Genomic DNA, 111437 nt, shown 5'->3' with positions numbered 1-111437 from the left:
GGACGCGTGGACAAGGCGTGTGCGATCTTAAAGCCTCCATGGTTGTCATCCCGGAAGCCTCGCAGAGGCTGTCCGGGACCCAGGGGACTGGGCTGATGCGGTGCGGTTCACCTGGGTCCCGGACAAGCGCTGCGCGCTTTCCGGGATGACAACGGGTGAGGCGTCAGAACAGCTCCGCCTCCGGATCCCGCGTCTGGTCCCGTTTCCACCAGCCACCCAGCTGCGCGCCGCCGCACGGGCCTTTCTGGGTCACGGTCACCTCGTCGACGCTGAAGGACGCGTCCAGCCGGCAGGCGTCGGGGCCGGTTCCGGCCAGCGGGAAGGCGACGATGGTCTGGCCGGGGACGACCTTCACCTTGGCGCCCTCGTCGGTGAAGCCCTGGGAGGTGTTGGCGTCGGCCAGCTGGTAGGCGAGCTCCAGCCCCGTCGGCGTCGCCTTGACGCTCAGGAAATCCTGGCCCCGCGTATAGATCCCGCTCAGCCGGAAGCCCGGATTCCTCAGCACGGCGATGCGGTCGGCATGGATGGCGCGCAGGCAGGACAGGGCGGTCGCGTCGTCGATGCACAGGATCCCGCCCTGGCCCATGTCGGGCGGCAGCAGGGCGCGCGAACCCACCCAGCCGCGCTGGCTCATCCGCACATAGGCGGCGATCTTGCCGTCCCAGAGCTTCAGCGCCTCGCCATAGGCCTTGGCCAGGTCCTCGTCCTGGCGCGACAGCTGCGGGTCCTTGCAGATCAGTTTCTCGACCTTGGTGCGGGCCTTGGCGCAGTCGAAGCTGGCGGCGGCGGCCGGCGCGACCCCAGCGACGGAAACGGGTGCGATCAGCAGCAGGGCCGCGAGGGCGGCGGCGAGACGAGTCATGGCCTACTCCGACAGATAGGGCGACTTGGCCGGATCGCGGCGGAACACCTTCAGGTCGGTCCCCATCGCGCAGCGCTCGGTCTTGGGCGCCGACAGGGTCGCCGTGTCCTGGGTGAAGGTCAGCACGCGCGGACAGCCGGCGTCCTCGAAGCTCAGCCTGCCCGAGGCGTCGACGTCGCCCCTGGCCTGCAGCAGCATGTTCCCCTTCGGGTCGGGGCAGACGTAGAGATCGGCCCCGATGCCGGCGTCGGGATAGCTGGGCGTCACGTCCAGATAGACGCCGTCGTCAGGGCAGCGCCCGGCGACGTAGCGGCCCATCCATTTCAGGCTGGGATGGGTCAGGAAGGTCAGGCGGCGCTCGTAGTCCTCCTTCAGGCAGGCGACGTCGGCCTTGCAGACGCCATTGCGGTCCTTGAGCCACTCCCGCTGTTCGTTGCGGATGAAGACCGGCCAGTTCCCCGCCGGCCACAGGCCCTGGGCCGCCTTGAACGCCGCGGCCACCTGGTCATCCAGCTTGGAGACCGCCGCGTCCTTGCAGATCGCCTTCTCGGTAGGCGTACCAGCCTTGGCGCAGTCGAAACTGGCGGCCCAGGTCGCCGTCGGCGCGGCGAGCCAGACCAGGGCGGCGACGCCGGCCCAACACGCGACACGAACCATTCGGAACCCTCCCGGACCGATGTCCGGCCAGGGTAACCGAGAACGACGTTATCCGATAGGCTTGGCCTTGGCGGCTTGCTGCGTCGCGTAGTCCTGGGCCTGGCGGACGACGCGCAGCACGTTGCCGCCCCAGATCGCCGCCACGTCGGCGTCGGTGTAGCCGGCCGCCTTCAGCCGGGCGGTGACCTTGGGCAGGTCGGCGACGTCCTCGAAGCCGATCACCCCGCCGCCGCCGTCCCAGTCGGCGCCGATGCCCACATGCTGCGGCCCGACCAGCTTCAGGGTGTGGGTCAGGCTGGCCACGAAGTCCTCGAAGCTGGCGCGGACGGGCGGGAATTTCGCATCGACCTCGGCGCGCTTCTTCAGATAGGCGACCATTTCGGCCTCGGTCGCCGTCTCGCTGTCCGGCGCGGTCCCCAGGGCCTTCAGGGCGGCCAGGCGTTCGGGGCTGGCGGCGGTGTTCTTCAGATAGACCGAGTTGATGCAGATCACCCCGCCGGCGTCGGCGATCTTCTTCAGCCGGCCGTCGTCCAGATTGCGCGGGTGGTCGTAGATCGCCCGGGCGCCCGAGTGCGAGGCGATGATCGGGACCTTCGACAGCTGCACGGCCTGGTCGACCACGTCGTCGGAGGCGTGGCTGACGTCGATCAATATGCCCAGCCGGTTGGCCTCGGCCAGCCAGCGCAGGCCCAGGGGCGAGAAGCCATGCCAGATCGGCTTGTCGGTCGAGCTGTCGGCGAACTGGTTGTTCTTGAAGTGCACCGGCCCGGCCATCCGCACGCCGGTCTTGTAGAAGGTGTCCATCAGGGTGAGGTCCTCACCCATCGGCCAGCTGTTCTCGATGCTTTGGAAGACGAACTTCTTGCCGGCCTTGTTGATCCGCTCGGCGTCGTCGGCGGTGTAGGCCAGCTGGAACCTGTCCGAATGAGCCGCGACCATCTCGCGAATCTCGGTGGCGCGTTCCAGGGCGAAGTCGCGGGCCTGGCGATAGCCCTCGGCGGTCAGCTCGCCCTGGGCCGTGTAGATCACGAAGAACCCGCCATCCAGACCGCCGGTGTCCATGCGCGGCAGGTCCACCTGGGTGCCGTCGGCCTTGACCGCGTGCCGCTCGGCCATGCTCCAGCCCTGGCGGGCGAAGTGCTCGGGCGTGTCGAGGTGGGTGTCGAGGGTCAGGACCTGCTCGTGCAGGGCGCGGTCGGCCTTGGAGACCTCGCCGGCCTTGGGGGCGTCGGCCGCCCGGCTTGAGAGAGGGGCCGCGGTTGAGGCGAACAGGGCGGCGGAGCCGAGGAGAACGGTCAGCAGGCGGGTCATCTGGGCTCCGGCGCGGTGTTGAGGCGGCCACGCTCGGGGATCGCGGGCGGACGGTCAAGGTGGCGCAGCGAACACTTGCCCCCACCTGACCGCTTCGCGGTCGGTCCGCCCCCACAGGGGGCGGAGCCTGCCCACGCGGGCTCTTCCCCCTCTGGGGGAGGAGGGCCGAAGGCCCGGAGGGGGCAGGTGTTCGCCGCACGGACCACGAACACCCGCCCCACCCCCGTTCCTAGTAGAACGCCCCGTAGATCGCGTCGTCGATCCGTCCGGTGCGGGTGTCGACCAGCAGCAGGTCGGGCCCGTAGCGCACCCAGCGGTAGCCCCACGGCGGACCTTCCAGCCCCATGCGCCAGTAGTCCTCGTAATAGTAGCCGGGCGCCAGGAACAGCGGCGGCAGCACCAGGCCGATGGTCCAGCGCCGGTAGCGATAGCCGCGCGGATAGCGCCAGCGCGGCCCGCGGATCGGCCGGAAGCCGGGCGGGCGGCCCGTGCCGGGGCGGTGTGGTCCCAGGGGCGGCGGCCGGCCGGGACGCGGCGGTGGCGGGCGATGGCCACCCGGCGGACGGGGCTTCGGCTTCGGCATGGGCCGGGGCGGCGGGCCACCGGGGTTGGGCCTGGGCGGCGGGCCCGATCCCGAGGGCGGGCGTCCGCCACCTGGGCCGCCGGGGCCGGGTGGGCGTCCTCCGCCTTGACCGCCTCCGGGCCTGTCGCGCTGTTCGTTCGATTGAGCCAGGCCGATCCCGGGGATCAGCAGGCCTAGAGCCGAGGCGAGGAGAAAACGTCGATTCATCGCAGTCCTCCGAAAAGCCCCCCGGCTGAAGGTTGACTATAACCGGTGACCCGAAATGCAAAAGCCGGTTGTATCGGCGCGCGCTGCACGCTCAGAACAGGCCCAGCGCCTTGAAGCTGGCCACGCCGTCGCGGCCGACCACCAGGTGGTCGTGGACGCCGATCTTCAGCGCCTTGCCGGCCTCGACGATCTGCTTGGTCATCTCGATGTCCGGGCGCGAGGGAGTAGGATCCCCGCTGGGGTGGTTGTGCAGCAGGATCAGGTTGCTGCTCGACAGCTCCAGCGCCCGGCGCATCACCTCGCGCGGATAGACCGGGGCGTGGTCGACCGTGCCGTGGTTCATCACCTCGTCGGCGATCAGCTGGTTCTTATTGTCGAGGAACAGGACGCGGAACTGCTCGCGCGGCTCGTTGGCCAGGGCGACGCGGACATAGCCCAACAGCGCCGTCCAGGACGAGATCACCGTCCGCTTGGCCAGCTTGTCGCGGCCGGCCCGCAGGGTCGCCTCGTGCAGCAGTTTCAGGTCGATGGCGGCGGTCTCGCCGACCCCCGGCACGGTCTTCAGCTCCTCGATCGAGGCCGAGAGCGTCGCCCCGAACGAGCCGAACCGGGCCAGCAGCGCCTTGGCCATCGGCTTGACGTCGCCGCGCGCGAAGGTGCGGAACAGGTACAGCTCCAGCAGCTCGTAGTCGGGCAGGGCCGACAGGCCGCCGGCCTTGGCCCGTTCGCGCAGGCGCTCGCGATGGCCCATCTGATGAGCGGGCGAGCTCCTGGCCGGCGGGCTGGCCGGGGCGGCGTCGGCCACGCCGGGCGGGGTCGCCTTCAGTGATCTGCCGCTGACCATCGCACCCCCGCCTTGCGAGAGCGAATTAGGTCAGATCAATTGAGGGTTGTCGAGGCCCCCTCGGCCGCTTCGCGACAGCTCCCCAAAGGGGGAGCGCTCAGCCGCCCAGGATCGCCGGCTGGAACAGGCCGGCCGGCGAGGCGGTGAACACCTCGTAGCCGTCCTCGGTCACGCCGATCGAGTGCTCGCACTGGGCCGACAGCGACTTGTCGCGGGTCACGGCCGTCCAGCCGTCGCCCAGCACCTTCACCGCGCTTTTGCCCAGGTTCACCATCGGCTCGACGGTGAAGAACATGCCCGGCTTCAGCACCGCGCCCTGGCCGGGGCGGCCGAAGTGCAGGATGTTCGGGGCGTCGTGGAACACCTTGCCCAGGCCGTGGCCGCAGAAGTCGCGCACCACGCTGCAGCGCTGGGCCTCGACATAGGACTGGATGGCGTAGCCGATGTCGCCCAGGGTCGCGCCCGGCTTGACCGCGTCCAGGCCGCGCTTCATGCCCTCGTAGGTGATCTCGACCAGGCGGCGGGCGCGGGGGCCCACCTCGCCGACGCCGTACATCCGCGAGGTGTCGCCGTGCCAGCCGTCGACGATCACGGTGACGTCGATATTGACGATGTCGCCCTCGCGCAGCGCCCACTCGCCCGGGATGCCGTGGCAGACGACATGGTTGCGCGAAATGCAGACCGTCTTGGGATAGCCGCGATAGAACAGGCAGGCGGGCAGGGCGCCATGGTCGAGGATGAACTCGCGGGCCAGGGTGTCCAGGTGATCGGACGACACGCCGGGCACGACGTGCGGGATCAGCATGTCCAGACACTCGGCCGCCAGCTTGCCGGCGCGGCGCATGCCCTCGAAGTCGGCGGGCTTGTGGATCTTGATCGCGCCGGTGCGGGTCTCGGCTTCGATCTCGGTCACGTCTTCAAGGGTCATGGCGGTCTGGTCTCAAACTGACGGCGCGTCCCGCCAGGGAATGCGCCGAGAAATACGGATTTCGTCAGGGCTTATGTCGCAACGATAGCACAGAACTTCAACGCCCGCTGCCGCAGCGTTGTCCGCGCAGGCGGCGAAGCTTCGAGCCAAGTCCCTGTTAGGTCGCGGTCTCAGCAGGCCCTCGCTGTCGGAGGCTAGTCGGGCAAGATTAAATCTGCCAGGGCGTCATAGAAAGCGGTGTTGGCGTGTAGGGATCCCGCCTCCGCGTTCAGTTCTTTGGTGATTTTGTTCAGGCGCTCGGTGGGAAAATCGCTCCTGCGCTCCCGGTTGGACAGCAGCGTATATTCACCTCCAAATGGGTCTTGCTCAAAATGCCCATGGGCAACGATGTTGCGGAGATTGTTGAGCCGCCGCAGGTTCGCAATGTCCATTCCATTGAGGTTCAATTGAACCGGAAGGGCCTGGAGGATTTCGAGGCTCTCCAGTCGCTTAGCGAACATGCCGTGAGCAAGACGCTCCAGAGCAGGTGGATTGCCGAGCCGTCTCAAGCAACAGGCAATCAGCTCCGTCAAATGCACATCCACATCGTTGTGTGCCAGGATGAGTCGCCCGAGAGCAGCCTCGTAGTCCTGCCTGATTGCAGGATCAGCCCACTGCATGGGCCAATCGTCATTATCATCATCGTCGTCATAGTCATCGGGCGCGGACAAGGGCTTGCTCCCTTAGGCGTTATCGGAATCTAGGGACACATACCTTTTCCAGGCTGCCTAACCTCGCACCCAGTCAATGCGCTCCGTCAGGCGGATCAGCTCGTGGGTCATTGCGCAGCGATAGACTAGCACCTCGACCCCCGCCCGCGCCGCCGCGTCCAGGCCCTGCGCGAAGGTCGGGTCCAGATCGGCACAAGCACTGAACGCGTCGCAGTCGTCGCGCTGCACGACGAACAGCGCCACGGCCCGATCGCCCTGCGCCACCATCGCAGCCAGGTCGCCCAGGTGCCGCGTCGAGCGCGCCGCCACGCAGTCGGGGAACTCGGCCAGGGGCGGGGTGCGCGACAGGTGGCAATTCTTGACCTCCAGCCAGCAGGCCGGCCGGTCGGGGTGGGTCAGCAGGAAGTCGACCCGGCTGGCCTCCGCGTACTTCACCTCCGGCCGCACGGTCGCATAGCCGGCCAGTTCGGGAATCGCGCCGGCCGCCAGGGCTTCGGCCACCAGCTTGTTGGGCAGCATGGTGTTGACGCCGACCAGCCCGCCTCCCCCCTGCCCATTGGGCGCCTCCACCAGTTGCAGCGTCCACGGCAGCTTGCGCTTGGGATCGTCCGACCGCGACACCCACGCCCCCTGGCCCGGCAGGTTGACGCCCAGCATCGCCCCGGGATTCGGGCAATGGGCGGTGATCTCGCGCCCGTCGTCCAGCACCATGTCGACGAAGAAGCGCTTGTAGCGCTGGACGATGACGCCGCGCGCCATGGGTTGCGGGAGAAGCATGTCAGCCGCCTGGGCCGGGTCGCATCGGATTGAAGCACTCCACCACGCCGGCGAAGTGGCGTTCGTTGTCGGTGACCACGACACAGGCGTTGGCCTGGCCAATGGCGCCGATGATCATGTCGAGCGCGCTTGGCGGCGCGCCCTGGCGATGACCTTCGGCCATGAGGTGCGCCCAGGCCTCGGCCGCCGCCTCGTCGAACCCCAGCACCCGGGTTCGGAACAGGGCCGGGGGGCCAAGTTCGCCGGCGTACCAGGCTTCAAGCTCCCTACGTTTGCGGCCTTCCGGCTTCCGCAGGATGCCGCGCCGGATTTCGGCCAGGGAGAGCGTGGAGATGTAGAGATCGGTGTCGCGCTGGCCGGCCATCCAGTCCAGCAGGGCCGGCGAAGGCTCGGGCTTGACGACGTTGCTGATGACGTTGGTGTCGAGAAGATAGCGCGTCATAGGTCGACGTCGCGCCCGGCCGTGGTCTCACGATCCAGCTCCAGGTCCGCCCCGACCAGCGGCGATTGGCGAAAGGCTCGCAGGATGCCGCCCCGCTGATCCGGCGAAGGCGACACCCGCGCCTCGATGTCAGCCCGCAATCGAGCCCCGGCCTCGTCGTTGCGCGCCAGGCGCTTGGCGACCGCGCGGAGCAGGGCCTTGTCGGATTCCAGGCCGCGCACCTCGAAGCGGTCCAGCCCCTGTTCGCGCAGCCGGCGCCTGTTGTTCTCGACCGCTCGCCGCTGTGCGTCCGCCATGTTCGCTCCTTCTAACCGGTAACATAGCCGGTCACCGGCCGACCGCAAGCGGCGCGCCATCGGTTGCGGCGTGAACGCGGCGGGCTTAAGTCGAATGGCGAACGGGCGCGGATGTAGGGAATCGAGACGATGACGGCCACCCAAGCCAGATCGGGCGAGCGCGTGACGGCCGCCGTCCTGATCATCGGCGACGAGATCCTGTCGGGCCGCACCCAGGACGTGAACCTCAACGCCATCGCCAAGTACCTGGCCACCTACGGCGTCGACCTGTGCGAGGCGCGGGTCGTGCCCGATGTCGAGCAGGAGATCGTCGACGCGGTCAACGCCCTGCGGACCCGGTACGACTATGTCGTCACCACCGGCGGCATCGGGCCCACCCACGACGACATCACCGCCGATTCGGTGGCCAAGGCCTTCGGGGTGACGGCGCCCGAGCATCCCGAGATCATGGCCATGCTGCGCGAGCGCTGGGGCGAGCCCAACGCCGCGCGCCGCCGCATGGCCCACGTGCCCGAGGGCGGCACGCTGGTGAAGAACCCCGTGCAGGGGCCGCCCGGCTTCCAGATCGGCAATGTCTTCGTGCTGGCCGGGGTGCCGGCGATCATGCGCGGCATGCTCGACGACGTCGGCCCGCGCCTGCGCACCGGGGCGGTGGTGATCAGCCGGACCGTCCGCGTCACCGGCACCGGCGAGGGCACGATCGCCGCGCCGCTGGAGGCGGTGGCCAAGGCCTATCCGGACCTGTCGATCGGCAGCTATCCGTTCTTCGCCCCGCCGGACGTCTATGGCGCCAACCTGGTGATCCGCGGCCGCGATCCGGCCGAGGTCGAGGCGGCGGCCGAAGCGCTGGTGGCGGCGCTTGTCGAGGTGGGGGCCAACGGGATCGAGCGGCTTGAGGCGGGCGCCGCCTAGCGAGGCCCCCGTCCTCCCCCGTTGTCATCCCGGAAGCGCGCAGCGCTGTCCGGGATGACAACGATAGGTGGCTGGCTCTACGCCACGTCGGCCGTGTCGTCCGGCTCGACCAGGGCCTTGGCGACGTTGAGGACGGCCTTGCGAGCCTTGGGCGTGGCCTGGCCGTAGGCGCGCAGCAGGTCGATGGCGCCCGGCGTCGAGAGCGCCGTCAGCATGGCCACGTCCTGCTCGGCCACCACGTCCTCGCCCACCAGGCTGCCGACCGTGGTCTGCAGCTTGGCGGCGATGCGCACCAGCATCGAGGCCGAGACCCGGTTGGTCCCGCGCTCGTACTTCTGGACCTGTTGGAAGGTCAGGCCCAGCACCTGGGCCAACTCATCCTGGCTGATCTTCATATGGCGCCGCTGCACGCGGATGCGGGTGCCCACCGCGACGTCGATAGGATCTGGACCAGTCGGCGTGATCAAAGGCCGCCCTCCCCGCTGAAATGGCGATTTCGGAACTATCGGCTTGGCCTTGGCCGGCCGCAATGCATTCTTGCATCGTACACGGCGCGTCGGGCGCCGCCGACGATCCTTTCGAGCGTGATGGACAGGCCTTCGATCCCCCCGGCGCCCAGCGTCGAACTGCTCACCCAGCGGGAGCGGGAGGCTTTGCGCTGGGTCGCCGAGCACAGGCTTTCCAAGGAAATCGGCCCGTTGATGGGGGTTTCCAAGTCGCGCGCCGACGCCCTGGTCGAAAGCGCCTGTCGCAAGCTGGGGGTCAGCGGCCGGCGCGCCGCGGCCCGGGTGCTGACCGCCCACGACCAGGTCGCGGCCCCCGCCGCCCGCGCCGTCCCTCGGGACGATACCCCCGGCTATGGGACTGAATCCCACAGCGACTCAATGGGACTGTCGCGAGTCCCGCCTTCGCCGTCCGATGCCGTCTCGACCTTCCAAGAGACGGACCAAGACAGTGAACATCAGCGTGGTGAACGACAACGAGGCGACCAGCCTGGCGGGAACCCGCCTGAGCCTGCTGGTGCGCAAGGCGCTGCAGATCCGCGAGGCGGCGGCCCAGTTCGAGCACGACTGGCCGCCGTTGGCGCGCCGGCCGCCGATGCCGGCCTTCGCTTGGACGGAGCTGGAGCGCCAGCTGCTGAGCCTGGCGCCGGAGGCCCTGGCGCCGATGGTCCGCGACCTGGTCTCGGCGGTGCGCAAGGAGGCTGGCCCCAAGCCGCCGGAGATGGTGCTGCGCGAGATCCTGATCGTCACGGCCACGGTGCTGGACGAGACCTTTCACGCCAAGTGGCGCGAGGCCTGGGCGGAGGATACGACCATGTCCTGAGCCCCGCCGCCCGTCTGCTGATCGTCCTCGCCATCGCCGCCGCCTGCAGCCTGCTGGTCGGCGGCCTCCTGGGGACCCGGCAAGTCGCCCACGTCTTCCAAGTCCTGCGTCACGGCTGACCCTCGGGGCTGAACCCCGCGACGGGCGCCGGGGCGTCCGTCATCAGCAACGCGCCTTCGGGCGCAGGGGGAGCATCGTCACATGAAACGCCGCATCGTCGCCGAACGCCTGGCCAGCCACCTGTTCACCACCGAGGAGGCCGTCGACACCACCCTGGCCCTGATGGGCGACCTGATCGCCGCCATGCCGCGCGCCCGGCTCGAGGCCGGCCTTGCCGCCGGCGTCGGCCAGCAGGCCGTCGACCGCGTGCTGGAAGCCGCCTCGGGCATGGCCAGCGCCCGCCGGTCGCTGATCGCCGCCCACGAGGCCCTGGCCGACGCCAAGGACCAGATCGGGCTGCGTCGGGTCACCCTGGTGGGCGGCGGCGACAAGACCGGCGCCGACGTTCCGCGCACGGGTCACTTGCGGGAGATCAAGAGCGCGTAAGGCGCCGCCGTGGACCCTTGGCGGGACCTCGATTCATGAGACACATGTCGCTCCTGCCGCGGGGGCGACATGTTTCACGTCTCGAACGTCTTCTCCGACCTGTTCTCGATCCTGCCGACCCAGGTCGCAGCCATGGCCATGCTGGCGGTGTGCGCCCTGGCCTTGCTGGTCGGCCGGCGGCTGGAGCGCGGGCTGGCCGTGGTCACCGTCGCCGCCTGGTTCCTGTCGGCCGCCGTCCAGACCCCCGATCCCGCCGGAATGCAGTGGGGGATCTTCACGGTCGACATCGTCTACCTGCTGGTCCTGGTCGCCCTGTGCGCCTTCGAGCGCCGCGTCTGGATCCTGTTCATGACCGCCTTCCAGCTGCTGGTGGTGCTGACCCACGTGGCCTTCCTCATCGACCGCACCCTGATGCAGTGGGGGTTCTTCTCCGCCTACTACCTGTGGAGCGACGCCCAGCTGGCGGCCTTCGCGGTCGGCGTGGCGCAGGCGGGGTGGGAGCGGTGGAAGGCCAGGAAGGCCTGATCAAGTGGCTCTGGCCAAGGTCCGGGCGCGCTGGCTCGGGGAGGGGGGGATGACGGCCCAATCCATCGCGCTTGGAATTGAGATGGCTCCAAGGCTGGCGTTCTTCTTCCACCCGCGCTAGCAGACCGCCCCATGATCCGCCTCGACAATATCTCCAAGCAGAACGGCCACCAGATCCTGTTCATCGAAGCCTCGATGGGGATTCAGAAGGGTGAAAAGGTCGGGCTCGTCGGCCCGAACGGCGCCGGCAAGACGACGCTGTTCCGCATGATCACCGGCCAGGAGGAACCCGACGACGGGCTGGTCGCGATCGATGCCGGCATGACGATCGGCTATTTCAGCCAGGACGTCGGCGAAATGTCGGGCCAGAGCGCGGTCGCCGCGGTGATGGACGGCGTCGGCCCCGTCAGCGCGCTGGCCGCCGAAATGGCCACGCTCGAAGCGGCCATGGTCGATCCCGACCGGGCCGACGAGATGGACGCCATCCTCGAACGCTACGGCGAGGTGCTGGAGCGTTTCCAGGAACTGGACGGCTATGCGCTGGAGGCGCGGGCCCGCGAGGTGCTGGCCGGCCTGAGCTTCAGCCAGGAACGGATGGACGGTGATGTCGGCCTGCTGTCCGGCGGCTGGAAGATGCGCGTGGCCCTGGCCCGCATCCTGCTGATGCGGCCCGACGGCATGCTGCTGGACGAACCTTCCAACCACCTGGACCTGGAAAGCCTGATCTGGCTCGAGGCCTTCCTGAAGGCCTACGACGGCGCCCTGCTGATGACCTCGCACGACCGGGCGTTCATGAACCGGATCATCGGCAAGGTGGTGGAGATCGACGGCGGCTCGCTGATCACCTATTCGGGCGATCTGGACTTCTACGAACAGCAGCGCGCGCTCGGCGAGGCGCAACGCCAGGCGCAATACGAGCGCCAGCAGGCCATGCTGGCCAAGGAAATCAAGTTCATCGAGCGGTTCAAGGCGCGCGCCTCGCACGCCGCCCAGGTCCAGAGCCGGGTCAAGAAGCTCGACAAGATCGAACGCGTCGAGGCGCCGCGTCGCCGCCAGGCGGTCCAGTTCGACTTCCAGAGCCCGCCACGGTCGGGCGACGACGTGATCAACCTGCGCGACGTCCACAAGGGCTACGGCGCCCAGCCGATCTATGAGGGCCTGGACTTCCTGGTGCGCCGCAAGGAACGCTGGTGCGTCCTGGGCGCCAACGGCGCCGGCAAGTCGACGCTATTGAAGCTCGTGGCCGGCGACACCAAGCCCGACCAGGGCACGGTCAATGTCGGCGCCAGCGTCAAGATGGGCTATTTCGCCCAGCACTCCATGGACCTGCTGGACGGCGAAGAGACGATCTTCGAGTCCCTGGAGCGCTCGTTTCCGCAGGCGGGTCAGGGCGCGCTGCGGACCCTGGCGGGGTGCTTCGGTTTCTCCGGCGACGATGTCGAAAAACCCTGCCGCGTCCTGTCCGGCGGCGAGAAGGCGCGGCTGGTCATGGCCAAGATGCTGTTCGACCCGCCGAACCTGCTGGTGCTCGACGAGCCGACCAACCACCTCGACATGGCGACCAAGGAGATGCTGGTCGCGGCCCTGGCGGACTTTGAGGGCACCATGCTCTTCGTCTCGCACGACCGCCATTTCCTGGCGGCCCTGTCGAACCGCGTGCTGGAGCTGACGCCCGACGGCGTCCATCAGTACGGCGGCGGTTATACGGAATACGTCACCCGTACCGGCCAGGAAGCGCCGGGGCTGCACCCGGGCGCGTAGCGGCGTCGTCTCATCAAAGCGGCTAGACCCTTTTTTCACCGGGACCGGCTGGCGGGCAGGAGCGCGGCCTCGCTCGGGTGCGGTCGGTCGGCCATACTCGCCCAGGCCCCCCGATGACACGATGACACGATGACATAACCATAGAGGGCAATCTTTATATATACGTCCTTGTGTTGTAGGCTGTGGAGAACTGATCAAGACGCCTTGTCGCCGTGAGGGGGACCGATGACCAAGACGGTCTATGTCCGGGGTGCGGACGACATTGACGAAGCCCATTTCGCCGCCAACGTCGCTGCGGCTCGGAAATACGGCGCCGTGGTCGTGGGGCTTATCACCGACGAGGCCTTCTGGCGCTCCGGCCGGGCGCCCCGGCTGGACTTCGAGGCGCGACGACGGATCGTCGATCGGATCGAGGGGGTGGCCCAGATCCTGTCGCAGAACGACTATGACGGCTTGGCGACCTTGCGGCGACTCCAGCCGGACTACTGCCTCTGCGACCTGAACGCCGACGCCGGTGCGGACGCCGGGCGTCTGCTGGCCCTGGCTGGCGAATGGGCGGGGCAGCTCATCACCCTGGAAGGCGTTCGCGGCGACCCCGAACCGCGCCAGGTCCTCGACTTCGAGTTCGGTGTGACGCCGTCGATGCGCCTGAGGCAGTTGCGTCGCCTTCTGGCCCATTCCGGCTTTGTCCGAGCCTTGGAGGTCCACAGCCCGCTATGCGGCGCCATCGTCGAGAAGGCGGAGGTCCAGCGCCAAGGCCGCAGCGTGGGGTTCGACGCCATGTGGTCCTCGAGCCTTACGGACTCGACGGTGCGCGGAAAGCCGGACATCGAGGTGGTCGACCACAGCGCGCGCCTGGCCGGGCTCAACGAACTGTTCGACGTCACCAGCAAACCGCTGCTCTACGACGCCGACACCGGCGGGCTGGCGGAGCACTTCGGCTACACCGTGCGATCCCTTGAGCGGCTAGGCGTTTCCGCGGTCGTGATCGAGGACAAGGCCGGGCTCAAGCGCAATTCGCTGCTGGGGGGCGACAGCCGGCAGACGCGCGAGTCGATCGACGACTTCAGCTACAAGATCGCCGCGGGCAAGGCCGCTCAGACCACCCGGGATTTCGCGGTGATCGCGCGGATCGAGAGCTTTATCCTCAACGCGGGTCTGGAAGACGCCCTGGAGCGCGCCAACGCCTATGTCGAGGCCGGCGCGGACGGCGTCCTCATTCATAGCCGCGCGAGCGACCCCGACGAGATCTTCGCCTTCTGCGACCGGTTCCGGAAGGTCGACGCTTCGAGCGCGCTCGTGGTCGTGCCGACCAGCTATGGCGACGTCTACGAAAGCGAGTTGCGGGCGCGCGGCGTCAATGTGGTCATCTACGCCAACCATCTGCTCCGGGCGTCCTATCCGGCGATGTTGCGGGCCGCGCAGACCATTCTCGAGCATGGTCGCTGTCGCGAAGCCGACGCCCACTGCATGCCCATGGAGGAGGTGTTCCGCCTGGCCCCGGGGCCAGAGCGCCGATGATCGACGCCCCGCGGTTCCTGCAAATGCTCGAGCGCCGGGGCGTCGGCCTCTACGCCGGCGTGCCGGATTCCGCCCTCAAGGCCCTGGGCCGCGCCCTGGCGGAGCAGATCGCGGCGCCTCGGCATATCGTGGCGGCCAACGAAGGCTCGGCCCTGGGCCTGGCCGCCGGCCACCACTTGGCCACCGGCGGACTGGCCTGCGTCTACATGCAGAACTCCGGCCTTGGGCACGCGGCCAATCCGCTGGCCTCGCTCCTGTCGGCGGACGTCTATGGCATCCCCGTCCTGCTGATCATCGGCTGGCGCGGCGAGGTTCTCGACGGCGTCCAGTCCGCGGACGAGCCGCAGCATGTGCAACAGGGCCGGATCACCTTGCCGATGCTCGACTGTCTGGAGCTTCCCTACGCCGTCCTTGGCCCCGATCACGGAGATCGCCAGGCCGAAGACATGGTCGGGGCCCTGATCGAGCAGAGCCTGGCCCGATCCAGGCCCGTGGCCCTGGTCGTGCGCCGCGGCGTTCTGGACGCGGGGGACGATCCGCCGCCGGGGGCGTCGCCGTACGGCTTGAGCCGTGAACAGGCGTTGCAAGCGGCCATAGCGCTCATGCCGCCAGACACGGTTTATGTCGCCACGACCGGCAAGGCTTCGCGGGAGCTCTATAGCCATCGCCAGGTTTCGGGTCTTCCGCCGGGGCGCGACTTTCTCACGGTCGGGGCGATGGGCCATGCGCTGCAGATCGCCGTCGGCGCGGCCCTGGCCAGACCGGAGCGAAGGTTTGTCTGCCTGGACGGCGACGGCGCCTTCATCATGCACATGGGCGGGCTGACCGCCGCGGCGCAGTGCGCCAACCTGCTCCATCTGGTGATCAACAACGGCGCGCACGAATCGGCCGGCGGGGCGCCCACCCAGGGATTCGCCATCGACATGCCCGCCATCGCCGGCGCCTGCGGATATGGTTTCGTCGCGCGCGTCGATGGCCGCGAGGATCTGCAGGCCAGGATCGGCCAGGGCCTTGCGGCGGGGTGCGCGGCCTTCATCGAGGTCCGGGTCAATGCCCGATCGCGCGCCGACCTGCCGCGGCCGAAAGGCGGGCTCGGCGCGGCCAAGGCCGAGTTCATGCGCCATCTGGCCGGAGCCGACCGCGCGTGAGCGCCGCGCCCGATCTGGGCGACCTGGGCGACGCCCTGACCTGGTCCGGTCTTGGCGAGTACGCGGGGTGCTTCGACCCGCTCGAACCGCGGCAAGCCGTCTGGCGGGCCAACCTGAACGCCGCGTCGACGCGCCTGCGCCCCCTGGTCGAGTTCTTCCTGCTCAACCAGGCGGTTTCCACCGACAGGCTCTCCGAGCCGATCCGCGCGGGCCTGATTCCCTTGGCCGAAGCCGGACTGATCGAGACGCGCGGCCATGACCTCGCGTTGGCGGGAGGGCTGGTCATCCTTCCGGTGTTTGGCCGATGGGTGATCTGCCACCCTCCGCGGATCGATCCGCGCTTTTACCTTGGCGACGACACTGTGGCCCTGCTCGCCCGGCTTACGCCGTTGGCGGGCGGATCCTGTCTGGATCTCTGCGCGGGGCCTGGCGCCCTGGCCTTGCACGCCGCGGGCGTGGCCAGGCGGGTGACGGCCGTCGAAAGAGATCCTTCGTCGGCCCGCCTGGCGCGGCTGAACGCCAGCCTCAATCGTCTCTCGGCCAGGATCGAGGTCCTGGAGGGCGATCTCTACGACCCCGTAGCGGGGCGAAGGTTCGACACCGTGGTGGCCAACCCGCCGCTTCTGCCGTTGCCGGACGGCCTGGGATCCCTGCCCCTGGGAGACGGCGGAGCCGACGGCCTGGCGTTCACGCGGGCGATTCTGGAAGGACTGGCCGATGCGCTCACGCCTGGCGGGGTGGGGTTGATGATCGGCGCGGGCCTCGGCGACGGCCGTGCGCTCCTGGGGCTCGAGAGCTTGGCGCGCGCCGGCGGCGGGCGACTGGACCTGACCGTCAGTCTCCTGTCGCATCGCGCCCTGGACGAGGCCGGCGCCTTCTGGGCGGCGCTGACCCATACGGTGGGCCTGGCCCTCGGCAAGCCGCCCGCCCTGGTCCAGGAGGCCTACCGCCGCCATCTGGCCAAGGTCGGGGCCAGCAGTCTGTGCCACCTGTTCGTCCATGCCCGCCTTGGTCGGGGCTTGGTGGACGTGATCGATCTCGCCGACGCCCACGTCGGGGAGACCTGGCGTTGGCGTTCCGCCGGGGTTCGCGGGGATGCGTGATTGACCCGATGGATCATTGAGGGTTTAGCTGTTCAGAACAACTCTCAAGGGTTGCATCATGTCGGGTCGAGTTGATCTCGCCGCACGCCCTTCGCGCCTGGCCCCTTTCGTCGATGACGTCGGCGTCGCCTGGGACGCCCGCACCCCCGGCCTGGAGCCGATCGCGCAGCTTACTCCAGAGGTCGCGCTCGAACTTCGAGATCATCGCGACACGCTGGGCGGACCCGTGGCGCCGACAGGAATAGCGGTCGATCCGCAGGCTTTTCCGGCGCTGCGAAGGCTGGCTCGCACGATGCTGCTCCAACGTCTCGACCACGGCGCGGGTTTCGTCGTCCTTCGCGGACTGGGGGCGCTTGAGCTGACGCCCGACCAGATGCAGGCGGCGTTCTGGCGCTTCTGTGTGGCGATGGGCGAGCCGATGGTCCAGAAGGCGGGGAAGGTGCGGTTCGGTCGGGTGGCCGACCTGGGGCGGCCCGCCTCGTCGCGCCCGCGCTATCACGAGACGGCGGTCGGCGGTTCGGTTCACACCGACAGCCCCATCATGCCCCAGGTCGCCGACCTGGTGGGCCTGCTGTGCCTGCGGGCGGCCGAGCAGGGCGGTCAGAGCCGGTTTGTCAGCGTCGCGCGGGTCCACAACATCCTGCTGCGGCAGGCCCCCGATCTTCTCGGCGAACTTTACGGCCTGTTTGATTTTGATCGCCGGATTCCGGCCGACGACGTCTCGGACACCAATCCGCCCCTGCTGAGAGCGCCGATCTTCTCCTACGCCCCCGATCAGGGCGCCTATGGGCTGAGGCTGCGCTGGCAACCCGAATATGTCTGGGAGGCCGCCTCGCTTCCCGGCGCCTCTCCTCTGAGCGAGCGGCGGCGGCTGGCGCTGCATCTGCTGGAAGGAGTCCTGGAGGATCGTTCGAACGCCATCACGCGGCAGGTGGCGATGATCCCCGGCGACATGCAGTTCCTGAACAACCATCGCATCGCCCATGGCCGGGCCGCCTTCTTCGACCCGCCCGTGACGGTGGGTACGGACGGACCTCGCCGGGAAATGCGGCGCGTCTGGTTGCGCCGCCATCCGGCTTCGAAACTTCCCGCGGTCCAGGCGGCCCCATGCAGGCCGTGATCTTGGCGGCGGGCGTCGGCTCGCGTCTGGACGGCGCCGAGGGCGGGCTGCCCAAAGGCCTGCTGGAGGTGGGCGGCGCCAGCCTGCTCGATCGCCAGGTCGAGCAATTGCGCGCGCTGGGGGTCGAGCGGATCTGCATCGTCACCGGCTATCGCCCCGAGCTTGTCGAGCGGCGCTTCGCCGGCCGCGCCGAGTTTCGACATAATCCGTTCTTCGACCGATCCAACAATCTCGTCAGCCTGGTGCTGGCCCGCGACTGGATCGAGGAAGACGTCGTGGTGGCCTATGCCGACCTCCTCTATGAGCCTTCGGTGCTCGAGGCGGCCTTGGCGGCGCGTGGGGACATCAACCTGCTGGTCGACCGCTCCGCGGTGGCTCCCGGACACGCCCTGGTCCGGATGGCGGGCCACGCGGTCCAGGCGATCGGCCGCCACATTCCGGTCGAACGGGCCGACGCGCGCTTCGTCGGCCTGACCCGGCTGACGCCGCGAGGCCTGGGGCGACTGCGCCCCGAGCTCGAACGCGCCATGAGGGCGGCGCATGTGGACCAGTACTACACCGTAGCGCTGACGGCCCTGGCCGAACGTGGCCACCCCATCGAGGCGGTCGACGTGACCGGACAGCGATGGTGCGAGATCGATCTGCCCGAGGACCTCGATCGCGCCCGCCGGACCTGGAGCTGAGACGTGTGCGGCATCTTCGGCGTGGCGTCCGCCCAACCGCTCACCGAGCCGCGACACCTGCTGGAGACCCTGACCGATCGTCTCGCTCATCGCGGCCCCGACGGGCGCGGCGTGCATGCCGAAGAGCGGGTCTTCCTGGGTCATCGTCGCCTGGCCGTTCTCGACCCCGTCGGCGGCGTCCAGCCCATGAGCACCGAGGATGGCCGCTACGTCCTCGTCTACAACGGCGAACTCTACAATCTGCCGGAGTTGCGCGCGCAGCTGCGGGCGCGCGGGCGGGTGTTCTCGACCAGGGGCGACACCGAAGTCGTGTTGCAGGCCTATGCCGAATGGGGCGCCGATTGCCTTTCGCGCCTGCGCGGAATGTTCGCCTTCGCCGTCTGGGACAGGACGCGACAGGAACTTTTCCTGGCGCGCGACCGCCTGGGAATCAAGCCGATCTACTACGCCCTGCTTGGCCGCAGACTGGTGTTCGCTTCGGAAATGAAGGCGATCACCGGCCATCCGGAATTTCCCCGCCAGGCCAATCTGGCGGCCTTGTCGAGCTATCTGAGCCTGCGCACGGTGATCGGCGCGGAGACGGTATTCACCGGACTCCACGCCCTGCAGCCGGGCTTTTTTGCGCGTTTCGCCGGGGGGCGGCTGGAACTGCGACGCTACTGGGACATCCCCCGGGTGCGGGCGGGCAAGGACCGGGGCGAGCGCTACTATCTGGGGCGATTGCGCGAACTGCTGTCCGACACCGTCAAGCGCCATCTCGTCAGCGACGTGCCGGTCGGGGCCTATCTGAGCGGCGGCGTCGATTCCAGCTTGCTGGTCGCGCTCATGGCGCGACACGCCGGCTCGCCCATCAAGACCTTCTCGATCGGCTATGACGCGCCGGGTTACGACGAGGGCGACTACGCTGAAATCGTCAGCCGCCATCTGGGCGCGGAGCATCGACGGCTGGTCGTGGAGCCGGGCGGGTTCCTCGACACCATGGAAGCGATGATCCTGGATCGGGATCAGCCCCTGTCCATACCCCACGAGACGGCGCTTCGGACGCTCTCGCACGACCTGCGTTCGCAGGTCACCGTCTGTATGTCGGGGGAGGGGGCGGACGAGCTCTTCGGGGGTTATGGGCGCGTGCAGCGCTCTCCCCACGACTTCCAAAAGCTGAAATTTCTCGAGAAATGGGCAGGGCCGGCGGCGCCTTGGCTCTCCGGCGTCCTGGGGGATTCCGACCTTGCCGCGCGCCTGGGAGCGCGGGACGACGTCGAACACTTCCTACGCGTCTATCATTGGTGGCCGATGGCCGAGAAGGCGGCGCTCTTCACGCCCGAGGTCTGGCAGGCGCTGAACGGGGACGAGGCGCTGCGGGCCTCCTGCCGGTCCGTCTTCGACGCGAGTGGTTCGTCGAACGCGTATGAGCGTGTGTTCTATTTCTTCGAGAAGGTCCACCTGCTCAATCTGCTCGATCGCCTGGATGTCCAGAGCATGGCCGCGTCGGTCGAGGCCCGGGTCCCGTTCGTCGATCACGAGCTGGTCGAATTCGTCAGCGCCATTCCTCTGCGCCACAAGATGCGCTGGCGCTCGCCTGTTCACAGGGTCGCCGCCCTGTTCATGAAGAGCGAGGACTTCAGCGAGGTGCTGGACATCAACAAGTACCTGTTGCGCCGCTTGGCCGACGAAATGCTGCCGCCCGCGATCGCTCGCCGCAAAAAGCTGGGCTTTCCCACGCCTCTGGATCGTTGGCTGGCCGGGCCGCTGCGGCAACGCGCGCGAGAGATCCTGCTCGATCCCATGACGCGCCGACGGGGCCTGTTTCGGACCGATGTCCTGGAGCGGTTGCTTCAGGACGAGCCGGACCTGAAATACGATTTCCACGGCAAGCGGGTGTGGATGTTGATGAACGTGGAGCTGTGGTTTCGTCTCCACATCGACGCACGCCCCTAGAGCGAGCCGCGCGATGCCCTAGGTCAGCGCCCGCGCCCTGGCCGCGCCTTGCCGATTCAGCAGGTGAGCTTCGATATGACCGATCAGATCGGCTTCCAACTGCTCAAGGGGTTGTTGGCCGTCGACCTCCAGCCACCCCTCCCGCCGCGACCAGTCCTCCAGCAGGGACTGGATCTTGCGCTGATGGGACAGGAAGCTTTCCGGGGCGCAAAGGGGATCCATGCCGCACTCGTAGGGGACGCGGTCATCGGGCTTGCGGGCCAGCAATGTCTCGGCCGGGACCTTGAAATGGAAAACCAGGTCGGGGCGCGGCAGCAGGGACGTGGCCGCCAGGGCGGCCTGTTCGTTGGCGCCGAAGATGATCTCGGCCGCCGTGTGCTTCATCCAGTAGCTGTCATGAATGATGATGCGATCCGGATCGCCCGTCGCAACCTGGCTGACCGTCGTGGCGATCGACCACAGAATGAACAGCAGGCGGGCGCTGGCGCTGGGCATGGCCAGGACGGCCTGGCGCACCGTCAGCACGTCGGCGGCGATGAACGCCGAGGCCGGCGAGACCTCCGCGTCGAGTATGTCGAAGCGGTCGAGCCGCACCGCGTCAAACCCGCGCCGCCGCAGGGCCTGCGCCAGGGTCTTGCTGAGCGTGGATTTTCCCGCCCCGTCGGGTCCGGCGATCGCGATCAACATGCCTGCCTCCCCGGCTCGACTTGCCCGCCCGAGAACCGGCGGAGTTTCGTGCCGTCGCGCATAAATTACTATAGGATGCGCTTTTAATTTATCAATCATCAGTGGTGATCGGGATGGCGCAGACCTTGACCCTCGACCTGCGGCAGCGTCTTCATGGTTGGCGCGTGCGCGGCGACGGCGCCTTCATCGACGTCCAGGCCGATCGAAGGGACGCCGGGCGGCTGCTCGCCCATGCCCTTGGCGCGCACACCGAAGTCACGCCGACCCACGGTCAGGCGAATGACGCCCCGGCCTGGACGGTTCGCCTAGGCGCGCGCGAGGGCTATGACGCGCTCCTGGTCCGTCTTCGGGCTCGCGAGCCCGAACCCGAGGCGGAGGATCTGGCGCCCTATTGGCGGGGCGACTTCCAGTCGCTGCGGCTGGGCCGGAGCCAGGGCGTTCAGGCCGTCGCCCACATCGATCCCTTCGTCGGCGTGACCCTGTTCGAGCCTTCGACCAAGAGTCTCACCTACCTGTTTCCCGCCGGGGCGGACGTCTACCTGCCGCACCTGGAGCACTTGGTGACCCACGGGCTGCGGGTCGAGGGCTGGCGACGCGGACGGGTCGATGTCCACGCCGCCTTCGTGCGTTATCGCGGAAAGGGCGCCGCGATCATCGGACCGAAGCGCGCGGGCAAGACCAGCCTGGCCATGCATCTTCTGGCGCGCGGCGCCCAGCTGCTGGGCAGCGACATGGCCCAGGTGCGAGGTCGCGACGGGCGGCTCGAGGCCTTCTCGATCCCGCACATGTGCCGCATCACGCGCGAGACCGTCTGGGACAACGGCTGGCTGAACACGGCCCTGGCGGATGTGGGCGAGGGCGCGGCGAGCCATGCCGAGGGGCCGCTCTTCTCCCATGGCAAGTACGAGCTCTACGACCCGTCCATGGACCGCGTGTTCCAGCGCGCCGTGGCCCTGGCGAGCATGGACGTGAACGCCTTGATCTTTCCGCGTTTCGATACCGCCGTGGATCGACAGGCGCTGACTCCCGTTCCGCCGGAGGAGGGGATCGCAAGACTGCTCGGCAGCGTCAGGCATGATCGCCCCCTGGCCGACTGGCTGGGGTTCGATCTGGAACGGAGAGCCCTGGCCGAGGCCGAGCTCGAGGCCTGGACTCGCACCTCCGCGCGCCTTCCACAGTGCTTCGAACTGCGGTTCGGTCGCGAGGCTTCCCTGATCTGGGAGGAGATCGACGCCACGTTCGACGGCTTGCTGGGATGACTAGGGTCTGTCCGTTTCCGATGGAAGCGTCAGAAGCAGGCAGGCTCGATTTCAAACCTTGAGCGCGTGGCGGGCGCCGAAACCGCCCGCGCTTTCGCCGTCAGGCTCCAAGCCAGGCAGTTGAAGCCCCGCCTGGCGCGCCTGGTCGACCAGGCCCGCGAGGGCGCCGTCCAGGACCAGGTTCTCGTTCGAAGTGGCTTGCCCTGCCCGATCCGCCAAGTCGCCGCCATTGTCGAGCCAGAGCAATCCCGCGAACTGAGCCACGCTCATCTCCAGGGTCTGGCCGAAATCGTTGAGGCGGCCGATCATCACGCCTTGATCGACCCGGTGGAAATCGACGTCGATGTCCAGGACGGGCGGCGAGACCGACGACGGCCCGCTCGAGCGCCCTAGGCGGCGGGGCGCCGGCGCGCCGTGGACCAGGCCCTCCTCGGCCCAGTGAAACACCGCGCGCGCGAATGCGGCGATGCGGCTGGCATGAGCCAGGGCGGCGTCGAGCGTGGCGACGGCGGGAGCCCGATGCAGCCGCCAATAGACCTCGCTTGGCCTTAGGCCCGAGACCGGCAACTGCAGGCTCTGCTCCCAATCCATCGGCAGGCGGTCGAGCAGGCGGCTGCGCCATTTCGGCGTGGGATTGGTGAACCCGGATCCGGCGAGCAGTCCGTCCGCCGCGTGGCCCAGAAGGTCCTGGGCCGCATAGACGAGCAAGGCGGCATCGCCTTCTTCACGATAGCCGGCCATGTCGACCTGGATCGTGCGAGCCATATGCCGGGCGATGTGCAGCTTGAGCCGGCCGACCTGGGTCGTCAGGACCTCGTCGCCGGATCGTGACGAGGCGCCGGCCGGCCACAACCGTCGTCCGGCGCCGAGGCGATGCAGAAGCAACATCTCGCTGGGCGTGAAATCGGCGGCGACCATCAGGTTCCACCCGGCCTCGGCCCAGGCCGCCAGGCGCTCGCGCAGGCCTGTCTCCGCCGCCTCCGGGACCACGCGCAGGTCGACAAGGCTGCGCCCCGCGGTGAAGGAGCGCACTTCATCGGGGGAGGCCCCCCGATGCTCGATCCGGGACGTCAGCAGCAGAAGGTCGACGTCGGACTTGCGGTTTCCAAGGCCCTCGGCGAGTGACCCGACCGCGATCAATCGATCGTCTGGGCCAAGTTCGACGATCGTCCGCGCCCCGGCCAGGACCAGGTCGACGTCGGCGCCGTTCAGGCGCAGAAATTCATCAAGGTCCATGGAGCGATCCTCGAAAGACGGCCGATGCGCTCAGGAGTCCAGGAAGGCGGGCGCCTTGGCGCGGCACCAGTCACGCTTCTCGCAACAGTCGAGCGAGCAGTCGAAGACCCCCGTGTCGCCCAGTTCTTCCCGCGTGATGCGACCGAAATCTCCGAACCGCTTGGCGATCAGATCGGCGACCTTGCCTTGCGGCAGGTCGGCCGCCAGCCGTTCGATCAGCCGGGCGGTGTAGCCCACATGGGCCAGCTCGTCGCGCAACAGCGAATCCTGCACCGCCTTGATCGCCGAACGGTTCTCCGGCGGACAATGCTGGGCCAGGGCCTGTCTTTGCATCACGTGATGGATGGTCGTGCGGATCTCGGCGATGTTCATCTGGATGAAGTCGTCGACGGTGGGCTTCTTGGCGTAGGGCGAGCCTGGCACCGGATAGAGCGCCTTGCGGAGGGTGAAGCCGGGCGACAGCTGGCGCAGTTCGATCCGGAACTCCGGCGAGACCGCGCCCGGAAAGGCCAGGTCCAGCAGCGCCAGATACATCAACGAGTGCTTAGATTCGTCGACGGCGTGCTGCTTGAGGCTCGACTGTTCGATCGGGTCATCGGAACAGGCCGCCAACGACCACAGCCGCTTGGAGCCATCGCCTTCCCGCTCGGAGTTGGTCAGCAGGGAGGTGGCCATCCAGCGCGCGTCGCGCGCGGATTCCCGGTAGACGGTTTCATAGGCCTGGGTGTCGAACGGCGGCGTATCGGCGTCGACCGTTCGATTCACCGCCGTCGCGTAGATGGGGCAGTCGCCAGGACCGCCGAGCATCTCCAGGGAGAGCTCCACGATCCTGGCGACCTTGGCTCCGTGGGCTTCGCTCATCAGCGCCGCGCTGGCCCTGTCAGCGATCCTCGCGGCGTTCGTGGCGCGCCCGTGCATGGCCGACCTCGCGCGGCCGGACTACTGCAGCACGTGGGACTGGGGATCGAACGGCGCGTTCATCGCCACGAAGGCCACGTCGGCCTTGGCGTACTTGCTGGCGATTTCGCGTTGGGTCGCATCGTCGAGGACGAGCTTCCCGTCCTTGATGCGGCCGGTCAGCACCAGGCCTGTGCGGTGTTCGGCGAGCGTCTTGGCCGCGGTGGCCAGATGCTCGGCGTCGTGGCGGGGTAGGGTGGACATGGCTCTGCTCCCTTGGGTGTTTAGGTGAACGCAAGAGTTGTGCACTTCGAAAATGCTACCAAAAGATTCCATCGTTAGCAAGCTGTCGTCATGCGTGTGCTCGGGCCGCATCGCGCCCGGGGAACGAGAAGGCGAGAGGCCGCCATCGCCGGGCGTGAGGGACGAAACGGCGCCAAGGCTCGGGTCTCGCCTTGCCGATGAAGGGCGTCGCCGGCTCCAGGGGCCATGGCTGTCCGTGAGGTGGTGCGGGCGGCCGGAATCGAACCGGCATAGCCTTGCGGCTGACGGATTTTCGTACCACTTCGGCTTTCGCCGCCGCCCCGTGACCGGGCCGTTCGTGGTCTGGACTATCCCTTCACCGTGCTCCGAAAGCCGGAGGTTAGGTGCTGCCCGTCTAGTCTCTACACCTTCCCTCGAAAGAGGGCTTGGCTCGGGATCGCCATCTGACAGGGTTCCCCGAATTTGAGCAGTTCTACGTCCCGGATTTCCCCGGGCGCACTCAATCCTTGGCTTAAGTCCGTTGCGTCTACCAGTTCCGCCACGCCCGCCTAAACCGAGCCGAGCTATAGTCGGCCAGCTCCTGGTCGTCGAGGATTTCGAACGGGCTCGGAACGCCGTCGGACGTCGGGATTTCCCCACGCAGGAGGAAGCCATGACCGACAAGAAGACCGACGAGCTGACCGAGGCGCTGAAGGCCAATCCCGAGCCCAAGCTGGACGACCAGGGCGAGATCGCCGCCGACGACGCCGGCGCGACCGCCATGGCCGAGCGGGTCACCCGATCCGCCGGGGCGCCGGGCGACGAGGAAGATCGCTGAGCGCAGTGGACAGTTAGGCGTCTGGCGCTCGCGGCCCGCCCTCGTCCTTCGACAAGCTCAGGATGAGGGCTACTTTGTAGGGCGGTTCAGTAGAATTTCTCATCCTGAGCCTGTCGAAGGACGAGGAATTCGGTCCAAGATCGTCAACCGTCCACAGCGCCTAGCGGCCAGGCCAGGGCGCCCGCCTTCGCGGCGCCCGACGGAAACTGGACCGTTACGGCTCGACGCGCGGCCGGCGCGTGATAGCGTCGCCGTCCTCGATCGTTCGAGGGCGGGGGATAGTGATCATGCAGCGTGGACTGGCCGCTTTGGCTTTCGTGGCGGCCGCCTGCGCCGCGCCCCTGTTCCCCGTCGACGCGCACGCCGCCGAGGTCGAGGTGGTGCGCGCCGCCCGGTTGCTCGACGTGGCCACGGGCAAGTACCTCGACAGGCCGCAGGTGGTGATCACCGACGGACGGATCTCGGCGGTCGGCAAGGCCGGCGACCCGGTCCCGACCGGGGCCACAGTGGTCGACCTGCCCGACGCGACCCTGCTGCCGGGCCTGATCGACATGCACGTCCACCTGGACAGCGTCGCCGAGATCGGCGGCTATACCGGCCTGCAGTACAGCGACGCTTTCTGGAGCGTGGTCCAGACCGCCAACGCCAAGCGCACGCTGGAGGCCGGCTTCACGACCGTGCGCAATGTCGGGTCGGAGAACTTCGACGACGTGGGCCTGCGCGAGGCGATCGACGGCGGCTACGTGCCCGGTCCGCGCATCGTCACCGCCACCTACGCCATCGGCGCGACGGGCGGCCACTGCGACCAGACCTTCTTCCCGCCGTCGATGAACCAGAAGAGCCCCTATAACGTCGACAGTCCCGACGAGGGCCGCAAGGTGGTGCGCACCCTGAAGAAGTACGGCGCCCAGGTGATCAAGATCTGCGCCACCGGCGGGGTGTTCTCGCACGGCGACGAGCCGGGGCAGCAGCAACTGACCCTGGCCGAGATGCAGGCCATCGTCGACGAGGCCCACATGGCCGGGCTGAAGGTCGCCGCCCACGCCCACGGCGCGGCCGGGATCAAGGACGCCATCCGCGCCGGCGTCGACACCATCGAGCACGCCAGCCTGGTCGACGACGAGGGCATCAAGCTGGCCGTCCAGAAGGGCGCCTACTTCTCGATGGACATCTACAACACCGACTACACCCAGGCCGAGGGCGCCCGGAACGGCGTGCTGGAGGACAACCTGCGCAAGGACCGCGACATCGGCGAGGTGCAGCGCGAGAACTTCCGCAAGGCGCTGAAGGCCGGGGTGAAGATGATCTACGGCACCGACGCCGGGGTCTATCCGCACGGGACCAACGGCAAGCAGTTCGCGGTCATGGTCCGCTATGGCGCGACCCCGCTGCAGGCGATCCAGGCCGCGACGATCACCGCCGCCCAGGCCCTGGGTCGCGACAAGGACGTCGGCCAGGCGGCCGTGGGCCGTTATGGCGACCTGATCGGGGTGTTCGGCGACCCGCTGGAGGACATCACCACGCTGGAAGAGCCGGTGTTCGTGATGAAGGGCGGGGCGGTGGTGGTGCGTCCCTAGATTGTCGCGCTGCTACACAATGTCGCGGCGGTGGCGGCCGGCGGTTAACGCCAAGGTCGTGGCCGGATGCTAGTCCGGTTCCTTGTCGTTCCTGGAGCCGCCCCGGACCATGAGCCTGACCTCGGCCCACCGCGCCTTTCGCCGGACCATGACCCTGATCGCGGGCGGCAATCCCCTGTGCACGGCGCTGCTGGCCATCGTCCAGGCGGTGGAGGCCGAGGACCCCAGCACCGTCTGCAGCATCCTGCTGCTGGACGCCGAGGGCGAGCACCTGCTGATCGGCGCGGCCCCGGGCCTTCCCGAATTCTACAACCAAGCCATCCACGGCGTCCGCATCGGCCCGTCCGCCGGCTCTTGCGGCACGGCGGCCTATATCGGCGCCCGGGTGATCGTCGAGGACATCCAGACCGATCCCCTGTGGCTGGACTACAAGGCGCTGGCCGCCGAGGCCGGCGTCGCCGCCTGTTGGTCCGAACCGATCCGCAGCGCCGCCGGCGCGGTGGTCGGCACCTTCGCCATCTATCACCGCCAGCCCAGCACCCCGAGCGAGGAGGACGTGGCCTTTATCGAGGCGGCGGCGGAACTGGCGGCGATCGCCATCGACCGGCAGCGGGCCGAGGAGACCCTGATCGCCAGCGAGGCGCGGGCCCTGCGCGCCGCCCAGAGCGCCCTGGAGACCTCCAGCAACCTGTCGACCTTCTTCGAGGTGTCGCTGGACATGCTCTGCATCCGCGACCTGGAGGGGCGGTTCGTCAAGCTGAACAAGGCCTGGGAGACTGTGCTGGGCTATTCGGTCGACGAGCTGGTGGGCGCCCCGCTGCTGCCCCTGCTGCACCCCGACGACGTCGCGGCGACCAAGGCGCACATGTCGCGGGCCAACAGCTCGGGCGAGGTGGCCGGCTTCGTGAACCGCTACCGCCGCCGCGACGGTGAGTACCGCCAGCTGGAATGGCGGGCGCGGCGGTCGGGCGACCTGATCTTCGGCGTGGCCCGCGACGTCACCGAGCGGCTGCGCGACGAGGCCGAGATGGCCGCCGCCCGCCGCGCCGCCGAAGCCGCCAACCAGGCCAAGAGCGACTTCCTGGCCAATATGAGCCACGAGATCCGCACGCCGCTGAACGGCGTCATCGGCATCGCCGCGACGCTGAGCGACACGCCCCTGACCCCGGTTCAGCGCGAGATGGTCGACCTGATCCGCTGCTCCGGCGCCACGCTGGAGCGCCTGGTGTCCGACATCCTCGACGTCTCCAAGATCGAGGCGGGCCAGATGACCATCGAGACCGGCGTCTTCGACCTCGACGCCGCGATCGACGGCCCGCTGGACGTCACCCGCCTGCGCGCCGAGGACAAGGGCCTGGCGTTCCGGGTCGAGCGCGGCGACGACGTCCGCGGGACCTTCCTGGGCGACAGCGTCCGCATCGGCCAGGTGCTGGGCAACCTGCTGTCCAACGCCTTGAAGTTCACCGACCAGGGTGAGATCGTCGCCCGGATCGATATCGAGGCCACGGAAGGCGCGTCGGGCGCGCGGCTGGTCCTCGAGGTCGCGGACACCGGCGTCGGCTTCGACGCGGCGCAGGGCGAGATGATCTTCCAGCGCTTCAGCCAGGCCGACTCGACGATCACCCGCCGGTTCGGCGGCACGGGCCTGGGCCTGTCGATCAGCAAGACCCTGGTCGAGATGATGGGCGGCGAGATCTCGGCCCGCTCGCGGCCGGGCAACGGCAGCCTGTTCCGGGTCGTCCTGCCGCTGGAGCGGACCGACGGCCTGGACGTCGCGGCCGCCGGGGAGGCCGGGAGCGGCGTGTCGCCGGCCGATCGGCCCGAGGGGCTGCGCGTGCTGCTGGCCGAGGACCATCCGGTCAATCAAAAGGTGGTGCAGCTGATCCTGGAGCCTCACGGCATTGAGGTTACCGTGGTCGAGAACGGGGCCCTGGCGGTCGAGGCTTTCAGGACGGGCGGCTATGACCTGGTCCTGATGGACATGCAGATGCCGGTCATGGACGGCCTGGCCGCGACCCGCGCCATCCGGCGGCTGGAACAGCATGATCCCGCCGGGGCGCCGATCCCGATCATCATGCTCAGCGCCAACGCCATGGCCCATCATCGCCAGGACGCCCTGCTGGCCGGCGCCGACCTGCACCTGGCCAAGCCGGTCACCGCGGCCGACCTGATCAACGGAATCGGCCAGGCTTTGGACGAACGCGAGCGCCGCGCGGGCTGAAAATCGGCGGTTCGGCTTCACCTTTGGCCCGGCAGCGCCTAAATCGTGCGGCTCGCGGCGTTCGCGCCGACCGACCCTCCGCTCAAGGCCGCGCCGTGATCACCTTCGAAGACGTCTCCAAGACCTATGCCGGGCCTGGACAGCAGGCGGGCGGCCGCGCCGCCCTGGCCGGGGTCAGCCTGTCGGTCGCGCCCGGCGAGGTGTTCGGGGTGATCGGCGCCTCGGGGGCGGGCAAGTCCACCCTGATCCGGCTGATCAACGGCCTGGAGACGCCGTCGGGCGGCAAGGTGATCGTCGACGGCGACGACGTGGCGGCCCTCGGTGTCGAGGGGCTGCGGTCCCTGCGCCGCCGGGTCGGCATGATCTTCCAGCACTTCAACCTGCTGTCGTCCAAGACCGTGGCCGGCAATGTCGCCTTCCCGCTGAAGCTGGCCGGCCGTCCGGACGCCGAGGTCAAGGCGCGCACCGCCGAGCTGCTGGCGCGGGTGGGGCTGAGCGACTTCGCCCACAAGTATCCGGCCCAGCTGTCGGGCGGCCAGAAGCAGCGGGTCGGCATCGCCCGCGCCCTGGCCACGGGCCCGAAGGTGCTGCTGTGCGACGAGGCCACCAGCGCCCTGGACCCGGAGACCACCGAACAGATCCTGGAGCTGGTCTCGGGCCTCAACCGCGAGCTGGGCCTGACCATCGTGCTGATCACCCACGAGATGGACGTGGTCCGCCGCGTCTGCGACCGGGTGGCGGTGCTGGAGGACGGCAAGGTGGTCGAGAGCGGTCCGGTCGAGGACGTGTTCCTGCATCCGGCCAGCGCCACGGCCCGGCGGTTCGTGATGGAGGCGGACGGCGTTCCCGGCGAAGCCGGCGCCGCGGTCGACGGCCGCGTGGTGCGCCTGACCTTCCGCGGCGAGGCGACCTACCGGCCGATCCTGGGCGCGGTGGCTCGCGAGACCGGCGTCGACTACTCGATCCTGGGCGGCCGCATCCATCGGCTGCGCGAGACCCCCTACGGCCAGCTGACCCTGTCCCTGACCGGCGGCGATGTAGAGGCCGCCATCGCCCGGTTCAAGGCCGACGGCGTTCGGGTCGACCTGGTCGCGGAGGCGGGCCGATGAGCGGCTTCATGGAAAACATCGACTGGTCGGAGATTGGCCAGGCGACACTGGATACCCTGTCCATGCTGGGTGGCTCGATGGTGCTGACCGTGGTTCTGGGCCTGCCGCTGGGCGTGATCCTGTTCCTGACCGGACCAGGCCAGATGCTGCGCAACCGGTTGGCCAACGGCGTGCTGTCGCTGGTGATCAACATCCTGCGCTCGGTGCCGTTCGTGATCCTGCTGATCGTGATGATCCCGCTGACCGTGGCCCTGGTCGGCACCTCGCTGGGCGTGGCGGGGGCGATTCCGCCGCTGGTGGTCGGCGCCGCGCCGTTCTTCGCCCGCTTGGTGGAGACCGCCCTGCGCGAGGTGGACAAGGGCGTGATCGAGGCCAGCTTCGCCATGGGGGCCAAGCGCCGACAGGTGGTGCTGGGCGCCTTGCTGCCGGAAGCCATGCCGGGCCTGATCGCCGCGGCGACGGTCACGGCCATCGCCCTGGTGTCCTACACCGCCATGGCCGGCGTGGTCGGCGCGGGCGGCCTGGGCGATCTGGCCATCCGCTTCGGCTACCAGCGCTTCCAGACCGACGTGATGGTGGTGACCGTGGTGCTGCTGCTGGTGCTGGTCCAGGCGCTGCAGATGGTCGGCGACGCGGTGGTGCGCCGCGTCTCGCACCGCTAGAACGCGTCCATGACCGACAACGACATCCCCATCCTCTCCGCCCCGCCGCCCGAGCACTGGGACGAGAGTTTCGCCCAGGGGCTGGTCGGCAAGACCATGCTGGTGAACCTGACCTTCCTGGACGCCGACGGCGACCTGGAGGGGCGCGAGGCCTTCTACGGCGTGGTGATCACCGCCGACGCGGAGGAGGGAATCCTGCTCGACCTGCTGGGCCCGCAGGACGGCGACACCACCACCCTGCCGCCCCAGACCTCGAACATCCGGGCCGCCGAGCCGGGGCTCTATCCGCTGACCGACGGCGAGACGGTGGAGAACCCGGATTTCCTGTCCAGCTGGACCATCGCCGGCCCGGAAGAGCCGGCGAACGATCCGGAATAACTAAAGCCGCTCATCCCGGCGAATGCCGGGACCCAGATCTCATGGCGGTGTGGATGATTGGAGAGGCTCGGCGCTTTTGGCGTCAGCCTCAAAGCTATTCCATCTGGATCCCGGCATTCGCCGGGATGAGCGGAATTGAGTTAAGCCTGGTCGAACGGGAACGGCAGCCGGCCGGCCTTGAACAGGATGAGCGGATTCTCGTCATAGTCGCCCATCTCGACGTCGGCCGAGGCGGCGAAGGCGACGACGCCTTCGCGCAGGGGCGCCAGGCGCTCGGCCTTGCGGCGGGCTTCCTCGGCGTCCTTGCAGCCGACCTGCTGCTCGGCCTTCAGCCCCTTGCCGCGGCCGGCCTTGTAGGCTTGGACGATGTAGACGGTTTCTCGGGCCATCCTTATCCAGGCGACCTGTTTGGCGGCAAGGTCAAGGCGGCCAGGCCGTTTATCCCCGTTTCGATTGGCTCAGCCAGCGCGGCGGTCTCGGCCAATCGCCAAACCGGTTATCAACCGGATCGCCTCTCTGCAGCCCGAGCCAGATCGTGAAGCCGTGCTGGATCAAGATGCTGCCGTATTGGGCCGCGAAATACCAAAACCAACCCGTGTTGCTGGCCTGGTCGGTTCGATCGAGGAGCAAGGCCCCGAGTTCGTCGCCGGCGAACGTGAAGCCCAAGACGATAGGCACGAAACTTAGGACAATAACCGCGACGCCCCACCAAGCGGTTCGATCGATGTCGTGCAAGCGGCGAGCATAGGCATATTGCCAGAACACCAGGGTGAACAGTCCCGGTCCCGGGCGATGCGCCAGGATGACGGTGGCGTAGCTGATCACAATCAGGGCGATCACGGTCATCCAGTATTCCGGGCGTCCTGAGCGCTGGCTCCAGTGCAATGGCTTTTCCTATCCGTATCGATGCGCGGCGCGTTAGGTTGAGTTGCGCGACGGTGATCGTCAACGTCCCGCTCGGAGCGTGACAGTCGAGGGATTGTGGTTCCGCTCAGGAAATCTGATTCCCGCTTCCGCCCTGGATGGGGCAATACCCTACCCGATTAATCGCCTTAACGGAGCCGTTCATGGTCGCCCGCCGCGCCACCCTCATCAGCCTCGCCGTTCTCGCCCTGGCCGCCTGCTCCAAGACGCCCGCGCCGAGCGCCGGCGACACCCTGACCGTGGCCGCCACCGCCGTGCCCCACGCCGAGGTGCTGGAGTTCATCAAGCCGAAGCTGGCGGCGCAGGGGCTGAAGATCGACATCAAGGTCTTCAACGACTACGTCCAGCCCAACATCCAGGTGGCCGAGAAGCGCCTGGACGTGAACTATTTCCAGACCCTGCCGTATCTGGAGACCTTCAACGCCGACAAGGGCACCACCCTGATCCCGGTGATCGGCGTGCACATCGAGCCGCTCGGCGCCTATTCGCGCAAGGTCAAGGCGATCGGCGCGCTGCCCGACGGCGCCGTCGTGGCCATCCCCAACGAGGGCAGCAACGAGGGCCGCGCCCTGCTGCTGCTGGCCCGCAACGGGGTGATCACCCTGGCCGATCCCAACAAGGCGCTGTCGACCCTCAAGGACATCACCGCCAATCCGAAGAACCTGAAGTTCAAGGAGCTGGAAGGCGCGACCCTGCCGCGCGTGCTCGACCAGGTCGACCTGGCGGTGATCAACACCAACTACGCCCTCGACGCCAAGCTGGACCCGTCCAAGGACGCCCTGCTGATCGAGGACAAGAACAGCCCCTATGTGAACTACCTGGTCGGGCGGCCCGACAACAAGGACGACCCGCGCGTCCAGAAACTGGCCAAGGCCCTGACCTCGCCCGAGGTGAAGGCGTTCATGGAGCAGAAGTACCACGGCGCGGTGGTGCCGGCGTTCTAGGGCGCTTTCAAGCGCGGCGGGCCTAGTTGGCCGGGCGGAGCGCGCCGGTCAACGGGTCCACGCGCAGCAGCACTGGCCAGCCGAGACCGCCGTGGGGATCGACCACCGACATCACCAGCGGCGTGGCCTTCATCACGGCCACCGAGGCGCCTTGCGGCGTGAAGACCTCCTGTTCGGGATAGCGCGCCACGAGCATGGCGTTGAGCCGGCGGACCTCTTCGGCGTCAGTGACCTCGACGGCCTCGGCCGCCAGGGACAAGCCGCGAAGATCCGGCCCACCGCCGTTGTGACGCCCGATCGCGATCGAGATCCGGCGGTCTCGCCGGATGTTGGCCAGCTTCTGCCCCTCGCGGGCTATGATGAAATACAACGTCAGACCGTCGTGCATATAGCCGACGAAGGTCGCTTGCGGCCAGCCGTCCGGGCGCAGCGTGGCCACGGCCATGATGCGGTTTTCCGAGAGGATCCGCAGCGCGGTCTCCCTGAGGGTTTCGGCGTCGACGTCTATCGAGGGCATGGCGGCGTCTCCTGCTCGCTCGCCGGGCCGGGCGCGGGCCGCGGAGGCCTTGGCGAAGACGGGGCGCGTCAAGGTAGCACGAACGCCAGTCCTCCCGCTGGTCGTTGCTGAATCGTGTCCTGGTCTCGCCTGACATTTCACTCTACATATCAGGCTCGATGACCTTCGGAGCTTGCGCCGTGCGACAATTGATGGCCCCTGACGACGCCCTGGCCGGTGGCCAAACCGCTGGCGGCCGCGAGCGGATGCTGGTGCTGGACGTCTGTTCGTCCTCGGGGCTGGAGGACTGGTCGCCCGATCTGCAGAAGGCCAAGGTCTACGAGCGCATCCTGCTGGACCTGATCCTGGGCCGCCTGGCCCCGGGCGCGCGGCTGGACGAGCAGTCGCTGGCGGCGCGCTACGACGCCGGCCTGGCCGGGGTGCGCGACGCCCTGGGGCGCCTGGCCCTGGAAGGGCTGGTGATCCGCAGGGCCCGTTCGGGCACCACGGTCGCGCCGCTGGACCTGGTCGAGCTGCGCCAGGGCTACGAGGCCCGGGCCCTGATCGAGCCGCACTGCGCGGGCCTGGCCGCCAAGCACGCCAGCAAGGCCGAGGCCGACGGCATCCGCGCGGCCTTCGACGGCGGCGAGCAGGCGGCGCGCGACCGCGACCTGCCGGCCCTGGTGGCCATGGACCAGCGCTTCCACGCCGCTGTCGCCCGGGCCGGCGGCAACATGGCCCTGGCCCGCATCCTCATCCCGCTGCAGCACAAGGCCGCTCGCTACTGGGTGTTCTCGTTCGGCGCGGCCACCGAGGCCGAGCTGATCGCCGACGTCGAGCAGCACCGCGCCGTGGCCGAGGTGATCGCCCGCGGCGACGTCGAGGGCGCCCGGCTGGCCATGATGCGCGTGCTCAACATCATGCCTGAGGCGACCCGGCCGCTGTTCGAGGGGTAAGGTCCGCGGGACGCCCCCTCCGTCGGGCTTCGCCCGCCACCTCCCCCGTTTCACGGGGGAGGAGAGATCAGCGCCACATCTCCTCACCCGCAAAGCGGGGGAGGTGGCGCGCCGCGAATACGCGGCGTGACGGAGGGGGCGTCTTCAGCGCCTCTGACAACCGACTCAATATAATTCTCTCTGAAATGTTACATAACGTTTTGACGAACGTTGCGTAAGGTCTCAAAGGCTAGCTCCACCGCCTCCGCCCGGCGGACCTGGAGCTTCGTCGATGTCGATCCGCGCCTGCCTGCTCGCCTCCGCCATGGCCGTGGGAGCCCTTGTTTCAAGCCACGCCCAGGCCGAGGACGCCCCCCAGGCCGACGCCGTCGACGCGGTGATCGTCCAGGCGCGCGACAAGGCCGGCCTGCTGGAGAAGCAGCCCAGCACCACGGTGTTCGGCCTGGAAAAGCCGCTGCTGGAGACCCCGCGCTCGGCCAGCTTCGTCAGCGACACCACCCTGACCCGCTACGGCATCGAGACCATCGACGGCCTGACCGCCGTCTCGCCAGGGACCTACACGGCCAGCTTCTACGGCGTGCCGGGCGCGCTCAACATCCGCGGCACCCTGGCCGAGAACTATTTCCGCGGCTTCAAGCGGGTCGAAAATCGCGGCACCTACGCCACGCCGATCGGCGGGGCGGCCCGGATCGAGATCGTGCGCGGCCCGCCGACGCCGATCTACGGCGCGGGCAAGGTCGGCGGCCTGCTGAACTTTATCCCCAAGTCGGCGCGAGACGAAGGACGGTTCCTGACCGACCCGAAGGGCGAAATCACCGCGACCTTCGGCGCCTACGACAAGAAGAACCTGACCGCCCAGGTCGCCCTGCCGGTCAAGCTGGGCGCGGCCGACGGCGGGGTCTACGCCTATGGCGAGATCGACGATTCCAAGAGCTTCTACCGGGGCCTGCATCCCAAGCGGCAACTGGCCGAGGCGTCGGCGGACTTCGATCTGAACAACGGCTGGAGCACGGCCTTCGGCGGCATGGTCTATCACTCCACCGGCGACATCCAGACGCCAGGCTGGAACCGCCTGACCCAGGCCCTGATCGACCACGGGACCTATGTCACCGGCCGCGACACCAGCCTGGTCGACGCCGACGGCAACGGCCGGATCACGCCCGGCGAGGTGGGCTTCTACCCGTTCGGCAGCGCGCTCTACATCCCCTATTTCGGCGCGCCGGCCAGCGACGCCAACCACACGCTGGACACGGGCCTAGGGACCACGAAGCTCGACCCGCGCACCGTCTATGTCAGCGCCGCCGACTTTTCCAAGACCTGGACCAACACGCTCTACTTCGACCTGGCCAAGGGGTTCGACGACGACAGCGTGCTGAAGCTGCAGCTGTTCTATGACGACCAGGAGAACAAGCGTTTCGTCTCGTACGGCTATCCCGCCTGGTTCAAGAGCTCGGTCTGGGAGGCGCGGGCCAGCTACGCCTTCAAGCGCGACCTCGGGTCGGTGGCCACGGAGACGATCGTCGGGGCCAGCTATCGCGACTTCTCCGGCCGGCGCCGCGAAAGCTTCAACAGCGGCATGATCGCCATCGACCGGCGCGACATCTCGGTCGGCGCTCAGCCCAACGACATCATCGACAGCCCCTTCAGCGCCGAGCCCGCCGGCGTCCAGGGGCTGGACTGGGAGAACGACAACCGGGGCACGTGGAGCCAGACGGGCCTGTTCTTCACCAGCGACGTCAAGCTGACGCCGCGCCTGACCCTGACTGTGGGCGGACGCTATGACTGGTACGACGTGGCGGCGCACGACACGGGCGTCCTGCCCTTCACCGTTCCAGGCCGCCAGACCGACGACCGAGGGAAGGGGACCTACAGCGCCAGCCTGACCTACCAGGCCCCCGCCGGTCTGATGCCCTACATCAGCTACGCCAAGGCCTCGGCGCTCGAGGTCAGCCAGGCCGGCGAGATCGCCCCGGGCCTAGTCGCCGACGGCTCGTGGCTGTCGGACAGCGACCTGGCCGAGGCCGGGGTGAAGTTCCAGCTGCTGCGCGGGACCCTGGTCGGCTCGCTGGCCGCCTATCGCCAGAACCGCACGCAGTTGTCGGGCCTGACGCCCGTCGTCCAGGGCACGCGCGCCAAGGGCGTGGAGCTGGAGGTCCGCTGGCTGGCCTCGGAGCATTTCAGCTTCACCGCCACCGGCAACACCCAGCACACCACGGTGAAGGGGCCGGACGCCTCGTTCCAGTACATCCCGGCCTATACCGCCGGCGTGCCCGGGGCCCAGGCCTATGGCGGCAGCTATGTCGTCTGGGCGTTCAACAGCCTGCCGGGGCGGGGCGGCGACTACGACTACACCCTGATCCCCAAGTCCGTGGTCAGCCTCTACGGCGCCTATACCAGCGACCCGCACGACTGGGGCTCGGCCGGGGCGACCCTGGGGGTCACCCATGTGACCAAGACCTCGGGCACGGTGCAGGACGCGGTGACCTATCCCGCCTACGCCGTGGTCAACGCCTCGGCCTATGTGACGCTCGGGCCGTACACCGCCGAACTCAACATCGATAACCTGTTCGACAAGCTCTATTTCACCCCGGACGCCGACACCTATGCCAATCTGGGGGCCTTGCCCGGCAAGGGGCGGGAATGGCGCGTGACCCTGAAGCGGACGTTCTGATGACCTCCACCCGATTTCGGCCCTGGCTGCTGGTCGCCGTCTTCAGCCTGCTGCTGTTCCTGATCACGGCGGCCACCTATTCGTCGCTGGGCGTGGTGATCCCGGCCATGGTCCCGGAACTGGGCTGGAGCTGGGAGCACGCCTTCCTGGGGTTCACGATCCTTGGGGTGTTCACCGGTCTGTCGTCCTGGCTTCCGGCCCTGCTGATCCGACGCATCGGCGTGCGGGGGACGATCCTGGTCGGGGTGGCGGTGATGGCCGGCGGCCTGTTCTGCCTGTCGCGGGTCCACGCCCTGCCGATCTATTTCCTGGGCACGGCCCTGTGCGGGATCGGCTTCCAGATGGCCGCCCTGATTCCCGGCACCCACGTGCTGTCGGCGATCTTCAAGGAACGGGCCCTGCCGTTCGGGATCTATTTCACCTTCGGCGCCCTGGGCGGGGTGGCGGGGCCGTGGATGGTGGTGAGCGCCCTGTCGGCGACCCACGGCGACTGGCGGCTCTACTGGGCCCTGCAGGCCTTGGCCGTGGGCCTGGTCGGCCTGGTCTGCGCCGTGGCCGTGGGCGGGCCGCGCTGGCTGGAGCAGGCCGGCGCCGCCCTGGATCGCGAACTGGACGCCGAGGCCGCGGCCGGCGCGATCCCCGGCCACGTCTACCACACCGACCACGAATGGAGCGTCCGCGACGCGGTGCGCACCCGGCAATTCTATGTGCTGCTGGCCGCCTATTTCAGTCACTTGCTGGCGGGGATCAGCGCCGCCAGCCTGACCCAGGCCCACCTGACCCAGCTGGGCGTCGCCGGAGCCGTGGCGGCCGGCATGCTCAGCCTCGAGGGCGGGATGCAGGTGGTCGCGCGGCTGGGCGGCGGGGCGATCGGCGATCGGGTCGACCCGCGCTGGCTGCTGGTGTTCGCCCAGGGTCTGCTGGTGATCGGCCTGCTGGCCCTGTCGCGGGCGACGACGCCGCTGCTGCTGGCGCTCTACGCCGTCGGTGTAGGGATTGGCTTCGGCCTGACCGTGCTGGCCGTCAGCCTGCTGCTGCTGAACTATTTCGGCCGCCGCAACAATGTCGAGTTGTTCTCGCTGACCTGCCTGGTCGGCGCCGTGTCGGCGGCGGGACCGTTCATCGGCGGCGCCATCCGCGACCGCGTCGGCTCGTTCACCCCGGCCTTCCAGCTGTTCGCCGCCCTGACGGCGGTGGTGTTCGTGGCGGCGCTGTTCATGCGGCCGCCGCGGCCGAAGTCCGTCGCCTGATTGACGCCCAAAGAAAAAGCCGCCCCGACCGGAGTCGGAGCGGCTTCATCAGGTCGTGTCGAGAGGCTTAGAACGCGACCTTCAGCGAGGCGGTGACCGTCGCGTGATAGATCGAGCCATAGTCGCTCTTGTTGGTGTCCGAGTAGCGGATGTCGGCGCTGACGTGGTCGGTGATCGCGGCGGTGACGCCGGCGTTCCAGGTCACGTAGCTGTCGGTCGCGCCGCCGTAATACGTGGCGGCGTCGACTTCCTGGCGGCCAACGGCGCCGCTCAGGGTCAGCTTCTCGCCGATCGGGGCCGAGCCGTTCAGCTCGTAGTACAGCGCTTCACCGCCGTCGCCCGGGAATTCCGGCGAGTAGTAGAAGGCGGCGCCGACGGTGGCCGGGCCAACGGCGGTCGAGGCCGCGGCCTTGACTTCGAAGTAGCTGAACGCGCCGGGGAAGGACGTTTGACGGTTGCTCTCGGGAGCCTTGTCCTTGACGTAGCCGTAGTAGATCACGCCGAGGTCGAGGTTGAAGGCGCCGACGGTCGGCTTCACGCCGGCGTAGACGTCGATTTCCTGGTCGGGGTTCGGGGTGCCGAAGTCGACGTTCGACGTCCAGACGCCCGCATAGCCGATGCCGTAGGTGGCGTCGACGCCGCCGAAGACCTGGCCCTTGGTGTTGGTGTTGCTGATGCCGCGGAAGATGTAGTCGCTGGCCACGCCGACATTGTACGACAGCTTCAGGCCGCTTTCGTCCTGCGCCATCGCGGCGCCGCCCATGGCGACCGAAGCAGCAGCGGCGACCAGCGCCAGTTTCAGAAACTTCATGTGTTCTATCCCCTCATGTTCTGTTTTGTCGGCGAAAGGGTGTGGAGCCCTCGCCGATCAGCGACGCCTGCAAGCGCGTTGCGCACAACAGCAGTAGTTGTCGATGACGCCTTTGTTGCAATCTTGCTGGTCAAATCACCAGCAGAAAGCAGCTTGCCGGCGCAAAGTTTGGGCGGAGTGTGACGATTTTGCTTCAGAAGTGGCGCGGGGCGCCACAGTGTCGACGGAACGATTGTTTCGGCTTTACCTGCGACTTTAGCGCATCGCCAGACTCGCGCCGCCCAGGTGCAGGCCGGCGTCCACCAGCAGGGTTTCGCCGGTGACGTGGCGCGAGGCGGGCGAAGCCAGGAACACGGCGGCGCCGGCGATGTCCTCGGCCGTCGAGGCGACTTTCAGCGGCGTGGCCGCCGCCGCTCCCGCCCGCAGGCGGTCGACTCGATCGGCGTCCATGGCCTTGCCGAACCACGGGGTGTCGATAAAGCCGGGGCAGACGGCGTTGACGCGGATGCGCGGCGCCAGGGCGCGGGCCAGCGACAAGGTCATGGTCGTCAGGGCGCCTTTGGACGCGGCGTAGGGCACAGACGAGCCGTTGCCGACCACCCCCGCGATCGAGGCTGTGTTGACCACCGCCCCCGGCCGCGGCGCGGCCTCCAGCAGGCTCCGGGCGGCGCGAACCATCTGGAAGGCGCCGACCACGTTGACCGCGTAGAGCCGCAGGAAGTCCTCGGCGTCGACCGCGTCGAGATCGGCGTGGTCGGGGGCGAACTTGGTGACGCCGGCGTTGTTGAACAGGGCGTCGATCCGCCCCGTTCCCGCCGCCGCCTCGGCGATCCGGCGGCAGTCGGCGTCCTGGGCCACGTCGCCCTGGACCAGGACGGCCTTGGCGCCCTCGACCTCGACCAGGCGGGCGGTCTCCTCGGCCTCCTGGGCGCTGCGGGCGAAGTTGACCACGACCAGGCCGGCGCCGCGCCGGGCGGTCTCCACCGCCATGGCCCGGCCCAGGCCCGTGGAAGCGCCGGTGACCACCACCGTGAAGCCGTCGAAATCGCGTCCGCTCATGGTTCGTTCCCTCGGGGCTCTTGGGCCCAACATCTGTTTGAGGCGACGATAGCGACGCCGCGCCCGCTTGTCTCGCCGGGGCGGGGGGCCTAGATCACCGCCCATGACCGAACTTCATGTGACCCAGCTGGGCCAAGTGGTCGAGCCCGCCGCCAGCCCCGACCAGGCCGTCCTCGAGCGCGTGCCCAACCCGCAGACCGACGTGACCTACCTGGCCCGCTTCGTGGCCCCGGAATTCACCTCGCTGTGCCCGGTGACCGGCCAGCCCGACTTCGCGCACCTGGTGATCGACTACGCGCCCGGCGACTGGCTGATCGAGAGCAAGTCGCTGAAGCTCTACCTGACCAGCTTCCGCAACCACGGCTCGTTCCACGAGGACTGCACGGTCAAGATCGGCCGCAAGATCGTCGAGATCGCCGCGCCGCGCTGGCTGCGGATCGGCGGCTACTGGTACCCGCGCGGCGGCATCCCGATCGACGTGTTCTGGCAGACCGGCCCGGCGCCGGAAGGCCTGTGGGTCCCCGACCAGGGCGTGGCGCCCTATCGCGGCCGGGGCTGAGGGGCCTGGCCAGACCCGAAAATGACGAGGGGCGCGTCCGGCCGGACGCGCCCTCTTCCTTTCGCGCCTAGCGCGGCGGCGGCGCGGGTTGCTGCGCCGGCGGCGGGGTGGGGGCCGGCGGCGGCCGCTGGCCCGGAGGCTGGACCGGGCGTGATGGGCCGATCAGCTTGCGGAAGCTGATCCGCACCGTCCGGCCGATCGGGTCGCGATAGTCGGGCTGGTAGGCTTGGGGCGTGACGCCCAGGCGGTCGTGCACGTCCTGGCGGGTGTCGAACAGGTTCTGGGCCTGCAGCTGCACCCGCGAACCGCGCAGCCACGGATGGGCCCGCAGCAGGTCCGGCCGCGACGACAGGTCGGCGAACAGGTTCAGGCTGAACGTCGACTGGTCGCCGAAGAGCAGGTCCTGCTGGGCCGTCGCCCCGTTCAGGCGATAGCCGCTGCGCCAGCTGCCGTTCAGGAACGCGCCCATGCCGCTCTTGAAGACGCCGACCTGCAGCTGAACCTCGTGCTCGGGCCCGGCGCCCGAGCCGCCGTCCAGGCGGTCGATGACCGGCAGACCGTCGCGGATGGTCACCTCGTCCTTCAGTTTCCAGGTGTGATAGAGCGAGACCTGCAATTGGCCCTGGCCGGGACGCGGGCCGCCGCGGAAGCCGCCGCCACCGCCGCCGCCACGGAAACCGCCACCGCCACCGCCGCCGGGGCCGCCCTCAGGCCCGCGGCCACCGCCACCGCCACCGCCAGGCGGCGGCCCGCCGCCGAACTGGAAGCCCGGCACGCCGGCCCGCGGCTTGCCGAACGGCCGCGACAGGTTGAAGCCCCAGCGGATCTGCTCCTGCTGGGACTTGGCGTAGTTCACCGGCCGCGAGTCGACCGAGATCAGCCGGCCGCTGGCGTCGCGGACGATCCGGTCGGGGAAGGCGCGCTCGATGTCGGCGGTGACGGCCGGGAAGCTGTTGATCGAGTCGTCGATCCGGGTGGCCGTATAGTTGGCGCTGATCTGCAGGTTGGTCTTGGCGTCCTTGGGCAGCGGCCGGATGTTGACGCTCAGCTTCACCACCTGGCGGCTGTCCGACACCAGGTCCGGGTTGCCGCCCTCGATGCGCGTGGCCAGAACGGTCCGGCCGGTGACGAAGTCGTAGATCGAGACGTTCGGGGTCGACAGGATCGGGTCGTTCAACTGCGACGGGCTCGGGGCGCCGTCCTCGGTGGTGTAGCTGACCAGGAAGCTGAGCGGACTGATCGGCGACCAGTTGGCGCCGCCGCCCAGGGTGGTCAGGCCGCCGAAGTCCGACAACTGCTCGTACTGGCCGTTGAAGTTGACCGACAGGTCGCCGAGCATCGGCAGCACGCCCCGGTCGCGGTCGGCGATCGGCACGTTGAGGCTGGCCTGAAGGTTGCCGCTGGTGCGCGAGATGTCGCGGTCGACCACCACGCCCTGGCGAGTGCTGTGGGAGTCCTGGGTCTGGGTGTCGGCGCCGACCTTGAAGGTGGTCGACACGCCGCCGGCCGGGGCCTGCAGCAGGTTGCCGACGAACACCACCTCGGCGTTGGCGACGTTGGAGGTCGACTTGGCGGTGTCGGGCGAGACCCGGGCCAGCAGGTTGGAGGGGATGTTGCCGAATGGATTGACCGCCGGGTCGCCGGCGGCGACGGCGGCGATGAACGCCGCCGCGTCCAGGCCGCGGCCGGTGGTGGTGTCGCTGGTCGAATAGACGTAGCCGCCGGTGGCGCTCCAGCGCCAGTCCTTGATCCGGCCGTTGGCCGCGGCCGACACCGTCGCCTTCTGGGTGTCGACCTTGCGGGTCATCGAGACGTAGTCGTCGGCGTAGCGATAGAGCTCGACGTTCTGGCTGAACGGCGAGAACGGGCTGCCGGCCGGCACGACCACGTGGATGTCGGGATCGTTGGGGTCGCTCGGCAGGCCGCGGACGCCAGGCAGGCCCAGATAGCTGAGCGTGCTGCTGTCGTCGAAGCCGCCGCTGATCGTAGCCATGGACGACTTGCCCAGCGGGCGGGTGACCGCGCCGGTCAGGCTGGCGGTGGTGCTCCGCGGCGCCAGGCTGCGCCAGGCGGTCAGGTCGTCGGTGGCGGCGGTTCCGGCGCCGGTCGCGAAGTCGGCCAGGCTGGGCCGGCCGCCCAGGGCCGAGGTCGGCACGGGCGCGACGGTGACCGGCGCGCCGACCAGGGCGGTCAGGTTGGGGTCGATCGGCGCCACGCCTCGGGTGGGCTCGCCGGTCACCGGGTCGAGCAGGGGCATGCCCGTGACGTTGCCGGTCAGGTCGTACGGCTGGCCCGACGGCGTGCGCACGATGTTGCGGTCGTCCTCGAACAGGGCCGTGTCGTGCGAGACCTTGCCGTTGAACAGCCAGCGATTGTCGCCCTGGACGCGGAAGAAGGTGCTCTGCAGGTCGGTGGAGGTGCGGTCGCCGGCCGTCGGGACCTTGACCCCCGCCTCGGTGGTCAGGGCGCGGAAGCGGCGGCGCAGCACGATGTTCACCACCCGCTGGTCGGCGCGGTAGCCGTAGGTCAGCGACACTTCCTCGGGCAGGATCTCGAACCGTTCGATGGCTTCGGGCGGGATGTCGCGGATCTCCTGGAAGCCCGAGATGCGGCGGCCGTTGACCAGCATCACCGGCTGGCCGTCGCCGCGGCTCTGGCTGGTGCGCAGCTGCGGCTCCAGGAAGGCGAGCAGTTCGGAGATGCTGCCGGCCCCATAGGCGCGGATCTGGGCCGGGTTGAGCGTCAGGTCGGGCTTGATGTCGCCCTCGACCGAGCCGCGCGGCTTGCCGGCCACCACCTCGACCGCCTCGACCTCGGCGGCGTACGGGTCCGCGTCGGCCCGGGCGGCCTGTTGCGGCGTCCGCTGGACCTGCGCCGCCGGGTCCTGCTGCGCGGGCGCGACTTCGGGCGCGCCGTCCAGGGCGGCGGCCATGCCAAGGATCAGGAAAGAGAGCGTCATAAACCCCGTCGGCCGTAAAATTATGGTCGGCGTGTAAGTACGCAGACATCGTCGAGCTTGGCCTTAGGCAATGCAAGGCCACAGAACAAGTTACCGATGCTTAAGGTCGATTTGATGCAGGACTGTTACACAAGATGTCGCGCCTGATGCACGACGAAGCCTGCGCCCCGCAAGTCCCACGCCTTGGGATTAGAGACTAGCCAAATGGCGGTTCTGTGGCGTAGGCCGCTATTCCAGCGCTGAACGACCGGATAAAGGCGCCGGACCGATGCGGAAACGCCACAGGAACGCGCGCGGCGCTCAGTCGGCGGACCATTCGGTGGTGATCGCCGCCACGTCGGGCCGGACCCGCTCCTGCGGCGCCTCGGTCGAGGTCCCCAGATAAAGGAAGCCGGCCACCCGTTCGTCGTCGACAAGGCCGAGGATGGCCTGGGCGCGCGGGTCGTAGGCGTACCAGTCGGTGATCCAGTTGGCCCCCCAGCCCAGGGCGGCGGCGGCCAGCAGCATCTGCTGGCAGACGGCCGAGGCGCTCTGGCGCTGCTCCCATTCGGGGATCTCGCCGGGGATGTATCGCGAGATCACAGCCACGGCGACCGGCGGGCGGGTCAGCTTGCGCAGCGCGGCGTTGGCCTTGGCCGGATTGGCCTGGCTGTCGGCCAGGGCGGTGATCCGCTCGGCGAAGGCGTCCTTGGCCGGTCCGCGCAGGATGACGAACCGCCAGGGCGCCAGCTTGCCGTGGTCGGGCACCCGGGCGGCCAGGCGCAGCAGGTCGGCCAGCTGGGCGTCGTCGGGACCCGGCGCGGCCAGGCTCATGGCCGAGGCCGAGCGCCGCCGGGCCAGGAAGTCCACCACCGCCGGCGACGGCTCGATCGGCAGCGCTTCGCCAAATTCGGGCGCGGAGGGAACGGAACCGGTCAAGGCGATCTCCAGGAAGCAGGCGGGCGCCCGGCTTGCCGGCCTGGGCTCCAGATTTCGTTTGAACGCATTGTCTTCGCGCGAACGGCAAGCCGCTTCGCCGCGAAATGCTTTAGAGCCAGCACACCTATGGCCGAGCCCCGGCCGCCACAAGCCGCGAGCCGTGCGCATGACCGATAAACCCGCCCGTCCCAAGCCCGAATGGCTGCAAGCACACGGGACGCCGTGGACCGTGGTCAGCGAAACGACCGTCTACGACAATCCCTGGATCAGCGTGACCGAATACCAGACGATCGCGCCCACCGGCCAGCCGGCCCTGTACGGCAAGGTGAGCTTCAAGAACCGGGCGATCGGCGTCGTGCCGTTGCACGCCGACGGCACCGTCACCCTGGTGGGTCAGCACCGCTTTCCCCACGCCAGCTACAGTTGGGAGATCCCCGAGGGCGGCGCGTCGCTGGACGAGGACCCGCTGGACGGGGCCAAGCGCGAACTGGCCGAGGAGGTCGGGCTGGAGGCCGGCGACTGGCGGCGGATCCTGACCATGGAGCTGTCCAACTCGATCACCGACGAGATCTGCCACGGCTACTTGGCCCTGGACCTGACGCCGACCCCGACCGCGCCGGACGAGACCGAGGACCTGGCCATCGCCCGCGTGCCGTTCGGCCAGGCCCTCGACGCGGCCGTGGCCGGCCACATGCCGGATTCCTTGACGGTGGCTTTACTGCTGCGGGTGCACCATATGGCGGTGAAGGGCGAACTGCCGGCCGACCTGGCGCGACTTGTGCTGGCCGACCCGCGGTCTTAAGTGCCTGGGCGCGTATGAAGGCCGTCCTGGAGCATTTCCAAAAAAGATGCTCTAATCGACGGCGTGGGCGAGGGAGATCCCGGTGGCCAAGCATCTCGAGGTCGTGACGCAGGAAAAGACGCCGCCCGTCTGGGCCGCGCTGCGCAACCAGGCCGAACACGCCGCCAAGGCCGAGCCGGCCCTGGCCTCGCTGCTCAACGCCGTGATCCTCAGCCACGACAACCTGGCCGACGCCCTGACCTTCCAGTTGGCGCGCAAGCTGGGCGACCAGGAGATGCGGGCCATGACCGCCCGCGAGTTCGCCGCCGACGCCTTCCAGAGCGACCCGGCCCTGGTGGCCGCCGCCGAGGCCGACCTGATGGCGGTGTTCGAGCGCGACCCGGCCACCAAGGGCTATGTCCAGCCGTTCCTGTTCTTCAAGGGCTTCCTGGCCCTGCAGACCCATCGCGTATCGCACTGGCTGTGGGCCCAGGGCCGCGAGACCCTGGCCTTCTATCTGCAGAGCCGGGCCAGCGAGGTGTTCCAGGTCGACATCAACCCCGCCGCCCGCATCGGCAAGGGCGTGTTCATCGACCACGGCACCGGCATCGTCATCGGCGAGACCGCGGTGGTCGGCGACGACGTCTCGATGCTGCACGGCGTCACCCTGGGCGGCACCGGCGCCGAGCGCGGCGACCGTCACCCCAAGATCGGCAAGGGCGTGCTGCTGGGCGCGGGCGCCAAGGTGCTGGGCAACATCACGATCGGCGAGTACGCCAAGGTGGCTTCCGGCTCGGTGGTGCTCAAACCCATCCCGCCGCATTGCACGGCCGCCGGCGTGCCGGCCCGCATCGTCAACTGCCCGACCTGCGAAGAGCCGGCCCGGACGATGGACCACACGCTGGCCGACGTGGTCTACGACTACGTGATCTGAGGCCGATCGACGTTCAACGCCGTGCGTGGTCCTCGTCCTTCGACAAGCTCAGGATGAGACCAATTTGCCGGCCGAGCCGTAGAAAACCTCATCCTGAGCTTGTCGAAGGACGAGGTTTTCGCCCTCCGGGCGCTGAACGTCGATCCGCTGTAGCGCGAGCCGGTTGCGAAGCTCAGTCGGCTGGGGGCAGCGCCTCCAGCCTGGCCTCGTAGTCCCGGACCAGGGCCGGATCGGCGTCCTGGCGATGCTTGGCCAGGAAAGCGGTCAGGGCTCCGCGATATTCCGCGATGAACGCCGCGTTGCCCGGACTGGCCGCGAACTGGTTGGCCGCCTTGTCGACCGGACCTCGGTCCTGACCGATCCGGTAGGCTTTTCCGTAGGGCGACAGGTCGCGCATGATGGCGATGTTGCGCGGGAACCCCGGGATGTACTTGGCGACGAAGGTCTCGCCTTCGGGCGGGATCAGGATCTCGTTGGTGATCGGATAGATGCTGGCGGACATGGTGGTGAACCCCGTCACCACGTCGCGGCCGTCCGCCGTCTTCAGCACCGCGTCATAGGCCCATACCGGCTGGTCGTTGAGCGTGGAGCTGGTCTCGCGCGAATGGGTCACCACCGCCGCGCCGGTTTCCCCGAAGGCGTTGAGGAACAGCGCGTTGAAGATGTGACCGGTGAAGATGTTGGCGATGCCGAAAAAGAAGAAGAACCCCATCAGCCCGTACCAGCCGGCATTGCGGCGCCACGTCGCCATCGCCCAGCCGAGCAAGGCGCCCACGAGAATGAGGACCGGCCACGACAGGATGGGATGCTGGCTGAGGAAATACAGGATCGCCGACAGGATCGTCATGAATGAGCTGTCCGGTAAATGGCGCGGTCGTGCGCGTTACTGTTTCAGGTATTTTTCGTAGGCTTCGAGCGCCCTCCGATCCGCTTCCCAGACGAATTCGCAGGCCAGCAGGGTCTTGCCGGGCAGCGATGCGCTCTCCCGGGCGACGATCGAGACCTTTCCCTCTTCCGGCCGCGGCTGCTCGGCCGCCGGCAGTTCGCGCGCATAGCCCTTGGTGGAGGCGCCCATCAGGCTGGAGCGCTCGCGTTTGAGCTCGTAGCGCTGAGCCAGGGCCTCGGCCTGCTCGCCCTGGATCAGGACGCCGATCGACGTGCCGGCGAACACCACTTCGTTGCTCTTGAAGCCGTCCTGGCCGAGCTCCTGCGGCAACTTGTAGACATGGGCCGACAGCAGGGACGTATCGGGCTTGGCTAGCTTCTCGGCGGCCTCATACAGCGCCGTGGCCGAGTCCATCGAATAGGGCGGCTTGCAGATCGCGGCGTCGTAGAAGGGGTCGGCCGCGGCGTTGGCGGCCTGGAGCGCGCTCGAAACGAAGACGACGGCGAAAAGCTTGTGGAGCATCGGTGTTCCTGACTGTCGGTCCATCGGAGATGATTCCTCACCCAGGATAGCAACGTGCCGACCTATTTTCGCGACAAAGTCGTAGATGCGAACGATCCGCCAAAGAAAAAGGACCGCTCCCGGAGGAGCGGCCCTTCCTTGTTCGCGGGTTGGAGCGGGGGCTAGTACACCACCCCGCCCACGCCGCCGTCCAGGCTGAGGCTCAGGCCCGAACTGGACTGTTCGCGCACAGTTTCCTCGCGATAGGCGGTGTATTTCTCGGTGGTCAGGATGGTCAGGACCTTCACGCCGGCGCCGTAGCGGCGCAGCAGCGAGCGCTCGTTGCAGTCGCGGGCCGGGCGTTGCGGCCGGCACGACAGGGCGCCGCCGCGGCCGCCGTCGGGACCGCCGGCCAGGTAGCCGCCGCCCGCGCCGCCGCGACCACCACCGCCAGCGCCGTAGTAGAGCGCTTCGTTCTTGCCGCAGACATAGGTCTCGCCGCCGAAATTGGCCGCGCTGTAGCCTTCGTAGGCACCGACCACGTACTGCATGCGCGAGCCGGCGATGCAGCGATAGAGCTCGCCGTCATAGCCGCTGTCGATGTCGCGGTCGGGGGTGACCTGGGAAGCCGGGTGGGGGATGTCGCGGTCGTCCAGGCAGACGGCGCGGATGACCACGCGCTTGAACTTGGTGCGGGTGGCCTCGTAGGACGCGCGACGGCGGGCTTCGCCGCCCTCGACGTTCAGGCCCTGGATGTAGCCGGTCGACATCGGGCCCGAATAGTAGCCGCCGTGGGTGCCGCCGCCGTAATAGACAGTCGAGCCGGCCGAGGCGCCCGCGCCCGCTCCGGCGCTGGACCCGGCCGTGGCCGTGCTGGTCGCCGAGGCGTTGGCGTTGACCACCACCGAGCCGCCGACATGGACGTTGATGCCCGGCACATAGACGTTGTGACCGCCGCCGCCGCAGGTGTTGCAGCCGGGCGGGGTGGGCGGACGCGGCGGGGCCGGCGGCGGCGCGCAGCACGGCGGGGGCGGCGGCGTGCAGCTGCCGCACTGCGCATAGGCGACACCGCCCAGCACCAGCGCGCCCAGTCCGGTCGCCAGGCTGATCCACAGCTTGGACAAGGTCATTTTCGGCGCCTTCATAGGCCTCTTCCCTTCACAACACACCGGCGCGCCGCGTGGCCAAACGGCCAAGCAAGTTTCACGCCATGCCCGCCGCTCCACCGGGAAACTGTCCCAGGACGGCACGGTCCTGGGGCTGGCCCGGTTCTCCCTGCAAGCCCGGTGCGGTCGAAAACGACCGCGCGAGAGCCCGCCAGGGGAACGACGATGTTCCATCCAAGCACGGAACGGTTGATAGACTATTGGCGTAGCAAGGCCGTTAACGGCGGCGTGCCCGCGCGCGCCGCCATCAATCCGGGCGATTTCCTGGATCTGCTGCCGCAGGTGTTCATCCTCGGGCGCGACGTGAAGGGCCGTTATCCGGTGCGGCTGGCCGGCGGATTCGTCACCGACCTGCACGCCCGCGACCTGCGCGGCGAGGACGCCCTGGGCTTTTGGGCGCTGTCGCATCGCCTGGAGGTCAAGTCCGCCCTGGACGTCGCCCGCCGCCGGGGCGAGCCCGTGGTGATCACCGCCGACATCCGCGCCATCGGGGCGCCGTCGGTCGGCATGGAAGTGCTGCTGGCCCCGATGATCGGCGCCGACGGCCAGGCCGACCGTTTCCTGGGCCTTTACCAGCCTATCGCCATGATGCAGCGCCTGATGGGCCGCCCGGCCTCGGAACTGGGCGTACGCAGGATTCTGAGTCTGGGTCCCGCCAACGAGGAGGCGCCGCGCCTGCGGCTGGCGACGCTGCACGGGCGGCGGATCGCCTGAAGGACATCACGAGCTTTCCGTCGGGGGGCGGAAAGGGCGGCGCGCGGAGGGGCGCGCCGCGGATGGGAAGGGGGCGCCGAGGGGCGACCCCTTCCCATTTCAGGCTTTAGCCCGCCGCGTTCAACGCCGCGATCACCTCGGTCGGCAGGGTCAGCCGGGCCGCGCCCATCAGTTCGTTCAACTGCTCGACGCTGGTGGCGCTGGCCAGGGGGGCGGTGATCGCCGGATGGGCCATGATCCAGGCCAGGGCGACCTGGGCCTGAGAGGCGCCCACCGTCTCGGCGGCCGCGTCGAGGGCGGCCAGGATCTTCAGGCCGCGCGCGGTGAGGTACTGCTTGACCGTGCGTCCGCGCGAACGCCCCTCCAGGTCGGCCTCGGTGCGATACTTGCCGGTCAGGAAGCCGGCGGCCAGGCCGTAATAGGGGATGATCCCCAGGCCCTCGCGCGCCGCCAGCTCGGCCAGCGGCCCCTCGACCTCGTCGCGGTCATGCAGGTTGAACTTCGGCTGGATGGTCTCGTAGCGCGCCAGGCCCAGGGCCTGCGAGGTCTTCAGCGACGCCGACAGCCGCTCGGGCGAGAAGTTCGACGCCCCGATCGCCCGCACCTTGCCGGCCTTCACCAGCCGGTCGAACGCCTCCAGCGTCTCCTCGATCGGGGTGGCGGCGTCGTCCTGGTGGGCCTGGTAGAGGTCGATATAGTCGGTCTGCAGCCGCTTGAGCGAGCCCTCGACCGCCGCGGCGATATTGGCCGCCGACAGGCCCGGCTGGGCCGGCCACATGGCCACCTTGGTCAGGATCAGCACGTCGTCGCGCCGCCCCCGCGCCTTCAGCCACCGGCCGATCACGCGCTCGGACTCGCCGCCGGCGTGGCCGGGGACCCAGGCGGAATAGACGTCGGCGGTGTCGACCGCGTTGAAGCCGCCGTCGACGAAGGCGTCCAGCAGCCGGTGCGACGTCGCCTCGTCGGCGGTCCATCCGAACACGTTGCCGCCGAAACACCAGCGGGGCGGTCGACAGGCCCGAGCGGCCGAGGGGGCGGTGGGTCATGGGTAAGATCCTTCGTGGAGCCGGCGCCCCATAAATATCCTCTCCCAGAGGGAGAGGAAGGGGCCCGCCGCGCAGCGGTGGGAAGGTGAGGGGTTACGCCGTCGCCGTCGTTCGCACGACGCCCTGCCGGCACGCCGTCGGACGTTGTACGCCCTCACCCTCCCATTGCTTCGCAACGGGTCCCTCCCTCTCCCCACGGGAGAGGGCGTTTTTCAGGCGGCCGCCGCCCGTCCGTCGTCGAACACCGGCGCGTCCACGGCCGGCAGCAGGACCTTGCCTCGGATCAGGTCGGAAGCGCGCTCGGCGATCATCAGGGTCGGGGCGTTGGTGTTGCCGCCGATCAGGGCCGGCATGACCGAGGCGTCGACCACCCGCAGGCCGGCGATCCCTTGCACGCGCAGCTGGTCGTCGACCACCGCCAGCGGGTCGCCCGCCGCGCCCATCCGGCAGGTCCCGACCGGGTGGTAGATGGTCTCGGCCTTGGCGCGGACCCAGGCGTCGATCTCGGCGTCGCTCCTGATCGCCGCGCCGGGCGCGTATTCGGCCTCGCGATAGGGATCGAGGGCGGCCTGGGCGGCGACGTCGCGGGCGATCTTCACGCCCTCGCGAATGGCGCGGCGGTCCTCCTCGGTCGCCAGGTAGTTGGCCAGGATGGCCGGGTCGTCGAACGGGTCGGCCGAGCGCAGGCCCACCTTGCCGCGGCTCTCCGGGCGCAGCTGGCAGACATGCAGGGTGAAGCCGTCCTTCTCGACCTGGACCTTGCCGTGGTCCTGCATGATCGCCAGCACGCCGTGGATCTGCAGGTCAGGCCGGTCGAGGTCGGGGCGCGACTTCAGGAACGCGCCGCTCTCCAGAAATTGCTGGCGGCCCAGGCCCTTGCCCAGCAGCATGTAGGACAGGCCGGCGCCCAGCTTCTTCAGCCCCTTGTTGGCCGAATAGGCGGTGACCAGGTTCCTGGTCGTCCACGACAGGCAGACGTCCAGATGGTCCTGCAGGTTGGCGCCGACGCCCCTGGACTCGTGGATGACCCCGATCCCCTGGGCCTTCAGCTCGTCCGGATCGCCGATCCCCGACAGCTGGAGGATGTGCGGCGACTGCACGGCGCCGGCGCTGAGCAGCACCTCGGCGTCGGCGTGGACGACGAGGCGGTCCGGGCTGGTCCCGACGACGTACTCGACGCCGATCGCCCTGCCGTTCTCGACCAGGATCCGGGTGGTCCGCGCCTCGGTGACGCAGGTCAGGTTCGGCCGCGCCAGGGCGCCGGTCAGGTAGGCCGCCGCCGCGCTGCAGCGCTTGCCGTCGCGGATCGTCAGGTCGTAGGGCCCGAAGCCCTCTTGCCGATAGCCGTTGAAGTCCTGGGTCACGGCATGCCCGGCCTGGCGTCCGGCCTCGACCAGGGCTGCGTAGAACGGGCTCTTGGATTCGCCGCGCGACACGGACAGCGGTCCGGAGCCCCCGTGATAGGCGTCGCCGCCGCCATGGTGGCTTTCCGAGCGCTTGAAGTAGGGCAGGACCTCGGCATAGGACCAGCCCGCCAGCCCCATCTGCCGCCACTGGTCGTAGTCGCGCGCGTGGCCGCGGATATAGATCATGCCGTTGATCGCCGAGCTGCCGCCCAGGCCCTTGCCGCGCGGCCACCACAGCTTGCGGTCGTTCAGGTGCGGTTCGGCCTCGGTCCAGAACCCCCAGTTCTGCTCGCCCTTGGCCTTGATCAGCTCGCCCACCCCGGCCGGCATCCGCACCAGGATCGAGCTGTTCTTGCCCCCGGCCTCCAGCAGGAGGACCTTGACGGCCGGATCCTCGGTCAGCCGCGCGGCCAGGACGCAACCGGCCGAACCGGCGCCGATGATGACATAGTCGTAGCGCGCGCTAGCCATGGCCCGACGTCGCCTCCCTGGAATGTTATCGTTGTTAAGGCAGAGAGTGGCCTGGCTTGCGGCGAGCGGCAAGAGGGGCGGCGCGTGTGCTGGCGCAGGTTGGGATTGGCTCCGATTGAAGTCCGCGTTGTCGGCGTTGCAAGTCAGCGCGCCATAGTCCGGTTGACCGAAGGCGCCGCTCAAAGATCATTGGCCAGTAGCGCGTTTGCTCCAAAATTATGGACCGGCCGAGATCCAACCATCCAAAACTTCACGTATCCGCAGGCATTTTTGGCCGAAAAATTTCAGCGCGGCGGTCGACTATCGGTCCATAGCTCCACCGACGGACCGCACATGACCATCCTATCGTTTGACAACCGAAGTGGTTGGATCTGGCTGGACGGCCAGTTCGTCGCCTGGCGCGAGGCGAAGGTGCACGTATTGACCCATGGCCTTCACTACGCCTCGTCGGTGTTCGAGGGCGAGCGGATGTATGGCGGCGAGATCTTCAAGCTGACCGAGCATACCGAGCGCCTGTTCAAATCGGCTGAAATCCTCGATTTCCAGATCCCCTACACGGTGGAGCAGATCGACGAGGCGTGCAAGCAGACCGCCGCCAAGAACGGCCTGGCCGACTGCTATGTCCGGCCGATCGCCTGGCGCGGCAGCGAGATGATCGGCGTCTCGGCCCAGCAGACCAGGATCCACGTGGCCATCGCCGTGTGGGAATGGCCCAGCTATTTCGACCCGGCGACCAAGGCCAAGGGCATCCGCCTGACCTGGGCCAGGTATGACCGCCCGGCCCCGAACACCATCCCTACCGCCGCCAAGGCCGCCGGCCTCTACATGATCTGCACCATCTCCAAGCACGCCGCCGAGAAGGACGGCTACGCCGATGCGATGATGGTCGACTATCGCGGCTATATCGCCGAGGCGACCGGGGCCAACGTGTTCTTCGTCAAGGACGGCGTGCTGCACACCCCGACCCCGGACTGCATCCTGAACGGCATCACCCGCCAGACGGTGATCCAGATCGCCAAGGAACGCGGGATCCAGGTGGTTGAGCGCCATATCGAAAAGCGCGAACTGGCCGACTTCACCGAGTGCTTCATCGTCGGCACCGCCGCGGAGGTCACCCCGGTCTCGGAGATCGGCGAGTTCAGGTTCACGCCGGCCGACTTGTCGCTGTCGCTGATGGACGACTATGCCCGGCTGGTGCGACGCGAGCTGGTGGCGGCCTGACGAAGTTAGAGGGTGGTCCTGCCCGGCAACAGCGACCTGAAACTCGGCTTGCGACGCTCGATGATCTTCTTGAGCGCGAAGCTCGACTGGATGTGCGCGACGCCGGCGATGGGCGTCAGCGTGTCGGTCAGCAGCGCCTGGTATTCTTCCAGGTCGCGCACGACCACCCGCAGAAGGTAGTCCGCCCCGCCCGTCATCATGAAGCAGCTGACGATCTGCGGGATCTTGACGATCTCGGCCTCGAAGGCCGTCAGTGCGTCCTTCGCCTGCCGATCAAGCGTAACCGAAACGAAAATGCTGATCGCGCCAAGGAAGCGCGCCTCGTCGAGCTCGGCGCCATAGCCGGTGATATAGCCGTCCTGTTCCAGGCGACGCACTCGGCGCAGGGTCGGTGTCAGGGATAGCCCGACAGCCTCCGAAAGATCGCGCCAACTCATCCGGCCCTCGTCGCCGAGCGCCGCCAGAATACGCAGATCAATGCGGTCCAGATCCTTGATGACAGTATTCATGCGGCCCGACCTCAGCGAGCGGCTTCAGGGCCGCCGAGTGATCCTTGGCGCATTTGACCGCCCGATCGCCGAATTTGTGGGGCAAACGGCCTAACAATATAGGCTCGAGTCCGTAAAATTGGCAAAAATCCACGACGTTTGACGCTATTGTCGATTCAGTGATCACTTGTAAGAGGGCGAGATTAGATATCTCGAATCCCTCAATTTGCGCGTGCAAGAAGAATATATTTTCTCTGCAATTGCATATTACTTCAACGCATTATTGGTGAGATGGCCAAAAATGATGCTTTTACATTCGATCTAAGAATGAACATCGTTATGTATTCCTGCAACGTCTTCTATCGAGGCTGATGGTCCCCGTGTCACAATTTGGGGGATGATCATGGTCACGGATGAGAATGCGCGGACGAACTGGGCGCGGCCGCTGAAGGCGATGCTACTAGCAGGCGTGGCGGGCATGGCCGCCACGGGCGCGGCGGCGCAAACGACAAGCGCCGGGGCGGGAGCCGAAGGCGACACGGCGATGGAGGAGATCGTGGTGACGGCGCTCAAGCGTTCCACCAGCCTGCAAACCACGCCCGCGGCGATTTCGGCGGTCACCGGCCAGACCCTCGCCCGCATGGGCGTGACCGACTCCCAGGACCTGTCCAAGATCGCACCCGGTCTGATCATTCGTGAAAATCCGCTCGGCGGCGCCCGGGTGACCATCCGCAACATACGCGCAGCCGGTGAACCGACCGTCGGGGTCTATTACGACGAGACGCCCATCATCGGCAGCTCGGGCGTGACCAACGATTCCGGCTCGAGCACGCCGGACATTCGCCTTTTCGACGTCGACCGGGTGGAGGTCCTGCGCGGCCCCCAAGGCACGCTCTACGGCGCCGGGTCGATGGCGGGGACGGTCCGCATCCTCTTCCAACAGCCCAAGAACAACCTCTACGAGGGGCAGATCACCGCACAGGCTGCCGACACCGCCCACGGAGGCCATGGCGGAGAGGTCCAGGGCATGGTCAACCTGCCGCTGATCGAGAACCGCCTGGCCGCCCGCGTCGTGGCCTTCTATCGCGACCGCGACGGCTACATCGATGACTCGACGCTGCACCTGAAGAACGTCAACGACCAGTCCTCGAAGGGCGGACGTCTGATGCTGCGGTTCACGCCTTCGGAACGGCTGACGCTCGGCGCCATGGCCGTGGTCCAGACCACGCGCGCCTCGATCAACAACTGGTCGCTGTCGGCGGGGCCGTTCGACGCCAACTACGCGACGTTGCAGCCCTATGACGACGACCTTCACCTCTACAGCCTGTCGGCCAAATGGGATCTCGACTTCGCGACGGTCAGCGCCAACGCGTCCTATTCGCGCCGGGAGATGGCCTACAACTACGACTTCTCGACCTACTTCACCTACGTCGCCGGCCGTCTGGCCAGCGGTTCGGCCGGGCAGCAGCTGGCGTTGTCCCAGGCCCCGTCGACGGCCTATTCGCCCCAAGTCACCGACACCTACACTCAGGAAGTGCGGATCTCCTCCCGCGAAGGCGGCCCCCTGCAATGGACCGCGGGCGTCTATAATTCCCGGCGCGAGGGCGACATCGACAGCTATGTGGTCGCCGCCGACAAGGCGACGGGGCGGATGATGACGCCCTTGACCGAGGCCGCAACGACGGCCGGCGGCGTCACCCGTCCGGCCAACGTCTATTATCACCGCTCGGTCGATGACGTGCTCAAGCAAACAGCCGTCTTCGGCGAGGGAACCTTGAGCCTCGGCTCCAAGGTCGACCTGACGGTGGGCGCGCGCTATTTCGACTACAAAAAGTCCGTCGTCGGCGCGGTCCTGGTCGGCAATACGCTGATCGGCTCCGCGGCCTCGGCCCCCGCGCTTTACAAGACCCAGGAAGACGGCTGGGTCTCCAAGCTCAATCTCAGCTACAAGGCCACGCACGACATCCTGGTCTATGGCGAGGCGTCCCAGGGCTACCGGCCTGGCGGCGTCAATCAGGTCATCGGGTTGCCGGCTTCGCTGGCGCCCTACCAGTCCGATAGCCTGTGGAACTACGAGTTGGGAACCAAGACCGCCTGGTTCGGGCGCCGCCTGACCCTCAATGTCGACCTTTTCCGGATCGACTGGAAGAACATGCAGGTGACCGGCACGACGGGCACACAGTCGAACGGCAGCACCTTCTCGTTCATCTCCAATGCGGGCGACGCGCGCTCGCAGGGCGTCGAGTTCGACGCCAACTACCAGCCGATGGCGGGGCTTCAACTGCAATTGTCCGGCTCCTACATCGACGCCAAGCTGATGTCGAACCAGACGAGCAGCGTGCTGAACGCCCCGGGCCTCAAGGGCGACAAGATCCCTTATGTGCCCGAAGCGACCTTGCAGGGCTCGATCCAGTACGGATGGGCGCTCAGCGACGACCTGCAGGCCAGCGTCCGCACCGACGTCACCTATAACTCGACGTCCTGGACGCAGTTTCGGCGCACCAACGCGACCCTCCAGAAGCTTCCCGGCTTCGCGACGGTCGGCGCCCGAGCCGGTCTCGAGAGCCGCGGCGGCGGCTGGAGCGCGTCGGTGTTCGTGTCCAACCTGTTCGACGAGCTTGGTCTGGTCGAGAAGGGTAACAGCGTCATCTACGGCAGCGCCACGGCGGTTCGCGCCGTCAGCGTCACCCCGCGGACGATCGGCTTCGATCTGAGCAAGCGCTTCTAGGCGGACAAGGCGCGGCGCGGTTCAGCCGCGCCGCCGGGCATGCGAATCCAAGGACGAAATCCATGAGAACGACATTCAAGCTTCTGCGCCTTGGCGCCCTCGCCGCGGCCCTCGTCTTGCCGCTGGCCGGACCGGCCCTGGCGCTCGACAAGGTCATCCACGCCGGAAAACTGTTCGACGGCGCCTCCGGCCGCGTCCAGTCGAACATGTCGATCCTGGTGCACGACGACCGGATCACCAAGGTGGTCGAGGGCTTCGTGACCCCCGCGGGCGCGGAGGTCGTCGACCTTTCCGGACAGACCGTGCTGCCGGGCTTCATCGACGTCCACGTGCACATCGCCGTCAGCAGCCTCGACGCCAAGCTACGCAACTCGCCCGAGGACCAGACCCTGATCGCGGCGGACAATGCCCGCAAGACGCTGATGGCCGGCTTCACGAGCGTTCGCGATTGTGGTGGCGACATCGAGGTCACCGCCGCGCTCAAGCGCGCCGTCAACAAGGGCCTGGTTCCCGGGCCCCGGCTCTGGGTTGCAGGCCAGCCCCTGGGGCCCACCGGCGGTCACGGCGACCCGTCGAACGACATCGACGCCAGCTGGGACCGACATGACGAATGGATGCTGGGCGTCGTCGACAGTCCAGAGGCCGCCGTGCACGCCGTTCGCAAGCTGCGCCAGCAGGGCGCCGATCTCATCAAGATCATGCCCAGCGGCGGCGTCGCCAGCGTCGGCGACGATCCCAATCTGCAGCTGATGACCGACGCCGAGATCAGCGCCGTCGTCCAGACGGCGCATAGCCTCGGCATGAAGGTCGCCGCCCACGCCCACGGGCGCGCGGCGATCGATGCGGCCATCCGTCTGGGCGTCGATTCGATCGAACATGGCACCTATGCCGGTCCCGAAAGCTATGCGGCCATGAAGCAGAAGGGCGTCTATCTGGTCGGCACGCTGACCGTGGCCCAGGACATCTACCGCATCGCCACGACCACCCCGGACAAGCTGCCGCCCGGCGTGGCGCAAAAGGCCATCGCCGTGACGCCGACCATGATGGGCAACGTCGGAAACGCCTACAAGGCCGGCGTCAAGCTGGCCCTGGGGACCGACACGTTCGGCCTGCGCCCGCACGGGCAAAACGGCGCGGAGTTCGAATACCTCGTCAAGGCGGGCGTCTCGCCTGTCGACGCCATCCTGGCCGGCACGCGCAACGGCGCCGACCTGATCGGCTCGGGCGACATCGGCGTCATCGCGCCCGGCCGCTACGCCGACCTCGTGGCGATCACCGGCGACCCGCTCTCCGACATCAAGCTGCTGGAGAACGTACAGTTCGTGATGAAGGGCGGCGCGGTCTACAAGAGCAATGGGCGCGCCGCCGATGGCCGCCCCTAGTCCCCAGGCGTCCCGCGCGTCTTTCGCGTCGGGCAAGCACACCCTGCTGGAAGACGTGCACGCCCTGGTCCTGGCGTCGCTGTTCATCGCCGTCGGCATCGCGTTCCTCAAGGCCGCGGGCCTTTTCACCGGCGGCTTGGCGGGCGCGGCGCTCATTCTCTCCTATGGCGTGAAGGCCCCGGTGAGCGTGATCTTCTTCGCGCTCAACGCCCCTTTCCACCTCCTGGCCTGGTGGTTCTTCGGGCGTAGCTTCGCGCTCAAGACGATCGTGACCAATCTGCTGCTGGTCGCCATGGGCCTGCTCATCCCGAATTGGCTGGGCCTGGCGACCATCTCGCCGCTCTTCGCGGCCCTTTTCGGCGGGGCCTTGATCGGGTTCGGCATCATGGCGCTCGCCCGCCACGGCGCCAGCGTCGGGGGCACCGGCGTGCTGGCGATCTACATGCAAGAGCGCCACGGCGTCAGCGCAGGTCTTGTCCAACTCGCTTTCGACGCGATCATCGTCGGAGCGGGGTTCTTCGTCATGCCGCCGCGCGAGGTCCTACTCTCAATTGTCAGCGCGGCCGCGCTCAGCGGCGTCCTGATGATCAACCACAAGCCAGGGCGCTATATGGCGGGTTCGGTTCGGCGAGCGTCGCCGAACCGATGAAGACAGTGGCCTGGGCGAGACCCAGGCTCTTGCGCATGGCCTGCCCCGGGCCTCGGCGGCCAGGACGACGCTGCGACGGGCGGTCCTGTGCAGGCGTTCGGGCGTGATCGCGAGGGCGAGGGCGGAGGCGGCTCCTCGGCCGAGGAGCCGCCTCCGCGCCGCCTTGGAAGAAGGGGATCAACCCAAGCCGGCGCGTTCGGAAGGCGCGGCTAGAAACTGTAGGTCAGCCGGCCGTAGTAGTAGCCGCCGTTGATCCCGAAGGCGGAGAAGCTGGGATAGAGGGCCACGGCCGGATTGCCCGCCGCGATCGAGGCGGCGACCCCGGCCGGATTGAGCTTGTCGGGATAGACGTCGAACAGGTTGTTGGCCCCCCAGGCCGCGCGCAGGCTCGGCGTGATCTTGTAGGCGAACTCCAGGTCGGTGATCAGGCTGGTCTTGATCTTGTCTCTGAAGAAGGCCCCGTTGACGTTGGAATAGCTCCAGGCCGGGCCGTAGACGGTGTTGACCAGGTTCACCGTCCATTGGCCGCTGGAATAGAGGCTGGTCAGGTTCACCTTGTACCGCGGCGAGGCGTGCTCGAGGTTGGCGATGGCGGTCTGGTCGAACAGCACCGAGCCGCCCAGGCCGGCCGGCGGCGCGGCGATGCGGGTGACCTTGGTCTGGTTGAAATTGGCGCCCAGGGTCCAGTCGATCTTGCCGTGCTCGCCCAAGTCGGTCCAGGTCGAGGCCAGGACCTCGATCCCGCGAGTGCGGGTGTCCAGGCCGTTGGTGAACAGGTTGATGCCGGTGGTCCCGACGCTGGGGTCCAGCACGTTGCCGTTGGCGGCGATGGCGTTGGTGATGGCGGGATTGACGACGGATCCGCCGATCTTGCCGTAGAGAGCGCCGCTGCCGACGATGCGGTCCTCGATCTTGATCTGGTAGGCGTCGATGGTCAGCGTCACCCGTTCGATCGGCTTGGCGACGATGCCGATGCTGAGGTTCTTCGACTTCTCCGGATCAAGCCCGTCCAGGCCCAGCAGCCGCGCGCCGGCCGAGTTGGGCGGCAGCTGCACGAAGGCGGTGGTCGGCGAGACGTTGGTGGCCGAATAGTTCAGCTCGGCCAGGGTCGGGGCGCGGAACCCCGTGCTGGCCGTGCCGCGCAGGGCGAAGGCCGGCGTGAAGTCGTAGCGGCCGGTCAGCTTGACGATGTCGGTGGAGCCGAAGTCGCTGAAGCGTTCGTGGCGCGCGGCAAGATCCAGCTGCAGGTTCTCGATCGGCGAGGCGGCGAGGTCGACATAGGCCGCCCAGCTGTCGCGCTTGTGTTTGCCCGCGTCGGTCAGGGCGAAGCCGGGGTAGGATTGCGAGCCGGATTTGTAGCGCGAGGCCGCGTCGCCCGCCCTGATCTCGTAGCTTTCGTCCCGCCGCTCCAGGCCGAAGGCGACGTTCAGCGGCGAGGCCCAGCCGACCGCGAACTCGCGGCTGACATCGAGGTTGTTGGTCCATTGGGTGGAGATGAAGTCGCCGGCATGGAACTGGGTCGGCGTCGCCCCGGTGTCGGCGAACAGCGGCAGGTTGGCCGAGTTGCGCACCCGGATCTCGTGGTCGTCCTTGCCGTAGGTGGACGAGAGGTCGAAGTTCCAGCCGCCAAACGCCTGGCCCTTGATCCCGCCGGTCAGGGCGTAGTCTTTCTCCAGGGTCTCCAGGCGAGGGCTGAAGCCGGCGGGATAGATGCTCGGCAGGCGGTTGGGCAGGCGGTAGTTCTCGTAGGCGGTGGCCTTCTTCTGGCCGAAGGTCCCGAAGCTGTAGATCTCGATATTTTCGCTCGGCTTCACGCCCGCCGAGAACGAACCGACGTTCAGCTGGACGCGGGCGTCGCCGGCGATCCGGTTCACATAAGGATAGTCCTGGATGATCGTCGGCCAGGTCGGGTTGGCGGCGACGACGGAGCTTCCGATGATCCGCGCGTCGGGCCCGCCCCGGAAGCTGAAGTCGTGGAAGCGGTTCTCGAAGGTCAGATTCACGTAGCTGTTGGCGCTGGGCGCGAAGCCGAGATTGGCCGACAGGCTGGAGGTCTCGCCGTCGCGCTCATAATAGGCGCCGCCGGTTCCGGACAGCTCGCCGCCGTGATCGTCGCTCTTGAGGATGATGTTGATCACCCCGGCGATGGCGTCGGTGCCGTACTGGGCGGCCGCGCCGTCGGTCAGCACCTCGACGCGGGAGATGCCCGCCACCGGGATGAAGTTGAGGTCGGCCGCCGCCGAGCCTTGATAGGCTCCGGCCAGCACCGCCAGGTTGGCGGTGGTGTGGCGGCGCTTACCGTTGACCAGCACCAGGGTCTGGTTGGCGCTGGTCCCGCGCAGGCGGGCCGACAGGGTCAGGTTGGCCGCGTCGCCGCCGAAGGCCTGGGCCGTGAACGAGGGCGTCAGGTTGCTCAGCGCCAGGCGCAGGTCGGACTGGCCGGTGCGGGTCAGGGCCCCGCTGTCGACCACCTGCACGGGCGCGGCGCTGTCGACGGCGCGGACGCCGGTCTGGCGGGTGCCGGTGACGATCACCGCATCGATGGTGGTGGCGTCGGCGGCGGGCGCGTCGGCCGGCGTTTCGGCGGCCTGGGCGTGGGCCGCCAGGAGCGCGGCCGAAAGGACGAGCGCCGAGGCGCCCCACAGTTGGATCTTCATGGTCTATCCCCGATGGTTCTGGTTGCTGGAGGCGCGGTCGGCCTTGGGAGCGGCCCCGCCGCGCGGCGGATCACGGCGTACGATCGGCGACGAGGTGGTCGGCGAGGGGCGGCTACCGTCGGGCCTTGGCCTCCACGGCCTTGAAGACGCGCAGGTAGTTGCCACCCCACAGTTTGCCGATGTCGGCCTCGCCGTAGCCACGGCGCATCAACTCGACCGTGACGTTGGCGGCCGGCCGTCGGCGATCGTCCGTTGCGAGCCGCGAATCCCCAGGCTGACCACCAGGCTTTCGACCTCGTTAGCGTCGACGGGCGCCGATGCGGCCGCCGGATCGGCCGCGTGGGCCCGACCGCCCACGACGACGAGGCTCGACGTCGCGACGAGCAGGTCCAGTTTGAAGTGGTCGATGAGCATAAAATCCCCCGGGGAGCAGGTGGAGGATTTGCTGTTCGTTTATCTTATGTTCAAAGCGAGATTAAGCGGCGAGAGTAATAGGTTATCTCCAAATAAAATTTCAGAATACCTAGTATTTAGCGAGCGAATGGGTGGAGATCTTCGACCCGTCGCTCCGCGACAGGGAGGGGGCGATCAGGATCACCTTGCCGATCCCGTTTGAGGCGACTTTGCCCTTCTGCAGCCGATATGCGTGGGCCGTCGCCGCCTCGGAGATGCGCGCCCGCACGTCCTCGTCGCTGATCGCGGCGTACTCACCCGAATAGTGTGACTCCACAGCTCGCAAATACTTGCCCAGCTTCGATCCTGCATCTCTGGCCGCGGTTCAACCGAAGCGGTGCAAGAAACGGCCGGCAAGATCGGCCGCGTTGATGCGGGAGGCCGAGGCGTTCTCGATCTCCTCGGCGTCGTCGCTGTCCGTCACGGTCACAAACGCCGTGACGTCCGCCAGCCGCTCGCCCAGCGCCGCCTTGGTCGCCACCAGCGCAGCGGTCATCGCTTCGATCAGATTGTCGAAATAACTGTCGAAATCCGATTTCTCCTGTTGCGCGAGCAGCGCGTTCACCCGTGAAAAGGCAGCCCTGTCCCAGCCTTCCACGACCCATTCGCCGGACGCCCAACGGTAATAGATCTCATCCTCAGGTGAATTCGGCTCATCCTCGGCTTCGGCCGCCAAATGCGCCTGGTAGCCTTCTTCAGTGTTGGCGGCCAACGCGACGTTGGCGCCGTCGTCGGACGTGAATAGAGCTAATGCATAGATATGCTCGCCCTCATGCTTGGATAAGAGATCCCTTACCGCCGCCAGAGACGCCGCTTGAAGGTCTTCGGAAATGTCTTTCCAGGTCACCAAAGACTCCTTCGAGGCCGAGGCTGCTCGCCCTTCCAGATAGGTGCGCCGCAAACGCCGCCTAGCCCAGATGCCGACCGAATTGACCGGCGAGCCTTGGCGGATTCAGGCGATCGGCCGACCGTCGCTCGACCGCCTTAGCCTCCTCGCTGTCGGAGATCGTCACGAACAGCGTAACGCCTTCGAGCGCCTGCGCCCGCTCGGCCCGCAGATGGGCGAGCGCATCGATCATCGCGTCGATGAGACGGTCGAAATAGAGGCTGAAATCCTTGTCCGAACTGGCGCTCGCCGCGGTGAGGTCGCGATTGACCTCCGCGAAGTGGTCGTCGCCAAAAACCTCGTACCGCCACTCGGCGGGAGCCCAGCGCAGATAGGCCGAGTATTCCGGGGTCATGTCCTCGATTTCGGCTTCGGAGGCGCGTTTCTCGGCATATCCCTCCTCGGTATTGGCGCAGAACCCGACGCTCATGCCATCGTCGGCCGTCTGAAGACAGATCGCGTAGAGGCGCTGGCCTTCGAGCACCGACGGCAGCGCGTCGACCGCTGCGATCGTCGCCGCGCGGAGCTTCTCTACGGTTGCGTTCCAATCCACGCGCGCTTCCTTTCGATCACGGCCTATCGCGGCGGGTTTCCAAGGTCCAAACCGACAAGGGGTGGAGCGTCAGGCCACCTGCATCAAGGTTCGGACGCCGCGATCCCGTGGGTTGAAGAAGACGTAGATCTGCGCCGTGTCGTGTGCGAGGTCCGAGGCGTCGAGCTGCCCGACAAACACCAGCGGCGCCTCGCCGTCGAGGGGCCAGGACGCCGACTGGAGCCACCTGGGCGGCTTTTTGAGATAGCGGAAGTCCTTGGCGATCTTGTCCTTCGCGAAGGCCAGCTTCTCTCGTTTGTCGCCCAAGGTCTCGAAACCCGCGATCAGCGTCTTGATGTAGGATTCCGGCAGCGAGAGCCAGGCGGGTGAAGCATCCAGAGCCAGCCCGTAGGTCTTGAGGCTGGATGTGTCGGTTTGGTGTTCGACGCCGAGCGCTGTCAGCAGCTTCGACAACGCATCCCGCAGGTTGATGTCGGTCGCCGGCTTCGAGACGTCCTCATCCATGATGTACAGGAACAGATTGCCCGGGTTGGTATAGGGCGGGATGGACGCATCCTGCTCCAGGAACGTCTGCAAGGCCTCGTCGTACAGGACCTGCGTGTAGAACTCGGAAAGGGGGACGCGCCCTTCCAGGTACTCGATGATCTTTTCCGTGGGGGTCATCTGCGATCTCATAGGTGTCGGTGGGGATCGGAATTTGGTAAAAGATCACGACATCATTCTGGATCTTCCAGGCGCCCGATGGCGCGTTGTTGCTCTAGTGATTTTTCACGACAAGAAATCATATTGCTTAGATTGGTGGAATTCATCTCAAAATATGTGTCAACATCACTATACATATCTCTTTCGTTGAGTTCATAAGCCCTGTGAGGGATATTAGAATTCTCCAAGTCGGTTAGAAGCGACAGCATATCCCTCGCGACGCTGAAATCCAGGCGACCGAATACGGGCTTATCCAGCACCGGCGCATGGCCGGTGATCGCCTTCTTTATTTCCAGAAAACTCTTTCCCGACAGGCGAGAGAGTCTCGAGATAACGCCGGGGGTAACCCGGTCATTGTCGTCGATCAACAGAACGAGCCGCGACATCGGCGCCCCTTGAAAAGCTCAGAAATGGTAACCGCGCGACGCCGAATCCGCTCCATCGGGCACCCCGTTTCAAGCGCGTCGGCGTACGACATTGTTCTCCTGGCGTCCCAGGTCTTTGGCGCACGAACTTGGCTCGGACGGAACCCAAGACGCCAAGCCTCGCGGCCAACCGGACCTGCCCCCAGAAGCGCCGTGGACCTAATCCGCGAGCAGGAAGCTCAGCACGGCGTCCTTATCGGCCTCCGGTACGGCGCCGAGGACGTCGCGGCGGATCTCGGCGCGGATCTCCTCGGGGACCTCGCTATTCTCGTCGTACAGATTAGCGCCGTGCTCCGCCACGAAGTAGCGAATCCATGTCGCCAGGAGATGGAGAAAGGCGGGGAGGTCCGCGGCGATCCGAGTGTAGGTCCACGACCCTACGCCATGGACGGAATAGCAGACCGAACCGTCCGGCCCGACCGTGATGGGGTCGGCGGCCCAATCGGCAATGACAAAGCGATCGGCGGGCCAGGCGTCGATCCGCTCGCCGCTGATCCCGTCGAAACGGTATCCGGCCTGGCGGTCGGAGAGTTCGTCGAGGCCATCGAAATAGAGATCCTCGACGATCCAGGGCATGTCGAACGTCTTCGGGTAGCCCAGTTGGGTGATCTCGGCGGCGAGGGCCGGTCCGAAGACCGTTTGGCAAAGCCGAGCCGCGTCGCCTTGGGGCTTCTCCAATACGATGGCGATACCGGTTTCGCTGGCGGCGCCGATGAGGTCGGCAAGAGCGTCGGCGTACGACATTGTTCTCCTGGCATCCTAGGTCTTCGCGCTCGGACACACTCCACGGAATTGGGAGTCGTGGCCGAGCAGCATCGATCGCGCTCAGAGCTCTTCCAGGAGCCGCTTGGCGCGCGCGAAGCCCTGGTCGGCTGATTTCGCCAGCCAGTATCGCGCCTTGACCGGGTCAGCAGGAACCCAAAGATTTCCGTCCAGATACATTTTACCAAGCTGGTACTGGCCGTGCGGATTGCCGTCCTCGGCGGGCGCGTAGAGGAAGTCGACCTGCAGGGTCTCGGTGTCGATCCGCCACTGGTCGCGCTTGTTGCTGTGCCAAAGCAGGGCGTGGCGATCATCCTGCCAGACGAGCTTGCCCGCCGCCGTGTCGATCTTGCCCAGGCCGATCCGCGAGGCGAGGAACGGCGCCCAGCGCGTCTCGCCGCCCTTGGGCGTAACGGTGAAGCCGAGCTCGAGTTGGCGGCCTGTCCGCCATTCGACGCCGACGGCGCAGGTCTTGCTGGCGTTCCATTTGGGCTTGGCCCAGACGCCGTTGAACCGATAGTCGGCGTCCACCACCTGGCGATACACCGCCTCGAGCGCATCCAGATCCCATCCGCGGTCCGCCCCCAACTCGCGCAAGGCATGGTGCTCCTCGCCCACAAAGCGCGCATGGGGAGTTAGCAGCGCGTTGACTTCCGGATGCTCGTCCAACGGATGCTCGTAGCGCAGCACGTCGATCAGGTCCTCGACCCGGCGCTCCGCGACAGGGGCGATCAGGATCACCTTGCCGATTCCGTTAGAGGCGACTTTGCCCTTCCGCAGCCGATACGCGTAGGCCGTCGCCGCCTCGGAGACGCGCACACGTGCTTCTTCGTCGCTGATCGCGGCATAATCCCCCGAATAATGTGGCTCCACAACTTGCAAATACTTGCCCATCTTCGATCCTACATCTCTGGCTGTGGCAGCTTATTTCTTGATGGACTAATGCCGGGCGCACCGGGGTCCGGCACGCGCCCGCGCGCCTGGGCGGCCAGAGAATAGCTATTCACCCGCCCCTGTTCGGCCGAGAGCGCGCGGTCTCGGGTCATGTTTTTCCGGAGGATCCGCGACTCGTAATGGTTGCCGCCTGACTTTCTGTTGAGCGCCCGCACCTGCGATTCCGCGCGCACCGATGCGCCATCGCGCACGCGGGTTTTGCTGCCTATGCCGTATTTGAGAACCTCGCCGGTTCGGCGGTCGCGGATTTCGTAGAGATGGTTGTTGCGGGTATTCGCACGCGAGTTGGCGTGACAGCCCGCGAGACCCTCCGGATCGATCCATTGGAGGGGGTCGTGCACATAGGCGTGCGTTCGGTGACCGCCATCGACGCCGAGCGGATCCGGCGAGAGGTACTGCCCCGTCTCAGGGTCGTAGTATCTGTTTAGGTTGTAGTGCAGCCCGCTCTCGGGATCTTCCCATTGGCCAGGGAAGCGCAGCGCGCAGGGCGTGTCGTGATCTTCGTCACGCCCTTCCTCTCGCCGCTCGCGCAACAGCGCCCGGGCGGTGCGGGTGCGGCCCCATAGCTCCGGCTCGGCGCGCCACCGGCATTCGCCTTCAGCATCGAACAAGGCGTGGGGCGTGCCGATCTGGTCGGCGACGATGGCCAGCCATTCGGCCTTCGCAGGGACCGGCGCGCCGCGGTCGTCACCAGGAAGCACTTCCTTCGCGAGCGGGCGTGTCTCGTCCTGTTCGAAATGCCAGCGCTCTACCCGGAGGTCGCCATCGCGCCGATGCCATGCCTCGGCCAGTATCTCGCCCTGCCACACATAGTCCACCCGCCGATTGGGCTCGTCGAGCAGCACCTTGGCCACCCGCCGCCCGAACGCGTCGTAGGTGTAGCGCCAGCGGGCGCCGTCGGGCGTCTCCAGCCCCACGAGGCGATCGAACCCGTCCCAGCGGTAGCGCCAGCGCCGCGGGCGGAAACCGTCCTGGGTGAGCACGCGCTCGGTCATGCGCCCGCGCGCGTCGTAGCGGAACCGGTTGGGTCCGGCCTCGACCACGCAGTCGCGCCAATAGCGGTGTTCGCCCGCCAGGCCTTCGGCGAGGTTCATCAGCGCGTCGTAGCGATAGGTCTCGCGGCCGCCGGCGCGCTCCACCGCCACGGCCTGATCGCGCGGGTCGTAGTGATAGCGCGTCACGCCTTGTGCGCCGGCCGCCGCGCCGGTCTCGACGGCGCCCGCCAGGCGGCCGAGACGATCCCATTCGTAACGCCGGGTCAGGGCGTCGGGCTCTTGCCGCCCGGTCGCGAAGACGGCGACGCCGCCCGCCCGCTGCTCGGCGAGCCGCCCGCCCAGGTCGTAGCGCTGGCGAAGCTGGAACGCGGTCGGCGTGCCGATCGCCGCCAGCTCCCGCAGCGTCTCGAGCCCGCTCGCGTCGTGGGCGAAGCGCAGGGCATGGCCGTTGCTTTCGTAGCGCGTGAGCAGCCCGGCCTCGTCGAAGGCCAGCGCCGTTTCGCCGCTGGGGCTGGAGCGGCCCACGCATCGGCCCGCCTCGTCATAGCGATAGGCGACGGCGATTCCGTTCTGCGTCTCGCGAACGAGCCGGCCCTTGCCGTCGTACTCGAGCGAGACATCGGCGACCCGCCGCGGCGCGCCGTCGGCCAGCACCCAGGTGCTGGCGCCGACCAGCCTGTCCTGGTCGTCGTAGCGATAGGAGATCGCGTCTTCGCCCGCGATCACCCGCACGATGCGGTCGCGCGGGTCCCATTCGAAATGCTGTTCGGCGCCGTCCGGCATCCGCTTGCTCAGGACGCGTCCAAGGACGTCGCGGTGATAGAGCGTCTCGCGGCCCGCCCAGTCGACCTGGGCGGAGAGCCGTCCGGCCGGATCGTAGCGGAACCGCCATTGCTGCCCGACGGCGTCGGTGATGGCCGCCAGGCGGCCCGCGCCGTCATAGGCGAACTGGGTCGTGGCGCCGAGCGGGTCGATGACCTGGCGCAGCGTGTCGAACGCGCCATGGACAAAGCGGGTCGTCTGCCCGTCGGCCCGGATGCGAGCCTTGATCAGCCCTTCGCCGTCATAGGCGAAGCGGATCTCCCCGGCGTCCGGCGTGTGCGCGTGACTGACAGAACCGCGCGGGTTTTCCGGCGAGGGCTGATACGCCCAGCTGCTGGTCCGGCCCCCGGGGTCGGTGAGCGCCAGCAGGCGCCCCATCCGATCCCACGCGTAGCGCGAGACCCGGTCGCCGGGATCATGACGGGCGAGGGGACGGCCGGCCGGGTCGTTTTCCCACTCCGTGGCGCCAAATCCGGCGACCTGCTCACGGCTCAGCACGCCGCGCTCGTCATATTCCGCCGAGCCGGAGGCGCCGTTCGCTTCCTTCCACGCGACGATGTTGCCGCGCGCGTCGCGGGTCCAGCTGGCGACGCCGTCCGGATCCTCGAACTCGACGAGCGCGCCCCAGCCGTCATAGGCCCAGCGGGCGCTGCGTCCGGCCCAGTCGCTCTGGCCGATCAGGCGTCCGTCGCCGTCGTAGGCGAAGCGGGTCTCGCGGCCGGCGGGGTCGACCTGGCGCTGCAGCCGCTCAAGCGAGTCCCATTCGCTGATCGTGCGCGCGCCGAGCGGATCCTCCTCCTCGACGACCAGGCCGTTGGCGTCGTAGCGGAAGGTGGTGACCGCGCCGGTGGCGTCGACATAGCGCGAGCGCCGTTCCTCCGGAAAGTAGAGGAAGCGATCGTTGAACATCCCCTCGCCGGTGTGGGTGCCGACGACCCGGCCCGCCGAATCATAGGCGATCTCCACCTCGGTCAGGCCGCTGTCGCGCCACCCGTTCAGCCACCCTTCGGACGTGTACCGGTAGTGGAATTCGCCGGTGAACGCGCCCAGGACATGCAGCATGCGACCGTCCGCGTCGTAGTCGTAGCGGACGAGCGGCTCGCGCTCGCCTTCCATCCACAGCGCGCTCAGCCATCCCTGCGGCGTCGTCTGCACGCGGAACATCGTGCCGTCCGCATGCTGGATCTGCGTCAGGCGCCCCTTGGCGTCGCGATGGAACAGGATGCGGTTGCCGTTGCGGTCCTCGATCGCCGCCATTTCGAGGACCGCCGCGTCGCCGACGGGCGCGAAGAGCAGGAACTGCTGGGTGCGGCTGTCGAACAGGCGAAGCTGGTCGCGCGTGCCGGTCAGTCGATAATAGGGCGCCTTGAGGTGGCGGGCGTCGATCTGAGTTCCGCTTCCGATCGCGAACAACAGGCGCTGGCCGCCCGCATCCTCGAGCAACGCCGTGCCGGCCTTTGGGTCGAGCAGCACCCGCTGCGACCAGTTGCAGATCCAGCGCGGGCCGAGCACGCCCTCAACCTGCATTCGCCCGGGATAGGTCCGCTCCAATCGCAGGGGCAGGACGCCAGGATAGTGGAAGTCGGTCCGCTGGTCGGCGTAGTCGCCGGTGACGATGTCGACCGGCTCGCCGAACAGCCGCCGTAAATTGCCGTCGAGCAATCCGCCCTGGCGCACGGCCGACCGCATGCCCGCGACCTCGGCCACGGACAGCAACAACTGCTCCATGATCGAGAACTCGGCGTCGGGGGTGCCGTAGCTGCCCGTCGTATCGTCGCCGAGCACGGTGGCGCAGCCTTCTTGGACCACCGCATTGCACGACAACTTGTGGCCGATGCGCGCCATCGGCAGGCCGTTGATCAAGATGGTCTTGCTGCCCTCGATGATCAGCGAGGGGACCGACGGATGCTTGGTGCAGGCGGCGATATCGGTGACGCGCGCGGCGGGCTTGCCTTCGAAGAGCACATTCAGAGAGCCGGTGGCGATCGGGCCGGACAGGGTGGCCATCTTCGCGCCCGCCCCCGCGATCGCGGCGGTGACGAAGCCGCCCGCCGCCCCGGCGCCGAAGGCGACCGCCGCCCCCACGAGCGGCGCCGCCATGCCGGCCGTGCCGATGATCGCGGCGGCGCTCACCGCGACGAGGGCTCCGACGACGATACCGGCGGCTATGCCGACGAGCAGGCCGGCGAAGGCGTTGCTATGCGCGATCTGGTGCGTGACGTGCGCGGCCTGTTTCCCGGGACCGGCGAGGCGCTGGGCGCCAAATTGCTGCGCGACCCAGAACGCCGCTTCGTCGGCATGGACCTGCTCCGCGATGGCGGCTCCCGCCATGGCTCCCGCGATCGGCGCGGCGACCCGGCCGGCGAAGCATTTCAGCGCGGCTGTCCCGCTCAAGGCGGCCGAAGCCGCCCCCGCGACAAAAATGCCGCCGGCGGCGACGTGCCCCGTCGTCGCGATCGCCGACACCGTGCCCGCGTTGCTCGTGGCCGCGGTGCGGTCGGCAAGCTCGCCCAGCTTGTCGTCGGCTATGGGAGTCGCGTCGGTCACGGAGCGAAGGTGAAGGACGTGATGGCCGAGATCAGCGCGTTTCGCGTTTCCTCGTCGCGCCCGCCCGGGATCGATCCGGTGAAGGTCAGGACGGCGTTGGCCTCGCGCAGCACGATCGCCATCACCTGATGGATGGGCTTGCCGTCACTGCGCCAGCCGAGCTCCATGAGCTGCGCCTCGCGACCGTCGACCTGACCGGCCGTGTCGGCGAAAATCTCGCATCCGGCCAGTTGCGCCATGAAGTTCTGGCGCATCTGAGCGACATAGTCGCGGAAGGTCATGCCGAGCGGCAGGCGATCCCTCGCAATGACCAGATTGGCGCCCTGCACCTTGGCGTCCACGGGCAGAAGCACGTTGATGCTTTGGTCCTGCCACTCGGAGGCCAGTGTTAGCGATCCCTCGGCGATCCGATACACTTTTTACGTCCTATTGGTGCGGTAGAGGTCTCTATACCTTGGGTCGCCAAGATGGCCTACCCCCATTCGGGAGCGAGATGACCGACTGGAGAGATCTCGTCGCCGATGAGCGACATCCGCGCTTCGGATATGAAGACTTCGCAAGGTTAAGCTTTCCCGGTCATCTCAAATCGCTGACGGCGACTCGTGTTCTCGATGGCAGCCGTATTTGTGCGCCCGCGTTCGCCGTGCGGAGGTCGTGTTCCAGGAGGGGTTCGAATCTCCGGAACTGACGCAAGGCGAGCCTGTCCTGATGGCGGTCGAGAAGCCTTCCTGGTGGGGACGCCGCATGGTGGCGGGCGCCTTCTGAACGCCTGTCATCGCTTTGGAATTTCCGCTTGTGTGGGACATAATGTTATATCATAACATTATGGCGCGGAGTGTCCGCGCTGGTGACGGAGTCCTGGCTTGGGACGGCGTGTGCGGCATTTCGGTCCCGAAGAGCAGGTCCGGGCTGTCGGAGCGCCGCGGGCGGCCATGGGGCGCGGCGTTGTCTCGCGCTTCAAGCATCTCAGGGGGCCCGCGCTCGACTTCGGCTCGCCGAACAAGCTGAACGGGTGGGGCGCCTTGGCCGCGCTCGTCGCCATGGGTTCGGTCCTGGCGGCCAGCGGCCTCGACGCCGCCCACGCCGCCATTCCCGCCTTGAGGTTAATCCCTCTGGACGAATCCGGACCGCCGCCCGTGCTGTCGGGGCGGCCGACCATCCTGGTGTTCTGGCGCGCCGACTGCGCGCCGTGTCTCGTCGAGCTTGGCCACTTGCGCCAGCTGGAGGCAGCCAGCGGTCATGCGCGCCTGGCTCTGGTGGCCCTGGACGACGCGCCGACCGCCCGGGCCAAGCTCAAGGCCATGGGCCTGGCGCCCCGCCACGCCTGGCGACTGCGGGACGATCCGGCCGCCACGCTGTCGGCGCTCGGCCGGGGCGCGCCGCGTCTGCCGTTGAGCGCCGCCTACGACTCGGCCGGCCGTGCCTGCGGTCTGCGCATCGGCCTGCTCGGCGTCGACCAGGTCCGCGACTGGGCGCGCGCATGCTCCTGATCCAGGATCTCGCCGCGGGCTACGAGGCCGGACCCGTCGCACGGCTGCCTTGGCTGCGGGTCGAACCTGGCCAGGCGGCGCTGCTGCTGGGCGCGTCGGGCTCGGGCAAGACCAGCCTGCTGCTGGCCATGGCGGGGCTGGCGCGCATCCACGCCGGCGTCGTCGAACTCGACGACGTCAATCTCGCCGGCCTGTCGCGAGGCGACTTCGACCGTTTTCGCGGCCAGCGCATCGGGCTGATCTTCCAGGACCTGCACCTGTTCGCCGGCCTGAGCGTGCTCGACAACGTCCTGCTGGCGCCGTTCGCCGCGGGCCTGCCCCAGAATCGCGGAGCGGCGGTGTCGCTGCTCGAGCGCCTGGGACTGGCCGACCACGCCGCTCGGCCGGCCGAGCGCCTGAGCCGCGGCCAGGCCCAGAGGGTGGCGATCGCCCGGGCCATGTTGTTGCGGCCCAAGCTGATCCTGGCCGACGAGCCGACCGCCAGCCTCGACGACGCGGCCTGCGACGGGGTCTGCGATCTGCTGCTGGCGGCCGCCAGGGACACCGGCGCGGCCCTGCTGATCGCCACCCACGACCAGCGCCTGAAAGCTCGGATCGACGTGTCGGTCGAGGCCGAACCGGTCGACGCGCCCCCTCTCATGGAGACGGGCGCATGACCCTCTTGAAACTGATGCTGGCCTTCGTGCGGCAAAAGCCGCTGACCTGGGCCTTCCATGCCCTGACCCTGGCGCTGGGCGTGGCCGTGGTGACCGCCGTGCTCGACCTGGGGCAGGGGCTGGACAGCCGTTTCACCCGCGACCTGGCCGACATCAACCTGGTGGTCGGGGCCAAGGGCGCGCCGATGCAGCTGATCCTGAGTTCGATCTACCAGATCGAGGCGCCGACCGGGAACATCCCCCTGGAGACCGCCCAGGCGCTGTCGCGCAACATGATGGTTCGCCGGGCCGTGCCGATCTCGCTGGGCGACAATGTCGGAGGCTTGCGCATCGTCGGCACGAGCCCGGCCTATGGCTCGATCTACGGCGCGGGCCTGGCTCTGGGCGGCTGGTGGGGGCGGCCGATGGAGGCGGTGCTGGGCGCGGAGGCCGGCAAGCGCCTGGGGCTGCGGATCGGCGACACCTTCGTCGGCGACCATGGCCTGTCGCCCGGCGGCGAGACCCACAAGGACAGCCCCTACCGGGTGGTCGGGATCCTCAGGCCGACCGGCGCGGTGATCGACCGGCTGGTGCTGACCGACACCGCCAGCGTCTGGAAGGTCCACGAACGGGAGAACGCCGAGCACGCCCAGGCCCTGGCGGCGGGACAGGCGGTCGATCCGACCGACGTCGACCGCTCGCCCAGCGGCCGTGAGGTCACCGCGGTGCTGGTCACCTATCGTTCGGCCATGGGCGCGCTGATGCTGCCCCGGCTGCTGCAGGCCCAGCCCAACCTGCAGACGGCCGTGCCGGCCATCGAGACCGCGCGGCTGAACCAGATGCTCGGGACCGGCGCGGGGGTGATGAGCGGCTTTGGCGCCGGCCTCCTGACCCTGTCGGCGCTGGGCTTCTTCGTCGCGCTGTTCTCGGCGGTCAGCCAGCGGCGCCGGGAGCTGGCCCTGCTGCGCGCCCTGGGCGGGGGCAGGGGACTGCTGTTCGGCCTGGTCTGCCTGGAAGCCCTGGCCCTGGGCCTGATCGGCGGCCTGGCCGGATGGAGTCTGGGTCGCGCCGCGGCCGCGTTCGCCGCTTCGCGCGCGGCCGCGGACGGCGGCCTGGCCATCGCCCTGCCTGCGCCAGGCCTCGGCGACGCGGCCCTGCTGGCCGGCGCCCTGCTGCTCAGCGTCGTGGCCGGCCTCGTCCCGGCCATCGTCGCCGGCCGCGTCCAGCCCGCCCAGACCCTGAGGTCATGACCATGCCGTCGCTCGCCAAAGCCTCGCGGATCGCTGTCGCCGTGGCCTGCCTTGGCCTGACGGCCATGACCCGCGAAGCGCCGCCGCAAGGGCTGGTCCCCGATCACGACGACGCGCCGATCTGGATGCTGCTGAAGACCAGCACGCGGTTCAAGATCGACGCGGCCAAGGGGCTCTATGTCGCCAGTTTCGACAAGCCCATCCAGGCCGCCGAGGGCAAGCCGTTCACGGTCAGCGGCTACCTGCTGCCGCTGGAGGCGACGCCGTCGTTCCGGCATTTCGTGGTCACCCGACGCAACACCGGCTGCCCGTTCTGCCCGCCCAACGAGATCGGCGAGGCCGTCGAGGTGTTCGCCAGGAAGCCGGTGACCTACACCCAGGCCGAGGTGACCTTCACCGGCCGGCTGAAGCTGGTCTCGTCGAGCGCCGAGGGCATGTTCTATCGACTCGACGAGGCCGAAACCCGATGAGCCCGCGTCACGCCATCGGCCTGGCGAGCCTCTTGACCGTCCTGGCGCTTTCGGGACCGGTCCAGGCCCAGTCCGGCTTTGGCCAGGCGCCGGGCGAGCGCAGCGCCCAGCTGAGGCTGCCCAAATCCGCCGCGCCGCTATGGACGACGCTGCGCAAGACCAGGATCGGCGAGGACGCCAGGCGCGGGATCTACACGGCCAACTTTCCGCCCGAGGTGAAGGCGCTGGACGGGACACAGGTGACCCTGTCGGGCTTCATGCTGCCGATGGATACGGCCCAGAGGTCCAAGCACTTCCTGCTCGCGCGCTATACGCCCGTCTGTTTCTTCTGCCCGCCCGGCGAGCCCAACGAGGTCGTCGAGGTGATCAGCCGCCCGGGCGTCAAGCTGACCGGCGGGATGATCACCCTGTCGGGCCGCATGACCTTGACCAACAATGGCGAGAAGGGCCTGTTCTTCCGCCTCGATCAGGGCGGCTGAACCGCCCGCCATGGGGGACCTCCAAGATGCGCAATCTGCTGACCGGCTCGGCCAAGTCGGGAGCCAAGCTTTGATCCGGATCTCCGCCCTGGCCCTGGCCGCAAGTCTCGCGGCCGCGCCGCTCGCCCAAGCCCAGGTCGCGGCCTCGTCGCGGGAGACGAACCCGTATGTTCCGCTCAAGACCTTCGCGCCACTCAGCCTGCCGTCGCCGCCCACCGCTCAGCGCGGCGCGGCCGGCGCGCCGGGCGCGGCCTATTGGCAGAACAGGGTCGACTACAGCATCGACGCGCGACTGGACCCGGCGGCCAAGACCCTGTCGGCCCAGGAGACCATCACCTACGTCAACCACAGCCCCGACACGCTGGACATGCTGTGGCTGCAGCTGGACCAGAACGTCTATCGCCCCGACTCCCGAGCCGGCGCCCAGGGCGGGCGGCCGCGCAAGGCCTTCACCGACGGCTATGCGATCGAGGCGGTCGAGATCGAGGGCGTCGGCGCGGTCCCGTTCTTGGTCGACGACACCCGCATGCGTGTCACCCTGCCCAAGGCGCTGAAGTCGGGCGGCCAGCTGAAGCTGAAGGTCCGCTACCACTATACCGTGCCCGGCCTGTTCGGCGGCCGGACCGCCTGGGGATCGTCGAGCGCCGGCGAGATCTTCGACATCGCCCAATGGTATCCGCGCATGGCCGTCTATGACGACGTCCGCGGCTGGGACACGCTGCCGTACCTGGCCAACGAGTTCTACCTGGAATACGGCGACATCGACTACGCCGTCACAGTGCCCGACGACATGATCGTCGCCGGCTCGGGCGCGCTGACCAATGCCAAGGACGTGCTGACCGCCCAACAGCGGGCGCGCCTGGCGGAGGCCGCCCGGAGCGACCAGACCGTGATGATCCGCACGCCGCAGGAGGTCGCGGCCACCGGGCCCGCCAAGGGAACCAAGACCTGGCGCTTCCACATGAGCGATACCCGGGACGTGGCCTTCACCGCCTCGCGCGGCTTCGTCTGGGACGCCGCCCGCATCAACCTGCCCGATGGCAAGGCGGCGCTGGCCCAGTCGGTCTATCCGCCCGAAAGCGTGGGCGAGGGTGCCTGGAGCCGCTCGACCGAGTACATGAAACACGCGGTCGAGCAGTTCTCGACGCGTTGGTACCCCTACCCCTGGCCCAACGCCATCAACGTGGCCGGGCCCGCCACCGGCATGGAATATCCCGGCATCGTGTTCGATGGCGTCGACGATGCGGGCAAGACCCTGTTCTGGATTTCGGCGCATGAGATCGGCCACTCCTGGTTTCCGATGATCGTCGGCTTCGACGAGCGGCGCGACGCCTGGATGGACGAGGGTTTCAACACCTTCATCGACGTCTACGAGTCCGACGCCTTCGAGAACGGGGTCTACGGACCCAAGCGGGATTCGGAATACGCTCCCGGTCCCGGCGCGCCGGCCGACCAGATCGCCGAGATCCTCGAGGACGCGGCGGCGCCGCCGATCCTGTCGCGCGCCGACACCATCAGGGAAAAGTACCGTCACCCGATCACCTACTTCAAATCGGCGTTCGGCCTGACCCTGCTGCGCGAGGACATCCTGGGCCCGGACCGCTTCGATCCGGCCTTCCGCAAGTTCATCGCCGACTGGGCGTTCAAGCATCCCAAGCCCAGCGACTTCTTCCGGGCCATGGAGAGCGCCGGCGGCGAGGACCTCAGCTGGTTCTGGCGCGGCTGGTACCTGAACAACTGGACGCTCGACATGGGCGTGACCGATATCGTCCAGGACAGCGGCCCGGCCAAGGGCGCGCGAGTCACGGTCGAGAACCGCGGCCAGCTGGTGTTGCCCGCCACCCTGCGGGTGACCTTCCAGGACGGAACCCGGCGCGACATCCGCGTCCCGGTCGAGACCTGGATGCAATCGGGATCGCACGTCTTCGCGATCGATGCCGCCTCGCCCGTGGTCGAGGCGGTGATCGACCCGGATCACCGCATCCCCGACCGCGACCGCACCAACAACAGCCAGCGGCGCACGCCGGCGGCCTGATCCCCCCGCGCCAGGAGACCTCCATGACCAAGAAACCCGGCGATCCGGAGCGCGCGGGCGACGCGGCGTCCAAGCCCGCCGACCCGTCCCGCCGTCGCCTGTTCGGGGCCGTGGCCCTGGCCGGCGCGGCCCTGGGCGGCCAGGAGGCGAGCGCCGCCGTGTTCGGGCCTGGCCGACCCTCAGCGCGCGAGATCGATCGTCGCCTGGCCAAGACCATCGATACGATCGTGGTGATCTATGCCGAGAACCGCAGCTTCAACAACCTGTTCGCGGGCTTCCCGGGACTACGCGAGCCGTTGGCCGACCTGCCGCCGGAAAGGGCGCGGCAACGCGACCGGGACGGCAAGGTGCTGGACCGCCTGCCGCCGATCTGGGGCGGCCTGGTCCCGCACGAGCAGGTGGTCGAGCACGGGCGCTACCACATCGCCGAGGGGGACCTGCCGCCGCAGGCCAACGCGCCGTTCGCCCTGAAGACCCAGGCGGGCGATCCCCTGCCGCACGGGGTGGTCACCCGCGACCTGGTCCACGCCTTCTACCAGAACCAGATGCAGATCAACGGCGGGCGCAACGACCAGTTCGTCGCCTGGGGCGACAGCGGGGCGATGGTCATGGGCCACTATGGCGACGCGGCCGTGAACCTGCGCCTGTGGCGGCTGGCCGAGCAATATACGCTCTGCGACAACTTCTTCATGGGCGCGTTCGGCGGCTCGTTCCTGAACCACCAGTACCTGGTCGCCGCCCAGCCGCCGTTCTATCCCGACGCGGCCGCCAGCCCGGCCAGGGCGGTCATCGCCCAGGTCGAGGGCGATGATCCCCAGGGCGCGCGGCTGAAGCCCCTGGTCGACTCGCCCGCCAGCGCCCTGGACGGGCGGCCGCGCTTTGGCCCCAGCACGCTGACCCCCGACTTCTGGGCGGTCAACACCATGGCCCCGCCCTATGCGCCCAGCTGGAGCCGGGACAAGGCCGACCCCGACCTCGCCGACCCGTCCCAGCCGACGACCCTCGTGCCGCAGGCCCACGCCACGATCGGCGATCGCCTGAGCGCCAAGGGCGTCGACTGGGCCTGGTACGCCGGCGCCTGGGGCGCAACCCTGGCCGGCGGCCAGGACCAGGAGGTCCTGTTTCCCGCCAAGCCGAACTTCCAGGCCCATCACCAGCCGCTGAACTACTTCAGGAGCTTCGCGCCGGGCACGGCCGAGCGGGCCAGGCGACTGCGCGACGCCGGCCTGGGCGACAGTCCCCGCACCAACCGGTTCCTGGCTGACGCCGCGGCCGGGCGGCTGCCGGCGGTGACCTTCTACAAGCCGCAAGGCGATCTCAACATGCATGCGGGCTATTCGGACGTCGATGCCGGCGACCGCCACATCGCCCGCGCGATCGACGCCCTGAAAAGCGGACCGCAGTGGGACAGGATGCTGGTCATCGTCACCTTCGACGAGAACGGCGGCTGGTGGGACCATGTGGCGCCGCCCAAAGGGGACCGCTGGGGGCCGGGCACGCGCATTCCCACAGTGGTCGTCTCGCCCCACGCCCGGAAGGGCCATGTCGACCACACGCTCTATGACACCGGCTCGATCCAGCGGTTCCTCAACCGCCGCTTTGGCCTGGAGCCGCTGCCCGGGATCGTCGCGCGCGACCGGGCCATGGTCGCCGCGGGGGGCGTCGCGCCGGGCGACCTGACGGCCGCCCTGGCCCTATGACCATCCTCGACCTGAAGGCCTAACCGGCCGCGCCCTGAGTTTGCGACCGCCACGCCAAGGGAGGAGGACCGCCGTCGGGCCCGCCCGCGCCAGGGCCGGAGCGCCCGCCGCGAGGAGCGCGCCGCCGCCGAACAGGAGCAACTGGCGACGACCGATGGGGGGGAGGACATCGAGACTCCTCGCGGCGAGACCCGACGGTTTAAGCACGAGTGTTATGTTATAACAATAGCCCTTGCGGCCTCCGGCGTCGCTGGTTATGAGCGTTATATTATAACATTCTTAGGTGTCCCCATGACCGAGGTTCCAACCGCGTCGCGTCCAGGCCGGATCGACCGGCGCTTGCCGGTCACCGTGCTGTCGGGGTTCCTGGGGGCCGGCAAGACCACCTTGCTGAACCATGTGCTGGGCAACCGCGAGGGCAAGAGGGTCGCGGTGATCGTCAACGACATGAGCGAGGTCAACATTGACGCCACCCTCGTCGCCGAAGGGCGGGCCGACCTGTCGCGCACCGACGAGACGCTGGTGGAGATGTCCAACGGCTGCATCTGCTGCACCCTGCGCGAGGACCTGCTGCAAGAGGTTCGCCGTCTGGCCGCCGAGCGGCGCTTCGACTACCTGCTGATCGAGTCTACGGGGGTCTCCGAGCCGATGCCGGTGGCGGCGACCTTCGACTTCCGGGACGAGGCCGACCAGAGCCTGTCGGACGTGGCGCGGCTGGACACCATGGTCACGGTCGTCGACGCCTTCAACTTCCTGCGCGACTACGGCTCGCGCGACCGACTGGCCGATCGCGGCGAGACGGCGGGGCAGGGCGATGATCGCACGGTCGTGGACCTGCTGGTCGAGCAGGTCGAGTTCGCCGACGTCATCGTGCTGAACAAGACCGACCTGGTCTCGGCCGACGACCTGGGCCGGTTGCGCGGCGTCATCGCCACCTTCAACCCGGACGCGCGGATCGTCGACGCCAAACGGGGCGCGGTGGCGCTGGACGCCGTGCTCGACACCGGCCTGTTCAGCTACGAGCGCGCCCAAGGGGCGGCCGGGTGGCAAAAGGCCCTGATGGGCGAGGTCCTGCCCGAGACCGAGGAATACGGCATCGGCCACTTCGTCTACCGGGCGGCCAAGCCGTTCCATCCGGAGAAGCTCAAGGCCTGGCTGGGCAGAGAATGGCCCGGAGTGATCCGCTCCAAGGGCTTCTTCTGGCTGGCCACGCGATACGACCGCGTCGGCGGCTGGAGCCAGGCCGGCGCGGTCACCCAGTGCGGACCTCACGGTCGCTGGTGGGCCACCGCGCCGCGCGAACAATGGCCCGACGATCCGGCGTGGCGAGGCGCGATCGAGAAGGTCTGGAAGCCCAGGCACGGCGATCGGCGTCAGGAGATCGTCCTGATCGGTCAGGACATGGATCGGCAGGCCCTGACCCGCGGTTTCGACGACTGCCTGCTGTCGGACCTGCAGTTCGGCTTCGGGCCCAAGGCCTGGACCAAGCTTCCGGACCCTTTCCCGTCATGGGACTAGCCGCCAGTCTCGCCTGCCTGCAGGACGATCAGGAGCCGAGCTCGGCCTGGGTGGTGTCGGTCATGGGACTGAGCCTGGAGGACGCCGAATGGCTGCTGGTCCTCTACCGGTTCGCCCCGCCGCAAGCCTTCGGAGAGGGCGAGCCGGGCGAGAGGCCCCGGCGGGTCTATTTTTGCGAGCCGCTGTGATCCCGCGGGCCGTCTTCGCGGCAAGCCGTCTGATCAGCTGGAGCCGAGCGCGATGCATGAAACCCGACGAGGCCGCCGCCTACTGGATCGTTCGCCGGGATTCGCGAGGTCTGGCTGGGGCGGAGGCCGCGGCGTTCGAGGCCTGGCTCGCGATCGACGCCAACCGGCAGGCCTATCGCCACGCCCTGTGGACGTGGACGGCCCTGGACGGCCCTGGACGGCGTCGGCGTCGGCGTCGGCGTCGGCGTCGGAGGCGTGGCGGCGACCGATGTTTTTCAGTTGGAAGGGAGGCCTGAGATGAAAATGACCCTGGCGCGCGCCATGGACGCCTCGGCGATCGGCCTGTCGGCGCTCTGCCTCGTCCACTGCCTGGCGCTGCCGGCGCTGGCGCTGGCCCTGCCGTTCCTGGGCGCGTGGGCCCATGCCGAATGGGTGCATGTGGCGTTCATCTGCGCCGCCGCGCCGATCGCGCTGACGGCGCTGGTGGATTGGCGCACGCTTCGACCGCACGCCTGGGCGTTCGTCGCCCTGGCGGCCCTGGGCCTTGGCCTGATGCTGGCCGGCGCCCTGGAGGTCCCGTCGGCCGGGTGGGAGCGTCCGCTGACGGTGATCGGCGGCGTCATCCTGGCCACGGCGCACATCCTAAATTGGCGGCGGCGCCACGCTCACCACGAGTGTTCATGACCTGGACCGTCGCGCCTTCGAACCGATCCTGGATCGAGCGGTGGTCGCAATTGGCGACCAGCGGTCCCGCGGAGCGGCGCCCTGTCACGGAGACCTCGACATGAGCAGGCTTTGGGTCAGCCCCGAAAAATGATGCGATTTCTGGATCTGTAATCTCCGGATAGATTTCCAAGGCTGCTTCCTTGGCGGAGGCTTTGGCCGAAGTCGCCGAGGGTCGTTTTGGGTTCGGCGCAGGTCGCGGCGGGGAGCAGGGCTTCATTTTTCTAGTAGGGGCGCGAGCGGGAGTTTCCGGCGCGGATCCGGTCCGTCGGCGCAGTCAAGGGGCAGCCATGATCCGAACGCCGCTCCCATTGGCCGCGATCATCGGACTGATGGCTTCGACGGCGACGGCGACGGCGACGGCCGAGCCGATCCGCTTGCGCGCCGGGGCCATCGCCTACGCCGTCGATCCCGCCACGCTGGAGATCGAGGCGCGACCGGACGGCGCGGCGGCCGTGCCCCTCATGCCGCCGCTGCACGCGCCCGAGGCCGTGACGGTCGCGCCGGACGGGGACGGCTGGCGCTGGACGGACGCCGAGGGCCGCGCGTTCGCGCTGGCCGTCGAGGGCGAGGCCCTGCGCCTGCGAATCTCCGGCCCGAAAGGCTCCAGACTGGCCTGGTCCATGCCCGCGGCGACCGGCGGGACCTGGCTGATCCCCGACGGGGAGGGCATGGCCTACCGGGCCGACGATGCGTTCTGGCGCGCGGCGTACCGCAAGGAAGGATGCCTGGGCGGGACCAACCTGCTGTCCTTTCCCGCCTGGAGCCATCTGGATGGAACCTGGGCGGCCACCTACGCCCTGGGCGATGGCCTGCTGTCGCAGCTGTGCCTGCATGACGAGAACGGCCTGCAGGCCCGGTTGAGGCACGACTTCGGCGACGGCGCCCAAACGCTGGACCTGCTGCTGGCGTTGCGGCCGCCCGAGCCCTTGGCCCCGGCGCTGTTCTATCGCCAGGTCCTGAAGACGCGGGGCCAGTTCAAGAGTTTCGCGGACAAGGCGACGCCGGATCTGCCCCGGCTGTTCGCCGCGCCGCACGCCTATGTCTGGGGCGACGGCCGCGACCTCGGTTTCCTGGACGACCTGAAAACTCTGGGCGTCGACCGCATGGTGCTCAGCTACGACCAGGACCCCCGAACCCAGAAGCACCTCGTCGGGCCGGCCTATCTCGCCAAGGCCAGGGCGCTGGGCTACCTGGCGGGGCCCTACGAGGCCTTCGACAACGCCCAGCCGGCCGCGACCGCCGACATGCCGTCTGCCGTCTGGAGTGACGACCTCTATCCGGCCGGCTGCGTCCAGGACGCGGCCGGCAAGGTGGTGGTCGGCTTCGCCAATCGCGGCTGCGAGCTGTCGAGCGAGGCGATCGTCCGCCGACGCGGACCGTTCGTGCCGGCCCAGCGCTATGCCGGCCATACCGCCGACGGCGCCAGCCAGGTGTTCGTGGACGTCGACGCGTTTGGGGACTTCGTGGAGGATTTCAGCCCCGACCACCCGATGTCCTTCGCGCGCGACCGCGCCAACCGCCTGGCGCGCCTGGGGCTGGCCATCGACAGGTTCAAGCTTGTCCTGGGCTCCGAGAACGTCACGGCCTGGAGCAGCGGCGTGGCCCACTATTCCCACGGCACGGCCCAGGCCCACGCTTCGGCGATCTGGCCGATCCACGCCGACCAGAAGCGGTTCGGCGGCTATTGGCCCCCCGAACGGCAGGGCATCTATTTCGCGCCGTTCCAGCCGACGCCGGACGAGGCGCGGGCGCTCTTCGGCGCCGCCGACCGCCTGCCGCTGTTCGAGGCGGTGTTCCACGACTCGGTCGTCGCCCTCGACCGCTGGGAGTTCGGCCTGATGAAGGTTCCCAGCGAGACGCGGCGGCGGTTCGCGCGCTCGCTGCTCTACGGCACGCCGACGATATGGAACCTCGACCGGCGCGAACTGGCGCGCGTCGGGCCGTGGCTGAAGGCGGCCCAGGACGATTTCCGGCAGGCGCATGGCGCGGGCGCGCCTGTCCCCCTGACGGCCTTCCGCTGGCTTACGCCCGATCGCCTGGTGCAAGAGGCGCGCTATGCCGACGGCCGCGTCCTGATCGCCAATTTCGGCGAGACGACGTGGCGGAACCTGGCCCCGGACTGCGTGCGGGTGACCCGGCCGAAGCGGGTTCCGGTCGATCTCTGTCCGCCAGCCGACCCGCCTTGACGACGTCGAGGGCGCGACGCCGACGACCCTTCACGGCGACAGATGACAGGCCACGAGACGGCCGGGTCCGTCCTACGTCACCAGGAACGTCGCCGCCGCCCGGCCCGCGGCGTCTTGCGCCGGGGCGACCACGACGGCGCCGTCGCGATGGCGCAGGCAGCCTCCGTTCAAGGCCGCGAACGAGACGCCCTTGCCCGCCAGGCCGGGAATCCGGCGGAAGCTGGCGCGCTTTGGGTCGCCGCCGGCGGGGACGATCGCGACGGCGCCGCCGGCGCTGACGCTCAGCACGTGACCCGGCTTGAGGATCGGCTCCAGCGACACCGTCCCGGCCGGGCCGGGCTTCTGACGGAACTGGGTGGTCGGCAGCGGACCGGCTCCGACCAGAGGGCGCTCTCCCTCGTGGCGCAGGAAGGCGCCCGGCCGGTCGAGCGGCGCGAAGCGGTCGGGGACCGCGCCCGCGCCCACCGGCACGCCGAAGTCAGGCGTCCCGTCGGCCTTGTAGTACAGGCGCTGAACCCGCGTGTGGCGGTTGGGGTCGAACAGAGGGTCGCCCTGGATCTTCTTGTAGTCGCGGCCGTGATAGACCAGCACGTCGCGGCCCTGCTCGTCGACGGTGAACGAGTTGTGGCCCGGCCCCCAGACGCGCGTTTCCTCGGACGAGACGAACACCGGCTCGGGCGACTTGCTCCAGGCGTCCGGCGACATCAGGTCGGCGTTCTCGTCGGCGGCCAGCAGGCCCAGGCAGTAGCGGTCGTCGGTGGCGCTGGCCGAATAGCTGATGAAGACCTTGCCGTTGCGGATCAGCGGGGCGGGGCCTTCGGCGACCTTGAAGCCGCGGATCTCCCAGTCCAGCGTCGGCACGGTCAGGCGGGCCGGCGGCCTGGCCAGGGTCGTCGGGCTGGCCAGCGGCGCCAGGTACAGGTTGCTGTTGGTCTTGATCCCCGGCTCCTGCTGCGCCCACAGGGCGTAGCGCACGCCCTTGTGGCTGAAGATCGTGGAATCGAGAGTGAAGGTGTCCCACGGCGTCTGGAACTGGCCCGCCATCTCCCATCGGCCCGTCAGCGCGTCCTTGTCCAGGCAGCGGAGGACATAGGTGCGGATGTGGAAGGGCTCGTCCGCGTCGCCGGCCGCGAAATAGATGTGCCAGCGGCCGTCGATCTCGTGCAATTCGGGGGCCCAGATATAGCCGCCCAGCTTGCCGGTCTTGGGCCGCCGCCAGACGACCGATTCCTTCGCCGTCGCCAGGCCCGCCAGGGTGGGGGACCGGCGGATGGCCAGGCGGTCGTACTCCGGCACCGAGGCGGTCATGTAGTACTGGCCGTCGTGGTGCTTGAAGATCAGGGCGTCGGCCCGCTGGCGCACCAGCGGGTTCGACGGAGCCGGGGCCGAAGCGGCCCGGGCGACGGCGGGGCCCGCCGCCGCCAGGGCTCCGGCGCCGGCCAGCAGGACGCGGCGCGAGGGCGTGGGATCGAAGGTCATCGTGCTGCTCCTGCCGTGCCCGGCTAGTTGAACGAATAGCGCAGGCCGACCGCGAAGGTCCGGCTGAGGATGGTCGAGCCGAAGTTGTCGGTCTTGGGTCCGCCGGCGTCGCCGAATGCATAGTAGGATTGGCTCAGCTCGTCCGTCAGGTTCACCGCGTCGAAGGTCACGGAGACCTTGTCGCGGATCTGGTAGCTCAGCTGGAAGTCGAGGCTCTTCTCCGGCTTGCGCCAGATGCCGATCGGGTTGGCGAACAGGGCGGCCTCGTTGTTGTTCAGGAAGTTGTCGCGCCACACATAGGACAGGCGCGCCCCGATCGGACCGCGCTCATAGGCCAGGGTGACGTTGTACGAGAAGTCCGAGACGCCGAAGAACGAGGTCTCCTGCTCGCCGATGATCTGGCCGGCCGCATTGGTCAACGGAACGTTCTGCGACGACTTCAGCTTGGTCAGGCTGCCCTGGACGCCCAAGCCCTTGAGCACGCCCGGCAGGTAGTCCGGGAAGTAGATCAGGCCGACTTCCAGGCCCTTGAGCACGCCGTCCGAGGCGTTGACCGGCTGGCTGATCACGAACGAGTTGGTGTTCTGGCCGCTGTTGGCGATGGTCTGCAGGCGACGCAGCGGCACCACCAGTCCGTCGATCTCGCGCCGGAAGGCGGTGGCGTAGAGGGCGCTGGCCGGCGCGAAGTACCACTCGGCGGTCAGGTCGTAGTTGGTGGCGCGGGTGGCCTTCAGGTCGGGATTGCCGCCGTTGCCCGAGCCGTAGCCGACATTGGTCAGGTCGCCGGTCAGGGTGAAGTTCGGGTTCAGGTCGGTGAAGTTCGGCCGCCGCAGGGTCTTGCCGTAGTTGAAGCGCAGGGTGACGTCGTTGGCGATGTCGTAGCGCACGGTGAAGCTGGGCAGCAGGTCGTCGACCTTGGCCGAGGTCAGCTTCTGGGCCCCGGTCAGCTGGTCGTTGAAGGCCATGTCGGTATCGACGCTGACATAGCGCAGGCCAGCCTGGGCCTTCAGCGGACGTCCGAACAGCTCGTGTTCGAGGTCGGCCTGGGCGTAGGCGGCGGTCGTGGCCTCGTCGATGTTGAAGTTTGTGAACAGCTGCAACTGGTCGGTGGTCTTGAAGTTCGGATTGACCGTCTTGTAGAGCGCCCGGATGTCGGTGGCGTGGTCGCGCAGGTAGTAGCCGTTGGCCAGCACCCACGAGGTCGGGACGTCCGAGCGGCCGTCGAAGAAGTCCTTGTTGGTGAACTGCAGGCCCTTGTCCAACGTGCTGAGCGGCCGGCCCAGGAAGCCGTCCTGGTTGCGCTGGGCTTCGGAGGCGCTGCGGTCGTCGAAGCGATAGCCGAACTTCAGCGTCTTCAGGGGACCCCAGTCGGCGTCGTAGACGCCGTCGAACGACAGGGTGATCGCGTCGCCCTTGTTGCGGTTGGCGTTGTCGTAGAACTGGGCGACGTTCCACTGGGCCGGGTCGGTCAACAGGGCGTTGTTGTCGAACTTGAACGCCGTCACCCCGTTGCCGGGATTGAAGTCGACCGAGATCGATTTGGCGACGCGGTCGGTGCGCATGGCCAGGAACTGCGAGCTGTATTCGCTGTTCTGATACGAGAAATCGCCGGTCACCTGCAGCCGGTCGCCGATGTCCCACTTGCCGTTCAGGGCGTAGACATAGCTGTCGGTCTTGGCGCTGGTCAGGTCGCCGCTGTTGAAGCCGTAGACCGAACCGGCGGTGCGCGACTTGATGATGTTGGTTCCGGGATACAGCGAGTAGGTCGAGGCCGGGTTCGGACCCAGGTCGCCCCACCAGTCGACGAACGAGAACAGCAGGCTGTTGAAGGTGGTGTTGCGGTAGCCGTCGTAGAAGAACTCGAACGTGTATTCCGAGCGGTCGTTCGGCGCGAGCTGCAGGGCCAGATTGACGGCCGGGCGCTTGCGGTCGCCGTAGAAGTCGCTGGCGAACACCGCGTCGCGCGACAGCAGATAGGGCGTCGCCACGCCGTTGATGGTCATGGTCGAGCCGGCGGCGCTGGGAAGGCCGCTGTTGCTGCCCGGCGTCCATAGCTGCTGGCCGGGGGCGCGGGCGTCCGTGGGCTGGATGCGCTCCAGCGGGGTCCAGCCCGCCGCCGGCGTGGCGGTCATGAACGGCACCAGGGCGCCGGCGGTGACGCTCTGGTCACGGAACTTGGTGCGCGCGTAGCTGACGCTGAGCAGGGCCCCGACCTCGGCGGTTCCGATCTGCCAGCGGTTGCTGACCAATCCGCTGAGGTTGGGATTAATCTTGTCGGCCTGCTCGTGCCAGATGCCGCGCGCCGCCAGGGAAACGGCGGGGCCGGTGAAGTCGAACGGGCGACGGGTCTGGACGTCGACCTGGCCGGCGATTCCGGTCTCGATCTGCTCGGCGGCGCGGGTCTTGTAGACGTCGATCCGCTTGACCAGGTTGGCCGGAATGTCCTGCAGGGCGAACTGGCGGCCCGAGGCGGTGAAGACGTTGCGGCCGTTCCAGGTGGTGGTGATGTCGGGCATGCCGCGGATCGAGATCGCCGCCGCCTCGCCGCCCGAGCGGTTGGTGACCTGCACGCCCGAAACCCGTTGCAGAGCCTCGACGACGTTGTTGTCCGGCAGCTTGCCGATGTCCTCGGCCACGACGGATTCGACGACCTGGGACGCCTGACGCTTGACCGCCAAGCCCTTCTCGAGGCTGGCGCGGATACCGCGGACGACGATCTCCTCGACCTGGTTGTCGTCGGCTTGAGTCGCCACGGGCGCGTCCGCCGCCGCCTGGGCGTGCGCGCCCGAAGCCGCGCCAAGGATCAGCGCCGTCGTCGCCGCCGACAGCAGCCAGGCGCGACGGGCCGCCGAATGGACGCGCGGCGTGGTGGATTGAATCGACATGAGACTTCCTTCCCCTAAAGCGTCCCGCGTCTATGCGTGGGCTCGGCTTTATTCTTGTCCGACAATTATGATCATGACAAGTGGGCTTTCCAATTGTCCTTGCGCTCTGATGAGGGGTTTCGCGCTGAATGCAAGGACTGACGGCCCAAACAGGAGGTTGTCCTGGTCGGACAATTGGCCTGACCTCTTCGTGGCGAAGCGATCCGGTTGGCCGCGCGGAGTGGCGCAAGCCAAGCCAAGCCGCGCGGCGTCGCGCTGGGCGATATGTCCTATTGGTCCCGGACCGACGCATCAAGGCGCGGACCGGGCGTCGGACAAAGCCCTTGCCTGAATGGGTCTACGGGTTGAGCGCGGGGCCCTATCCCGGGAAAAATCGCGCGAAGCCCTTGGCGGTGACCCGCGCCAGCGTCGCGCGGTAGCCGTCGTAGTGGGCGCCGCCGGCGGCGATCCGCCCGAAGGCGGCGTCGGTCACGCGGCGCAGCGGGATGAAGGCGATCGGGGCGGCGGCGGGGGTCAGGTGGCTGCCCTGGCCGGCCTGAAGCGTGGTCAGCAGGCCGTACATCTCGCCGCCGATCGCCGGACGGCCCAGGATGACCAGCCGGAACTGGCCCTGCTCGTTGGTCACCAGATAGGTGTGGCCCGACTGGTTGGACAACGACACCGCGCCCTTCTGGGTGAAGTCGGCGTCCTCGCGCGCCGCCTCGCGGAACGCCAGGCTGGACGAGGCCTCGTCCCAGGCGATCTCGGTGCGGTAGGCGTAGACCGCCTCGGGATCCTCGAACGACGGCCGCAGGGTCAGGTACTGGCCCTCCAGCCAGGCGACGGCCGTGCGCGAATAGGCGCCCAGGGCTTCGGGCGCCAGGCCCGACGGCGAGGCGGCCGCGCGGACCGGCGCGCGCAGAGAGGCGCCCAGCGCCTCCTCCAGCCGGATCGTCGTGGCCAGGGTGAACGGCCGGCGGCCGGCCAGCGCCTTTTCCAGGGTCGAGATGCTGATCTTGGCCAGGTCGGCCAGGGCCTGGCGCGACAGGCGCCGGCGGGCCAGCTCCTCGCGCACCCGCGCGGCGATGGCCTGGCTCAGTTCGGTCGGGAGGTCGGCTTCCGCCGTGGCCAAGGTCATCGCGTCAGGTCCTGACGAATCCGCACATTTCCGCACACTGCGGCACGGCGTCGGACCCTGCAAGGCTTCGACCGGAGGATCTGCACGGCTTCCGCATGAACTATGCAGATCATGAGGCTCGCGGCCGGCGCCCCGTGTGAAGACAAGAGAGATCTCTCGCTTTCGAGATGAGGAGATCTTCCCATGCCCGCTTCCGACGTCGGCGCGTCCCGTGGTCCGTCCCAGAACCGCTTCGGGCCCCGCGTCACCACCCTGGCCGTCCTCGCCCTGCATCGCGGCGCGGCCGGATTGATGCTGGTGCTGGCCGTGCTGGCCGCCCTGGTGTTCTGCCGCGAGAGTTTCGCCGCCGAGCCGGGCGACGTCACGTCCGGCGCCTTGATGATGCGTGCGAGAGGTGGCGACGAGGTCGTCGAGGCGGTGCGGCTGGGAACCGACATCGACATGACGGTCAGCGGCCTGACCGTCCGCACCCGCGTCACGCAAGCCTTTCGCAACGACACCGACCACTGGGTCGAGGCGGTCTATGTCTATCCCCTGCCCGACGACGGCGGCGTCGACACCTTGAAGATGGTGGTCGGCAACAAGGTCATCGTCGGCGAGATCAAGAAGAAGGCGGAGGCGCAGGCGATCTACGATGCGGCCAAGGCCCAGGGCAAGAAGGCCGCCCTGGTCGAGCAGGGCCGGCCCAACATGTTCACCAACTCGGTCGCCAATGTCGGCCCCGGCGAGACGGTGCTGGTGCAGATCGAATACCAGGCGCCCGTCGCGGTCTCGGCCGGCGACTATTCGCTGCGCGTGCCCCTGGTCGTCGCCCCGCGCTACACCTCGCCCGGCGCGCCGGCGGCGCCCGACGCCAAGGCGCCGATCGTCGATCCCCGCGTCCACGGCAAGGTCAATCCGGTGACCATCACCGTCCACCTGCGGGCCGGCTTCCCGCTGGCCGGCGTGTCCAGCGCCAGCCATGCCCTGGACGTGCGCGACGAGCGCGGCGGCAAGCGGATCACCCTGGCCGGCGGCGAGGTTCCGGCCGATCGCGACTTCGTCCTGACCTGGCGCGCCGCCCCCCTGGCCGCTCCCGCCGTCGGCCTGTTCCACGAGAAGGTGGCGGGCGAGGACTATGTCCTGGCCCAACTGACTCCGCCGATCGCCGCTCGCGCGACGACGCCGGCGCCGCGCGACATCGTCTTCGTGATCGACAATTCCGGCTCGATGGGCGGGGAGTCGATGGCCCAGGCCAAGGCCAGCCTGGCCTACGGTCTGGCCCACCTGAAGCCCGGCGACCGCTTCAACGTCGTGCGCTTCGACGACAGCGTCACCGTGCTGTTCCCGACCGCGGTCTCCGCCGACGCCGCCCACCTGGCCAAGGCCCAGAAGTACGTCGCCAGCCTCGACGCCGACGGCGGCACCGAGATGATCCCGGCCATGGCCGCCGCCCTCCAGGACGACCACGCCGGCGAAACCGGCCGGGTCCGCCAGGTGGTGTTTCTGACCGACGGCGCGATCGGCGACGAACAGGGCCTGTTCGACACCATCAGCGCCAACCGCGGCCGTTCGCGGGTGTTCATGGTCGGCATCGGCTCGGCCCCCAACACCTATCTGATGAGCCGCGCCGCCGAACTGGGCCGGGGGACCTTCACCCACATCGGCTCGACCGACGCCGTCGAGGGGGCCATGCGCCAGCTGTTCGACAAGCTGGAAAGCCCGGTCGCCACCAACCTGGCCGTCGCGTTCGAAGGGACCGACGCCGACCTGGCCCCGGCCGTCCTGCCCGACCTCTATCGCGGCGAGCCGATCACCGTGGCCGCCCGGGTGGGCGCGATGAAGGGCGTCCTGCGCATCAGCGGCATGATCGACGGCAAGCCCTGGGAGACCCGGATCTCGCTGAAGGACGCCGAGGCCGGCAAGGGGATCTCCAAGCTGTGGGCTCGTCGCAAGGTCACCGACGCCGAGGTGGCCCGCAGCCTGGCCCAGATCAGCGAGGACGAGGCCGACGCCCGGGTGCTGAAGCTGGGCCTGGACCACCAGCTGGTGACCAGCCAGACCAGCCTGGTGGCGGTCGACAAGACCCCGTCCCGCCCGGCCGGAACGCCGCTGACCCGCGCCGACCTGCCGCTGAACCTGCCGGCCGGCTGGGACTTCGACGTCCTGTTCGGCGGGGCCCGCCATCCCGGCGCGGACGGCCAGGCCGACGCGGACGCCGACCAGCAGGTCGCCGGCCTGGACCTGCCGCAGACCGCCACCGACGGCCCGCTGCTGGTCATGATCGGCCTGGGCCTGCTGGCCCTGGGCGGAATGCTGGGAGCCGGCGGCTGGGTCCTGTCCGAGCGGAGGAGGGCGGCGTGAGGCGGATCGCCGTCCTGCTGGGAGCCGCCCGCCGGCGGCTCCCCTTCCTGGCCCCGGCGATCGTGGTCATGGCCGTGGGGCTGGCGCTCTGCGGCCAGGGTCTGTGGATCCCGGCCAAGGCCGCCCTGGCCCAGGTGCTGCTGGAGCGGGCCTTCGCCCGGTCGGTGGCCACGGGCCAGCCGGTCAAGCCCTGGCCCTGGGCCGACACCTGGCCGGTGGCCAGGATCACCTTCCCCCGCCTGCACCGCAGCGTGATCGTGCTGGACGGCGCCAGCGGCCAGGCCCTGGCCTTCGGTCCCGGCCACGTGGCGGGCACGCCGGACGCGGGCGACCGGGGCGTGGCGGTCTACGCCGCCCACCGCGACACCCACTTCGCCTTGCTCGGCCAGCTGGGACCCGGCGACGAGATCCAGGTGGAGCGGATCGACGGCCGCCAGGCGCGGTTCACCGTGGCCGGCGCCCAGGTCGTGCGCTGGGACGCCTCGGGCGTCGATGCCCATGCGCCCGGCCGCGCCCTGGCCCTGGCCACCTGCTGGCCGCTGGACGCCAAGACCCACGGCCCGCTGCGCTACCTGGTCTGGGCCAGGCCGTCGAGCGCGAGCTAGAGCATCGCGCGGAAAAGTGGATGCCGGTTTTCCGCAAAAGCGATGCGAAAACAAAAATCTAGAGCAAGCCGAGCGATTCTTATATCGCGCGGCTTGCTCTAGGAGATCAGGGCGGGCGCTCGTGGGGACTCGGGCGCTGGCCAGGCTTCCGTCTTTCGCTCCCGCCGCTCCATGTCCAGGGCCCGTCCCACCGCCGCCACCAGCTCCTCGCGCCGGATCGGCTTGGCCACGTGGTCGTCCATGCCCGCCGCCCGGCAGCGGGCGATCTGCTCGGGCAGGACGTCGGCGCTGAGCGCGATGATCGGCACCGCGCCATGCGGGGCGGGCAGGGCGCGGATGGCGCGGGCGGCGGCCAGGCCGTCCATGCCGGGCATGTGCACGTCCATCAGAATCAGGTCGAAGCCGCCCAGTCGCGCGGCGTCCACGGCCTGGGCCCCGTCGTCGGCGGTGAAAACCTCGCAGCCGGCCAGGGTCAGCAGGGCGTGGCCCAGCTCGCGGTTCATCGGATGGTCGTCGACCAGCAGCACGCGCGGCGGCCGTTCGGCGTCCAGCGCGGCGGGGGCGGGGACGGGAGCCAGCTCGGGCGCGACGGTCCGCGCCGACAGTTCGATCCAGAACCGCGAGCCTTCGCCGGGCGCGCTGACGAGGCCGATCTGCCCGCCCATCCGGTTGACCAGGGCCTTGCTGATCGCCAGGCCCAGGCCGGCGCCGCCGTAGCTGCGGCTGATCGAGCTGTCGGCCTGGCTGAAGCGCTGGAACAGGCGGGCCTGGACCTCTGGGGCGATGCCGATGCCGGTGTCGACCACCTCGAAGCGCAGGTCGCCGGGGCGCGGGCCGATCGTCAGCCGCGCGGCGACCTGGCCCTGGGCGGTGAACTTCAGGGCGTTGGCCAGCAGGTTCAGCAGGATCTGGCGCAGGCGGGTCTCGTCCAACGCCAGCAAGGCGGCGGCGTCGCCCTGGCCGACGGCCTCGACGCTCACCGACAGCGGCAGGTCCTTGGCCTGTGCCGCCGGGGCGACGATGGCGACGGCGTCGCGCAGCAGGGCGGCCGGCGAGACGGGGGCCAGGATCAGGTCCAGGCGGCCGGCCTCGACCTTTGCGAAGTCCAGCAGGTCGCTGACGATCACGGCCAGGGACCGGCCGGCGCGGCCGACCAGGTCCAGGCGGCGGCGGTTCTCGGGCGACAGGTCCGGGTCGTCGCCGACGATCTGGGCGAAGCCGAGGATGCTGTTGAGCGGGGTGCGGATCTCGTGGCTGATCGTGGCCAGGAAGTCGGACTTGGCCTGGCTGGCGGCCTGGGCCTTGGCCTGGGCGGCGCGGGCGACGGCCTGGCGGCGGATCAGCAGGGCCTGCAGCCGCTTCTGCTGGCTCAGGGCCAGGGCGGCGGCCAGGCAGACGGCGTAGAGCACCAGGTGGAAGACCTGGGCGTCGCGCAGCGGCGGCATGGCGACGGCGGGGTCCAGCCCGGTCCTGTGCAGGATCGTCGGGATCGTGGCCGCCAGCGAGCCGGTGACCAGCACCGCCGCCGCGCGCGGCCCGCCGCGAAACACCGCCAGCAGGGCGGGCGCGAACAGCAGCACCTGCAGGTTGGCCTGGGCGGCGAACACGGTCACGGCGGCGCCGAGCACCAGCGCCAGGACCAGCAGCGACTCCAGCGCGCCGACCTGGAAGGCCTCGCGGTGGCGGCGGTCGAACAGGATCAGCAGGGTCGGCAGGGCGATGGCCGCGCCCAGCACGTTGGACGTGGTCCAGGCGCTCCAGCCCCGCCAGAAGGCGCCGCCGAGGCTGATCGACAGCACGCCGTTGACGAGGATCGAACCGGCGGCGGTCAGGGCCGTCGAGGCGGCCATCAGGATCAGAAAGCCGCGCATCGAGCGCACCCGGATCGGAGCGTGCATCAGGCGCAGCAGGGCCGCCGTCCCCGCGGCCTGCAGGGCGTCCAGCACGGTGACGGCCAGCACGAACCGCGGCGGATCGCCGACCGCCAGCTCGAAGGCGACGTGCAGCGCGGCGGTCAGGGCCAGCAGGATCGCGCCCTGGCGGCGATTGAGCAGCAGCAGGCCGGCGACCAGCACGGCGTTGGCGGTCCAGATCGCGGGAATATGGTGCGAGGCGCCGGCCAGGAACAGGCTGTAGGCCATGCCGGCCAGGTAGGCGGCCGTCAGGATCGCCAGGCGCCGATGCGCCGCGATCCATTCTCGCTCCAGGCTCGCGACCATGACCTTCCCCCGACGTCCGGTTCCATCCTATGGTGGCGAAACGTCGGTATTTCGTTAAGCGACGCTGCGCTGCAACTCAATCCACGCGGGAAAGTTCGATCCGGTACCGCTTCCAGTTCTCGACATAGTGTAGGGCCGAGGCCTGGAGGATCAGGGCGTGACCCTCGCCGATCTCGCGGACGACCTTGCCGGGGGCGCCCATGACCATCGAATTGTCGGGAATCTCCTTGCCCTCGGTGATCAGGGCGCCGGCCCCGATCAGGCAGTTCTTCCCGATCCGCGCTCCGTTCAGGATGATCGAGCCGATGCCGACCAGCGAACCGTCGCCGATCGTGCAGCCGTGAAGCATCACCATGTGGCCGATCGTCACATTGGCCCCGATGGTCAGCGGGCTGCCGACGTCGGTGTGAAGTACTGAGCCGTCCTGGACATTGCTGTTCTCGCCGATCTCGATCGGATCATTGTCGCCGCGAACTATTGCGCCCCACCAGACGCTGGAATTCTTCCGCAGAATGACGTTTCCCATCACCGAGGCGCTTGGCGCGATCCAATATTCGCCGTCCGCGGGAAGCGAGGGACTTGCGGCGCCCAAGGAATAGACAGTCATCCGTACACCTCGTGTTCTAAAGGCGGGCAGGGCCTTAACGGCTCATAAACCATGTAAGCCCCATTGTATTTGTGCGATTCGAGGGGGAACACTCCCATATCGGGAGTCATTCTTCTCGTATCCGAGCCGCGCTCGATCGCCGAACGCGGCCTCCCGGTAAACGGAGACCTTGGGTGTCGGTTTTGGGGTTTGGGCGTTCATTACCGCCTTCGGGGGCAAGCTCCGAACCGCCAGGCCGCGCACGCGCTTCCGTTTTTCTCCTCCCCACCTGCTCCAAGGACGTCGCCATCCGGCCACGTCCTTTTTTCATGCCTGAATGGAGGCTTACATGACCAAGCGAGCTCTCAAGCGGACCGTGCGCGAAGGCGCGAACGACGCGGGCCATTACGACGACGGCAAGGTGCGCCGCCTGCCGGTGGAGCATCGCAGCGCTTGGTCGCCGCTTGGGACGCCAGGTCACGAGGACCGGGACCAGAGCTATCTCAAAACGATCAAACCCAAATCGCCAGGCCAGGCCAGCCTGATGGAGGCGATCGACGAAAAGAACCTGATCATGGCGCTGGGCCCGGCCGGCACCGGCAAGACCTACATCGCCATCGCCAAGGCGGTGGAGGCCCTGGAGGCCGGCAAGGTCGGCCGCATCGTGCTGTCGCGCCCCGCCGTCGAGGCCGGCGAGTCGATCGGCTACCTGCCGGGCGACATGGAGGACAAGCTGGCCCCCTATCTGCGCCCGCTCTATGACGCGCTCAGCGACCGCCTGTCGGTCAAGCGGATGCGGGCCCTGATGGCCGAGGGCGCCATCGAGATCGCCCCGGTCGGCTTCATGCGCGGCCGCACCCTGAACAACGCCTTCGTGGTGATCGACGAGGCCCAGAACTGCACCTACATGCAGCTGAAGATGCTGCTGACCCGCCTGGGCTGGAACTCGACCATGGTGGTGACCGGCGACCCCAACCAGTCCGACCTGCTGCCGGGCATCTCGGGCCTGGCCGAGGTGTCGGCCAAGTTCGATCCGGTCGAGAACATCGCGGTGGTCCGCCTGGCCGACCGCGACATCGTCCGCCACCCGCTGGTCGCGGAGATGCTGGGCGTGCTCTAACCCCCTGAGAGGCGATTTCAAGGGTCGCGCCGACCCGCAAATCGCCGAAATGCGGAACAAGGCTTGAGTTTGGGGCGGTCGGACGTGCAAGGTCCGACCGCCTTAACTGTTTTGGGACCCTTCATGTCGTCCGACGCCGCCGAGACTCCCCGTTCGGAGTTCACCACCCGGGGGGTCCTGATCGGGATCGCCATCACCGTCATCTTTACCGCCGCCCAGGTCTATCTGGGCCTGAAGGTCGGCCTGACCTTCGCGACCTCGATTCCCGCCGCCGTCATTTCGATGGCCCTGCTGCGCCTGTTCCGGACAGGCACGATCCAGGAAAACAACATCGTCCAGACCATCGCCTCGGCGGCCGGGACGCTGTCGTCGGTGATCTTCGTGCTGCCGGGCCTACTGATGATCGGCTGGTGGAGCCACGTGCCGTTCCTGGCCACGTTCGGGGCTTGCCTGGTCGGCGGGATCCTGGGCGTGATGTACACCATCCCCTTGCGCCGGGCCCTGGTGACCAATTCCGACCTGCCCTATCCCGAGGGCGTGGCCGCCGCCGAGGTGCTGAAGGTCGGCACCGGCTCGCGGGCCGGCGCCGCCGAGGGCCAGGCTGGCCTGATCGCCGTGGTGCTGGGCACCGTCGCTTCGGCCCTGTTCGCCGCCCTGGCCGCGGCCAAGATCTTCGCAGCCGAGGTGGCTGGCTACTTCAAGGCCGGGGCCGGCGCGACCGGCCTGGGCGCCTCCAGCTCGCTGGCCCTGATGGGCGCGGGCCACCTGATGGGCATCACGGTCGGGATGGCCATGTTCGCGGGCCTGGCCATCGCCTGGGGCGTGCTAGTGCCGGTCATGACCAGCCTGCACCCGATGGCCGGCGCCACGGTGGCCGAGCACGCCCTGACCATCTGGAAGACCGAGGTGCGGTTCATGGGCGCGGGCGTCATCGGCGCCGCCGCCATCTGGACCCTGGGCAAGCTGGCCCTGCCGATCTGGTCGGGCCTGATGTCGGCCTTCGAGGCCAGCAAGGCCCGCAAGGTCGGCGGCGCGGTGATCGCCCGCACCGAACAGGACATCCCGATCGGCATCGTCGGCCTGGTGTCGCTGCTGCTGCTGGCCCCGGCCGGCTGGTTCCTGGCCCATTTCCTGACCGGCGGCCCGATCACCAGCCTGGCCGCGCCGCTGGTGGCCATCGGCGTCGGTTACGTACTTGTCGCCGGCCTGCTGGCCGCGGCGGTCTGCGGCTACATGGCCGGCCTGATCGGCTCGTCCAACAGCCCGGTCTCGGGCATCGCCATCCTGACCGTGCTGGGCGCCTCGCTGATGGTCGGCGTCGTCGGCCGCGGCGTGATCGGCCCGGACATCGCCAAGGCCCTGGTCGCCTACGCCCTTTATGTCACCACCATGGTCCTGGCCGTGGCCGTCGTGGCCAACGACAATCTGCAGGACCTGAAGACTGGTCAGCTGGTCGACGCCACCCCGTGGAAGCAGCAGGTGGCCCTGATCATCGGCGTCATCGCCGGCGCCATCGTGATTCCCTTCGTGCTCGAGGTGATGAACGGCTCCTACGGCTTCGCCGGCGCGCCCAACCTGCACGCGGTCGCCGGTACGGAGCCGCTCAACGCCCCGCAGGCGACCCTGATCTCGACCCTCGCCAAGGGCGTGATCGGCGGCGATCTGAACTGGACCCTGCTGGGCTACGGCGCGTTGCTGGGCCTTGGCCTGGTGCTGGTCGACATCATCCTGCGCAAGAGCAGCAACGGCCGCCTCAGCCTGCCCCCGCTCGGCGTCGGCCTGGCCATCTACCTGCCCAGCAGCGTCACCGCCCCGGTCGTGGTCGGGGCCGTGATCGGCTGGCTCTACGACCGGATGGTCGACAAGGACCGGATGGGCGAGGCGGCCAAGCGTCTGGGCGTGCTGATCGCTTCCGGCTTCATCGTCGGCGAGAGCCTGTTCAATGTCGCCCTGGCGGCCATCATCTACTTCAGCAAGAACCCCGAACCGCTGGCTGTGCCCTTCGCGCCGTCCGAGCACGTGGGCATGATCTTCGCCCTGATCGCCGCGGCGGTCGTGGTGGCGGGGCTGTACGGCTGGGCGCGACGGTCGGCGAACAAGATCCAGGCCTGATCGTCCTGATCCGAGCGAGACAAGGGGCCCGGAAAGGTGAGCTTTCCGGGCCTTTTTTTTGTCGGCTGTTGACCCGCGGGAGGTCGCGCACCTCGACCCCTCTCTCATGGAGAGAGGGAGGGGCCCGCCGCCGCAGGCGGTGGGAGGGTGAGAGGTTACATCCTTTCCGGATAGAGCGCCGCCAGAGGCCGCTGACGACCCTGCCGGGATCGGACGGTAAGTCTTCGATACAGTATCTGGGGGCTCCAGCGTTCGTGTGCGCTCCAACCCTTTGAGGCGGCTTGGGCTCGTCTCCTATTTCAACGCAACTGAAAGATCCGAGGATTTCCGGCCAGCGGTGAAACCTCTCACCCTCCCACCGCTTCGCGGCGGGCCCCTCCCTCTCTCTAAGAGAGAGGGGTCTTCTAAACCGCCGTCAGCATCGTCAGCACCTGCTCGCAGCGGAACCGGAACCCCAGCGCCTCGTACAGCGCGATAGCCCCGGCGTTGTCGGCGTAGCTGTGCAGGAACGGGGTCTCGCCGCGCGCGACGATCTTGTGGGCGACGTGCAGCATCAGCCGGGCCGCATAGCCTTTGCCGCGATGGTCGGGGTGGGCGCAGACGCCGCTGACCTCGGTGAAGCCCTCGGGGCGGAGGCGCTCGCCGGCCATGGCCACGAGCTGGCCGTCGACCTTCACCCCGACGAAATCGCCCAGTTCGTGGGTGCGCGAGAAGAACGGTCCCGGCGCGGTCAGGGCGGCCAGGGCCACCATCTGCGGCGAGTCGGCGTCGCCCAGGGGCTGGATCTCGAAATCGACCGGCTTGGGCCGGGCCAAGGTCTGGACGACCATCTGGTGGAGGACCGCGCGCTTGGTCACCTGCGTTCCCGGGACCGGCGGAAGATCGAACCGCTCCACCACCCCGACCTCGCCGGGATGGGCCTGGACCAGCCGGCCCAGGGCGGCCAGGCTTTCAGGCGCGTGGTCGGCCGTCGCGGCGAAGATGCCGAAGTCGGGGTGGACGCGAAACGCGCCGCCGTCGACCAGGGCCACATGCGCCTGGCGGGTCGTGAAGGCGTTCCAGATCACGCGGTCTAGCGGGTGGTCGTTCATCCTTGATCCCCCGGGCAATAGGCCCCGATCAGCGCCTTGACCGCGCCGACCACGGCCAGGGCCGGCTTGTCGTCGCCGTCGAACATCTGGCTGGAGGTGAACACCCCCTCGACCAGCAGCATCATCGCGTCGCCCAGCGCGTCGGGGTCGGACGCGCCCATCTGCGCGGCCTTGGCCCGCAGGCGGGCGCGCAGGTCCTGCTTGTGGACCTGGGCCACCGCGCGGCCGGCGTGGTCGCGGTCCGGATATTCGACCACGGCGTTGCTGAGCGCGCAGCCGCGATAGTCCGCTCCGCCGGACCGCGCCGCCAGCCCCTCGAAATAGGCGACCATCTGGGCCTTGGGATCGTCGGGAAACGCCGTCTCGGCCGACTCGAACCGCGCCCAGAACCCGGTCTCGACCTCGCGCAGCACGGCGGCCACCAGGTCGTCCTTGGACTTGAAGCTGCGATAGAGGCTGGGCTTGGTCACGCCTGCCTTGGTGACGATCTCGTCCACCCCGACCGCCCGGATGCCTTCGCGATAGAACAGGTCGCGCGCGGTCTCGAAGATCCGCTCGGCGGCGCGGGGACCGGCGCCGTAGGGCAGGTGGTGTTCGGGGATTTTTTCGTCGAACTTCGTCATGGCGCTTGACGATGTTACTTACCGGTACGTATGCAGGGCGACAAGCCCCGTACCGATCGGTTACATCGCATGATCCTCACGCTTCGCCGCACCCTCGGAAACCGCTACGCCTTCATCGTCGCGGCGGCCACGTTTCTGGCCCTCCTGTCGGCCGCTGGCCTCCGGGCCGCGCCGGGGGTGCTGATCCTGCCGCTGGAAAAGGCCTTCCACTGGGACCGGGGCACGATCTCGCTGGCCGCCGGAGTCGGCATCTTCCTCTACGGCCTGACCGGGCCGTTCGCGGCGGCGCTGATGCAGTCGTTCGGCGTGCGCCGCACGATCAGCCTGGCCCTGCTGCTGATGGCGGCGTCGACGGGGCTGTCGGCCTTCATGACCCAGAGCTGGCAGTACGTGGCCACCTGGGGCGTGATGGCGGGGGTCGGCAGCGGGGCGGTGGCCATGGTGCTGGGCGCGACTATCGTCAATCGCTGGTTCGTCCAGCGGCGCGGCCTGATGCTGGGCCTGCTGACGGCGGCGACGGCGACCGGCTCGCTGGTCTTCCTGCCGGCCATGGCCTGGATCGCCGACCACGGCGGCTGGCGGCCGGTGGTGCTGACCGTGGCCGCCGTCGCCGCGATCATGGCCCCGATCTGCTGGCTGCTGATCCCCGAGAGCCCCGACGCCATCGGCCAGCGCCCGTTCGGCGCGCCGGACGACTGGACCCCGCCGCCCAAGGGCTCGGCGTCCAACGCCCTGGCCAGCGCGTTCGGCGCCCTGCACCGGGCCAGCAAGACCCGCACCTTCTGGCTGCTGTTCGGCGGCTTCTTCATCTGCGGCCTGACCACCAACGGCCTGATCGGCGTGCACATGATCGCCTTCTGCGGCGACCGCGGCCTGCCCGAGGTCAAGGCCGCCGGCCTGCTGGCGCTGATGGGCCTGTTCGACCTGTTCGGCACGACGGCCTCGGGCTGGCTGACCGACCGCTACGACCCGCGCAAGCTGCTGTTCATGTACTACGCCCTGCGCGGGCTCTCGCTGATCTACCTGCCGTTCTCGGACTTCTCGATCATGAGCCTGTCGGTGTTCGCGGTGTTCTACGGGCTGGACTGGATCGCCACGGTGCCGCCGACCGTGCGCCTGGCGACCGAAGCGTTCGGCGACCGCGACGGGCCTGTCGTGTTCGGCTGGATCGGGGCCGGCCACCAACTGGGCGCGGCGACGGCGGCGATCGGCGCGGGCGTGATCCGCGCCCAGCAGGGCCAGTACCTGCAGGCGTTCGTCATCGCCGGCCTCGCGGGCCTGCTGGCGGCGGGGGCGTCGCTGATGGTGCGGCGGTCGTTGGTCACGAGCGCGGCGTGACTTGCCCCCACCTGGCGGCTTCGCCGCCTGTCCGCCCCCATAGGGGGCGGAGCCTTTTGCGCGGCGTCGGCCATTAGGCTCTTCCCCCTCTGGGGGAAGACGGCCGAAGGCCAGTAAGGGGCAAGTCGGCAGCCGAACTACCCTTCCAGGTCTTCGGCCAGGATCGCCATCTCGAACATGAACGAGCCGTCCTCGTCCTCGTCCTGGAAGACGACGCCGATGAACTCGCCCTTCACCTCGACCTCGGCGGAGTCCTTCTGCTTGGGGCGGGCCTTGAGGGCGATGTGAGGGTTGCCGAAGGTGCGCTTCAGATGGCCTTCGAGCTTGGCGATGGTGGCGGCGTCCATGACGGCTCCTGATATCGATGGGGCGCGCGGGGCGCGGGGGATCGCCGGAAACTAGAGGGCCGGACGCGAAAGTGTAAGGGGTTTTGCAGCGCCGGGCTCGACCATCTGTTGAGAACCGGGCGGGGCCGGGGTCGCCGCGCCCTGGGCGACCAGCCAGTCGCGGAACCGCCGGGCCGCCCGGCTGGCCCGACCCCGGGGCGTTAGGGCGCAGACCTCGGCCTGGCCCGGGACCAAGCCCAGCGGCGCGACCAGGCGGCCGGCGGCCAGATCGTTCTCCACGAAGGCGAACGGGCTCAGCGCCACGCCCAGCCCGGCGGCGGCGGCCTCCAGCATGTAGAAATAGTGGTCGAACTGGCGGTTCACGGTCGCCGGCGGCAGGACCAGGCCGGCCGCGGCCTCCCACTCGGCCCAGCTTTCCAGGAAGGTGCGGGTGTGCAGCCGGGGCAGCTTGGCGAGGCTCTCCAGGTCGTGCACCTGGGCGGCCAGGCCGGGCGAGGCCACCGGGCCGACGGCGTGCTTGAGGAACGGCGCGACGTCGGCGTCGGGCGAGGGCGGGGCGTGCGGCAGGCGCATGCGGATGGACAGGTCGACGCCGTCGGCGCGGAAGTCGAACGGTCCGTTGGACTCCACGATCCGCACCGGGATCTCGGGATGGGCGGCCACGAAGTCGGGCAGGCGCGGGATCAGCCACTTCATGGCGAAGGTCGGCAGGCACGAGACCACCAGGGCCGCGTCGCCGGCCCCAGCTCGCTGGGGCAGGGCGGCCTCGATCTGGTCCAGCGCCTGGGTCAGGGCCTGGGCCAGGGTCAGGCCGGTCTCGGTCAGGGCCAGGCGGTTGCGCGGCCCCTCGGTCAGGGCGACGCCGAGATGGTCCTCCAGCTGGCGGATCTGGCGGCTGATCGCCCCGTGGGTGACGCATAGCTCGTCGGCGGCCAGGGTCATCCGGCCGCGCCGGCCGAACGCCTCGAAGGCGCGCAGGGCGTTCAGCGGTGGAAGCGAGCGGGCGGCCATGTGATGAAACCTCACAGATGCCCGCTGATAAGTCGTTATTCGCGGCGGGGCAACCGGGGGATAGAGAGGCCATGCGCCCTCCCGCCCTCGCCACACCCCTGCAATGGCTGGCCGTCCTGGCGATCTGGAGCCTGGTCGCCTACGGGCTGCTGGCGCCGGCCAGGCCGGAAGCCCGTCGCGATCAGGTCCACCTGATCGCCTGCCGATAACCCCGAACACCGCTCATCCCGGCGAACGCTGGAATGAGCGGTCAATATTATTTCTCCGGCTTGACGATCATCGTCCACGACTTGTCATCGCCCAGGAAGGCCTTGGCGGCGTTCTGGACGTCGGCGACCGTCACCCGCTGCAGGCCGGCCAGCACCGAGCGAGTGGCGGTCAGCAGGCGCGGATCGGTCTGGGCGCCCGACAGCGCCCCCAGCCAGTATTCGTTGGTCTCGCGGGCCTTCTCGATCTGGTCGATGCGCGGCTTCTTGGCCCGCTCCAGCTCGTCGGCGGTGACCGGCTTGTCGCGCAGGTCGGCGGCGATCTGGCGGATGGAGGCGATCACCCCGTCGATCTTGTCGGGCGGGGTCTCGACGCTGACCGCCAGATAGCCCCAGCCGGTGAAGGCGACGCTGGCCGTCGCCGAGGCCGACGGCGAATAGGTCGCCCCCTGCTTCTCGCGCAGCTCGTCAGTGAGGCGCAGCTGCATCACCTGGGCCAGGACCTGGGTGTTGCGGGCCCGCTGCAAGTCGCTGAACAGGTCGTCGGTCTTCCAGGCCATGAACAGCTGGCCCTGGTCGGCCCGACCCTTGTGGGTGCGCACGACCGGCGTGCGCGACGGGGCGGGGAAGGGCGCCTTCTCGGCCCCGGCCGGGGCGGGGACGTCGGCCCGGGCCGGCAGGGCGCCGAAGGTCTGGGCCACCGCCGCCACGGCCTTGTCGACCGTGATGTCGCCGACGATCACCACCTCGATGGAGTCGGCGGCCAGCGGGCCGGACACCGCGCTCTTCAACTGCTCCAGCGACGCGCCGGCGATCTGCTGGCGGCTGGGGAAGGTCCAGCGGCCGTCGCCCCCGTGCAGCAGCCCGCCCAGGTCGCGACTCATCACCCCGCCGGGCGTGCTCTCCAGCTGGTCGTGGATCGACCCGTAATAGGTCTTGATGCGGTTGAAGGCCTCGGGCCGCCAGCCGCCCTCGACGGCGTAGGCCGCCAGCACCTGCAGCTCGGTGTCCAGGTCCTCGGGACGGGTGCGGCCCGACAGGCTGAAGGCGTCGTCCTCGACCCCCAGGCCGGCGTTCCACACCTTGCCGTTCAGCACCCGCTCCATGTCCTGGGTGCTGATCTGCTTGAGGCCGCCCTCGATATAGGCCGAGCCGGCCCACAGCGGGCTTTGGCTGGCTGGCGGCAGGTCCAGCAGGCCGTGGCCGACCCGGGCCTTCACCAGGATCTGGTCGTCGCGGAACTTGGTCGGCTTGACCGTCAGGCGCACGCCGTTGGCGAAGCGGACGAAGACGGTGTCCAGGTCGGCGACCTCGGTCTGCGAAGCCACCGCGCCCTTCGGTCCGAAGGTCGCATAGGGCCAGGCGGTGACGCCCGGCGCGGCCGGGGCGGCGACCGCGACCTTGGCCGAGGCGGCGTAGGCGTCGGTGACGGCCTTTTCCGCGCCGTCGATCGCGGTCGGGGTGGGGATGACGATCAGCGGACCGGAACCGGCGAACTGCGCCTTGAGCAGGGCCGAGACCTTGTCGGCGGTCAGGCCTTTCGTGGCCTCGTCGAAGACGACGAGGTTCTGCGACGGGCTGGTGACCACCTCGCGGTCGTCCAGCGTGCCGACGATGGCCCCGGCCAGGGCCGTGGTGCGCTGGGTGGCCTCGCCGGCCGCGGCGGCCACGAAGCCGGCGCGCATGGCGGCGATCTCACGGTCCAGCTCGTCCTGGCGCACGCCGTACTGGACGATGCGGCGCTGTTCCTGCTCGAGAGCCGTCAGGGCCTCGTTCCAGTGCCCCGGCTGGACGGTGGCGGCCAGGGTGGTGATGTCGGCGGCGTGCTCCTGGTCGTTCTGCATGGCGACGCCAACGATGAACGGCGGGGCCTCCGAACGGGTCAGCACCTGCAGCCGGCGGTTCAGCACCGCGAAGCCCAGGGCCTTGACCAGCTCTTCCTTGTCCTTGGCGCGGGTCTCCAGCTCCAGGTCGGGCGGCAGGACCCAGGCCATCTGGACCGAGGTCTGGGCGCCGGGCTCGACCAGCACCTTGGCGGTCAGGCCGCGCTTGGCCACCGGGCCCAGGTCGGGCTTGACCCCGGGCTGGCCCTGGCCCTTCCAGTCGCCGAACCGGGCCTTGATCTTGGCTTCCATGGCGTCGACGTCGAAGTCGCCCACGGCCACCACCACGGCGTTCTCGGGCCGATACCAGGCCTGGTAGAAGTCGCGGATGCGCTGGGCCGGGGCGGTCTTGAGGATCTCGGTCTTGCCGATCGGCAGGCGCTGCGGCGGCCGCTGGCCCTGCAGCTGGAAGCCGAAGGTGTTGACGAACACCCGATAGCCCGGGCTGTCGCGGGTGCGCTCCTCCGACAGCACCACGCCGCGCTCGCGGTCGACGGCGTCGGGGGCGATGGTCAGCTCGCCGGCCGCCTCGCGCAGCAGCATCAGCGAGGTGTCGACCGTGTCGTCGTCGGTCTTGGGCAGGTCCAGCTGGTAGGTGGTCGCGCCGAAGCCGGTCTGGGCGTTGGTGTCGGCGCCGAACGACAGGCCGTGGCGCTCGAGGATCTTGATCATGTCGCCTTCGGGCACGTTCTTGCTGCCATTGAACGCCATGTGCTCGAGGAAGTGGGCCAGGCCCTGCTGCTCGTCGGTCTCGTCCAGCGAGCCGGCGTCGAACCACAGGCGCAGGGCGGCCTGGCCGGGCGGGGTGGCGTTCTTCTGGATCGCGTAGCGCAGGCCGTTGGGCAGCACCCCGAACCGCACCCGCGGATCGGGCGCGACGTCCGACACCGCCTGCGGCCACTGGCCGGGCTTGACCAGGTCGATGGTCGGCGCGCCCGACGGTGTACCGGCCGGCGTGGCGGAAGCCTTGGTCGACGGCGCGGCGGCCTGGTCGCTTCCGCCGGACTTGTGGTGGGACAGGGTCGCGCAGGCGGAGAGGCTGAGCCCGGCCGAGAGAACGAGCGCCAGGCGCGAAACGCGGATCATGTGCGACCTTGAAGTAGAGCGTTGAAGGTCGCGCACCTTGGCCAAAGCGCGTGGCGCAAGCAAGGCGTCGGTGGGGCGGAACGGCCAGGCTTCGGTGTCTGTGTTGCAAGCTCGGGCGCGGCGCGTCCTTGGATCGGGGACGCGCACGCACGGCGGTGCGTTGGCCGGTTTGCAGGGCGCCGGTTGTGAGTGCGTGTCCCCAGCGGACCCGCCGAGTTTGGTGTCGAAGTCGCATGGCGCCGTGGGTGGCGTTGGGGACATGCACTCACCCGACGGCCGTGGATCGATCCGCGAGGCCCTGCCGTGAGAGCACGTCCCCGGTTGCGCCCGGCGTTCAGCGAACAAACTCCGGCGATTCCAACGCCCTAAACTTTCTCGACCCGAGTTGATCCCCACCCTTCCAGACCGCCCTTATCCTGTACCCACCTCGACGCAGGGAAAGGGCGCATGGCCAGCGACCGATGCGGCGGCGGGGGGCGATCGAGCGGGAAGCTCCGTCGGCGGTCCTTTTGGACCAAACCTCGCGTCTCCAGGGCCGGCCGGGCATGGAACACTAAAACGGCGTGGCGCGAGGGCTGGCGGAGCAACAGGCGGGCGGTGACGCGCTCGCGGTCCGGGACCGGGGTTCGTTGACCTGGCCCGCCCGCCGGAGGCTTCAAGGCGGCGAGGCCCTAACAGGGCTCAGCGCCGCGGGCTTCCGGATAACGACCGCGCGGAGCGATCGGGCTTCGTCGAAAACGGTTACTACTCAAACACTCCGGACGATGTCCGGCGCTCCGCGTCCCTTTCCGATAGCTCAGCGAGAGATCGCGTGAGGCGGCCAAGCCGTACCAATCAGATCCTCCCCCTGTGGGGGAGGTGTCGGCGAAGCCGACGGAGGGGGGAGTGATCGGCCGATGGCCCGTTCTACGATCTTCGACCCTAAAACTCCCCCCAACCGATCGCTGCGCGATCGCCTCCCCCACAGGGGGAGGGGCTGGATGAGCCGGTCCGTAGGGGGCAAGGGCGTGAGCCGTGAGGCCCTAGTTGGTCACCGAGAACGTCGCGTTGTTGCCGGTGGCGGTCGAGACTCCCACGACCGCGCGGCCCGAATTGCGGACGGTCACGGTCGAGCGGGCGCTGACGTCGACATTGTTGGACTGGCTGTTGGTGGCGCTCATCGTGCCGCTGCACAGGTTGCAGGCGTAGCCGCTGACCGCGTTGCCGATCGCCGTGGCGCTGGCCCCGGCGTCGTAGCCGGTGTCGCCTTCGAAGCTGGCGATCACCTCGACCCCGCCGCCGTCATTGACCTGGACGTTGTCGAGCACCAGGCCCGGGCCGTTGGCGTTGCTGGCCATGGCCGAGTTGCCGACGCCATAGGCCGTGGCCTGGGCTCCGCCGAACTCGTAGGAGGTCGCCTCGGCCTGGGCCCGCACATAGGCGGTGTTGTACTGGTGGCTGGCCACGTCCAGCAGCGTGCCCTCGTTAGCGGCGTTCAGATTGTTGCCCGAGGCGGTGGCGGCCGTGGTGGTCAGGTAGCTGTTGCCGTAGGCCGTGAACTTGGTCGCCGTGACATTGGCCGCGCCGTTGTTCTGGTCGGTGATCACCCGGGCGGCCGACTGGTTGGCGCCGGTCAGGTCGATATTGTTGCCCGCCGCCGTGCCGGCCACGACCGCGGTTCCGGCCACGTAGTTCAGGATCGCCCCGCCGTCGGCGGCGACGTCGGCCTGGTTGTTCTGGCTGACCCGCGCGCCCATCGAGCCGTTGACCAGCAGCAGGCCCTGGCTGTTGCCGGCCGCCTGGCTGGTCTCGATCACGTCGCCGGCCTGGGCGGTCTCGCCCTCGATCTGGCTGCGGGCTGTGACCGCGCCGGTATTGGTCTGGACCATGAAGCCGCTCAGCGTCCCGTAGGCCGCGGTGGCCGTGCCGCTGTTGCCGACCGCCGTGGTGGCGATGTTGCTGGACTCGCCCATGGAGCCTGAGACGTTGACCACGCCATGCGCCGTGACCGCGCCCTGGTTGACCTGGTTGGAGGTCAGGCCGGCGTCGGCCCCGACCACCGTCGCGCCGAAGGTGTTGGCCCCGGCCGTGGTGGTGGCGGTGACGCCCTCGTCGACGGTGACGACGTTCAGCGTCTGGTCGGCGAACAGGTTACCGAGGTTCAGCTGGTCGTTCGAACCCTGGACGGGGACGGTCTGGCTAGTAGCGGCCCCGACGGCCAGCATCGCCCACATTGGAATCGCTGCGATCGTTCCAGCGAGACGGGTCTTCGCGGGTCTGCGCATTGTTGGTTCCCAGATTGTTGTAGGCGGGCACGAAGGCCCCGGTCGCGCCGACGGTGTTGGCGGCGTAGGGGTCGTACTGCATGCAGCTTTGCGGCCCCGGCATGCCGTAGAGGTTGGCGCTCATCTCGATGGTCGCCCGCTCGATCAGCGAGCGCACCGCCAGTTGCATCGGCTCCAGCGCGCCGCGGCCCGCCGAGATGTCGAAGATGTTGCCGTTCAGGAAGTCGAAGACGCCGGCGCTGATCTCGCGGCCGACCACTTGCTTCTGGTAGGAGATCACGTCGACCACCTCCAGCGTGCGGGTGTTGATCAGCCGCAGGTCCAGGGCGATGTTCATGATGAACACCCGGCGGCGGAAGTTGCCCTTCAGCCCGTCGGTGTCCTTGTCGCCGACATAGGCGTCCACGCCCGCCGAGCGGATGTTGTAGTTCAGCTCGGTGATGCCGCCGGCCACGTAGAAGTCCGAGCCCGGCACCTGGCCCGCCAGGATGCGGCGGTACTCGGCCGGCACGTCCGCGCCCGGCTTTGGGTTGTCGGAGATCAGCTTGTTGTTGGCGTATTTCAGCTCGTACTCCGACACCGAGGTGTCGAAGCGCTCGACCATCGGCATGCCGGCCTTGGCGAAGGCGGTCATGGCCAGCAGCGAGGCACCCTGGGTGACCTTGCGGCCCGACCCGTCGGACTCCTCCTTGCCGGTGTAGTCGGCGATGCGGCCGATGGCGACGCGCGGCGCCACCACGTGGTTGGCGCGGGCGTACTGCGCCAGACAGACCAGGCCCGCCGTGTAGGGCGTGGGGTTGGCCGTCACCGGCGCCCCGCCGATCGGAGTGGCGTAGTTGCCATCCATCATCGGCTTGGGGACGCCGCCGCAGGCGCTGAGCACGGCGCAGGCGCCGGCCAGCAGAAGGTTGAGGCGCTTACTGGCCATTTCCCGATTTCCCGACGTTCGTTCCGGCGCTGATATTGCCGTTGTTGATCTGGTTGGAGTTGACGATCACCGTGTTGTTGTTGCCCTGGGTGACGACCGTCAGATTGTTGCCGATCGCCGTGGAGCTGCCCCAGCCCCCCATGGCGCCGACGCCCGAATAGCTGTCCAGCGATCCCGACGACCGGCTGGAGGAATAGACGCTCTGGTCGGCGCCGGTCAGCATGACGCCGTCGACGATGACCCGGTTGCCGTTGGCGTCGCGGGTCGAATATTCGACCACGTGGTTCTCCGAACCGGCCACGCGGCCGTAGCCGGCGTTGAACGCGGCGGAGTTGGCGTCCAGGCTCTGGGCCCGGACCGGGCTGGCCAGAACCAAGCCGGTCGCGGCCGCGGTCAGGGCCAGGACGGCCGCGCTGATCGTCAGCAGGCGACCGGCGCCCGGCAGTTTCTTCTCACTCGCAGCCATCAGGAACCTCGTGAACGCCGACGTGTCCGACCGCTAGCAACCCCCGTGCCAATATCGGACAGCGTTGGGTTTAACTCCGAAGGTCTCGCGATTTGGTTAAGTTCGTCGGCGAGGGGGCGACTTTGGCGCGCACGAGAATAATGCGGCTTCTTCGCGCCCTGGGCGATCCAGCCCATTGATAAGGGGGCCGCTTTGCGAGACCCTGCTTGGAAATAAGTCTCAGGGAGGATTAAGCGTTGCTGGTTTCTCAGATCCTGAAGGACAAGGGCGATCTGGTCTTCACCGCCTCGCCCAACGAGACGGTCGGCGCGGCCGCGGCCCTTCTGCACACCCGGCGCGTGGGGGCCATGGTCGTGCTCGAGGAGGACGAGACGATCGCCGGCATCCTGTCCGAACGCGACATCGTGCGGGTGATCGCCAAGGAGGGGGCCGCCGCCCTGTCCAAGCCGATCTCCGGTTGCATGACCCGCGACGTGGTGTTCGCCCAGCCGGAGGAGACGGTCGACGCCCTGCTTGAGCGAATGACCGACCGCCGGATCCGCCACCTGCCGGTCTGCAAGGGCAAGCGCCTGGCCGGCATCATCTCGATCGGCGACCTGGTGAAGTACAAGATCCGCGAGACCCAGGCCGAGGCCGACGGGTTGAAGGCCTATATCGCGGCCGGCTGAAGCGGCGCTTCGGGGCGGCCGGCGGCGGTCGCCCGTCCACTCTATATAGGGCGTCTATATAAGAGTGTGGTTCACGACCCGGGTTCGGCCAGCAGTTCGGCCCCCGAGCCGGCCACGGCGTCGGCCAGGCTGTAGCCCTCCAGGACCGCCGCCGTGGCGTCGCGGGCCCGCAGCAGGGCCTCGCGCAGGGCGCAGGTCGCCAGGTCGCGGCAATCCTCGCAACGGCGGAAGGCCGTGCGGCTGACGCAGGGGGTCAGGGCCAGGGGGCCGTCGACCAGGCGGATGATCTCGGCGAAGCTGATCGCGGCGGACTCGCGCCCCAGCAGATAGCCGCCGAACTTGCCGCGGCGGCTGGTGACCAGGCCCTGGCGCGACAGTGTAAGAAGTATGGCCTCCAGGAACTTGCGCGGCGCATCGGCGCGGACCGCCAGCTCGCCGGCGGTGACCTGTCCGTTCTCTCGGGCCAGTTCGATCATGGCGCGCAGGGCGTAACGCGCTTTCTGGGACAACATGGACGCGGGGCCTCCTCTTGTAGAGGTCTATGGAGGCAGGGGAGGGGATGGCGCAAGCGTCGTCGCCCACGGCGGGTGAAGAGAGACGGCCCTAGGCGACGCCAAACCATTCACAGATCCACGCACAGGCAAAGCGATGGGTGCGGTTGATCGCGTCGCTTTTGCGGTTGCGACTCTCGGAGGGGCTGGCTAAACACCGCCCTCGCTTCGGGGCTGACGCCCGCCGGACGAATTCGAGGCCTTCGGGTCTTGCATTTGACAGGGCGGATCGCTAGTTTCCGCGGCTCCAATCGACTCGGTGACGAATTTGCGAAGACCCTGTCTTCAAGGGCTTCGTCGCCGCGCTTTTGTCCTTCGAAGCGGCTTCGGCCAGCTCATCGACGAAAGTGAAAAGGTCGGTTGACACGGGGTTTTGCTTTCACTAGAAGGCGCGGCTCTGGAAGGTTTCGGAAGAGTTCGCAAGAATTCGGATGGGGTCTTCGCCAAGTCTTTCGAGGGTTTCTTGGAAATTCTTGATTGACTTGATTGGCGCTCTTCTCTAGAAGGTCGCTTCGGTCTACTGGTTTTGGCTTCGGCTGTTTCTGGTGGGTTGGTTCGGACGGTTTTGAAAAAAACGGTTTGACACGGAATTCGAGGTTGGATAGATAGCCGCCTCCGCCGACATCGGGCGCTAAACGGATGGGCCGCCGAGAGGTGGTTCGGGGCTTCGGCCTTGGGTCTTTGACATTGTTGATTTGGAAAGAGAAACGCAGGCGGCGGCGCTCTGGCGATGACCTCACGGGTCATCTCGATGCGCTGACAATTGCGGTCTCTTGAAGACACCATGAATATCATGGACCGAAACTTAGGTTTCGATCCATCGATGTGATTGGGAACTCGTCAAGAAACTAT

The 111437-nt window shown here is 68.5% G+C and carries 103 protein-coding genes and 4 pseudogenes (1 of these 107 running past the window's edge); 51 read left to right on the top strand and 56 right to left on the bottom strand.

The features are described from left to right. On the top strand, positions 1-31 hold the 3' portion of the coding sequence (gene msrQ / locus J2X41_RS12935) for a protein-methionine-sulfoxide reductase heme-binding subunit MsrQ (RefSeq protein WP_310082322.1). Its footprint begins 608 nt before the window's first position; 31 of the gene's 639 nt are visible here — the last part of the coding sequence; its start codon lies beyond the left edge, outside the window; it ends in the stop codon at positions 29-31. Between the two features lie 132 nt (positions 32-163). On the opposite strand, the gene J2X41_RS12930 is transcribed toward msrQ, so the two are convergent. The 10 genes from J2X41_RS12930 to J2X41_RS12880 form a co-directional block, all read right to left on the bottom strand. Next, complete coding sequence (locus tag J2X41_RS12930; RefSeq protein ID WP_310082320.1) at positions 164-862, bottom strand: hypothetical protein; 699 nt, start codon at positions 860-862, stop codon at positions 164-166. Positions 863-865: 3 nt separating this feature from the next. Beyond that, on the bottom strand, positions 866-1519 hold the full coding sequence (locus tag J2X41_RS12925; protein ID WP_310082317.1) for a hypothetical protein: 654 nt from the start codon (positions 1517-1519) through the stop codon (positions 866-868). Positions 1520-1567: 48 nt separating this feature from the next. Further along, the gene (locus tag J2X41_RS12920; protein WP_310082315.1) at positions 1568-2830 is read right to left on the bottom strand and encodes a dipeptidase; all 1263 of its coding nucleotides are present in this window, start codon (positions 2828-2830) and stop codon (positions 1568-1570) included. 229 nt (positions 2831-3059) lie between these two features. Then, entirely contained in the window at positions 3060-3413 is a 354-nt protein-coding gene (locus J2X41_RS12915; protein WP_310082313.1) for an RcnB family protein, read from the bottom strand. 298 nt (positions 3414-3711) lie between these two features. Continuing rightward, positions 3712-4464 carry a DNA repair protein RadC gene (gene radC / locus J2X41_RS12910; RefSeq protein ID WP_404979934.1) on the bottom strand — a complete coding sequence of 251 codons (753 nt, stop codon included), beginning with the start codon at positions 4462-4464 and terminating at the stop codon, positions 3712-3714. A gap of 97 nt (positions 4465-4561) precedes the next feature. Then, positions 4562-5392 (bottom strand): type I methionyl aminopeptidase, encoded by an 831-nt coding sequence (gene map / locus J2X41_RS12905; protein WP_310082311.1) that lies wholly within the window; start codon positions 5390-5392, stop codon positions 4562-4564. Positions 5393-5586: 194 nt separating this feature from the next. Continuing rightward, positions 5587-6102 (bottom strand): hypothetical protein, encoded by a 516-nt coding sequence (locus tag J2X41_RS12895; RefSeq protein ID WP_310082310.1) that lies wholly within the window; start codon positions 6100-6102, stop codon positions 5587-5589. A gap of 57 nt (positions 6103-6159) precedes the next feature. Further along, positions 6160-6879, bottom strand: a complete 720-nt coding sequence (sfsA, locus tag J2X41_RS12890; protein ID WP_310082308.1) for a DNA/RNA nuclease SfsA — start codon at positions 6877-6879, stop codon at positions 6160-6162. A gap of 1 nt (position 6880) precedes the next feature. Continuing rightward, entirely contained in the window at positions 6881-7321 is a 441-nt protein-coding gene (locus tag J2X41_RS12885; RefSeq protein WP_310082307.1) for a PIN domain-containing protein, read from the bottom strand. Next, positions 7318-7617 (bottom strand): hypothetical protein, encoded by a 300-nt coding sequence (locus J2X41_RS12880; RefSeq protein ID WP_310082305.1) that lies wholly within the window; start codon positions 7615-7617, stop codon positions 7318-7320. The genes J2X41_RS12885 and J2X41_RS12880 overlap by 4 nt, the downstream gene beginning before the upstream one ends. Before the next feature lie 129 nt (positions 7618-7746). Here J2X41_RS12880 and J2X41_RS12875 point away from each other — a divergent pair, with 129 nt between their 5' ends. Continuing rightward, entirely contained in the window at positions 7747-8529 is a 783-nt protein-coding gene (locus tag J2X41_RS12875; RefSeq protein WP_310082304.1) for a competence/damage-inducible protein A, read from the top strand. A 77-nt stretch (positions 8530-8606) separates the two neighbouring features. Here the strand turns inward: J2X41_RS12875 and J2X41_RS12870 are convergent, their stop codons facing one another. Continuing rightward, entirely contained in the window at positions 8607-8996 is a 390-nt protein-coding gene (locus tag J2X41_RS12870) for a helix-turn-helix transcriptional regulator (RefSeq protein ID WP_310082303.1), read from the bottom strand. Between J2X41_RS12870 and J2X41_RS25305 the strand changes: the two are divergent. The 12 genes and pseudogenes from J2X41_RS25305 to asnB all read left to right on the top strand — a co-directional run. Then, positions 8925-9308, top strand: a pseudogene (locus J2X41_RS25305) (LuxR C-terminal-related transcriptional regulator); the annotation flags it as partial. The gene J2X41_RS12870 and the pseudogene J2X41_RS25305 overlap by 72 nt on opposite strands. 175 nt (positions 9309-9483) lie before the next feature. After that, positions 9484-9855 (top strand): hypothetical protein, encoded by a 372-nt coding sequence (locus J2X41_RS12865; RefSeq protein ID WP_310082301.1) that lies wholly within the window; start codon positions 9484-9486, stop codon positions 9853-9855. Beyond that, positions 9816-9974, top strand: a complete 159-nt coding sequence (locus J2X41_RS12860) for a hypothetical protein (RefSeq protein WP_310082525.1) — start codon at positions 9816-9818, stop codon at positions 9972-9974. Before J2X41_RS12865 ends, J2X41_RS12860 begins: the two co-directional genes overlap by 40 nt. An 82-nt stretch (positions 9975-10056) precedes the next feature. Then, on the top strand, positions 10057-10401 hold the full coding sequence (locus J2X41_RS12855) for a hypothetical protein (protein ID WP_310082300.1): 345 nt from the start codon (positions 10057-10059) through the stop codon (positions 10399-10401). 69 nt (positions 10402-10470) lie between these two features. Next, positions 10471-10926 carry a hypothetical protein gene (locus J2X41_RS12850; protein WP_310082299.1) on the top strand — a complete coding sequence of 152 codons (456 nt, stop codon included), beginning with the start codon at positions 10471-10473 and terminating at the stop codon, positions 10924-10926. A 132-nt stretch (positions 10927-11058) separates the two neighbouring features. Then, entirely contained in the window at positions 11059-12687 is a 1629-nt protein-coding gene (locus tag J2X41_RS12845; RefSeq protein WP_310082298.1) for an ABC-F family ATP-binding cassette domain-containing protein, read from the top strand. A 225-nt stretch (positions 12688-12912) separates the two neighbouring features. Then, complete coding sequence (aepX, locus tag J2X41_RS12840) at positions 12913-14208, top strand: phosphoenolpyruvate mutase (RefSeq protein WP_310082297.1); 1296 nt, start codon at positions 12913-12915, stop codon at positions 14206-14208. Next, the gene (gene aepY / locus J2X41_RS12835; protein WP_310082296.1) at positions 14205-15356 is read left to right on the top strand and encodes a phosphonopyruvate decarboxylase; all 1152 of its coding nucleotides are present in this window, start codon (positions 14205-14207) and stop codon (positions 15354-15356) included. The genes aepX and aepY overlap by 4 nt, the downstream gene beginning before the upstream one ends. Next, complete coding sequence (locus tag J2X41_RS12830) at positions 15353-16459, top strand: methyltransferase (RefSeq protein ID WP_310082295.1); 1107 nt, start codon at positions 15353-15355, stop codon at positions 16457-16459. Before aepY ends, J2X41_RS12830 begins: the two co-directional genes overlap by 4 nt. 292 nt (positions 16460-16751) lie before the next feature. Next, positions 16752-17579, top strand: coding sequence for a TauD/TfdA family dioxygenase (locus J2X41_RS12825; protein ID WP_310082294.1), 828 nt, complete (start codon positions 16752-16754; stop codon positions 17577-17579). Next, positions 17567-18262: a phosphocholine cytidylyltransferase family protein gene (locus J2X41_RS12820; RefSeq protein ID WP_310082293.1), complete on the top strand. Its 696-nt coding sequence runs from the start codon at positions 17567-17569 to the stop codon at positions 18260-18262. Before J2X41_RS12825 ends, J2X41_RS12820 begins: the two co-directional genes overlap by 13 nt. A gap of 3 nt (positions 18263-18265) precedes the next feature. Beyond that, entirely contained in the window at positions 18266-20197 is a 1932-nt protein-coding gene (gene asnB / locus J2X41_RS12815) for an asparagine synthase (glutamine-hydrolyzing) (RefSeq protein ID WP_310082291.1), read from the top strand. An 18-nt stretch (positions 20198-20215) separates the two neighbouring features. Here asnB and J2X41_RS12810 read toward each other — a convergent pair whose 3' ends face one another. Continuing rightward, a complete protein-coding gene (locus tag J2X41_RS12810) occupies positions 20216-20884 on the bottom strand; it encodes a hypothetical protein (protein WP_310082290.1) in 669 nt (222 codons plus the stop codon). Positions 20885-20997: 113 nt separating this feature from the next. On the opposite strand from J2X41_RS12810, the gene J2X41_RS12805 reads away from it, so the two are divergent. Then, the gene (locus tag J2X41_RS12805) at positions 20998-22143 is read left to right on the top strand and encodes a hypothetical protein (RefSeq protein ID WP_310082288.1); all 1146 of its coding nucleotides are present in this window, start codon (positions 20998-21000) and stop codon (positions 22141-22143) included. Positions 22144-22194: 51 nt separating this feature from the next. Here J2X41_RS12805 and J2X41_RS12800 read toward each other — a convergent pair whose 3' ends face one another. The 3 genes from J2X41_RS12800 to J2X41_RS12790 all read right to left on the bottom strand — a co-directional run bounded on the left by J2X41_RS12800 (position 22195) and on the right by J2X41_RS12790 (position 24540). Further along, positions 22195-23379 (bottom strand): nucleotidyltransferase domain-containing protein, encoded by a 1185-nt coding sequence (locus J2X41_RS12800; RefSeq protein ID WP_310082286.1) that lies wholly within the window; start codon positions 23377-23379, stop codon positions 22195-22197. Between the two features lie 30 nt (positions 23380-23409). Beyond that, positions 23410-24240: a hypothetical protein gene (locus J2X41_RS12795; protein ID WP_310082284.1), complete on the bottom strand. Its 831-nt coding sequence runs from the start codon at positions 24238-24240 to the stop codon at positions 23410-23412. 78 nt (positions 24241-24318) lie between these two features. Next, positions 24319-24540, bottom strand: coding sequence for a hypothetical protein (locus J2X41_RS12790; RefSeq protein WP_310082283.1), 222 nt, complete (start codon positions 24538-24540; stop codon positions 24319-24321). Positions 24541-25192: 652 nt separating this feature from the next. Between J2X41_RS12790 and J2X41_RS12785 the strand changes: the two genes are divergently transcribed. Continuing rightward, the gene (locus J2X41_RS12785) at positions 25193-25357 is read left to right on the top strand and encodes a hypothetical protein (protein ID WP_310082282.1); all 165 of its coding nucleotides are present in this window, start codon (positions 25193-25195) and stop codon (positions 25355-25357) included. A gap of 35 nt (positions 25358-25392) precedes the next feature. Here J2X41_RS12785 and J2X41_RS12780 read toward each other — a convergent pair. Then, positions 25393-25488, bottom strand: a pseudogene (locus J2X41_RS12780) (hypothetical protein); the annotation flags it as partial. Between the two features lie 156 nt (positions 25489-25644). On the opposite strand from J2X41_RS12780, the gene J2X41_RS12775 reads away from it, so the two are divergent. The 5 genes from J2X41_RS12775 to J2X41_RS12755 all read left to right on the top strand — a co-directional run bounded on the left by J2X41_RS12775 (position 25645) and on the right by J2X41_RS12755 (position 31304). Further along, entirely contained in the window at positions 25645-26934 is a 1290-nt protein-coding gene (locus tag J2X41_RS12775) for an amidohydrolase family protein (RefSeq protein ID WP_310082281.1), read from the top strand. A 109-nt stretch (positions 26935-27043) separates the two neighbouring features. Beyond that, positions 27044-29155, top strand: coding sequence for an ATP-binding protein (locus J2X41_RS12770; protein WP_310082280.1), 2112 nt, complete (start codon positions 27044-27046; stop codon positions 29153-29155). Between the two features lie 95 nt (positions 29156-29250). Then, positions 29251-30264 (top strand): methionine ABC transporter ATP-binding protein, encoded by a 1014-nt coding sequence (locus J2X41_RS12765; protein ID WP_310082279.1) that lies wholly within the window; start codon positions 29251-29253, stop codon positions 30262-30264. Next, entirely contained in the window at positions 30261-30926 is a 666-nt protein-coding gene (locus J2X41_RS12760) for a methionine ABC transporter permease (protein WP_310082278.1), read from the top strand. The genes J2X41_RS12765 and J2X41_RS12760 overlap by 4 nt, the downstream gene beginning before the upstream one ends. 9 nt (positions 30927-30935) lie before the next feature. Then, positions 30936-31304 (top strand): hypothetical protein, encoded by a 369-nt coding sequence (locus J2X41_RS12755; protein WP_310082277.1) that lies wholly within the window; start codon positions 30936-30938, stop codon positions 31302-31304. Between the two features lie 140 nt (positions 31305-31444). Here J2X41_RS12755 and J2X41_RS12750 read toward each other — a convergent pair whose 3' ends face one another. Both J2X41_RS12750 and J2X41_RS12745 read right to left on the bottom strand, forming a co-directional pair. Further along, a complete protein-coding gene (locus J2X41_RS12750) occupies positions 31445-31693 on the bottom strand; it encodes a hypothetical protein (RefSeq protein WP_028041448.1) in 249 nt (82 codons plus the stop codon). Between the two features lie 49 nt (positions 31694-31742). After that, on the bottom strand, positions 31743-32189 hold the full coding sequence (locus tag J2X41_RS12745; protein ID WP_310082275.1) for a DUF805 domain-containing protein: 447 nt from the start codon (positions 32187-32189) through the stop codon (positions 31743-31745). Positions 32190-32326: 137 nt separating this feature from the next. Between J2X41_RS12745 and J2X41_RS12740 the strand changes: the two genes are divergently transcribed. Continuing rightward, a complete protein-coding gene (locus J2X41_RS12740) occupies positions 32327-33172 on the top strand; it encodes a MetQ/NlpA family ABC transporter substrate-binding protein (protein ID WP_310082274.1) in 846 nt (281 codons plus the stop codon). Positions 33173-33194: 22 nt separating this feature from the next. On the opposite strand, the gene J2X41_RS12735 is transcribed toward J2X41_RS12740, so the two are convergent. Continuing rightward, a complete protein-coding gene (locus J2X41_RS12735) occupies positions 33195-33689 on the bottom strand; it encodes a pyridoxamine 5'-phosphate oxidase family protein (protein WP_310082273.1) in 495 nt (164 codons plus the stop codon). A 191-nt stretch (positions 33690-33880) separates the two neighbouring features. On the opposite strand from J2X41_RS12735, the gene J2X41_RS12730 reads away from it, so the two are divergent. Further along, a complete protein-coding gene (locus J2X41_RS12730) occupies positions 33881-34624 on the top strand; it encodes a GntR family transcriptional regulator (protein WP_310082271.1) in 744 nt (247 codons plus the stop codon). 67 nt (positions 34625-34691) lie between these two features. Here the strand turns inward: J2X41_RS12730 and J2X41_RS12725 are convergent. Next, positions 34692-34781: pseudogene (locus J2X41_RS12725) on the bottom strand (hypothetical protein); the annotation flags it as partial. Positions 34782-34895: 114 nt separating this feature from the next. Here J2X41_RS12725 and J2X41_RS12720 point away from each other — a divergent pair. Next, positions 34896-37295 (top strand): TonB-dependent receptor, encoded by a 2400-nt coding sequence (locus J2X41_RS12720; protein ID WP_310082270.1) that lies wholly within the window; start codon positions 34896-34898, stop codon positions 37293-37295. Then, a complete protein-coding gene (locus J2X41_RS12715) occupies positions 37295-38545 on the top strand; it encodes an MFS transporter (RefSeq protein WP_310082269.1) in 1251 nt (416 codons plus the stop codon). The genes J2X41_RS12720 and J2X41_RS12715 overlap by 1 nt, the downstream gene beginning before the upstream one ends. 67 nt (positions 38546-38612) lie before the next feature. Here J2X41_RS12715 and J2X41_RS12710 read toward each other — a convergent pair whose 3' ends face one another. Together J2X41_RS12710 and J2X41_RS12705 are read right to left on the bottom strand one after the other, a co-directional pair. Continuing rightward, the gene (locus J2X41_RS12710) at positions 38613-39356 is read right to left on the bottom strand and encodes a TorF family putative porin (protein ID WP_310082268.1); all 744 of its coding nucleotides are present in this window, start codon (positions 39354-39356) and stop codon (positions 38613-38615) included. A gap of 255 nt (positions 39357-39611) precedes the next feature. Then, the gene (locus J2X41_RS12705) at positions 39612-40415 is read right to left on the bottom strand and encodes an SDR family NAD(P)-dependent oxidoreductase (RefSeq protein ID WP_310082267.1); all 804 of its coding nucleotides are present in this window, start codon (positions 40413-40415) and stop codon (positions 39612-39614) included. 103 nt (positions 40416-40518) lie between these two features. On the opposite strand from J2X41_RS12705, the gene queF reads away from it, so the two are divergent. Further along, complete coding sequence (gene queF, locus J2X41_RS12700) at positions 40519-40974, top strand: preQ(1) synthase (protein ID WP_310082266.1); 456 nt, start codon at positions 40519-40521, stop codon at positions 40972-40974. A gap of 67 nt (positions 40975-41041) precedes the next feature. On the opposite strand, the gene J2X41_RS12695 is transcribed toward queF, so the two are convergent. Both J2X41_RS12695 and J2X41_RS12690 read right to left on the bottom strand, forming a co-directional pair. Next, positions 41042-43933, bottom strand: a complete 2892-nt coding sequence (locus tag J2X41_RS12695) for a Plug domain-containing protein (RefSeq protein ID WP_310082265.1) — start codon at positions 43931-43933, stop codon at positions 41042-41044. Positions 43934-44233: 300 nt separating this feature from the next. Then, on the bottom strand, positions 44234-44851 hold the full coding sequence (locus J2X41_RS12690; RefSeq protein ID WP_310082264.1) for a nitroreductase: 618 nt from the start codon (positions 44849-44851) through the stop codon (positions 44234-44236). A gap of 166 nt (positions 44852-45017) precedes the next feature. On the opposite strand from J2X41_RS12690, the gene J2X41_RS12685 reads away from it, so the two are divergent. Further along, positions 45018-45653, top strand: coding sequence for an NUDIX hydrolase (locus tag J2X41_RS12685; protein ID WP_310082261.1), 636 nt, complete (start codon positions 45018-45020; stop codon positions 45651-45653). 82 nt (positions 45654-45735) lie between these two features. Next, positions 45736-46566 (top strand): serine O-acetyltransferase, encoded by an 831-nt coding sequence (gene cysE / locus J2X41_RS12680; protein WP_310082260.1) that lies wholly within the window; start codon positions 45736-45738, stop codon positions 46564-46566. A gap of 172 nt (positions 46567-46738) precedes the next feature. Here cysE and J2X41_RS12675 read toward each other — a convergent pair whose 3' ends face one another. The 3 genes from J2X41_RS12675 to J2X41_RS12665 form a co-directional block, all read right to left on the bottom strand. Then, positions 46739-47413, bottom strand: coding sequence for a hypothetical protein (locus tag J2X41_RS12675; protein ID WP_310082259.1), 675 nt, complete (start codon positions 47411-47413; stop codon positions 46739-46741). Between the two features lie 36 nt (positions 47414-47449). Continuing rightward, complete coding sequence (locus J2X41_RS12670; RefSeq protein WP_310082258.1) at positions 47450-47974, bottom strand: hypothetical protein; 525 nt, start codon at positions 47972-47974, stop codon at positions 47450-47452. Between the two features lie 161 nt (positions 47975-48135). Further along, positions 48136-49098, bottom strand: a complete 963-nt coding sequence (locus J2X41_RS12665; RefSeq protein ID WP_310082257.1) for a hypothetical protein — start codon at positions 49096-49098, stop codon at positions 48136-48138. Between the two features lie 186 nt (positions 49099-49284). Here J2X41_RS12665 and J2X41_RS12660 point away from each other — a divergent pair, with 186 nt between their 5' ends. Beyond that, complete coding sequence (locus J2X41_RS12660; protein WP_310082256.1) at positions 49285-49833, top strand: PAS domain-containing protein; 549 nt, start codon at positions 49285-49287, stop codon at positions 49831-49833. Positions 49834-49939: 106 nt separating this feature from the next. On the opposite strand, the pseudogene J2X41_RS12655 reads toward J2X41_RS12660, so the two are convergent. Continuing rightward, a pseudogene (locus tag J2X41_RS12655) lies at positions 49940-50879 on the bottom strand (aldo/keto reductase). 212 nt (positions 50880-51091) lie between these two features. After that, entirely contained in the window at positions 51092-52756 is a 1665-nt protein-coding gene (locus J2X41_RS12650; RefSeq protein WP_310082254.1) for a choline dehydrogenase, read from the bottom strand. A gap of 333 nt (positions 52757-53089) precedes the next feature. Between J2X41_RS12650 and J2X41_RS12645 the strand changes: the two genes are divergently transcribed. After that, positions 53090-53977 carry a branched-chain amino acid aminotransferase gene (locus tag J2X41_RS12645; protein WP_310082252.1) on the top strand — a complete coding sequence of 296 codons (888 nt, stop codon included), beginning with the start codon at positions 53090-53092 and terminating at the stop codon, positions 53975-53977. Between the two features lie 5 nt (positions 53978-53982). Here the strand turns inward: J2X41_RS12645 and J2X41_RS12640 are convergent, their stop codons facing one another. Next, positions 53983-54486: an Lrp/AsnC family transcriptional regulator gene (locus J2X41_RS12640; protein WP_310082251.1), complete on the bottom strand. Its 504-nt coding sequence runs from the start codon at positions 54484-54486 to the stop codon at positions 53983-53985. Between the two features lie 382 nt (positions 54487-54868). On the opposite strand from J2X41_RS12640, the gene J2X41_RS12635 reads away from it, so the two are divergent. The 3 genes from J2X41_RS12635 to J2X41_RS12625 all read left to right on the top strand — a co-directional run bounded on the left by J2X41_RS12635 (position 54869) and on the right by J2X41_RS12625 (position 59224). Then, on the top strand, positions 54869-57193 hold the full coding sequence (locus tag J2X41_RS12635) for a TonB-dependent receptor (RefSeq protein WP_310082250.1): 2325 nt from the start codon (positions 54869-54871) through the stop codon (positions 57191-57193). 62 nt (positions 57194-57255) lie between these two features. Continuing rightward, a complete protein-coding gene (locus J2X41_RS12630; protein ID WP_310082249.1) occupies positions 57256-58575 on the top strand; it encodes an amidohydrolase family protein in 1320 nt (439 codons plus the stop codon). After that, positions 58547-59224: a YitT family protein gene (locus tag J2X41_RS12625; RefSeq protein WP_310082248.1), complete on the top strand. Its 678-nt coding sequence runs from the start codon at positions 58547-58549 to the stop codon at positions 59222-59224. The genes J2X41_RS12630 and J2X41_RS12625 overlap by 29 nt, the downstream gene beginning before the upstream one ends. Before the next feature lie 209 nt (positions 59225-59433). Here the strand turns inward: J2X41_RS12625 and J2X41_RS12620 are convergent, their stop codons facing one another. The 12 genes from J2X41_RS12620 to J2X41_RS12565 form a co-directional block, all read right to left on the bottom strand. Further along, positions 59434-61881, bottom strand: a complete 2448-nt coding sequence (locus J2X41_RS12620; protein WP_310082247.1) for a TonB-dependent receptor domain-containing protein — start codon at positions 61879-61881, stop codon at positions 59434-59436. 112 nt (positions 61882-61993) lie between these two features. Next, complete coding sequence (locus J2X41_RS12615) at positions 61994-62089, bottom strand: hypothetical protein (RefSeq protein WP_310082246.1); 96 nt, start codon at positions 62087-62089, stop codon at positions 61994-61996. Beyond that, complete coding sequence (locus J2X41_RS12610) at positions 62089-62295, bottom strand: hypothetical protein (RefSeq protein ID WP_310082245.1); 207 nt, start codon at positions 62293-62295, stop codon at positions 62089-62091. Before J2X41_RS12610 ends, J2X41_RS12615 begins: the two co-directional genes overlap by 1 nt. Before the next feature lie 109 nt (positions 62296-62404). Next, a complete protein-coding gene (locus J2X41_RS12605; protein ID WP_310082244.1) occupies positions 62405-62611 on the bottom strand; it encodes a hypothetical protein in 207 nt (68 codons plus the stop codon). 48 nt (positions 62612-62659) lie between these two features. Next, positions 62660-63181 (bottom strand): DUF4303 domain-containing protein, encoded by a 522-nt coding sequence (locus tag J2X41_RS12600; RefSeq protein ID WP_310082243.1) that lies wholly within the window; start codon positions 63179-63181, stop codon positions 62660-62662. A 61-nt stretch (positions 63182-63242) separates the two neighbouring features. Next, positions 63243-63773, bottom strand: a complete 531-nt coding sequence (locus J2X41_RS12595) for a DUF4303 domain-containing protein (RefSeq protein ID WP_310082242.1) — start codon at positions 63771-63773, stop codon at positions 63243-63245. 69 nt (positions 63774-63842) lie between these two features. Continuing rightward, positions 63843-64436 (bottom strand): hypothetical protein, encoded by a 594-nt coding sequence (locus tag J2X41_RS12590; protein ID WP_310082241.1) that lies wholly within the window; start codon positions 64434-64436, stop codon positions 63843-63845. Between the two features lie 53 nt (positions 64437-64489). Continuing rightward, a complete protein-coding gene (locus tag J2X41_RS12585) occupies positions 64490-64843 on the bottom strand; it encodes a hypothetical protein (RefSeq protein WP_310082240.1) in 354 nt (117 codons plus the stop codon). A 216-nt stretch (positions 64844-65059) separates the two neighbouring features. Beyond that, complete coding sequence (locus J2X41_RS12580; RefSeq protein WP_310082239.1) at positions 65060-65644, bottom strand: hypothetical protein; 585 nt, start codon at positions 65642-65644, stop codon at positions 65060-65062. An 81-nt stretch (positions 65645-65725) separates the two neighbouring features. After that, positions 65726-66556: an SEL1-like repeat protein gene (locus tag J2X41_RS12575; protein ID WP_310082238.1), complete on the bottom strand. Its 831-nt coding sequence runs from the start codon at positions 66554-66556 to the stop codon at positions 65726-65728. A gap of 8 nt (positions 66557-66564) precedes the next feature. Beyond that, the gene (locus tag J2X41_RS12570) at positions 66565-70980 is read right to left on the bottom strand and encodes an RHS repeat-associated core domain-containing protein (protein WP_310082237.1); all 4416 of its coding nucleotides are present in this window, start codon (positions 70978-70980) and stop codon (positions 66565-66567) included. Continuing rightward, positions 70977-71396, bottom strand: a complete 420-nt coding sequence (locus tag J2X41_RS12565; protein ID WP_310082236.1) for a DUF1795 domain-containing protein — start codon at positions 71394-71396, stop codon at positions 70977-70979. Before J2X41_RS12565 ends, J2X41_RS12570 begins: the two co-directional genes overlap by 4 nt. A gap of 516 nt (positions 71397-71912) precedes the next feature. Between J2X41_RS12565 and J2X41_RS12560 the strand changes: the two genes are divergently transcribed. The 11 genes from J2X41_RS12560 (at position 71913) to J2X41_RS12510 (ending at position 83657) form a co-directional block, all read left to right on the top strand. After that, positions 71913-72470 carry a hypothetical protein gene (locus J2X41_RS12560; RefSeq protein WP_310082235.1) on the top strand — a complete coding sequence of 186 codons (558 nt, stop codon included), beginning with the start codon at positions 71913-71915 and terminating at the stop codon, positions 72468-72470. After that, positions 72461-73126 (top strand): ATP-binding cassette domain-containing protein, encoded by a 666-nt coding sequence (locus J2X41_RS12555; RefSeq protein WP_310082234.1) that lies wholly within the window; start codon positions 72461-72463, stop codon positions 73124-73126. Before J2X41_RS12560 ends, J2X41_RS12555 begins: the two co-directional genes overlap by 10 nt. Beyond that, complete coding sequence (locus J2X41_RS12550; protein WP_310082233.1) at positions 73123-74355, top strand: ABC transporter permease; 1233 nt, start codon at positions 73123-73125, stop codon at positions 74353-74355. The genes J2X41_RS12555 and J2X41_RS12550 overlap by 4 nt, the downstream gene beginning before the upstream one ends. 2 nt (positions 74356-74357) lie before the next feature. Further along, positions 74358-74825, top strand: a complete 468-nt coding sequence (locus J2X41_RS12545; RefSeq protein WP_310082232.1) for a hypothetical protein — start codon at positions 74358-74360, stop codon at positions 74823-74825. Then, positions 74822-75304: a DUF3299 domain-containing protein gene (locus J2X41_RS12540; protein ID WP_310082231.1), complete on the top strand. Its 483-nt coding sequence runs from the start codon at positions 74822-74824 to the stop codon at positions 75302-75304. The genes J2X41_RS12545 and J2X41_RS12540 overlap by 4 nt, the downstream gene beginning before the upstream one ends. A gap of 70 nt (positions 75305-75374) precedes the next feature. Next, positions 75375-77339 carry a M1 family metallopeptidase gene (locus tag J2X41_RS12535; RefSeq protein WP_310082230.1) on the top strand — a complete coding sequence of 655 codons (1965 nt, stop codon included), beginning with the start codon at positions 75375-75377 and terminating at the stop codon, positions 77337-77339. Between the two features lie 23 nt (positions 77340-77362). Next, a complete protein-coding gene (gene acpA, locus J2X41_RS12530; RefSeq protein WP_310082229.1) occupies positions 77363-79039 on the top strand; it encodes an acid phosphatase in 1677 nt (558 codons plus the stop codon). A 291-nt stretch (positions 79040-79330) separates the two neighbouring features. Next, a complete protein-coding gene (gene zigA, locus J2X41_RS12525; protein WP_310082228.1) occupies positions 79331-80557 on the top strand; it encodes a zinc metallochaperone GTPase ZigA in 1227 nt (408 codons plus the stop codon). Then, positions 80548-80745: a hypothetical protein gene (locus J2X41_RS12520; protein ID WP_310082227.1), complete on the top strand. Its 198-nt coding sequence runs from the start codon at positions 80548-80550 to the stop codon at positions 80743-80745. Before zigA ends, J2X41_RS12520 begins: the two co-directional genes overlap by 10 nt. A 297-nt stretch (positions 80746-81042) precedes the next feature. Further along, the gene (locus J2X41_RS12515) at positions 81043-81429 is read left to right on the top strand and encodes a MerC domain-containing protein (protein WP_310082226.1); all 387 of its coding nucleotides are present in this window, start codon (positions 81043-81045) and stop codon (positions 81427-81429) included. Positions 81430-81758: 329 nt separating this feature from the next. Then, the gene (locus J2X41_RS12510; RefSeq protein WP_310082225.1) at positions 81759-83657 is read left to right on the top strand and encodes a glycoside hydrolase; all 1899 of its coding nucleotides are present in this window, start codon (positions 81759-81761) and stop codon (positions 83655-83657) included. A 72-nt stretch (positions 83658-83729) separates the two neighbouring features. Here J2X41_RS12510 and J2X41_RS12505 read toward each other — a convergent pair whose 3' ends face one another. The 3 genes from J2X41_RS12505 to J2X41_RS12495 form a co-directional block, all read right to left on the bottom strand. Beyond that, a complete protein-coding gene (locus tag J2X41_RS12505; RefSeq protein ID WP_310082224.1) occupies positions 83730-85136 on the bottom strand; it encodes a glycoside hydrolase family 43 protein in 1407 nt (468 codons plus the stop codon). A gap of 23 nt (positions 85137-85159) precedes the next feature. Beyond that, positions 85160-88021, bottom strand: coding sequence for a TonB-dependent receptor (locus J2X41_RS12500; RefSeq protein WP_310082222.1), 2862 nt, complete (start codon positions 88019-88021; stop codon positions 85160-85162). Positions 88022-88379: 358 nt separating this feature from the next. Beyond that, positions 88380-89138, bottom strand: coding sequence for a helix-turn-helix transcriptional regulator (locus J2X41_RS12495; protein WP_310082221.1), 759 nt, complete (start codon positions 89136-89138; stop codon positions 88380-88382). A 183-nt stretch (positions 89139-89321) separates the two neighbouring features. On the opposite strand from J2X41_RS12495, the gene J2X41_RS12490 reads away from it, so the two are divergent. Continuing rightward, entirely contained in the window at positions 89322-91481 is a 2160-nt protein-coding gene (locus J2X41_RS12490) for a marine proteobacterial sortase target protein (protein ID WP_310082219.1), read from the top strand. After that, a complete protein-coding gene (locus tag J2X41_RS12485; RefSeq protein ID WP_310082218.1) occupies positions 91478-92086 on the top strand; it encodes a class GN sortase in 609 nt (202 codons plus the stop codon). Before J2X41_RS12490 ends, J2X41_RS12485 begins: the two co-directional genes overlap by 4 nt. Before the next feature lie 98 nt (positions 92087-92184). Here the strand turns inward: J2X41_RS12485 and J2X41_RS12480 are convergent, their stop codons facing one another. Continuing rightward, positions 92185-94305: an ATP-binding protein gene (locus J2X41_RS12480; RefSeq protein WP_310082217.1), complete on the bottom strand. Its 2121-nt coding sequence runs from the start codon at positions 94303-94305 to the stop codon at positions 92185-92187. A 76-nt stretch (positions 94306-94381) separates the two neighbouring features. Then, on the bottom strand, positions 94382-94912 hold the full coding sequence (locus J2X41_RS12475) for a gamma carbonic anhydrase family protein (protein WP_310082216.1): 531 nt from the start codon (positions 94910-94912) through the stop codon (positions 94382-94384). A gap of 316 nt (positions 94913-95228) precedes the next feature. On the opposite strand from J2X41_RS12475, the gene J2X41_RS12470 reads away from it, so the two are divergent. Together J2X41_RS12470 and J2X41_RS12465 are read left to right on the top strand one after the other, a co-directional pair. Next, positions 95229-96011, top strand: a complete 783-nt coding sequence (locus J2X41_RS12470) for a PhoH family protein (protein WP_310082215.1) — start codon at positions 95229-95231, stop codon at positions 96009-96011. 123 nt (positions 96012-96134) lie between these two features. Beyond that, on the top strand, positions 96135-98123 hold the full coding sequence (locus J2X41_RS12465; RefSeq protein WP_310082214.1) for an OPT family oligopeptide transporter: 1989 nt from the start codon (positions 96135-96137) through the stop codon (positions 98121-98123). 404 nt (positions 98124-98527) lie between these two features. Here J2X41_RS12465 and J2X41_RS12460 read toward each other — a convergent pair whose 3' ends face one another. Together J2X41_RS12460 and J2X41_RS12455 are read right to left on the bottom strand one after the other, a co-directional pair. Then, positions 98528-99214: a GNAT family N-acetyltransferase gene (locus J2X41_RS12460; RefSeq protein ID WP_310082213.1), complete on the bottom strand. Its 687-nt coding sequence runs from the start codon at positions 99212-99214 to the stop codon at positions 98528-98530. Then, on the bottom strand, positions 99211-99837 hold the full coding sequence (locus J2X41_RS12455) for a TetR/AcrR family transcriptional regulator (RefSeq protein ID WP_310082212.1): 627 nt from the start codon (positions 99835-99837) through the stop codon (positions 99211-99213). The genes J2X41_RS12460 and J2X41_RS12455 overlap by 4 nt, the downstream gene beginning before the upstream one ends. Before the next feature lie 72 nt (positions 99838-99909). Here J2X41_RS12455 and J2X41_RS12450 point away from each other — a divergent pair, with 72 nt between their 5' ends. After that, positions 99910-101175, top strand: coding sequence for an MFS transporter (locus J2X41_RS12450; protein WP_404979936.1), 1266 nt, complete (start codon positions 99910-99912; stop codon positions 101173-101175). 137 nt (positions 101176-101312) lie between these two features. Here the strand turns inward: J2X41_RS12450 and J2X41_RS12445 are convergent, their stop codons facing one another. Both J2X41_RS12445 and J2X41_RS12440 read right to left on the bottom strand, forming a co-directional pair. Next, positions 101313-101522: a DUF3126 family protein gene (locus J2X41_RS12445; protein WP_028041048.1), complete on the bottom strand. Its 210-nt coding sequence runs from the start codon at positions 101520-101522 to the stop codon at positions 101313-101315. Positions 101523-101573: 51 nt separating this feature from the next. Next, positions 101574-102533 (bottom strand): LysR substrate-binding domain-containing protein, encoded by a 960-nt coding sequence (locus J2X41_RS12440; protein ID WP_310082210.1) that lies wholly within the window; start codon positions 102531-102533, stop codon positions 101574-101576. A 71-nt stretch (positions 102534-102604) separates the two neighbouring features. Here J2X41_RS12440 and J2X41_RS12435 point away from each other — a divergent pair, with 71 nt between their 5' ends. Next, positions 102605-102742, top strand: coding sequence for a hypothetical protein (locus J2X41_RS12435; RefSeq protein ID WP_310082209.1), 138 nt, complete (start codon positions 102605-102607; stop codon positions 102740-102742). Positions 102743-102789: 47 nt separating this feature from the next. Here J2X41_RS12435 and J2X41_RS12430 read toward each other — a convergent pair whose 3' ends face one another. The 4 genes from J2X41_RS12430 to hfaA form a co-directional block, all read right to left on the bottom strand. Next, on the bottom strand, positions 102790-105708 hold the full coding sequence (locus tag J2X41_RS12430; protein ID WP_310082208.1) for an insulinase family protein: 2919 nt from the start codon (positions 105706-105708) through the stop codon (positions 102790-102792). A 1022-nt stretch (positions 105709-106730) separates the two neighbouring features. Next, positions 106731-107921, bottom strand: coding sequence for a holdfast anchor protein HfaD (hfaD, locus tag J2X41_RS12425; RefSeq protein ID WP_310082207.1), 1191 nt, complete (start codon positions 107919-107921; stop codon positions 106731-106733). Next, on the bottom strand, positions 107887-108900 hold the full coding sequence (hfaB, locus tag J2X41_RS12420; RefSeq protein ID WP_310082206.1) for a holdfast anchoring protein HfaB: 1014 nt from the start codon (positions 108898-108900) through the stop codon (positions 107887-107889). Before hfaB ends, hfaD begins: the two co-directional genes overlap by 35 nt. After that, positions 108890-109366, bottom strand: a complete 477-nt coding sequence (gene hfaA, locus J2X41_RS12415) for a holdfast anchoring protein HfaA (protein WP_310082205.1) — start codon at positions 109364-109366, stop codon at positions 108890-108892. Before hfaA ends, hfaB begins: the two co-directional genes overlap by 11 nt. A gap of 236 nt (positions 109367-109602) precedes the next feature. Here hfaA and J2X41_RS12410 point away from each other — a divergent pair, with 236 nt between their 5' ends. Continuing rightward, positions 109603-110034, top strand: coding sequence for a CBS domain-containing protein (locus J2X41_RS12410; RefSeq protein ID WP_057183188.1), 432 nt, complete (start codon positions 109603-109605; stop codon positions 110032-110034). A gap of 71 nt (positions 110035-110105) precedes the next feature. Here the strand turns inward: J2X41_RS12410 and J2X41_RS12405 are convergent, their stop codons facing one another. Continuing rightward, positions 110106-110546, bottom strand: a complete 441-nt coding sequence (locus J2X41_RS12405) for an Rrf2 family transcriptional regulator (RefSeq protein ID WP_310082203.1) — start codon at positions 110544-110546, stop codon at positions 110106-110108. Positions 110547-111437 lie beyond the last annotated feature (891 nt).

The sequence above is a fragment of the Caulobacter sp. BE254 genome (assembly GCF_031457295.1).
In the GTDB taxonomy this organism is placed as follows: Bacteria; Pseudomonadota; Alphaproteobacteria; order Caulobacterales; family Caulobacteraceae; genus Caulobacter.
Note: the sequence above shows the minus strand (reverse complement) of the source record. Positions and strands in the feature narration are given on the sequence as shown.

What these genes read in the sequence shown, in the direction of transcription:
- J2X41_RS12790 (WP_310082283.1), bottom strand. Translation starts at nt 24,540, where the DNA reads ATGTCCACCCTACCCCGCCACGACGCCGAGCATCTGGCCACCGCGGCC.
- J2X41_RS12610 (WP_310082245.1), bottom strand. Translation starts at nt 62,295, where the DNA reads ATGCTCATCGACCACTTCAAACTGGACCTGCTCGTCGCGACGTCGAGC.
- J2X41_RS12545 (WP_310082232.1), top strand. Translation starts at nt 74,358, where the DNA reads ATGCCGTCGCTCGCCAAAGCCTCGCGGATCGCTGTCGCCGTGGCCTGC.
- J2X41_RS12720 (WP_310082270.1), top strand. Translation starts at nt 34,896, where the DNA reads ATGTCGATCCGCGCCTGCCTGCTCGCCTCCGCCATGGCCGTGGGAGCC.
- J2X41_RS12465 (WP_310082214.1), top strand. Translation starts at nt 96,135, where the DNA reads ATGTCGTCCGACGCCGCCGAGACTCCCCGTTCGGAGTTCACCACCCGG.
- J2X41_RS12540 (WP_310082231.1), top strand. Translation starts at nt 74,822, where the DNA reads ATGAGCCCGCGTCACGCCATCGGCCTGGCGAGCCTCTTGACCGTCCTG.
- J2X41_RS12880 (WP_310082305.1), bottom strand. Translation starts at nt 7,617, where the DNA reads ATGGCGGACGCACAGCGGCGAGCGGTCGAGAACAACAGGCGCCGGCTG.
- J2X41_RS12645 (WP_310082252.1), top strand. Translation starts at nt 53,090, where the DNA reads ATGACCATCCTATCGTTTGACAACCGAAGTGGTTGGATCTGGCTGGAC.
- J2X41_RS12445 (WP_028041048.1), bottom strand. Translation starts at nt 101,522, where the DNA reads ATGGACGCCGCCACCATCGCCAAGCTCGAAGGCCATCTGAAGCGCACC.
- J2X41_RS12915 (WP_310082313.1), bottom strand. Translation starts at nt 3,413, where the DNA reads ATGCCGAAGCCGAAGCCCCGTCCGCCGGGTGGCCATCGCCCGCCACCG.
- J2X41_RS12855 (WP_310082300.1), top strand. Translation starts at nt 10,057, where the DNA reads ATGAAACGCCGCATCGTCGCCGAACGCCTGGCCAGCCACCTGTTCACC.
- J2X41_RS12825 (WP_310082294.1), top strand. Translation starts at nt 16,752, where the DNA reads ATGCTGCTCCAACGTCTCGACCACGGCGCGGGTTTCGTCGTCCTTCGC.
- J2X41_RS12850 (WP_310082299.1), top strand. Translation starts at nt 10,471, where the DNA reads ATGTTTCACGTCTCGAACGTCTTCTCCGACCTGTTCTCGATCCTGCCG.
- J2X41_RS12875 (WP_310082304.1), top strand. Translation starts at nt 7,747, where the DNA reads ATGACGGCCACCCAAGCCAGATCGGGCGAGCGCGTGACGGCCGCCGTC.
- J2X41_RS12740 (WP_310082274.1), top strand. Translation starts at nt 32,327, where the DNA reads ATGGGGCAATACCCTACCCGATTAATCGCCTTAACGGAGCCGTTCATG.
- J2X41_RS12650 (WP_310082254.1), bottom strand. Translation starts at nt 52,756, where the DNA reads ATGGCTAGCGCGCGCTACGACTATGTCATCATCGGCGCCGGTTCGGCC.
- J2X41_RS12760 (WP_310082278.1), top strand. Translation starts at nt 30,261, where the DNA reads ATGAGCGGCTTCATGGAAAACATCGACTGGTCGGAGATTGGCCAGGCG.
- aepX (WP_310082297.1), top strand. Translation starts at nt 12,913, where the DNA reads ATGACCAAGACGGTCTATGTCCGGGGTGCGGACGACATTGACGAAGCC.
- J2X41_RS12630 (WP_310082249.1), top strand. Translation starts at nt 57,256, where the DNA reads ATGAGAACGACATTCAAGCTTCTGCGCCTTGGCGCCCTCGCCGCGGCC.
- J2X41_RS12475 (WP_310082216.1), bottom strand. Translation starts at nt 94,912, where the DNA reads ATGACTGTCTATTCCTTGGGCGCCGCAAGTCCCTCGCTTCCCGCGGAC.
- J2X41_RS12845 (WP_310082298.1), top strand. Translation starts at nt 11,059, where the DNA reads ATGATCCGCCTCGACAATATCTCCAAGCAGAACGGCCACCAGATCCTG.
- hfaA (WP_310082205.1), bottom strand. Translation starts at nt 109,366, where the DNA reads ATGGCTGCGAGTGAGAAGAAACTGCCGGGCGCCGGTCGCCTGCTGACG.
- map (WP_310082311.1), bottom strand. Translation starts at nt 5,392, where the DNA reads ATGACCCTTGAAGACGTGACCGAGATCGAAGCCGAGACCCGCACCGGC.
- aepY (WP_310082296.1), top strand. Translation starts at nt 14,205, where the DNA reads ATGATCGACGCCCCGCGGTTCCTGCAAATGCTCGAGCGCCGGGGCGTC.
- J2X41_RS12430 (WP_310082208.1), bottom strand. Translation starts at nt 105,708, where the DNA reads ATGATCCGCGTTTCGCGCCTGGCGCTCGTTCTCTCGGCCGGGCTCAGC.
- J2X41_RS12795 (WP_310082284.1), bottom strand. Translation starts at nt 24,240, where the DNA reads ATGAGCGAAGCCCACGGAGCCAAGGTCGCCAGGATCGTGGAGCTCTCC.
- J2X41_RS12625 (WP_310082248.1), top strand. Translation starts at nt 58,547, where the DNA reads ATGGGCGCGCCGCCGATGGCCGCCCCTAGTCCCCAGGCGTCCCGCGCG.
- hfaB (WP_310082206.1), bottom strand. Translation starts at nt 108,900, where the DNA reads ATGGCCAGTAAGCGCCTCAACCTTCTGCTGGCCGGCGCCTGCGCCGTG.
- J2X41_RS12555 (WP_310082234.1), top strand. Translation starts at nt 72,461, where the DNA reads ATGCTCCTGATCCAGGATCTCGCCGCGGGCTACGAGGCCGGACCCGTC.
- J2X41_RS12735 (WP_310082273.1), bottom strand. Translation starts at nt 33,689, where the DNA reads ATGCCCTCGATAGACGTCGACGCCGAAACCCTCAGGGAGACCGCGCTG.
- J2X41_RS12405 (WP_310082203.1), bottom strand. Translation starts at nt 110,546, where the DNA reads ATGTTGTCCCAGAAAGCGCGTTACGCCCTGCGCGCCATGATCGAACTG.
- J2X41_RS12620 (WP_310082247.1), bottom strand. Translation starts at nt 61,881, where the DNA reads ATGAAGATCCAACTGTGGGGCGCCTCGGCGCTCGTCCTTTCGGCCGCG.
- radC (WP_404979934.1), bottom strand. Translation starts at nt 4,464, where the DNA reads ATGGTCAGCGGCAGATCACTGAAGGCGACCCCGCCCGGCGTGGCCGAC.
- queF (WP_310082266.1), top strand. Translation starts at nt 40,519, where the DNA reads ATGACCGAACTTCATGTGACCCAGCTGGGCCAAGTGGTCGAGCCCGCC.
- J2X41_RS12775 (WP_310082281.1), top strand. Translation starts at nt 25,645, where the DNA reads ATGCAGCGTGGACTGGCCGCTTTGGCTTTCGTGGCGGCCGCCTGCGCC.
- J2X41_RS12710 (WP_310082268.1), bottom strand. Translation starts at nt 39,356, where the DNA reads ATGAAGTTTCTGAAACTGGCGCTGGTCGCCGCTGCTGCTTCGGTCGCC.
- J2X41_RS12455 (WP_310082212.1), bottom strand. Translation starts at nt 99,837, where the DNA reads ATGACGAAGTTCGACGAAAAAATCCCCGAACACCACCTGCCCTACGGC.
- J2X41_RS12930 (WP_310082320.1), bottom strand. Translation starts at nt 862, where the DNA reads ATGACTCGTCTCGCCGCCGCCCTCGCGGCCCTGCTGCTGATCGCACCC.
- J2X41_RS12770 (WP_310082280.1), top strand. Translation starts at nt 27,044, where the DNA reads ATGAGCCTGACCTCGGCCCACCGCGCCTTTCGCCGGACCATGACCCTG.
- J2X41_RS12500 (WP_310082222.1), bottom strand. Translation starts at nt 88,021, where the DNA reads ATGTCGATTCAATCCACCACGCCGCGCGTCCATTCGGCGGCCCGTCGC.
- J2X41_RS12580 (WP_310082239.1), bottom strand. Translation starts at nt 65,644, where the DNA reads ATGTCGTACGCCGACGCTCTTGCCGACCTCATCGGCGCCGCCAGCGAA.
- J2X41_RS12730 (WP_310082271.1), top strand. Translation starts at nt 33,881, where the DNA reads ATGGCCCCTGACGACGCCCTGGCCGGTGGCCAAACCGCTGGCGGCCGC.
- zigA (WP_310082228.1), top strand. Translation starts at nt 79,331, where the DNA reads ATGACCGAGGTTCCAACCGCGTCGCGTCCAGGCCGGATCGACCGGCGC.
- J2X41_RS12750 (WP_028041448.1), bottom strand. Translation starts at nt 31,693, where the DNA reads ATGGCCCGAGAAACCGTCTACATCGTCCAAGCCTACAAGGCCGGCCGC.
- J2X41_RS12640 (WP_310082251.1), bottom strand. Translation starts at nt 54,486, where the DNA reads ATGAATACTGTCATCAAGGATCTGGACCGCATTGATCTGCGTATTCTG.
- J2X41_RS12920 (WP_310082315.1), bottom strand. Translation starts at nt 2,830, where the DNA reads ATGACCCGCCTGCTGACCGTTCTCCTCGGCTCCGCCGCCCTGTTCGCC.
- hfaD (WP_310082207.1), bottom strand. Translation starts at nt 107,921, where the DNA reads ATGTGGGCGATGCTGGCCGTCGGGGCCGCTACTAGCCAGACCGTCCCC.
- J2X41_RS12510 (WP_310082225.1), top strand. Translation starts at nt 81,759, where the DNA reads ATGATCCGAACGCCGCTCCCATTGGCCGCGATCATCGGACTGATGGCT.
- J2X41_RS12495 (WP_310082221.1), bottom strand. Translation starts at nt 89,138, where the DNA reads ATGACCTTGGCCACGGCGGAAGCCGACCTCCCGACCGAACTGAGCCAG.
- J2X41_RS12440 (WP_310082210.1), bottom strand. Translation starts at nt 102,533, where the DNA reads ATGGCCGCCCGCTCGCTTCCACCGCTGAACGCCCTGCGCGCCTTCGAG.
- J2X41_RS12470 (WP_310082215.1), top strand. Translation starts at nt 95,229, where the DNA reads ATGGAGGCTTACATGACCAAGCGAGCTCTCAAGCGGACCGTGCGCGAA.
- sfsA (WP_310082308.1), bottom strand. Translation starts at nt 6,879, where the DNA reads ATGCTTCTCCCGCAACCCATGGCGCGCGGCGTCATCGTCCAGCGCTAC.
- J2X41_RS12520 (WP_310082227.1), top strand. Translation starts at nt 80,548, where the DNA reads ATGGGACTAGCCGCCAGTCTCGCCTGCCTGCAGGACGATCAGGAGCCG.
- J2X41_RS12480 (WP_310082217.1), bottom strand. Translation starts at nt 94,305, where the DNA reads ATGGTCGCGAGCCTGGAGCGAGAATGGATCGCGGCGCATCGGCGCCTG.
- J2X41_RS12460 (WP_310082213.1), bottom strand. Translation starts at nt 99,214, where the DNA reads ATGAACGACCACCCGCTAGACCGCGTGATCTGGAACGCCTTCACGACC.
- J2X41_RS12635 (WP_310082250.1), top strand. Translation starts at nt 54,869, where the DNA reads ATGGTCACGGATGAGAATGCGCGGACGAACTGGGCGCGGCCGCTGAAG.
- J2X41_RS12615 (WP_310082246.1), bottom strand. Translation starts at nt 62,089, where the DNA reads ATGCGCCGTGGCTACGGCGAGGCCGACATCGGCAAACTGTGGGGTGGC.
- J2X41_RS12575 (WP_310082238.1), bottom strand. Translation starts at nt 66,556, where the DNA reads ATGGGCAAGTATTTGCAAGTTGTGGAGCCACATTATTCGGGGGATTAT.
- J2X41_RS12515 (WP_310082226.1), top strand. Translation starts at nt 81,043, where the DNA reads ATGAAAATGACCCTGGCGCGCGCCATGGACGCCTCGGCGATCGGCCTG.
- J2X41_RS12435 (WP_310082209.1), top strand. Translation starts at nt 102,605, where the DNA reads ATGCGCCCTCCCGCCCTCGCCACACCCCTGCAATGGCTGGCCGTCCTG.
- J2X41_RS12800 (WP_310082286.1), bottom strand. Translation starts at nt 23,379, where the DNA reads ATGGACCTTGATGAATTTCTGCGCCTGAACGGCGCCGACGTCGACCTG.
- J2X41_RS12490 (WP_310082219.1), top strand. Translation starts at nt 89,322, where the DNA reads ATGCCCGCTTCCGACGTCGGCGCGTCCCGTGGTCCGTCCCAGAACCGC.
- J2X41_RS12665 (WP_310082257.1), bottom strand. Translation starts at nt 49,098, where the DNA reads ATGAAGGCGCCGAAAATGACCTTGTCCAAGCTGTGGATCAGCCTGGCG.
- J2X41_RS12805 (WP_310082288.1), top strand. Translation starts at nt 20,998, where the DNA reads ATGGCGCAGACCTTGACCCTCGACCTGCGGCAGCGTCTTCATGGTTGG.
- J2X41_RS12715 (WP_310082269.1), top strand. Translation starts at nt 37,295, where the DNA reads ATGACCTCCACCCGATTTCGGCCCTGGCTGCTGGTCGCCGTCTTCAGC.
- J2X41_RS12675 (WP_310082259.1), bottom strand. Translation starts at nt 47,413, where the DNA reads ATGACGATCCTGTCGGCGATCCTGTATTTCCTCAGCCAGCATCCCATC.
- J2X41_RS12695 (WP_310082265.1), bottom strand. Translation starts at nt 43,933, where the DNA reads ATGACGCTCTCTTTCCTGATCCTTGGCATGGCCGCCGCCCTGGACGGC.
- J2X41_RS12550 (WP_310082233.1), top strand. Translation starts at nt 73,123, where the DNA reads ATGACCCTCTTGAAACTGATGCTGGCCTTCGTGCGGCAAAAGCCGCTG.
- J2X41_RS12885 (WP_310082307.1), bottom strand. Translation starts at nt 7,321, where the DNA reads ATGACGCGCTATCTTCTCGACACCAACGTCATCAGCAACGTCGTCAAG.
- J2X41_RS12685 (WP_310082261.1), top strand. Translation starts at nt 45,018, where the DNA reads ATGACCGATAAACCCGCCCGTCCCAAGCCCGAATGGCTGCAAGCACAC.
- J2X41_RS12670 (WP_310082258.1), bottom strand. Translation starts at nt 47,974, where the DNA reads ATGCTCCACAAGCTTTTCGCCGTCGTCTTCGTTTCGAGCGCGCTCCAG.
- J2X41_RS12505 (WP_310082224.1), bottom strand. Translation starts at nt 85,136, where the DNA reads ATGACCTTCGATCCCACGCCCTCGCGCCGCGTCCTGCTGGCCGGCGCC.
- J2X41_RS12560 (WP_310082235.1), top strand. Translation starts at nt 71,913, where the DNA reads ATGGGGCGCGGCGTTGTCTCGCGCTTCAAGCATCTCAGGGGGCCCGCG.
- J2X41_RS12925 (WP_310082317.1), bottom strand. Translation starts at nt 1,519, where the DNA reads ATGGTTCGTGTCGCGTGTTGGGCCGGCGTCGCCGCCCTGGTCTGGCTC.
- J2X41_RS12705 (WP_310082267.1), bottom strand. Translation starts at nt 40,415, where the DNA reads ATGAGCGGACGCGATTTCGACGGCTTCACGGTGGTGGTCACCGGCGCT.
- J2X41_RS12755 (WP_310082277.1), top strand. Translation starts at nt 30,936, where the DNA reads ATGACCGACAACGACATCCCCATCCTCTCCGCCCCGCCGCCCGAGCAC.
- J2X41_RS12810 (WP_310082290.1), bottom strand. Translation starts at nt 20,884, where the DNA reads ATGTTGATCGCGATCGCCGGACCCGACGGGGCGGGAAAATCCACGCTC.
- J2X41_RS12660 (WP_310082256.1), top strand. Translation starts at nt 49,285, where the DNA reads ATGTTCCATCCAAGCACGGAACGGTTGATAGACTATTGGCGTAGCAAG.
- J2X41_RS12590 (WP_310082241.1), bottom strand. Translation starts at nt 64,436, where the DNA reads ATGACCCCCACGGAAAAGATCATCGAGTACCTGGAAGGGCGCGTCCCC.
- J2X41_RS12820 (WP_310082293.1), top strand. Translation starts at nt 17,567, where the DNA reads ATGCAGGCCGTGATCTTGGCGGCGGGCGTCGGCTCGCGTCTGGACGGC.
- J2X41_RS12785 (WP_310082282.1), top strand. Translation starts at nt 25,193, where the DNA reads ATGACCGACAAGAAGACCGACGAGCTGACCGAGGCGCTGAAGGCCAAT.
- acpA (WP_310082229.1), top strand. Translation starts at nt 77,363, where the DNA reads ATGACCAAGAAACCCGGCGATCCGGAGCGCGCGGGCGACGCGGCGTCC.